This window comes from Belnapia moabensis DSM 16746 (genome assembly GCF_000745835.1).
GTDB lineage: Bacteria > Pseudomonadota > Alphaproteobacteria > Acetobacterales > Acetobacteraceae > Belnapia > Belnapia moabensis.
The window spans coordinates 1-90,873 of the sequence record NZ_JQKB01000022.1 but is presented as its reverse complement, the minus strand read 5'-3'; the positions used below and the strand labels follow the sequence as shown (position 1 = coordinate 90,873).

The 90,873-nt window shown below is 68.9% G+C and carries 82 protein-coding genes, 1 tRNA gene and 1 pseudogene; 47 read left to right on the top strand and 37 right to left on the bottom strand.

The features are described from left to right. Window positions 1-322: transposase (locus EP26_RS15670; RefSeq protein ID WP_043339756.1), on the top strand; the 322-nt coding region annotated here is incomplete at its 5' end. Here EP26_RS15670 and EP26_RS38620 read toward each other — a convergent pair. The 3 genes and pseudogenes from EP26_RS38620 to EP26_RS33225 form a co-directional block, all read right to left on the bottom strand. After that, window positions 312-626 carry a hypothetical protein gene (locus EP26_RS38620; protein WP_408735101.1) on the bottom strand — a complete coding sequence of 105 codons (315 nt, stop codon included), beginning with the start codon at window positions 624-626 and terminating at the stop codon, window positions 312-314. The two genes, EP26_RS15670 and EP26_RS38620, sit on opposite strands and share 11 nt — an antisense overlap. Next, window positions 517-1,173 (bottom strand): TolC family protein, encoded by a 657-nt coding sequence (locus EP26_RS15665; RefSeq protein WP_169747411.1) that lies wholly within the window; start codon window positions 1,171-1,173, stop codon window positions 517-519. The genes EP26_RS38620 and EP26_RS15665 overlap by 110 nt, the downstream gene beginning before the upstream one ends. A 31-nt stretch (window positions 1,174-1,204) precedes the next feature. Continuing rightward, window positions 1,205-1,917, bottom strand: a pseudogene (locus EP26_RS33225) (efflux RND transporter permease subunit); the annotation flags it as partial. 315 nt (window positions 1,918-2,232) lie between these two features. Between EP26_RS33225 and EP26_RS15655 the strand changes: the two are divergent. Both EP26_RS15655 and EP26_RS33220 read left to right on the top strand, forming a co-directional pair. Then, complete coding sequence (locus EP26_RS15655) at window positions 2,233-2,592, top strand: hypothetical protein (protein WP_043339754.1); 360 nt, start codon at window positions 2,233-2,235, stop codon at window positions 2,590-2,592. A 424-nt stretch (window positions 2,593-3,016) separates the two neighbouring features. Beyond that, complete coding sequence (locus EP26_RS33220) at window positions 3,017-3,229, top strand: potassium-transporting ATPase subunit C (protein ID WP_245624420.1); 213 nt, start codon at window positions 3,017-3,019, stop codon at window positions 3,227-3,229. 65 nt (window positions 3,230-3,294) lie between these two features. Here EP26_RS33220 and EP26_RS15650 read toward each other — a convergent pair whose 3' ends face one another. The 4 genes from EP26_RS15650 to EP26_RS15635 form a co-directional block, all read right to left on the bottom strand. After that, the gene (locus EP26_RS15650; RefSeq protein ID WP_043339753.1) at window positions 3,295-4,644 is read right to left on the bottom strand and encodes an esterase-like activity of phytase family protein; all 1,350 of its coding nucleotides are present in this window, start codon (window positions 4,642-4,644) and stop codon (window positions 3,295-3,297) included. 69 nt (window positions 4,645-4,713) lie between these two features. Then, complete coding sequence (locus EP26_RS15645) at window positions 4,714-5,319, bottom strand: class I SAM-dependent methyltransferase (RefSeq protein ID WP_043339751.1); 606 nt, start codon at window positions 5,317-5,319, stop codon at window positions 4,714-4,716. Window positions 5,320-5,345: 26 nt separating this feature from the next. Continuing rightward, window positions 5,346-6,401 carry a glycosyltransferase family 4 protein gene (locus tag EP26_RS15640; protein WP_245624419.1) on the bottom strand — a complete coding sequence of 352 codons (1,056 nt, stop codon included), beginning with the start codon at window positions 6,399-6,401 and terminating at the stop codon, window positions 5,346-5,348. After that, window positions 6,394-7,209: a UDP-2,3-diacylglucosamine diphosphatase gene (locus tag EP26_RS15635; RefSeq protein ID WP_052389243.1), complete on the bottom strand. Its 816-nt coding sequence runs from the start codon at window positions 7,207-7,209 to the stop codon at window positions 6,394-6,396. The genes EP26_RS15640 and EP26_RS15635 overlap by 8 nt, the downstream gene beginning before the upstream one ends. 243 nt (window positions 7,210-7,452) lie before the next feature. Between EP26_RS15635 and EP26_RS15630 the strand changes: the two genes are divergently transcribed. Both EP26_RS15630 and EP26_RS15625 read left to right on the top strand, forming a co-directional pair. After that, window positions 7,453-8,349 (top strand): diacylglycerol/lipid kinase family protein, encoded by an 897-nt coding sequence (locus tag EP26_RS15630; RefSeq protein ID WP_043339783.1) that lies wholly within the window; start codon window positions 7,453-7,455, stop codon window positions 8,347-8,349. Between the two features lie 29 nt (window positions 8,350-8,378). Beyond that, window positions 8,379-9,533, top strand: coding sequence for a zinc-binding dehydrogenase (locus EP26_RS15625; RefSeq protein WP_043339750.1), 1,155 nt, complete (start codon window positions 8,379-8,381; stop codon window positions 9,531-9,533). Here the strand turns inward: EP26_RS15625 and gltX are convergent, their stop codons facing one another. Further along, on the bottom strand, window positions 9,534-10,931 hold the full coding sequence (gene gltX, locus EP26_RS15620) for a glutamate--tRNA ligase (protein WP_043339748.1): 1,398 nt from the start codon (window positions 10,929-10,931) through the stop codon (window positions 9,534-9,536). A gap of 401 nt (window positions 10,932-11,332) precedes the next feature. On the opposite strand from gltX, the gene EP26_RS15615 reads away from it, so the two are divergent. Further along, window positions 11,333-13,381, top strand: a complete 2,049-nt coding sequence (locus tag EP26_RS15615) for a ComEC/Rec2 family competence protein (protein ID WP_043339747.1) — start codon at window positions 11,333-11,335, stop codon at window positions 13,379-13,381. A 9-nt stretch (window positions 13,382-13,390) separates the two neighbouring features. Here the strand turns inward: EP26_RS15615 and lexA are convergent, their stop codons facing one another. The 9 genes from lexA to EP26_RS15570 all read right to left on the bottom strand — a co-directional run bounded on the left by lexA (window position 13,391) and on the right by EP26_RS15570 (window position 22,953). Continuing rightward, window positions 13,391-14,125 (bottom strand): transcriptional repressor LexA, encoded by a 735-nt coding sequence (lexA, locus tag EP26_RS15610; RefSeq protein WP_043339781.1) that lies wholly within the window; start codon window positions 14,123-14,125, stop codon window positions 13,391-13,393. A gap of 99 nt (window positions 14,126-14,224) precedes the next feature. Further along, window positions 14,225-15,430, bottom strand: a complete 1,206-nt coding sequence (locus EP26_RS15605) for a molybdopterin molybdotransferase MoeA (protein WP_043339745.1) — start codon at window positions 15,428-15,430, stop codon at window positions 14,225-14,227. After that, window positions 15,430-15,912 carry a cyclic pyranopterin monophosphate synthase MoaC gene (gene moaC, locus EP26_RS15600; RefSeq protein WP_043339743.1) on the bottom strand — a complete coding sequence of 161 codons (483 nt, stop codon included), beginning with the start codon at window positions 15,910-15,912 and terminating at the stop codon, window positions 15,430-15,432. Before moaC ends, EP26_RS15605 begins: the two co-directional genes overlap by 1 nt. Continuing rightward, on the bottom strand, window positions 15,912-16,745 hold the full coding sequence (gene trpC / locus EP26_RS15595) for an indole-3-glycerol phosphate synthase TrpC (RefSeq protein ID WP_052389237.1): 834 nt from the start codon (window positions 16,743-16,745) through the stop codon (window positions 15,912-15,914). The genes moaC and trpC overlap by 1 nt, the downstream gene beginning before the upstream one ends. After that, window positions 16,742-17,752 (bottom strand): anthranilate phosphoribosyltransferase, encoded by a 1,011-nt coding sequence (gene trpD / locus EP26_RS36255; RefSeq protein ID WP_043339742.1) that lies wholly within the window; start codon window positions 17,750-17,752, stop codon window positions 16,742-16,744. Before trpD ends, trpC begins: the two co-directional genes overlap by 4 nt. Continuing rightward, window positions 17,749-18,336 (bottom strand): anthranilate synthase component II, encoded by a 588-nt coding sequence (locus tag EP26_RS36250; RefSeq protein ID WP_043339741.1) that lies wholly within the window; start codon window positions 18,334-18,336, stop codon window positions 17,749-17,751. Before EP26_RS36250 ends, trpD begins: the two co-directional genes overlap by 4 nt. 342 nt (window positions 18,337-18,678) lie before the next feature. Further along, window positions 18,679-19,545, bottom strand: coding sequence for an amidohydrolase family protein (locus EP26_RS15580; protein WP_043339740.1), 867 nt, complete (start codon window positions 19,543-19,545; stop codon window positions 18,679-18,681). After that, the gene (trpE, locus tag EP26_RS15575; protein ID WP_043339738.1) at window positions 19,542-21,047 is read right to left on the bottom strand and encodes an anthranilate synthase component I; all 1,506 of its coding nucleotides are present in this window, start codon (window positions 21,045-21,047) and stop codon (window positions 19,542-19,544) included. The genes EP26_RS15580 and trpE overlap by 4 nt, the downstream gene beginning before the upstream one ends. Before the next feature lie 16 nt (window positions 21,048-21,063). Next, window positions 21,064-22,953, bottom strand: a complete 1,890-nt coding sequence (locus tag EP26_RS15570; RefSeq protein WP_043339736.1) for a SurA N-terminal domain-containing protein — start codon at window positions 22,951-22,953, stop codon at window positions 21,064-21,066. Window positions 22,954-23,072: 119 nt separating this feature from the next. Here EP26_RS15570 and tpiA point away from each other — a divergent pair, with 119 nt between their 5' ends. From tpiA to EP26_RS15555, 3 genes are read left to right on the top strand one after another with little or no spacing between them, the layout of a single operon-like run. After that, a complete protein-coding gene (gene tpiA, locus EP26_RS15565) occupies window positions 23,073-23,819 on the top strand; it encodes a triose-phosphate isomerase (RefSeq protein WP_211259454.1) in 747 nt (248 codons plus the stop codon). Then, on the top strand, window positions 23,816-24,943 hold the full coding sequence (locus EP26_RS15560; RefSeq protein WP_043339734.1) for an acetoin utilization protein AcuC: 1,128 nt from the start codon (window positions 23,816-23,818) through the stop codon (window positions 24,941-24,943). The genes tpiA and EP26_RS15560 overlap by 4 nt, the downstream gene beginning before the upstream one ends. A gap of 27 nt (window positions 24,944-24,970) precedes the next feature. Further along, window positions 24,971-26,158, top strand: coding sequence for an aminotransferase (locus EP26_RS15555; RefSeq protein ID WP_052389236.1), 1,188 nt, complete (start codon window positions 24,971-24,973; stop codon window positions 26,156-26,158). Window positions 26,159-26,162: 4 nt separating this feature from the next. On the opposite strand, the gene EP26_RS15550 is transcribed toward EP26_RS15555, so the two are convergent. Continuing rightward, on the bottom strand, window positions 26,163-27,104 hold the full coding sequence (locus EP26_RS15550) for an alpha/beta fold hydrolase (RefSeq protein WP_245624418.1): 942 nt from the start codon (window positions 27,102-27,104) through the stop codon (window positions 26,163-26,165). Between EP26_RS15550 and EP26_RS15545 the strand changes: the two genes are divergently transcribed. After that, complete coding sequence (locus EP26_RS15545) at window positions 27,103-27,573, top strand: DUF192 domain-containing protein (RefSeq protein WP_043339778.1); 471 nt, start codon at window positions 27,103-27,105, stop codon at window positions 27,571-27,573. The two genes, EP26_RS15550 and EP26_RS15545, sit on opposite strands and share 2 nt — an antisense overlap. Here the strand turns inward: EP26_RS15545 and EP26_RS32020 are convergent. Together EP26_RS32020 and EP26_RS32015 are read right to left on the bottom strand one after the other, a co-directional pair. Beyond that, entirely contained in the window at window positions 27,570-28,295 is a 726-nt protein-coding gene (locus tag EP26_RS32020; protein WP_052389235.1) for a transglycosylase SLT domain-containing protein, read from the bottom strand. The two genes, EP26_RS15545 and EP26_RS32020, sit on opposite strands and share 4 nt — an antisense overlap. 165 nt (window positions 28,296-28,460) lie before the next feature. Beyond that, entirely contained in the window at window positions 28,461-29,240 is a 780-nt protein-coding gene (locus EP26_RS32015) for a response regulator transcription factor (RefSeq protein ID WP_157033560.1), read from the bottom strand. Window positions 29,241-29,428: 188 nt separating this feature from the next. Here EP26_RS32015 and msrP point away from each other — a divergent pair, with 188 nt between their 5' ends. Then, window positions 29,429-30,361: a protein-methionine-sulfoxide reductase catalytic subunit MsrP gene (gene msrP / locus EP26_RS15530; protein WP_043339732.1), complete on the top strand. Its 933-nt coding sequence runs from the start codon at window positions 29,429-29,431 to the stop codon at window positions 30,359-30,361. Here msrP and EP26_RS15525 read toward each other — a convergent pair. The 7 genes from EP26_RS15525 to recG form a co-directional block, all read right to left on the bottom strand. Then, window positions 30,358-31,350 (bottom strand): Bug family tripartite tricarboxylate transporter substrate binding protein, encoded by a 993-nt coding sequence (locus EP26_RS15525; protein ID WP_043339731.1) that lies wholly within the window; start codon window positions 31,348-31,350, stop codon window positions 30,358-30,360. The genes msrP and EP26_RS15525 overlap by 4 nt on opposite strands. 27 nt (window positions 31,351-31,377) lie before the next feature. After that, window positions 31,378-31,806, bottom strand: a complete 429-nt coding sequence (locus EP26_RS15520; RefSeq protein ID WP_043339729.1) for an NUDIX hydrolase — start codon at window positions 31,804-31,806, stop codon at window positions 31,378-31,380. Further along, window positions 31,803-32,825, bottom strand: coding sequence for a DUF4340 domain-containing protein (locus tag EP26_RS15515; protein ID WP_043339727.1), 1,023 nt, complete (start codon window positions 32,823-32,825; stop codon window positions 31,803-31,805). Before EP26_RS15515 ends, EP26_RS15520 begins: the two co-directional genes overlap by 4 nt. A 10-nt stretch (window positions 32,826-32,835) precedes the next feature. Beyond that, a complete protein-coding gene (locus tag EP26_RS15510) occupies window positions 32,836-34,782 on the bottom strand; it encodes a GldG family protein (RefSeq protein WP_043339726.1) in 1,947 nt (648 codons plus the stop codon). A 4-nt stretch (window positions 34,783-34,786) separates the two neighbouring features. Continuing rightward, on the bottom strand, window positions 34,787-35,518 hold the full coding sequence (locus EP26_RS15505) for an ABC transporter permease subunit (protein ID WP_043339724.1): 732 nt from the start codon (window positions 35,516-35,518) through the stop codon (window positions 34,787-34,789). Continuing rightward, window positions 35,518-36,246 (bottom strand): ABC transporter ATP-binding protein, encoded by a 729-nt coding sequence (locus tag EP26_RS15500; protein WP_052389233.1) that lies wholly within the window; start codon window positions 36,244-36,246, stop codon window positions 35,518-35,520. Before EP26_RS15500 ends, EP26_RS15505 begins: the two co-directional genes overlap by 1 nt. Window positions 36,247-36,320: 74 nt before the next feature. After that, window positions 36,321-38,402, bottom strand: a complete 2,082-nt coding sequence (gene recG, locus EP26_RS15495; protein WP_043339722.1) for an ATP-dependent DNA helicase RecG — start codon at window positions 38,400-38,402, stop codon at window positions 36,321-36,323. 87 nt (window positions 38,403-38,489) lie between these two features. On the opposite strand from recG, the gene EP26_RS15490 reads away from it, so the two are divergent. Together EP26_RS15490 and mfd are read left to right on the top strand one after the other, a co-directional pair. Next, window positions 38,490-38,810 (top strand): FAD assembly factor SdhE, encoded by a 321-nt coding sequence (locus EP26_RS15490; protein WP_043339773.1) that lies wholly within the window; start codon window positions 38,490-38,492, stop codon window positions 38,808-38,810. After that, complete coding sequence (mfd, locus tag EP26_RS15485) at window positions 38,807-42,307, top strand: transcription-repair coupling factor (RefSeq protein ID WP_043339771.1); 3,501 nt, start codon at window positions 38,807-38,809, stop codon at window positions 42,305-42,307. Before EP26_RS15490 ends, mfd begins: the two co-directional genes overlap by 4 nt. On the opposite strand, the gene EP26_RS32010 is transcribed toward mfd, so the two are convergent. Next, on the bottom strand, window positions 42,304-42,954 hold the full coding sequence (locus tag EP26_RS32010; protein WP_052389232.1) for a TetR/AcrR family transcriptional regulator: 651 nt from the start codon (window positions 42,952-42,954) through the stop codon (window positions 42,304-42,306). The two genes, mfd and EP26_RS32010, sit on opposite strands and share 4 nt — an antisense overlap. A gap of 95 nt (window positions 42,955-43,049) precedes the next feature. Between EP26_RS32010 and EP26_RS15475 the strand changes: the two genes are divergently transcribed. From EP26_RS15475 to EP26_RS15465, 3 genes are read left to right on the top strand one after another with little or no spacing between them, the layout of a single operon-like run. Then, a complete protein-coding gene (locus EP26_RS15475; RefSeq protein ID WP_043339721.1) occupies window positions 43,050-43,445 on the top strand; it encodes a VOC family protein in 396 nt (131 codons plus the stop codon). Window positions 43,446-43,483: 38 nt separating this feature from the next. Continuing rightward, window positions 43,484-43,981, top strand: a complete 498-nt coding sequence (locus tag EP26_RS15470; protein WP_245624417.1) for a thiamine pyrophosphate-binding protein — start codon at window positions 43,484-43,486, stop codon at window positions 43,979-43,981. Then, on the top strand, window positions 43,978-44,583 hold the full coding sequence (locus EP26_RS15465) for a thiamine pyrophosphate-dependent enzyme (protein ID WP_169747410.1): 606 nt from the start codon (window positions 43,978-43,980) through the stop codon (window positions 44,581-44,583). Before EP26_RS15470 ends, EP26_RS15465 begins: the two co-directional genes overlap by 4 nt. Here the strand turns inward: EP26_RS15465 and uvrA are convergent. After that, complete coding sequence (gene uvrA / locus EP26_RS15460; protein ID WP_211259453.1) at window positions 44,580-47,462, bottom strand: excinuclease ABC subunit UvrA; 2,883 nt, start codon at window positions 47,460-47,462, stop codon at window positions 44,580-44,582. The genes EP26_RS15465 and uvrA overlap by 4 nt on opposite strands. A gap of 135 nt (window positions 47,463-47,597) precedes the next feature. Here uvrA and ssb point away from each other — a divergent pair, with 135 nt between their 5' ends. Further along, a complete protein-coding gene (ssb, locus tag EP26_RS15455; protein WP_043339716.1) occupies window positions 47,598-48,131 on the top strand; it encodes a single-stranded DNA-binding protein in 534 nt (177 codons plus the stop codon). A gap of 6 nt (window positions 48,132-48,137) precedes the next feature. Here the strand turns inward: ssb and EP26_RS15450 are convergent, their stop codons facing one another. Further along, the gene (locus EP26_RS15450) at window positions 48,138-50,336 is read right to left on the bottom strand and encodes a N,N-dimethylformamidase beta subunit family domain-containing protein (RefSeq protein ID WP_043339714.1); all 2,199 of its coding nucleotides are present in this window, start codon (window positions 50,334-50,336) and stop codon (window positions 48,138-48,140) included. Between the two features lie 262 nt (window positions 50,337-50,598). Between EP26_RS15450 and gyrA the strand changes: the two genes are divergently transcribed. The 6 genes from gyrA (at window position 50,599) to EP26_RS15420 (ending at window position 55,707) form a co-directional block, all read left to right on the top strand. Next, window positions 50,599-53,337: a DNA gyrase subunit A gene (gene gyrA / locus EP26_RS15445; protein WP_157033561.1), complete on the top strand. Its 2,739-nt coding sequence runs from the start codon at window positions 50,599-50,601 to the stop codon at window positions 53,335-53,337. Next, complete coding sequence (gene coaD / locus EP26_RS15440; protein WP_043339711.1) at window positions 53,330-53,842, top strand: pantetheine-phosphate adenylyltransferase; 513 nt, start codon at window positions 53,330-53,332, stop codon at window positions 53,840-53,842. The genes gyrA and coaD overlap by 8 nt, the downstream gene beginning before the upstream one ends. 29 nt (window positions 53,843-53,871) lie before the next feature. Beyond that, complete coding sequence (locus tag EP26_RS15435) at window positions 53,872-54,417, top strand: peptidylprolyl isomerase (RefSeq protein ID WP_043339710.1); 546 nt, start codon at window positions 53,872-53,874, stop codon at window positions 54,415-54,417. A 23-nt stretch (window positions 54,418-54,440) separates the two neighbouring features. Continuing rightward, window positions 54,441-55,034, top strand: a complete 594-nt coding sequence (locus tag EP26_RS15430) for a peptidylprolyl isomerase (protein ID WP_084112578.1) — start codon at window positions 54,441-54,443, stop codon at window positions 55,032-55,034. Between the two features lie 61 nt (window positions 55,035-55,095). After that, window positions 55,096-55,171 (top strand) — tRNA-Lys (locus EP26_RS15425). Window positions 55,172-55,281: 110 nt separating this feature from the next. After that, window positions 55,282-55,707 (top strand): hypothetical protein, encoded by a 426-nt coding sequence (locus tag EP26_RS15420; protein ID WP_043339709.1) that lies wholly within the window; start codon window positions 55,282-55,284, stop codon window positions 55,705-55,707. Window positions 55,708-55,730: 23 nt separating this feature from the next. On the opposite strand, the gene EP26_RS15415 is transcribed toward EP26_RS15420, so the two are convergent. The 3 genes from EP26_RS15415 to EP26_RS15400 all read right to left on the bottom strand — a co-directional run bounded on the left by EP26_RS15415 (window position 55,731) and on the right by EP26_RS15400 (window position 58,147). Continuing rightward, entirely contained in the window at window positions 55,731-56,693 is a 963-nt protein-coding gene (locus tag EP26_RS15415) for a Bug family tripartite tricarboxylate transporter substrate binding protein (protein ID WP_043339708.1), read from the bottom strand. Window positions 56,694-56,763: 70 nt separating this feature from the next. Further along, window positions 56,764-57,111, bottom strand: coding sequence for a glycine zipper domain-containing protein (locus EP26_RS32005; protein WP_052389231.1), 348 nt, complete (start codon window positions 57,109-57,111; stop codon window positions 56,764-56,766). Window positions 57,112-57,313: 202 nt separating this feature from the next. Beyond that, entirely contained in the window at window positions 57,314-58,147 is an 834-nt protein-coding gene (locus tag EP26_RS15400; protein ID WP_043339707.1) for an alpha/beta fold hydrolase, read from the bottom strand. A gap of 375 nt (window positions 58,148-58,522) precedes the next feature. On the opposite strand from EP26_RS15400, the gene EP26_RS15395 reads away from it, so the two are divergent. The 9 genes from EP26_RS15395 (at window position 58,523) to EP26_RS15355 (ending at window position 68,814) form a co-directional block, all read left to right on the top strand. Then, on the top strand, window positions 58,523-59,080 hold the full coding sequence (locus EP26_RS15395; protein WP_211259452.1) for a chromate transporter: 558 nt from the start codon (window positions 58,523-58,525) through the stop codon (window positions 59,078-59,080). Then, entirely contained in the window at window positions 59,073-59,612 is a 540-nt protein-coding gene (locus tag EP26_RS15390) for a chromate transporter (protein ID WP_043339703.1), read from the top strand. Before EP26_RS15395 ends, EP26_RS15390 begins: the two co-directional genes overlap by 8 nt. Before the next feature lie 59 nt (window positions 59,613-59,671). Further along, window positions 59,672-61,771 carry a 3-hydroxyacyl-CoA dehydrogenase NAD-binding domain-containing protein gene (locus EP26_RS15385; RefSeq protein WP_245624416.1) on the top strand — a complete coding sequence of 700 codons (2,100 nt, stop codon included), beginning with the start codon at window positions 59,672-59,674 and terminating at the stop codon, window positions 61,769-61,771. A 25-nt stretch (window positions 61,772-61,796) separates the two neighbouring features. After that, window positions 61,797-62,999, top strand: coding sequence for an acyl-CoA dehydrogenase family protein (locus EP26_RS15380; protein WP_043339702.1), 1,203 nt, complete (start codon window positions 61,797-61,799; stop codon window positions 62,997-62,999). Between the two features lie 6 nt (window positions 63,000-63,005). Beyond that, a complete protein-coding gene (locus EP26_RS15375) occupies window positions 63,006-64,151 on the top strand; it encodes an acyl-CoA dehydrogenase family protein (RefSeq protein ID WP_043339701.1) in 1,146 nt (381 codons plus the stop codon). A gap of 140 nt (window positions 64,152-64,291) precedes the next feature. Continuing rightward, on the top strand, window positions 64,292-65,509 hold the full coding sequence (locus tag EP26_RS15370) for an ABC transporter substrate-binding protein (RefSeq protein ID WP_043339700.1): 1,218 nt from the start codon (window positions 64,292-64,294) through the stop codon (window positions 65,507-65,509). Window positions 65,510-65,520: 11 nt separating this feature from the next. Then, a complete protein-coding gene (locus EP26_RS15365) occupies window positions 65,521-67,368 on the top strand; it encodes an ABC transporter permease (protein WP_043339698.1) in 1,848 nt (615 codons plus the stop codon). Continuing rightward, entirely contained in the window at window positions 67,355-68,113 is a 759-nt protein-coding gene (locus EP26_RS15360) for an ABC transporter ATP-binding protein (protein ID WP_043339696.1), read from the top strand. The genes EP26_RS15365 and EP26_RS15360 overlap by 14 nt, the downstream gene beginning before the upstream one ends. Further along, a complete protein-coding gene (locus tag EP26_RS15355; RefSeq protein WP_043339695.1) occupies window positions 68,113-68,814 on the top strand; it encodes an ABC transporter ATP-binding protein in 702 nt (233 codons plus the stop codon). The genes EP26_RS15360 and EP26_RS15355 overlap by 1 nt, the downstream gene beginning before the upstream one ends. On the opposite strand, the gene EP26_RS15350 is transcribed toward EP26_RS15355, so the two are convergent. The 3 genes from EP26_RS15350 to EP26_RS15340 form a co-directional block, all read right to left on the bottom strand. Next, a complete protein-coding gene (locus EP26_RS15350; RefSeq protein ID WP_245624415.1) occupies window positions 68,789-69,697 on the bottom strand; it encodes a UPF0280 family protein in 909 nt (302 codons plus the stop codon). The genes EP26_RS15355 and EP26_RS15350 overlap by 26 nt on opposite strands. Beyond that, on the bottom strand, window positions 69,661-71,148 hold the full coding sequence (locus tag EP26_RS15345) for a 6-hydroxynicotinate reductase (RefSeq protein ID WP_043339694.1): 1,488 nt from the start codon (window positions 71,146-71,148) through the stop codon (window positions 69,661-69,663). Before EP26_RS15345 ends, EP26_RS15350 begins: the two co-directional genes overlap by 37 nt. Window positions 71,149-71,212: 64 nt before the next feature. After that, the gene (locus EP26_RS15340; protein WP_052389230.1) at window positions 71,213-71,638 is read right to left on the bottom strand and encodes a MarR family winged helix-turn-helix transcriptional regulator; all 426 of its coding nucleotides are present in this window, start codon (window positions 71,636-71,638) and stop codon (window positions 71,213-71,215) included. Window positions 71,639-71,720: 82 nt separating this feature from the next. Between EP26_RS15340 and EP26_RS15335 the strand changes: the two genes are divergently transcribed. The 4 genes from EP26_RS15335 to EP26_RS15320 are packed head-to-tail and all read left to right on the top strand — an operon-like array spanning window position 71,721 to window position 75,613. Further along, a complete protein-coding gene (locus EP26_RS15335; protein ID WP_043339759.1) occupies window positions 71,721-72,920 on the top strand; it encodes an amidohydrolase family protein in 1,200 nt (399 codons plus the stop codon). After that, window positions 72,917-73,915: a lysylphosphatidylglycerol synthase domain-containing protein gene (locus EP26_RS15330; RefSeq protein WP_052389229.1), complete on the top strand. Its 999-nt coding sequence runs from the start codon at window positions 72,917-72,919 to the stop codon at window positions 73,913-73,915. The genes EP26_RS15335 and EP26_RS15330 overlap by 4 nt, the downstream gene beginning before the upstream one ends. Continuing rightward, window positions 73,915-75,024, top strand: a complete 1,110-nt coding sequence (locus EP26_RS15325; protein WP_052389228.1) for a radical SAM protein — start codon at window positions 73,915-73,917, stop codon at window positions 75,022-75,024. Before EP26_RS15330 ends, EP26_RS15325 begins: the two co-directional genes overlap by 1 nt. A 13-nt stretch (window positions 75,025-75,037) precedes the next feature. Further along, entirely contained in the window at window positions 75,038-75,613 is a 576-nt protein-coding gene (locus tag EP26_RS15320; protein WP_456303879.1) for an amino acid synthesis family protein, read from the top strand. On the opposite strand, the gene EP26_RS15315 is transcribed toward EP26_RS15320, so the two are convergent. Further along, window positions 75,610-76,209, bottom strand: coding sequence for a TetR/AcrR family transcriptional regulator (locus EP26_RS15315; protein WP_043339691.1), 600 nt, complete (start codon window positions 76,207-76,209; stop codon window positions 75,610-75,612). The genes EP26_RS15320 and EP26_RS15315 overlap by 4 nt on opposite strands. Before the next feature lie 169 nt (window positions 76,210-76,378). Between EP26_RS15315 and EP26_RS15310 the strand changes: the two genes are divergently transcribed. From EP26_RS15310 to EP26_RS15260, 11 genes are read left to right on the top strand one after another with little or no spacing between them, the layout of a single operon-like run. Further along, window positions 76,379-77,182 (top strand): ABC transporter ATP-binding protein, encoded by an 804-nt coding sequence (locus EP26_RS15310; protein ID WP_043339689.1) that lies wholly within the window; start codon window positions 76,379-76,381, stop codon window positions 77,180-77,182. Continuing rightward, a complete protein-coding gene (locus tag EP26_RS15305) occupies window positions 77,179-79,080 on the top strand; it encodes a long-chain fatty acid--CoA ligase (RefSeq protein WP_043339688.1) in 1,902 nt (633 codons plus the stop codon). Before EP26_RS15310 ends, EP26_RS15305 begins: the two co-directional genes overlap by 4 nt. Before the next feature lie 4 nt (window positions 79,081-79,084). After that, window positions 79,085-79,978, top strand: coding sequence for a branched-chain amino acid ABC transporter permease (locus EP26_RS15300; protein WP_043339686.1), 894 nt, complete (start codon window positions 79,085-79,087; stop codon window positions 79,976-79,978). Then, complete coding sequence (locus tag EP26_RS15295; protein ID WP_456303878.1) at window positions 79,867-81,042, top strand: branched-chain amino acid ABC transporter permease; 1,176 nt, start codon at window positions 79,867-79,869, stop codon at window positions 81,040-81,042. The genes EP26_RS15300 and EP26_RS15295 overlap by 112 nt, the downstream gene beginning before the upstream one ends. Window positions 81,043-81,095: 53 nt before the next feature. Further along, window positions 81,096-82,343, top strand: a complete 1,248-nt coding sequence (locus tag EP26_RS15290) for an ABC transporter substrate-binding protein (protein WP_245624414.1) — start codon at window positions 81,096-81,098, stop codon at window positions 82,341-82,343. A gap of 5 nt (window positions 82,344-82,348) precedes the next feature. Beyond that, window positions 82,349-83,146, top strand: a complete 798-nt coding sequence (locus EP26_RS15285; RefSeq protein WP_052389226.1) for an ABC transporter ATP-binding protein — start codon at window positions 82,349-82,351, stop codon at window positions 83,144-83,146. Continuing rightward, on the top strand, window positions 83,137-84,342 hold the full coding sequence (locus tag EP26_RS15280; RefSeq protein ID WP_043339680.1) for a phenylacetate--CoA ligase family protein: 1,206 nt from the start codon (window positions 83,137-83,139) through the stop codon (window positions 84,340-84,342). The genes EP26_RS15285 and EP26_RS15280 overlap by 10 nt, the downstream gene beginning before the upstream one ends. Beyond that, window positions 84,342-85,961: an acyl-CoA synthetase gene (locus EP26_RS15275; protein ID WP_043339678.1), complete on the top strand. Its 1,620-nt coding sequence runs from the start codon at window positions 84,342-84,344 to the stop codon at window positions 85,959-85,961. The genes EP26_RS15280 and EP26_RS15275 overlap by 1 nt, the downstream gene beginning before the upstream one ends. Continuing rightward, window positions 85,961-87,136 carry an isovaleryl-CoA dehydrogenase gene (locus EP26_RS15270; RefSeq protein ID WP_084112574.1) on the top strand — a complete coding sequence of 392 codons (1,176 nt, stop codon included), beginning with the start codon at window positions 85,961-85,963 and terminating at the stop codon, window positions 87,134-87,136. Before EP26_RS15275 ends, EP26_RS15270 begins: the two co-directional genes overlap by 1 nt. Next, on the top strand, window positions 87,133-88,740 hold the full coding sequence (locus tag EP26_RS15265; RefSeq protein WP_043339676.1) for a carboxyl transferase domain-containing protein: 1,608 nt from the start codon (window positions 87,133-87,135) through the stop codon (window positions 88,738-88,740). Before EP26_RS15270 ends, EP26_RS15265 begins: the two co-directional genes overlap by 4 nt. Continuing rightward, entirely contained in the window at window positions 88,737-90,686 is a 1,950-nt protein-coding gene (locus tag EP26_RS15260) for an acetyl/propionyl/methylcrotonyl-CoA carboxylase subunit alpha (RefSeq protein ID WP_043339675.1), read from the top strand. The genes EP26_RS15265 and EP26_RS15260 overlap by 4 nt, the downstream gene beginning before the upstream one ends. The last annotated feature ends 187 nt before the right edge of the window (window positions 90,687-90,873 follow it).

The following is a 90,873-nucleotide window of genomic DNA, read 5'->3' as shown; positions in this document are numbered from 1 at the left end:
CATCCACCTGGCGGAGATCAGCCTGGGCGTAAGCAAAGGAGCCCATGCTGTCCTCGTCCTCGACGGCGCGGGCTGGCACACCTCACCCAAGCTGCAACTGCCCGCAAACATCAGCCTGCTGCCGCTGCCTCGCTATGCGCCCGACCTGAACCCGGTCGAGAACCTGTGGGAGTTCCTGCGGGCCAACTTTCTCAGTCATCGCGTGTGGGAGAGCTACGACGCTATCGTGGACGCCTGCTGCTCAGCCTGGAACGCGCTGATGCGCAGACCAGAGCAGGTCACCTCCATCACCACCCGTGCCTGGGCTCAGGTCAAGCTCTAGGGCGGCTGGTATAACAAGGTTTTGCAGGCGGGCCAGCCGCATGCCGATCAACGTCTGCTCGGCGGTGAAGAGCTGGCGCTGGTTGTCGAACGGGGTCTGGAAGGCGTCGAGGCCGCCGCGGTAAGCGCATCAGCGACAGGCGGTAAGCATCGGCATAGGCCTTGAACAGTCGGCACTGGGCGGCGATCTCGTCCTCATGGGTGCCGCGGGCGGCCAATGCGTCGGCGGCCTCGTGGAAGGCGGTCTGGATCGCCCGCTCGTATTGCCCGACCTGGATGTCGCGCTGGAGATTGGCGCGGTTGATGCCGCCGTTGATGCCGCCGTTGAAGATCGGGATGTTGATGGCGGGCGCGAAGGTCCAGGCGCTGGAGGCCGTTGCTCGCCGTGCCGTAGCTTGAGGTCAGGCTGATCGAGGGGAAGAAGGCGGCGCGCGCCGGGCCGATATTGTAACTGGCGGCGATGAGGTTGTGCTCGGCGGCGAGCACATCCGGGCGGCGCAGCAGCAGGTCGGAGGAGAGGCCTTCGGGGACGTCTCCCATGAACGGGAGGCTGTCGAGCTTGCTGCCGTCGAAGCTTGCGCGGGTGAGCTGGTAGCCTTCCTCCTGGCTCTTCAAAGTCGCGCGGGTGAGGTCGAGCAATGCCTGATCGGCGGCGATGGCGAGCCAGGCATTGGCGACCTGGGAGACAAGGCTGAGCTGGGTGCTGCGCCGCGTCTCGGCATAGCCGAGATATTGCTCGAAAGCTTGGGTCGAGAGGCTGCGCATGCGGCTGAAGAGGTCGATTTCGTAGGATGTGAAACCGATGCTCGCGTTCCAGCTGGCCGCCGAAGCCGGCGCCGGTCGAAATGGCAAGCGGCAGCAAGCCGAGGATGAAGGCGAGCGTGGTCATCAGGATCGGGCGCTGACGCGAGGCGTAGATGGCGGCGTTCAGCAGGCTGGCGCCGCGACCATGCTCCCCCTTGGCGAGTTCGACGATGAGGATGGCGTTCTTTGCCGCGAGGCCGATGGTCGTCAGCAGGCCGACCTGGAAGTAGATGTCGTTCGCCAGGCCGCGCAGCGCGGTGGCGGCGACGGCGCCGAGGATGCCGAGGGGCACCACGAGGATGACCGCGGCCGGAATCGCCAAGCTTTCGTAGAGGGCGGCGAGGCAGATGAAGACGACCAGCAGCGAGAGGGCATGGAGCACCGGCGCCGGTTGCCGGAAAGGCGTTCCTCGAAGGAGAGGCCCGTCCGTTCGATGGCGACGCCAGGTGGCAGGCGCTGCGCCATCTCCTCGATCGCGGCCATGGCGGCGCCGGTGGTCTGGCCGGGAGCGGGGGTGCCGAGGATCTCGACGGAGGGGCGGCCGTTGTAGCGCTCGAAGCGCGGCAAGTCTTCGCTCCATTCGGCACGGGCGAAGGCGGAGAGGGGCACCATCTGCCCGGCGCCGTTGCGGACGAACCAGGAGGCGACCTGCACGTTCTCGGCCCGGATCATCGTGATGACGTCGCCCGGGGTGAGGCCGAAATTCACCGGCTTGTCGGGGTGGAACCAGATGCGCATGGCGTATTGCGCGCCGAAGAGCCGGTAGTCGCCGACGCCGGGCATGCGGCTCAGCGGATTCCGACCTCGGCCTGGCGGAGGGTGGCGACGGCGTTGTCGAGATCCCGCTGACGGACGGCGCGGGCGCGGACCAGGGGTTGGGAGCGGTTGCCCGTGGCGCGAGCGGAGGCGGCTGCCGCCTCGGCGCAGGCAGCGGCATGGGGGCGTTCCGGCAGAGCGGAAACCCGATAGTTTCCTTGAGGCGGAAATTTTGGCGTTCCCTTGAGTTGGTCAATATTGCCATGTTTCGTGATGCAACAGGGGCGGTGGCGGGCGGAAATCGGTCGGGGGGTGATTCCACCGATGGCGGCTTTGCTCTAAGGACGACGCATGGAACTGACCACCGAGCAGATCGCCGCGGCGCGGGCCCGCGGCTGCACCTTCCTGCCGGCGACCGAGGAACAGGTCGCGCGGCTGACCATGCAGCGGCGCATCTTCACCATCGACGGGCAGCCGCATGTCGCCATCCGGCAGGATGAGGCGGTGAAGGAGACGCATGGTGCGGTGGCGCTGCTGATCGAGGGCGGGACCTCGCGCTCGGAGGAAACCAGCCAGCAGGCGGCAGCGGCCGAGGCTGAGGTGACGCTGGAACTGGCAGGCGAGACGGCGGCGGGCCGTGGCGGCGCACAGGTCGTTCGCCGTGCCAGCCGGCCCCGTGCGCCCTGGCGCGGCGCCAAGCGCGGCCCTTAACTCAAAGGGGTCCAGGGCCTTTCGGCCCTCGGGGATGCCATTGACGATGCCGAGGCATGGTCAATGAGAGCCCCGGCAAGGATAGCATGAGAGAAGCGGCGCCCCTCTCATTCACGCGGGCTTCATGCCGGCCGCCCCTTTCTCACATGAACACTTGCACCCTTCGCCGCGCAATCCCTCGCCCGAGCCGAACCTCTCGTCCCGGCGCGGGGCGGCCCATGCTTTACGACGGTGACTGGCCCTCGGGCTGAGGCCCTTCGCGCCTATGCCGCGGCCTGTGAGCGCGTGTGACCGCCGTGGTCGAGCTGCCTCTCGGCGGCGCCGTCTCGGCCGGGCTGCTGCTCTACCTCCTTGGGCGCTGCGGCCGGAGGAACGCTGATCGGTTGGGCGCAGATCGCGCTCGTGCTCGCCACGGTGCCGGTGATTGCCGGATCGCCCGCCGCAGACGCTGAAGGAGCGCATGACGGCGGGAGGGCCGGGGCCGACGGATGCGGTGACGGCCTCGGCTTCGGGGCTCGATCCGTGCATCAGCCCTAGACATGCGGCCCGGCAGGCGGGGCGTGTGGCCGCGACGCGGGGTGTCGCGCCGGAGCGGGCGAGGATGCTGGTGGCGCGGCACGCCGAGGGGCGGAAGTAGGCCTCTTCGGTGCGCCGCGCGTCAAGGTGCCGAGGCTGAACCTCGACCTGGACGGGCTGCGCTGGTCAGCGGGCGGTGAGCAGCTCGGGCACGCGAAGCAGGATCATCTCGTTGTCGTCGGCGCGGGTCAGGTGGCGGCCCGCGCTGAAGGGCAGGTTGTTGTCGTTGCCGACGATGATGTGCTCGCCATCTACCACCGCGACATTCTCGATGGTGAAGAAGGGGAAGGCGAAGCGATCCTGCGGCTCGGTCCGGGCGCGGTCGCCATGGGTGCGGGCCAAGCCCTCCGGATTGCGGATCGCCATCAGGTCGATATAGCCGAGCTTCTTCACGAAGCCCTGCTCGTCCACCGCGCCGAGATCGAGGACGTAGATGCGCTTCACCCGTGCCGGGTTGGCGAAGCAGCCGGGCGGGTTGGCGCCGGCGGCGCAGGCAAGCGACGGGTCTCCCTCGCCGTCGTCGCGCTCGATGATGAGGGCGCGGCGGTCGTCGATCATGTTGAAATCGCCGATGGCGGTGGTGCCTTCCTCGATGCGATAGCGCAGGACGCGGCCCGTCCAGGCGCCACGCGCGGTGTCGAGCTCGGCAATGCGGAGGAAGCGGCCCTCGGGCTGGCCATTCGTCAGCAGAGGCTTCTCCAGCAGGGCATAGAGGCGGCTGCCGTCGGGGCTCTGGGCCATGCCCTCGAAGCCACCGCTGCGCTGGGACTCGAAGGTGGTGGCGGGCACTTGCAGGGCGGGGTTGTCGGGGCTGCGGATCGGGCGGCCGTCGATGGTGGTGTCGACGACCTGGCGGACGCGGCCCTCCTGGTCGACCTTGATCAGGGAGGGGCCGAACTCGTCGCCGAGCCAGAAGCCGTCGGCGACCGGCTGGATGCTCTCGATGTCGAAGTCGCCGCCGGTGAGGTAGCGGCGCTCGCTGCCCTCATAGGCGATGCGGAAGGGCACGCGGCGGTCGGGGTCGGAGAGGAAAATGGTCTGCTCAAGGCCGATCCGGCCGCTGCGCCAGTCGGGGCGGATGCGGTGGAGCATCAGCATGGCGTCGGGGCTGTTGCGCTTGTTGCCGAAGCCGTTGTCGCTCAGCACCCAATAGGCGCCGGGTTGATTGGCGACGGGCTTGATGCCGGAGAAGCCCTGCACCGGCTGGCCGATGAAGGGCAGGCCGATGCCGGTCGGCCGGCCGGCCGGAGCCGGGCCAGTGGTGCCGGGGATGCTGCCGGGCTGGTCGGTGCGGGTGTTGCCGGGGCCGGTGAATTTGCCGGCGAGGAGGGCATCGCGCGGCGCATCGGCGGGTGGCATGGCCATGGTGAAGGCAGGCAGGATGGCATGGCCGGCCAAGCTCGCCTCGAAGCGGGTCTGGGCGAGGGCCGGAGAGGCCATCAGCAGGGCGGTGGTGGCGAGAAGCAGTCGGCGCATGCGGGCGTCCCCCTATCGGTTCGGGGGCGTCGTAGCCGGCGCGTGTTGCGCCGGCTTGGCGGTTCCGTGTCAGCCCTGTTGCAGCGGGCGGTAGCGCCAGACGCTGGCGGGGGGGAAGTTCTTCGGCGTCCAGGTTTCGCGCTTCGCCGAGAGACCAAGCTTCTTGTACGGCAGCGGCGAGGTGATGCAGTAGGTGTAGAGCAGGAAGCCGAGGCCAGGGGCGACGCGCTCGACGCCCTCGACGAAAAGGCGCTGGCGCTCGATCGGCAGCAGCACGAGCGGAATGCCGCAGATGACGCTGCTGACGCGGCCGGCGAAGCGCTCCGGAAGGTGCTGCGGCAGGGCGAAGGCATCGGCGCAGAGCACGGTGGTGCCCGGCAGGCTTTCGCGCAAGTGGTCCGCCATGTCGGGGACGATCTCGACCAGTACGATGCGTTCAGGCGCGATGCCCGCATCGAGCATGGCGCGGGAGATGACACCGGTGCCGGCGCCGATCTCGAGCACGACGCCATCACCATCCGCGGCGGCGAGGTTGGCGATGCGGCTCGACAAGGTGCGCGAGGATGGGACGATGGACCCCATCTGCAACGGATCCGCCATCCAGCGGCGGAAGAAGAGCGGCAGGTTGGCGGTGGGATGTGCGGTATCGTGCCGTTGGAGGCTGCTGCTCGACATGCTTTGTCCTTTCGTCCGGCGCGGACTCAGCTGCTGAACCGGACCAGTGTTTCACGGAATTGCGCCATCGAAGCCTCCCAGGAGAAGGCTTCGGCATGGGCGCGGGCAGCCTCGCGGCTGCACTCCAGCGCGCGCAGGCAGGCGGCGCGGAGATCCTCGTCCAGCACGCCGACGCGTGGGTCGGTCACGACGTCGAGCGGGCCGGTGACGGGGAAGGCGGCGACCGGCGTGCCGCTGGCGAGGGCTTCCAGCAGGACGAGGCCGAATGTGTCGGTGCGCGAGGGGAAGACGAAGACATCCGCGCCGGCATAGGAGCGGGCGAGGACGCCGTTCTCGCGGTAGCCGAGGAAATGCGCCTTGGGGAAGCGCGCTTCGAGTTCGCCGCGCTGGGGCCCGTCGCCGATGACGACCTTGCTGCCGGGCAGGTCGAGGCTGAGGAAGGCCGCAATGTTCTTCTCGACGGCGACGCGGCCGGCATAGAGGAAGATGGGGCGCGGCAGGCCTTCGAAGGCCTCGCGCGGCTCCGGGCGGAAGCGGGAGAGGTCGACGCCGCGGGTCCAGGGGCGGATCTTGGTGAAGCCGCGGGTGGTGAGGTCGCGGCGGAGGCTTGGGGTCGCGGCCATCACCGCCTGCGCCGGGGCGTGGAACTGACGCAGCACGCGCCAGGACCAAGCGGCGGGGATATGGGCGCGGGCCTCCATGTACTCGGCGAATTTGGTGTGGAAGGCGGTGGTGAAGGGCCAGTCACGGCGGAGGCAGATGCGGCGCATTGCCCAACCGAGCGGGCCTTCCGTGGCGATGTGGACGGCGCAGGGCATGTAGGCATCGACCAGCTTCGCCAGCTTGCGGCGAGGGGCGATGGCGAGGCGGATCTCCTTGTAGCCAGGCGCCGGGATGCTGCGGAACCGGTCCGGGCCGATCACCTCCACCGTGTCGCCATTGGCGCGCAGCATCTCCGCCATGGTGCCGAGCGTGCGCACCACGCCATTGACCTGCGGCGCCCAGGCATCGGTGACGATCAGCAGGCGGAGCGGGGCGGTCTTCGCCGGCGCTTCCGCGAGGGTCAGGTGCTGATCAGGCACGGGCGATGGCCAGGCGCTGGGTAACGGCCTCGCGCTCGCTGCGTAGACGCATCTCGCGCACCCAGTCGATCAGCTCGAAGCGGCCATCGGCATGCTCGACGAGGGCGGTGCAGCTCTCCACCCAGTCGCCGTCGTTCATGTAGGTGATGCCGTGGACGTCACGCATCTCGGCATGGTGGATATGGCCGCAGATGACGCCGTCGAGGCCGCGGCGGCCGGCCTCGTTGGCGAGCGCCAGCTCGAAGCGGTCGATCGCCTTCACCGCCTCCTTCACCTGGCGCTTCAACCATTGCGAGAGCGACCAATAGGGATAGCCGAGCTTGCGGCGGGCGGCGTTGAACCAGCGGTTCAGGGTGAGGGCCATGTCGTAGGCCCAGTCGCCGAGATGGGCGAGGAGCTTGGCATAGCGGATCACGCCGTCGAACTCGTCGCCATGGATGACGAGGAAGCGGCGGCCGTCGGCGGCCTCGTGGACGGCCTCGCGCATCAGGCGGACGCCGGCGACCTCGAGCCCCTGGCCGAGCCAGTTGCGGAACATCTCGTCGTGGTTGCCGGGGATGTAGAGGACCTCGGTGCCGGAGCGGGCGAGCTTCAGCAGGATGCGAAGCACGTCGTCATGGTCGCTGTCCCAGTACCAGGACTTGCGCAGACGCCAGCCATCGACGATGTCGCCGACCAGATAGAGGCGGTCGCAGTCGGTGCGGCGGAGGAAGTCGGCCAGGTAGTCGGCGCGGCAGCCGCGCATGCCGAGATGGGTGTCCGACAGGAAGACGCTGCGGTACCGGGTTCTGGCCTCGACGGCTTGCATGATCCTGCCCTCGCGCTTGCCAGGGAGCCGTGCAGTCGAATCCCCGGACACAATCATCGGCAGGCGGGTAACGCAGTATCAGCAATCCTGTCGTGAACCCTTCATGAAACCGTGCAGTAACGGGCTGCACGAGTTTGCGACATGACGCGCCGATGACGGGCAGCGGACGGTGTCATGGTTGTTGTAAAGCCATTGACCTCGTCATGACCCGCAAGCGTCATGCTTTGCTGCGATAAGCTCGACATGCTGATCATCTTCAATCCGACTGCCGGGCAGCGGCGACGGCAGCGGCTCGACCGTGCGCTCGCGGTGCTGCGCCGGCTCGGGCGGGATTTCACCCTGGTGGAGACCGGGCATCCGGGCCATGCGGCGCAGCTGGCGCGGGAGGCAGCGGCGGAGGGACGCGGCGTCGTCGTCGCTGCGGGCGGGGATGGGACGATCGCCGAGGTGGCGGCGGGGCTGGCCGGCGGCGGGGCGGCGCTCGGCGTGCTGCCGCTCGGGACGGCGAATGTCTTCGCCTGGGAGCTCGGCATCCCGGTGCGGCCGGAGGCTTCGGCGCGGCTGCTGGCGGAGGGGGAGGGGCGCCTCGTGCATCCGGGGGAGGCGCGCTTCGCGGGTGGCGGAGCGCGGCTCTTCGTGCAGATGCTGGGGGCGGGGTTCGATGCGGCGGTTGTCGCCAATCTCGATCTTGGGCTGAAGCAGAGGATCGGGCGCGGGGCCTATGTCTGGCAGGCAGTGCGGGAGCTGGGGCGCTACCGGTTTCCGTCGCTGCGGGTCGTCTTCGAGGATGATGAGACACGGGTGAGCTCGGTCATCGTTAGCAAGGGGCGGCTCTATGCCGGGCGGCACCTGCTGGCACCGGAGGCGGAGATGGCGCGGCCGGGCTTCCAGGTGGCGCTGTTCCGCGGCTCGGGGCCTGTGGCCGCGGCGGCCTATGGGGCGGCACTGCCCCTCAACCTGCTGCCGCGCATGCCGGGCCTCGTGCTGCGGCATGCGACTTGGCTGCGCATTGAGGGCGAGGGCGTCGCCGTGCAGACGGATGGCGACCCGGTGGGGCGGCTGCCGGTGGAGGTGCGGGCGGCGCCGGCGCCGCTGCGCGTCGTGCTGCCGCGGGTGACGGGGGTGGCGTCGGCGGCTTAGGCTCTTCTTTCAAAGGGGAGGAGAGGCCGATGAAGCCCATTCGTGTTGCGACCTTCGACGGGCCGGGGGCGCCCCCCGTCATCCGCGAGGTGCCCTGGCCGAAGGTCGGGCCGAAATCGGCGCTGATCCAGATCGGCGCCTGCGGGGTCTGCGGAACCGATCTGCATATCCTCAAGGGCCATTGGCCGAAGCCGCTGCCCTGGCCCTTCACCCTCGGGCACGAGATGACCGGGATCGTCCGCGAGATCGGGCCGGAGCTGAAGACGGATTGGATGGACCTGCCGATCACCGTCGGGTCCAAGATCATGGTCCCGCCTTTCATGCCCTGCGGCGAGTGCTACTACTGCAAGCACTATCCGGAGAATTCCAACCGCTGCCAGACGCCGGTCTATTACGGCCGCTATCTCGGCTTCGACCGGCCGCCGCATCTCTGGGGCGGTTGGGCGGAGTATGTCTATATCGATCTCGAGGCGCTGCCGGGGACGAAGATCTACAAGCTGCCGGAGAGCATGCCGCTCAGGCTCGGGGCGCTGTCGGAACCGCTGACTTCCTGCATCCGCGGGTTCGCACGTGCCCAGAAGATGGGGTTGTTCCGCTGGGGTGACACGGTTGTCATCCAGGGGAGCGGGCCGATCGGCATCCTCGCCATCGCCGCGGCGCGGGAGATGGGGGCGGGGCGGGTGATCTGCGTCGGCGCGCCGGAGGAGCCGCGGCTGGCGCTGGCGCGGCGCTTCGGGGCGGAGGCTACGGTGGACATCGAGGCTTACCCGACCTCGGAGGCGCGGGTGGCGCGGGTGCGGGAGATCGTCGGCGGCTATGGGGCCGATCTGGTGATGGATTGCACGGGGCATCCCGCCGCGGGGCCGGAGGGCGTCGAAATGCTGCGCGACGGGGCGGCGCTGATCGAGATGGGGCAGTTCACCGATGCGGGGAGCATCGCCACCAACTGGCACCGCTTCGTCGCCAAGGATGTGGTGATCATCGGCTCCTGGGCCTTCACCGAGAACGACCTGGCGCTCGGCATCCGCATGCTCGACCGGGCGCGGGACCGTTACCCATGGTATGAGATGCAGACGATCTATCCCTTCGACGAGGACGGGGTCGGGCGGGCGGTTGCCGATGCCATGGCAATGCGGACGGTGAAGAGCACCATCGTGCCCTTCCCCGAGTTGCTGGAGGCCTGACTACTCGGCCGCAGCGAGGATGCGGTCCATCGCCTCGGTGCGGCCGAGGGCGGCGAGGACCACATCGATCGGCGGGCTCTGGGTGCTGCCGCTGAGGGCGATGCGCAGCGGTGTGGCGACCTGGCCGAGCTTCATCCCCTTCACATCCGAGTAGTCGCGGAGCCAGTTCATGATCTCCGCCTGCTCCCAGGGGGCGTCGGTGAGGAAACGGGCGAGGTCGGTGAGCAGGGCCTTGGCCTCCGGCGTGAGCTGGGTGGCGGCCTTCGGGTCCATCGGGGGCGGGCCTTCCTGGGCGGCGAAGGCGGCGGCGGAGGTCAGCTCCTCGAGCGTCTTGGCGCGCTCCTTCAGTGCCGGCATCAGGGCGCGGACGCGGTCGCCGCCGAGGGTGCCGTAATCGATCCCTCGCGCTGCGAGGCGCCGCAGCACGTCCTCGGTCAGGCGGGCATCGTCTGCGGCGCGGAGATAGACGCCGTTAAGATGGGTCAGCTTGGCGTAGTCCATGCGCGAGGCGGCGCGGCCGACATCCTTCAGGTCGAAGAGCGAGATGGCGCGGTCGCGGGGGACGTATTCCTCATCGCCATGGCCCCAGCCGAGGCGGAGGAGGTAGTTGCAGACGGCCTCGGGGAGGAAGCCCTGGGCCTCGAACTCCATCACGCCGACGGCGCCGTGGCGCTTGGAGAGCTTGGCGCCATCCGCGCCGTGGATCAGCGGGATATGGGCGAAATGGGGGCGGTGCCAGCCCATGGCGTCATAGACCAAGCACTGGCGGAAGGTGTTAGTCAGGTGGTCGTCGCCGCGGATGACATGGGTGATGGCCATGTCGTGGTCGTCCACCACCACGGCGTGCAGGTAGGTCGGCGTGCCATCCGAGCGGAGGATGATCATGTCGTCCAGCTCGGTGTTGCGGACCTCGACGCGGCCCTGGACGAGGTCCTCGACCACGGTGGAGCCCTCGCGCGGGGCCTTCAGGCGGATGGCGGGCCTGCGGTCGGCGGGGGCCGCGGCGGGGTCGAGGCCGATCCAGCGGGAGCCATCATACTTGAACGGGCGCTTGGCGGCCTCTGCCTCGGCGCGCATCGCCGCCAGCTCCTCCGGCGTGTCGTAGGCCAGGTAGGCGGCGCCGCGCGCCAATAGCTCCCGCGCGACCTCGGCATGGCGGGCTTCGCGGCTGCTCTGGAAGACCGGCGGCTCGTCCGGGCTGAGGCCGAGCCAGGCGAGGCTGTCGAGGATCTGCTCGACGGCCTCGCCGGTGCTGCGGGCTTTGTCGGTGTCCTCGATGCGCAGCAGGTACTGGCCTCCATGGTGACGGGCGAAGAGGAAATTGAAGAGCGCAGTGCGCGCCCCGCCGATGTGCAAGAAGCCGGTCGGCGAGGGAGCGAAGCGGGTGCGGACGGTCATGACCTGCCTGGGTGGTGGCGGCGCTCGCCGGCCCGCCAATTTGCTGCGTTGCAACAGAAAGCGGGCTGGCGGCCGGTGGGTTGGTGGGCGATCGGCCCTTCGGCCCGAGAATAGACCGGGCCGCACAGCTTGGGAAATGGAGGCTTCCGCACGCCCGTGGGGCCGAATCGGGCACCGATGCAACCCTTGTGCGGCGCGGCATGAGGCACGAATCGATGTCAACCTGTGCTGACATCTTAAAGTACAACTTTAACGCTCTCTCATTCTTTAGCTTCACGCAATGGTTGTAAATATGGTTCGGGAGCGTAGTATTCCCCGCGAAAATGTCCTCAGCTGCTGCTCGGCCAGCCCCTCAATGGCCCGGCAGGCTCGCATCGACGGCCGCGTGGAAAAACCTCCTCGTGGACGAACGCCCCCGGCTTGCCTTGTGGTTGGCCGTGGCCCTCGGTGCAGGCGTGCTGGTCTATTTCGCTTGGCCGTCGGAACCCTCACCGGCGGCCAGGTGGCTTGCGCCTCCCCTCTCGCTGCTTGCGCTCTGGATTGGGGCGCGACGGCCCTTGGCTGGGTTGCTGCTCGGCCTGATGGCGGCAGCGGTAATGGGCTTCGCCCTGGCAAGCTGGCAGGCGGGACGGATGGCGCCGCTGCAGGAGCCGCCACGGACGGCGACGATCCTCACTGGGGAGGTCGCGGAAGTTGAGCTGCTGCCTGAGGGGCGGCGGGTGACGCTCCGGGCGGCGCACTTCGGCACCGGTCCGGAGGAAGAGCGGCTCGTGCGGGTGCGGCTGAAGGCCGCCGATCCGGCGCGGCCGGAGCCGGGCGACCGGCTCAAGGTCCGGGCGATGGTCCGGCCACCAGGGGCGCCGACGCATCCGGGTGGGTGGGATTTCCAGCGGGCGGCCTATTTTTCCGGCCTCGGCGGCAGTGGCTATGCGCTCGGCATGGCTGAGGTGGCGCCGGGCGAGGCGCGGCCGCTCTTCGCCGGGTTGCGGGCATCGATCGAGCAACGGGTGGCGACGGCGCTGCCAGGGTCGACCGGGGCCATTGCCGCGGCGCTCATCACCGGTGGCCAGAGCGCCATCCCGGCCGGTGACCTCACCGCCATGCGCGATTCAGGGCTGGCGCATCTGCTTTCGGTCTCCGGACTGCACATCGTGGCTGTGATGGGCCTTGCCTTCACCCTAGTGCGCTGCGGCTTCGCCTTCGCCATGCGGTTGCCGGGAAAGACGATCGCCGCGGTGGCGGCACTGGCGGTGGGGGCGGGGTATCTCCTGCTCAGCGGAGCGCAGGTGCCGATGCAGCGGAGCTTCGCCATGGCGGCCTTTACCACCCTGGCGTTGCTGGCCGGGCGGCGGGCCCTCAGCCTGCGGGTCCTTGCGCTGGCGGCGGCGACGGTGATCGTGGTGCAGCCGGCGGCGCTGCTGGGGGCGAGCTTCCAGATGAGCTTCGCTGCGGTGCTGGCGCTGGTCGCCGGATGGGAGTGGCTGCGGCCGCGCCTGCCCAAGGCCAGTAGGCGGGCGGCTTGGCAGAGAAGGGCGGCGCTGGCGCTGTTCGGAGTGGTGGCGACCTCGGTACTGGCGGGGCTGGCCACTATGCCCTTCGCCCTGCACCATTTCGGCCGGGTGCAGCTCTATGGCGTGGTGGCGAATGCGGTGGCGGTGCCGATCACCTCGCTGCTGGTGATGCCGTCGGCGCTGGCGGCGGTGCTGCTGATGCCCTTTGGGCTGGAGGGCTTGGCCCTCGCACCGATGGGCTGGGGAGTGGAGGCGATCCTCGGCGTCGCGCGGCTGGTCGCTGCCTGGCCGGGGGCAGCGCTGGCGGTGCAGCCGATCCCGGCCTGGGGCCTCGCTCTTTGTGCCTTCGGGTTGCTCTGGCTCTGCCTGTGGCGGACGGGATGGCGGCTGGCTGGGATTCCCCTGCTAGCGATGGGGCTATTGAGCGGGGCGGTGGACCGCCCACCGGATCTGCTCGTTTCGGGCGACGGACGGCTGATCGGGTTGCGGGCCGGGGAGGCGTTGTTCCTGCAGCGGCAATCCGGTGCTGCGGCCTTCATTCGGGATGACTGGCAACGGAGGCAGGGCGGCGGCAGCATCGAGGCACTGCCGCGCGAAGGCGAGATGGCGGAGGGCGTGCTGCGCTGCCGCACCGGGGCTTGCGCACTGCGGCCCGATCCAGCGGGGCCGGAGGCGGTGCTGCTGCGAGGTGAGGCACCGCAGGCGGCCTGTGCCAGTGCCGCCGTGGTGGTTTCGTCCGAGCCGGTGCGCGGCGCCTGTCTGGCCCAGGTGGTCGATCGCTTCGCCGTATGGCGGGATGGGCCGCATGCTATCTGGCTCGACCGTGACGGGGCCCAGGTGGTCAGCGACCGGGCCTGGCGCGGCAACCGGCCCTGGGTGCCGCCGGTGCCGAGCCCGCAGGGGTTGGCCTCGACGGCGCCGGTGGCCGCAGTGGAGTAACCCAGGCGCTCAATAGCGGCGGAGCAGGCCGATCAGGCGGCCCTGCACCTTCACCCGGTCTGGGCCGAAGATGCGGGTTTCATAGCGCGGGTTGGCCGGCTCCAGCGCGATGGAATTGCCCTTGCGGCGCAGGCGCTTCAGCGTGACCTCGTTCTCATCCACCAGGGCGACGACGATGGAGCCGTTATCGGCGATGTCGCCGCGCCGGATGATGACCGTATCGCCGTCGAGGATGCCGGCCTCGACCATGGAGTCGCCGGATACCTCGAGGGCGTAATGCTCGCCACTGGTGAGCAGGGCAGCCGGGACCTCGACGCTGCTGCCGCTGTCGCGCAGCGCCTCGATCGGAAGGCCCGCGGCGATGCGGCCGTAGAGGGGAAGCTGGACGGCCGCCGCCTCATTCGCCGCGCGCTGGACGCCAGCGAGGTTGGGGGCGAAGCGGCCATGGATGACATTCGGCGAGAAAGTCGCGGCCGCGGGACCCGCGGCGGCGGCCGGCGCGGGCTCCGCGGCGCGGCGTGGGGCGATGTTCTCCGGCAGGCGGATGACCTCGAGCGCCCGGGCGCGATGGGCGCGGCGCTTGAGGAAGCCGCGCTCCTCGAGGGCGGTGATGAGGCGGTGGATGCCGGATTTCGACTTGAGCTTGAGCGCGTCCTTCATCTCCTCGAAGGAGGGGGAGAAGCCGGTCGCGCGCAAATGCTTGTCGATGAAGATCAGCAGCTCATGCTGCTTGCGGGTAAGCATCGTCCCCTCCGTGGGCTGGCCCTGCGCGTGGATGGCGAACAAACCACGAATCGCAGCGATGTTCTACGGAAGTTCCATCATTCGGTCAACAGGATCGAATCAAAGCCCCAAATCGCCAAGCGGAATCACCTCGACCGGGGCGCCAGCGGGCAGAGCCGCGGCACCGGGGGCGCGGAGGATGAGGGCCTCGGCGCGGGCCAGGGTCTTCATCATGGAGCTATCCTGCACGGGGAAGGGGGTGGCGAGCGGGACGCCATCGGGGCCGGGATGCAGGGTGGCGCGGAGATGGTCGAAGCGGCGATCGTTCTCAGGCAGGTCGGTGCCGGCCAAGGCCCGGATGGTGCGCGGTGCGGCGCCGGGAAGACCTGAGAGGCGGTCGAGCGCGGGGAGCAGGAAGAGCACGCTGCAAACCAGGGCCGAGACCGGGTTGCCAGGCAGGCCGAGAACCGGCGTCGGGCCGAGCCGTCCCCAGATCAAGGGCTTGCCGGGCCGCATGGCGATCTTCCAGAAATCGAGGGTGAAGCCCTCCGGCCCGAGGGCGCTCTGCACCAAGTCGTGGTCGCCGACGCTGGCGCCGCCGCTCGTCACCAGCAGGTCGCAAGCGCGGGCGGCGCGGGCAGCCTCGGCGATGGCCTGAGTGTCGTCCGGCGCGATGGGGAGGATGAGCGGGTCGCCGCCGCCGGAGCGGACGAGGGCGGCAAGGGCATGGGCGTTGCTGCTGACGATGCCGCCGGGCGGGATCGGGTCGCCGGGGAGGGCAATCTCGTCGCCGGTCGCCAGGATGCCGATGCGGGGGGCGCGGTGGACCGTCAGCCAGGGCGTGTTGGCGGCGGCAGCGAGGCCGATATCGCGGGCGGTGAGGCGGCGGCCGGCGGGCAGCAAGGTCTCGCCCTCGGTGAAATCGAGCCCACGGCGGCGAATCCAGCGTCCGGGGCGGACTGCTTCCTTCACCAGAACGGTAGCGGCGGTGGCTTCGGCGTCTTCCTGAAGGAGGATGGCATCGGCGCCGAGTGGGACGAGGCCGCCGGTGAAGATGCGGACGGCTTGGCCGGAGCTGACCTCGCCAGCAAAAGGGTGGCCGGCGGGGGCGGTGCCGATGACGGCGAGGCGGGCGCCCTCGGTGGCCTCGGCGGCGCGGACCGCGTAGCCGTCCATGGCCGAGACATCGGCGGGGGGCTGGGTCAGCCGGGCGAGGACGGTGCGAGCGAGGACGCGGCCCCAGCCGGCGGACAGAGGCACGGTCTCGGCCGGGGTGGCGGCGAGGGCCGCTAGAATGCGGGTTCGCGCGTCCTCGACCGAGATCATCACTCTGCCTCGTAGGTACCTGATTTACCGCCGGACTTTTTGACGAGGCGCACCGCTTCGATGCGCATGCCTCGATCGATCGCCTTGCACATGTCGTAGACCGTCAGGGCGGCGACGGTGACGGCGGTCAGCGCCTCCATCTCGACGCCGGTGCGGCCAGTGAGCGCGACGGTGGCCTCGATCTCCACCGCGTCCGGCCCGACCGGGACGAGGTCGACGGCGACCTTGCTCAGCATCAGCGGGTGGCAGAGCGGGATAAGGTCGGCGGTGCGCTTGGCCGCCATGATGCCGGCGAGCCGGGCGACGGCGAGGACATCGCCCTTGGCCATTTGGCCCTCGACGATGCGGGCGAGGGTCGCCGGGTCCATCACGACGCGACCGCGGGCGATGGCCTCGCGCCGCGTTTCAGCCTTGGCCCCAACATCCACCATGGCGGCGCGGCCTTCCGCGTCGAAATGGGTGAGGGGGCGAGCCTCGGCCATCAAAGGGCCTGGACGAGCTCGGAGGCGGCGGCGGTGACGTCCGACTGGCGCATCAGGCTTTCGCCGACCAGAATGCAGCGGGCGCCGGCATCGGCCATGCGGCGGACATCGGCCGGGTTGCGGATGCCGCTTTCGGCGACCGGGATGCGGTCGGCGGGGATCAGCGGCACCAGCTCCTCGGACGTGGCAAGATCAGTCCGCAAGGTCTTGAGATTGCGGTTGTTGATACCGATCAGCCGGGTCTGCAGGCCGAGGGCACGGTCTAGCTCGGCGCGATCATGAACCTCGGCGAGAACGCCCATGTCGAGGCTGCGGGCGATGTCCTCAAGCTCCTCGGCCTGATGGTCGGAGAGGGCGGCCATGATGAGCAGGATGCAGTCGGCACCCATCGCCCGAGCCTCGAAGACCTGCCAGGGATGGACCATGAAGTCCTTGCGCAGCACGGGCAAGGTGCAGGCGGCGCGGGCGGCCTTCAGGTGGTCGGCATGGCCCTGGAAGTAGGGCGCATCGGTCAGCACCGAGAGGCAGGAGGCGCCGGCGCGGGCATAGTCCTCGGCGAGGGTGGCGGGCTCGAAGGGGTCGCGGATCAGCCCGCCTGAAGGGGAAGCACGCTTGATCTCGGCGATGAGGCCGACCCGGCCATCGGCGACGGCTTGGCAGAGTGCAGTAACGAAATCTCGGGGCCGGTCGGCAGCGCGGGCCTGGCGCTCGATCTCAGAGAGGGGGGTGGCGGCGGACCGGGCGCGGACCTCCTCGTACTTGTCGGCGAGGATGCCGGAAAGGGTGTCCGGCACGGCCTGCGGGTCGGGGAGGATCAGATGAGGGGCGTTCATGCTGCAGTGGCGTCCTTCAGGCGGGCCAGTACGGCAGAAGCGGCCCCGCTGTCGATGGCCGCCGCGGCTCGCGCCGCGCCGGATGCTAGATCGGTATCGCGCCCCGCAACGACCAGGGCCGCGGCGGCATTCAGCAACACGATGTCGCGGTAGGGGCCGGGGGCGCCATCCAGCAACGCGGTGAGGGCGAGGGCGTTCTCGGCCGGCTCGCCGCCGCGGATGGCTTCGGGAGGCGCGCGGCGGAGGCCGGCATCCTCGGGGGCGATGGTGAATTCGCGGATCGTGCCACTTTCGAGGGCGACCACATGGGTTTCGCCGGAGAGGGCGATCTCGTCGAGGCCCTGGCCATGGACCAGCCAGGCGGCCTCGGTGCCGAGGCGGGCGAGGGTCTCCGCCATGGGGCGGAGCCAGGCGGCGTCATAGGCGCCGGTCAGCTGGCGGCGGACGCGGGCCGGATTGGCCATGGGGCCGAGCAGGTTGAAGATGGTGCGGGTGCCGAGCTCAACGCGGGGGCCGGCGGCATGGCGCAGCGCTGCGTGGTGGCGGGGCGCCATCAGGAAGACCATGCCGGTGGATTTCAGCACGACTTCCAGCCGGTCGAGTGGGACGTCGAGGTCGATGCCGAGGGCGGCGAGTGCATCAGCGGCGCCGGAGCGGGAGGAGAGGGCGCGGTTGCCGTGCTTCGCCACCGGCACGCCGCAGCCGGCGACGACCAGCGCCGTCGCCGTCGAGATGTTGAGGCTGCCTGAGGAATCGCCGCCGGTGCCGACGATGTCGATGGTGCCAGGGGGCGCTTCGATCGCCGTCATGCGGGCGCGCATGGCGCGGACGGCGCCAGTCATCTCGGCCACGGTCTCGCCGCGGACACGCATCGCCATGAGCATGCCGGCGATCTGGGCGGGGGTCGCCTCGCCGGCCATGATGATGCCGAAGGCGGCCTCGGCCTCGCTCTCCGCCAGGCGCTCGCCGGCGGCGAGGCGGGCGAGAACCGGCTTCAGCGTGTTCACGCCGGCACCCGCGCCTTGGCGAGCAGCAGGAAATTCCGCAGCAGGTCGTGGCCGTGCTGGGACGCGATGCTCTCCGGGTGGAACTGCACGCCCCAGATCGGCAGGCTGCGATGGGCGAGGCCCATGATGAGGCTGTCCTCGGTCCAGGCGGTGGCTTCGAGTTCGGCGGGCAAGTCGTCGCGGCGGACGACGAGGGAGTGGTAGCGCGTGGCGCGGACCGGGCTCGGCAGGCCGGCGAAGAGGTCGGTGCCGCGGTGATGCACGTCCCAGACCTTGCCATGCACCGGATCGGGAGCGCGAATGACGGTGCCACCGAAGGCTTGGCCGATGGCCTGGTGACCGAGACAGACTCCCATCAGCGGCACGCCGGCCGAGGCGGCGGCGCCGATCAGCGGCAGGCAGACGCCGGCCTCGTTCGGCGTGCAGGGGCCGGGCGAGAGCAGGATGGCCTCCGGCTGCATCGCCAGGGCCTCCTGGCTGGTCAGCGCATCGTTGCGCCGTACCTCGATCTCCACTCCAAGATCGCCGAGGAAGTGATAGAGATTGAAGGTAAAGCTGTCGTAGTTGTCGATCAGCAAAATCATGGTTTCGGACTTTCGGGCCGGGCCGCGGCCGGGTCAAGCGCGGGCGGCGGCGGGGCCGGCGGCGCGGGCGGCCTCAGGGGAGGCAAGGCCGGGCCACTGATGACGTCGAAGTCGAAATCGCTGCGTTGCATGGGGCCTCCTGGGTGGTTCGGGGGCCGGCACCGCTGGCGGGAGGTGCAGAGACGAAAAAGCCGCCAGCGTGTGGCGGCTCCTGCGGGTCTGCGTGGGTGCGCTGATCCTAGGCCGCCGGTGTATACCAGCGGTACCAAAATCGCGTGGCGGGGATCGCGCTCTGCACCATGGCGGTAGTCGTGCCATGGCCGCGCGTGCCGTGCAAGGGGATCAGAAGCCGTAGAGGCGTGCCGGGTTGTCGACGAGGATGGCCTGGCGCTGGGCAGGCTCCGGCGCCCAGTCGCCGAGGGCGTCCATCAGAACGCCGTCATCCGGCACCTCCTCTGGCGAGGTGAGGGAGGGATGGGGCCAATCGGTCCCCCAGACGCAGCGCTCGGGCGCAGCCTCGATCATGGCGCGGGCCATGGCGGCGACATCGGCGTAGGGCGCACCGGCGGTAGAGGAGCGGTAGCCGCAGAGCTTGGCCCAGGCGCCGCCGCGCAGCAGCCGAAGCAGGGCCTGGAAAGCTGGATGATCAAGGCCTTGGTCGCCGGACTTCACGCCGCCCATATGGTCGATGACCAGCGGGCAGGGCAGGCGAGCCAGGACGGGCTCCAGCGCAAGCATTTCAGTGGGATGCGCGTAGAGCTGCATGTGCCATTCGAGCTCGGCGAGGCGGGCGCCGAGAGCTTCGATCTGCGCAAGAGGTGTGCCGTTGCCGCTCACCGCATTGAAGCGGACGCCACAGGCGCCGCGCCCGGCCATGGCGCGGAGGGCAGGGAGGCCGAAGCTCTCGTCGACGACGACCACGGCGCGGGCGCGGTCACGGCCAAGCGCCTCGACCGCATCGAGGGTCACCGCATTGTCGGTGCCGTAGATGCTCGGCTGGACGACGACCGTGCGCGCCAGGCCAACGCTGTCGCACATTGCTCGGTAGGCGGCGATGGAGGCTTCGGGCGGGGTATAGGAACGGCCGGGCGAGAGCGGGTAGCGCTCGTAAGGGCCGAAGATGTGCATGTGGCAGTCGGTCGCGCCGGCCGGCGGTTGCCAGTGCGGGCGGCTGGTGACGGCGCGGGCGCCGGGGCAGGGGCGGGTCATCCGCGGCGGCCCGCGGCGAAGCGCACGGCCTCCTCCGCCGCGCGGAACAGGGCGCGGGCCTTCTGCTGAGTTTCCTCATATTCGGCGACGGGGTCGCTATCCGCCACCACGCCGGCACCGGCCTGGACGTGCATCACCCCATCCTTCACCAGCGCGGTGCGGAGGCCGATGCAGGTGTCCATGCCGCCATCGGCGCCGAAATAGCCGAAGCCGCCGGCATAGATGCCGCGCCGGGAGGGCTCCAGCTCCTCGATGATCTGCATGGCGCGGACCTTGGGGGCGCCGGTCAGCGTGCCGGCCGGGAAGCCGCCGGCGAGCGCGTCGACGGCGGTGAGGCCGGGGCGGAGCCGGCCGCGGACCTCGGAGCCGATATGCATCACCTGGGAATAGCGCTCGATCTGGAACTGGCTCGGCACGCGGACGGTGCCGATGGCCGAGACGCGGCCGACATCGTTGCGGCCGAGGTCGAGCAGCATCAGGTGCTCGGCCCGCTCCTTGGGGTCGGCCAGAAGCTCGGCCTCGAGCGCCTTGTCCTCCTCAGGCGTGGCGCCGCGGCGGCGGGTGCCGGCGAGGGGGCGGATGGTCACCTCGCCGTCGCGGAGGCGCACCAGGATCTCGGGCGAGGCGCCGACGGCGGCGAAGCCGGCGAAGTCGAAGAAGAAGAGGAAGGGCGCCGGGTTGATCCGCCGGAGCGCCCGGTAGAGGGCGAAGGGCGGCAGCGCGAAGGGCACCGAGAAGCGCTGGCTCGGGACGACCTGGAAGCAGTCGCCGGCGCGGATGTAGTCCTTGGCGCGCTCCACTGCGGCGATGAAGCCCTCGCGGGTGAAGTTGCTGGAGGGCTCGGGCAGCCGCGGCAGGCTGACCGGGGCGGCGGGGCGGGGCAGCGGGCGGTCGAGCGCGGCCTCGGCCTCGTCGAGCCGGGCCTGGGCGGCGTCCCAGGCGGCCTGCGGGTCCTGCCCCGGCTGCGGCCAGGCGGTGGTGAAGAGGCTCAGTGCGTCGCGCACATGGTCGAAGACGGCGACGAGGGTGGGGCGGACCAGCACCGCATCGGGCACGCCCAGAACATCCGGTGCGGTCGAGGGCAGGCGCTCCATCAGCCGGACCATGTCATAGCCGAGATAGCCGAAGAGGCCGACGGCGATGGGCGGAAGGCCGGGCGGCAGGGTCATCTGTGCCGCGGCGATGGCGGTGCGGAGGCTCTCCAGCGCGTCGTCGCCGGCAGGCTCGAAGGCGTGCGGGGCGGCGAGCGCATGGCGGTTCACCTCGGCGCGGCCGTCGCGGCAGCGCCAGATGAGGTCCGGCTCCAGCCCGACGGCGGAGTAGCGGCCGCGGGCGGCGCCGCCCTCGATGCTCTCCAGCAGGAAGCTGTTGGGCTTGCCGGAGGCAAGCTTCAGGAAGACCCCGACCGGCGTGTCCAGATCCGCCACCCGCTCGCGCCACAGCACCTGGGCCTGCCCGGCGGCAAGACCAGCGCTGAAGGCGGCGAAATCGGGGGAGGACATGGCAAGTGCTCCGGGTTCAGGGTTGGGCGAGGCTGTCGAGCAGGCGGGCGTTGATGCGGACATCGGCCCGGTTGCGCAGGCCGGCGACGTACTCCGTCTCTAGGTCGCCGGCCATGGCCTGGCTGGTCTCGGTCTTGAGGCGCGCCAGGGCGGCCGGGTCGGCAGCGGGGTCGGGGCGGGTGACCTCCAGGAGCTGGGCGACGGCGAAGCCGTCCCGCGTCCGCGCCATGGTGGGCTCGTTCGCCTTCAATTCGAAGAGCGGCGCGAGGATCTCGGCCGGCACCGGCCCGTCACGCTGGTCGCGGGTGATGGCGCCGAGCTCGCGGACACCGAAGCCGGCCTCGCGGGCGGCCTCGGTAAGGGTCTTGCCGCCCTTCACGGCAGCGAGCAGGCCGGCGGCGCGCTCTTCCATCTCACGGCGCTTGGCATCGGCGATGAAGGCCTCGCGGACCTGGGCCTCGACGCTTTCGAAGGGGCGGAGGGCGGGGGACGTGACCTCCTTCACATCGACGGCGACGAAGCCGGCCTCGGTCTCGGCAAGGCGGGGGGCGGCGCCCTTCTCCGTCGTGAAGACGGTGCGCAGCAGGGGCGCGCGGGCGGCCTCGATCACGGGCAGCTCGACCGGCTTGCCCTCGGGGTCGAGACCATTGGCATCGGTGCGAATGGTGGCGAAGCCGAGGTTGAAGCGCTGGGCGACCTCGGCGAGGGTCGCGCCGCCGGCCAGCGCGTCCTCCACCTGGTTGGCGCGCTCAAAGGCAAGGTCGGCGGCCTTCTCGGCGGTGAGGTCGGTGCGGAGCTGATCGCGGACTTCGGCGAGCGGCCGGGTGGCGCCTAGCTCGATGCCTTCTACCTTGAGGACGTGCCAGCCGAAATCGGTCTTCACCGGGGAGGTGACGGTGCCGGGCGCGGCGGCGAAGGCGGCTTCGGCGAGCTGCGGGAAGGGCAGGCCGGCGCGGTCGATGGCGCCGAGTTCCACTGCCTGGCCGCCGGCGGCTTCGGCCTCGCGGGTGACGGTGGCGAAGTCAGCCCCGCCCGACCAAGCGGCGGCGATGGCCTTGGCCTTCTCCTCGTCCTGGACGAGCACCTGCTCCAGCTTGCGGCGTTCGGGCGTCTCGAACTGGTTGCGGCGGGAGTCATAGGCGGCGGCGAGGTCGGCGTCGGAGACCTCGATCTCGCGGCTGATCCGCTCGGCTGTCAGCACGGCGACGCTCGCCTCGCGGTATTCGGGGCTCGAGAATCGGTCCGGATTGTTCTCGTGGAAGCGGCGGAGCTGAGCGTCCTCCGGCGCCGGGGGCTCGGGCGCGGCCGAGAGGGGAAGGGTGACGAGGCTGGCGCTGCGCTGCTCCTGCTGCCATTGCAGCAGCGGGTTGGCCAGCGCATCCGGCACCACGGCGCCGGAGCGGACGGCGAGCGCCAGCTGCTGCCGGGCGAGGTCGGCGCGGACCAGGGCGAGGAAGCCGGCCTCGGTCAGGTCGTTGCCGCGCAGGAAATTCTCGAAGACCGGGCGCTCGAACTGGCCGCTCATGCCGCGGAAGCCCTGGATCGAGAAGATGAAGTCGCGCACCGCCTGGTCCGGCACGGCGATGCCGAGGGTCGTGGCCTCGGCACGGAGGACGCGGTCGAGGATCAGCTGCTCGATCGCCTGCTGGGCGACGGCGCGGCGGATGCGCGGGTCGTTGTCGAACTGGCCGCCGAGCTGGCGGGAGATGCGCTGCATCTCGCGGCGGATGGCGGCCTGGGCCTCATCGATCTCGATCGGCTCGCCATTCACCCGAGCGACGGCATTGTCCCGACCGAAATTGCGGATCGTGTCTTCAATTCCCCAGACGGCGAAGGAGCCGATCAGCAGGATGAAGAGCAGCTTGGCGACCCAGGTCGAGGCGAGCCGGCGGAGAGCGGTGAGCATGATGGTCCGTCTGTGATCCGGGCGGGGTGCATAGCGGAGGCATCGGCCGTTGCCAAACCTGTTGGTCGCGGATACCCGATTTAGGCCAACAAAGAGAGGATGCCGCCATGACCCCCGGAGTGCGCCCGTTGATCGCCGGCAATTGGAAGATGCACGGGACCCTGCGCGAGGCCGGGGCGCTGGCCGAGGGGGTACGGGCCGGGGCAGTGGGCGCGCGGGCGGAGCTGCTGGTCTGCCCGCCCTTTCCCTATCTGGTACCGGTCAGTGGCGCCTTGGGGGCCGATGTCGCGCTCGGTGGGCAGGATTGTCATGCGGCGGCGAAGGGTGCCCATACCGGCGACGTGGCGGCGGCGATGCTGCGGGATGTCGGGGCAAGCTATGTGATCCTCGGGCATTCCGAGCGCCGGGCGGATCACGGCGAGGCGGATGCCGCGGTGCGGGCCAAGGCGGAGGCGGCGCTGGCGGCGGGGCTCACTCCCATCGTCTGCGTCGGGGAGAGCGAGGCGCAGCGGCTGGCGGGCGAGGCCGAGGCGGTGGTGACGCGGCAGCTCGATGGCAGCCTGCCGGATGGGTTCGCGCAGGCGGGTGGGGTCGTGGCCTATGAGCCGGTCTGGGCCATCGGCACCGGAAGGACGCCGACCGAGGCGGAGATCGCTGCCATCCATGCGGCCATCCGCGCCAATCTGGAGGGGCGGTTCGGCCAGGCGGGCAGCGGGCTCCGTATCCTCTATGGTGGGTCGGTGAAGCCGGGGAATGCGAAGGGCATTCTTGCCCTGCCGCATGTCGACGGGGCGCTGGTCGGCGGGGCGAGCCTGGTGGCCGCGGATTTCCTGGCGATCGCGGCGGGGGTGCCTGACGCCGCGTGACGCCGCTGCTCATCGGCTCGGAGATCTACCGGCACTCCTCCTATGGGCCGAAGCATCCGCTGGCGATCCCCCGCGTCTCGACGGCGCTCGACCTGATCGAGGCGCTGGGCTGGCTGCCGCCGGCCGGGTGGATCGAGGCGCCCAGGGCGACGCCGGCCGAACTCGCACGGTTTCATGCGCCGGACTACATCGCCGCCTTGCAGCGGGCGGAGGCCACGCAGCGGGCGACGCCGGAGGATCAGGCGCGCTTCCATATCGGGGCGCATGGCAATCCGGTCTACCGGGAGGTCTTCTCCCGGCCGGCGACGAGCGCGGGCGGGTGCATGCTGGCCGCTCGGCTCACCGCGGGGGGTGGGGTGGTCTATTGTCCGGGCGGGGGAACGCATCACGGGCGACCGGACCGGGCGAGCGGCTTCTGCTACCTCAATGACCCGGTGCTCGGGCTGCTGACCTGGCTGGATGCCGGGCTCGACAATGTCCTCTATGTCGATATCGACGCGCATCACGGGGATGGGGTGCAGGACGCTTTCCATGACGATCCGCGGGTCTTCACCCTCTCGGTGCATGAAGAGGGGCGCTGGCCGCGAACAGGGGCGGTCGAAGATCGGGCGGGCGGGGCGGCGCGCAACCTGCCGGTACCGTCGGGTTTCAACGATTCCGAGATGCTGTGGGTGCTGCATGGGGCAATCCTGCCGGTCGCGCGGCGGCTGCGGCCGCAGGCGATCATGCTGCAATGCGGGGCGGATGCCCTGGAGGAGGACCCGCTCTCGCGGCTCTCGCTCTCCAACAATGCGCATTGGGGGGTGGTGCGGGCGCTGATGGGGCTGGCGCCGCGCCTCCTGGTGCTCGGCGGTGGCGGGTACAATCCATGGACGGTCGGGCGGTGCTGGGCTGGGGTCTGGGCGGTGCTCAATGGCTACGACATTCCGGAGCGGCTGCCGCCGGCGGCGGAGCAGGTGCTGCGGGCGCTGCGCTTCGGACGGGCGGCGGGGCGGAACCCGCCGGAGCACTGGTTCACCACGCTGCGGGATGCGCCGCGGCCAGGGGTCGTCAGGGCGGCGGTGCAGCGGGTGGTGGCGGCCGTGGTGCGGGACCTCGACACTATCGCGGTTCGGGAGCGTTGAGGGTCCTTCTCCGCGACAGGACCTAACATGCCGAGGCTTAACCCCCGCCTGATCGATACCGGCAGCCCACCCATTCCCGAGATCCAGGCCTGGGGCCGAAGCTATGATGGGCGGCATGGGCCGCTGATGAACCTCTGCCAGGCGGTGCCTGCCTATCCGCCGCCGCCTGAGATGTTGGAGCGACTGGCCGCGGCGGCGGGCAGTGTCGAGGCCGCCGCCTATGGGCCGATCCAAGGCGATCCGGTGCTGCGGGAGGCCTATGCGGCGCATCTGCGGGACCTCTACGGGGGCGGGTGCGGGGCGGAGCATGTCGCCATCACCGCCGGCTGCAACCAGGCCTATTTCGTCACCATGATGGCGCTGGCCGGGCGGGGCGATGCGGTACTCGTGCCGACGCCCTGGTACTTCAACCATGCGATGACGCTCGACATGCTGGGCATCGAGGCGCGGGGCCTGGCTTGCGGCCCCGGCTTCCTGCCGGACCCGGAGGCGGCGGAGGCGCTGATCGACGGGCGGGTCCGGGCCATCGTGCTGGTGACGCCGAACAACCCGACCGGGGCGGTCTATCCGCCAGAACTCATCGCGCGGTTCCATGCGCTGTGCCGGCGGCGCGGAATCTGGCTGGTGCTGGACGAGACCTATCGGGACTTCCTGCCGCCCGGGGCCGGGGCGCCGCATGGGCTGCTCCGAGGCGAGGACTGGCCGGAGAATCTCATCCAGCTCACCAGCTTCTCCAAGTCCTTTGCCATTCCAGGGCATCGGCTGGGTGCGCTGGCGGCGCCGGAGGTGCTGCTGCCGCAGCTCAGCAAGGTGATGGATTGCGTCCAGATCTGCGCCAACCGGCCCGCCCAGGCGGCGCTCGCCTGGGGGATCGAGGCGCTGACCGGCTGGCGCGAGGCGAAGCGGGCGGAGATGGACGAGCGGGCGCGGGCCCTGCGAGCTGGCTTCGAGGGACTGGCCGGATGGCGGCTGGAGGCGCTCGGGGCCTACTTCGCCTATGTGCGGCATCCCTTCGGCGCCGCCTCGGCCTGGGATGTGGCGCGGCACCTGGCGACGGAGCACGGGCTGATGGCGCTGCCGGGCCCGGCCTTCGCCGGGGAGGAGCGGCACCTGCGCATCGCCTTCGCCAATGTCGATGCGGCGGCGATCGCGTCGTTGCTGGGGCGGCTGCGGCAGGTGGCGGAGGAACGCCCGGTCCTCGCCGCGGCGGGTTGATGGGTCAGGCCGCCGGAAGCTCCAGCACCATTCGTGCGAAGGCCTCCGGCGCCTCCTGCGGGAGGTTGTGGCCGATGCCCGGAAGGATGCGGCGCTCATAGGCGCCGCTGAAATGGCGATGATGGGTGGCGGAGGCTTCGGCAGGGCCGACGCCATCGGCGCCGCCATGCGGGGCGATGGTCGGGACGGCGATGCGGGGCTGGCGGGCGAGGGCGGCCTCGATCGGCTCCAGCGCCGGGTCGCCTTCGGCATAGCCGAAGCGGTGGCGATAGGACTGGATAACTACCGGGACGAAGTCCGGGTTGTCGAAAGCGGGCGCGCTGGCGGCGAAGGTAGCGTCGTCGAAGTGCCATTCGGGGGACCAGAGGCGCCAGAGCAGGCGGGCGATGCCGTGCCGGTCGGCCTCCAGCCCGGCGCGGCCGCGCTCGGTGTGGAAATAGTACTGGTACCAGAGTCGGTGTTCCTGCTCGGGAGCGGCCGGCTTCACTGAGGCGGCGATGTCCTGGATGTTGTAGCCGGTGCAGGAGACGAGGCCGGCGACGCGCTCGGGCCAAAGTGCTGCGACGATGCAGGCGGCGCGGCCGCCCCAGTCATAGCCGGCCAGCGTCGCGCGGGGGATGGCGAGCGCATCGAGCAGGTCGAGCAGATCCTGGCCGAGAGCGGCCTGCTGGCCGGAGCGGGGCGTGTCGGCCGAAAGGAAACGGGTCGCGCCATAGCCGCGCAGATAAGGGATGATGCAGCGGAGGCCGGCTGCGGCGAGGCGGGGGGCGACCTCGGCATAGGCCTGCGGGGCGTAGGGGAAGCCGTGGAGCAGGAGCACCGGCGGGCCATCGGGCTGGCCCTGTTCCGCATAGGCGATCTCGAGGCTCGGGGTGCGGATGGTGCGGAGCGCTTCCATGTGGGGAGTATGGCGGGCGCGGCGCGGCGGTGCCAAGCTGAACACCATGCTTCGACGCTCCCTTCTTGGCCTTACCGGCCTGCTTTTCGCCACCCCCGCTCCCGCGCAAAACCAGCCGCAGCCGCGGCTGCCGGAGGAGAAGCTCGTCATCGTCACGCGCGACGGCAAGCGGCATGAGTTCCGGGTGGAGATGGCGCTGACCACAGAGCACCAGATGGTCGGGCTGATGTTCCGCCCGAGCGTCGGGCCGGATGAGGGGATGCTTTTCGACTGGGGGCAGCCGCGCGAATCCAGCATGTGGATGCGCAACACCATCACCTCGCTCGACATGGTCTTCATTACCGCGGATGGGCGCATCCACCGGATCGCCGAGCGGACGGTGCCTTATTCGCTGGCCGCCATCGACAGCCGCGGACCGGTGCGGGCGACGCTGGAGCTGGCGGCGGGGACGGCCGAGCGGCTGGGGCTGCGCGTCGGTGACCGGGTGATGCAGCGGATCTTCAACAACGCCGACTAGAGGCGCGGCGGCAGCATCGGCACTCGCCCGACAAGCGGGATGGGAGCGTTGCGATAGGCCAGGAGGCCACGGCCGCTGCCCGGATTTGTGTTGGCGATGATGGGTGCGCGGTCGGATCCGTTCGAGAGCATGAAGCCGCCGCCGGGCTGGCTCGGGCGGAAGAGGGGCAGCACCACCTGCGGCGCAGGGGCGGGGCGCGCCTGCTCCTGCGACCAGGCGGCGGCGATGCGGGCGCGGTAGGGCTCGGCATATTCGGGCGTCTGGGAGTGATAGGCGGCGGCGGCGGCCATCCAGTCGGCGCGGGTGGATTTCAGCTCGGTGAGGAAGCGGGCGGCGTAGCGGGCATTGGCGAGCGGGTCGAAGGCCTCCTCAAGGCTGGCGAAGGCGTTCGGGTGATGGCGGAGGTTGATCTGCATGCAGCCGATATCGATGGAGCGCACGCCCTGGGCCTGCAGCGACCGGACGGCGGCAATTGCTGCCGCCTTGTCGGGGAAGAAGCTGCCGCGGCCCTCGGCATTGATGGTCCAGGGCCAGGCTTCGACCGTGCCGGTCGCCTGGTCGCGGCGGCCGGATTCGACGCGGGCAATGGCGGCCAGCAGCCGGGGCGGGAGGTTGGCATCGCGTTCCACGGTGGCGATGGCGGCGGCGCAGGGATTGGGTGTTGCCACCGCGGCCAGGGGACGCAGGAGTAGCGCCAGGAGGAACAGGAGACGGTAGGGCATCGCTCGGCATCCCAGGCCCGCGCCATGCGGGCGGCGGGGGATACCAGCGCAAGGGGCGTGCCAGGATTGCCCGGGCAGTTCATGCTGGCCCCTGAGGCAAGGGGTCCAGGGGCCTTTCGGCCCTTGGCGGGGGTGGGTTCGAGAGGAGCGGCGCCCCTCTCGATGTCAGGCTGTCGCCAGCACCTGGCTGCGCCGGGTCCAGCCCCGCGGCACCGGGTCGATGGCCGCCTCCGGCTGGCGGGCGTTGCGGGCGGTCTCGACCGCAGCCTGGCTCGGCTCGAAGGCGACGTAGCCGCGGCCCCAGACGGTGCGGATCATCTCCGCCGCGCCGCAATCGGCGAGCTTGCGGCGAAGCTTGCAGACGAAGACGTCGACGATCTTGCTGTCGGGCGCCATGCCGTCGGCATAGAGGCTGCTCATGAAGCGCTCCTTGGTCAGGAGCACGCCCTTGTGCAGCATCAGCGTCTCGAGGAAGTCGAACTCGCGGGCGGTCAGGTTGACGCGGCGGCCATCGACGACGGCGGCGTGCTGCGCCTGGTCGAGCGTGACATTGCCGCAGACCAGGCGGGCGCTGGCATGGCCGCGGGCGCGGCGGGCGAGGGCCTGGAGGCGGGCGGCGAGCACGCGGAGATGGATCGGGTTGGCGAGCACGTCATCGGCGCCGGCATGGAGCAGCGCCTCCTCCTCGGCCGGCTGCGGGGTGCGGCCGCAGAGCACGGCGACGGGCAGCTTGAGGCCGCGGCGGCGGAGATCGGCGATGGCGGACTGGGCCTCGCGGACGGAGCCGTCGATGCGCAGGATGAGGCCATCATACGGGCCGCTCAGCGCCAGGGCGGAGGGCAGATCGTCGAGGGCGTCGATATCGTCGCAGCGGAGGCCGAGATCGGCAAGGCCCGCGACGAGGGTCGCGGCATTGGCCGAAGGGGAGGCAAGGAGGATATGCATGCTCTGCTCCGCCGCTGGGTCATCTAGGACGCTGTTGGTGATCACAGGATAGTGTGCAGGAGATGGAATACAATCCAATTCGCGTGAGACGTGTGTGGGTAACCCTTGCTGTGTCCCTGGCGAAACACTGATGCGGAGCCAAATCGGAAGGGCTGGGTCGTGGCCCTTCTTCGCGCAGGAGTAGAGAGATGTTCATTCGCAAGCGGCGTGGCTGGGAGATTCCGGAGGGCGCGGCGACGCCGGAGGCCCTGGTTTTCGGCCGACGGGCGGCGCTGAAGGCGGCGGGGCTGGCCTCCATCGCCATGCCGGGCCTCGCGCGGGCGGCTGATTTCCCCCAGTCGACTCGCAATGGCCGGTATGAGCCGGGCCGGGCCATCACTGCCGAGCGAGAGGTGACCACCTACAACAACTTCTACGAGTTCGGCACCGACAAGGGCATCTACCGACCCGCGCAGAAGCTGCCGCTCTCGCCCTGGACCGTGAAGGTGGATGGGTTGGTCGACCGGCCGCGGGAATTCTCGGTCGAGGACCTGATCAAGGCGATGCCGGTGGAAGAGCGGGTCTACCGCCTGCGCTGCGTCGAGGCCTGGTCGATGGTGGTGCCCTGGACGGGCTTTCCGCTCACGGCACTGCTCGCGGCGGTCGGGGTGCAGTCGAGTGCGAAGTATGTCCGCTTCGAGACGGCGGCGTTGCCGGCGGTGATGCCGGGGCTGCGGCAATCCTGGTATCCCTGGCCTTATGTCGAGGGCTGCACCATCGAGGAGGCGGGGAACGACCTCTCCTTCCTCGTCGTCGGCGCCTACGGCAAGCCGCTGCTGGCGCAGAATGGTGGGCCGATCCGGTTCCATCAACCGTGGAAGTATGGGTTCAAGGCGGGCAAGTCGCTGACGCGGATCAGCCTAGTGGCGGAGCGGCCGAAGAGCTTCTGGGAGGCGATTCAGCCGCAAGAGTATGGCTTCTGGGCGAATATCAACCCCGAGGTGCCGCATCCGCGCTGGAGCCAGGCGAGCGAGCGGGTGCTGGGCACCGGCGAGCGGGTGCCGACGCAGCTCTTCAACGGTTATGGGGAGTTCGTCTCCGGGCTCTACTCGGGCCTGCAGCGGGAGAGGCTGTGGGGCTAATCCAGCTTGGCACCTGAAATCTCGACCAGGCGCTTCCAGCGTGGCGTCTCGGCGCGGATGCGTGCGGCAAGCGCCCCCGGCGACTCGCTGGTGAGGACCTGGTAGCCGAGCGGGCGGAGGCGCTCCACGAAGGCAGGGTCGGCAGCGATTCGGCGCACTGCCTCGTTGAGCTGGAGCAGCAACGGGACGGGCGTGGCACCGGCGGCCATCACCGCGTTCCAGCTCTGGATGTCGATCTCGCCGAGGCCGAGGAAGGCGAGATCCTTCATCCCCGGCACATCGGGCAGGAAAGGCAGGCGCTCGGCGCTGCTGACGGCGAGCGGCTTGAAGCGGCCGGCCGCCACATGCGGCATGAGGGCCGGCATTACGTCGAACATCATGTCGATGGTGCCGGCGAGGAGGTCGGAGATGGCCGGGCCGCCGCCGCGGTATGGGACATGGGTGATGCGTGCGCCCGTTGCTTGGGTCACTGCGGCTATGGTGAGGTGGCTGGTGGTGCCGGTGCCGGAGGAGCCCATCGTCACCTGCTCCGGATGGGCTTTCGACCAGGCGATAAGGGCGGCGAAGTCGCTCCAGCCGTGCTTCGCCGCCGTCTCGGCATTCACCACGCAGAGTACCGGGCCGGTGGTGACGTTGGAGACGGGGGCGAGGTCGCGCTGCGGGTCGAAGGCGAGCGACCTGTACAGGAAGGGCGCGGCGCAGAGGGTGGTGGCGCTGGCGAGGCCGATGGTGGAGCCGTCGGGCGGCGATTTCGCCAGGGCATCGGCGCCAATATTGCCGCCGGCGCCGCCGCGGTTCTCGACGACGATGGTCTGGCCGACGGCAGGGCCGAGGCGCTCGGCGATCAGCCGGCCAAGGATGTCGACGGCGCCGCCGGGGGGGAAGGGGACGATCAGCCGGATCGGCCGGCCGCCGGCGATGGGCTGGGCGAGGGCCGGGACGGCGAGGAACGTGGCGCCCGTGGTGAGGATGCTGCGGCGTCCCGGCATGGCTCGGCCTCCTGTTCAGGGGCCAAGCTACAGCCGTTGGCGAGCCTCGGCGATAACCCTGAGCACGTCGGGCGTCAGGTCATAGGCGGCGAGCTCTTCCGGCAGCGCCCAGGCGATGGCGGAGACATCGTCGCCGGGGCGACCCTCGCCGCCGGCGCGGCGGCCGCAGAAATCGATGATCGTGTAGTGGTACCGGGTGGCGCCGCCGGGATCGGTGGTGATGGCATCGACCACGGCGGCCAATTCGAGTGGGCCGGCCTCGATGCCCGTTTCCTCGAAGAGCTCGCGGCGGGCGGCGGCCTCGGCCCGCTCGCCGAGATGCTGGGCGCCGCCGGGGAGGGACCAGCTGCCGACGCGCGGCGGCTTGCCGCGGCGGGCAAGAAGGACGCGGTCGCCGTCGAAGACGACGATGCCGATGCCGACCCAGGGGCGGTCGGGATATTCGCGGGTGGTCATTGGGTAGGCTGCGGGGGCGGCGCGGCGCGGGGCAGCAGGTCCTCGAAGCGAGGGATGAAGGCTTTCTCCTTCCACACTCCCACCTGGTAGATCCAGTTCCGCCAGCGGGCGTTCAGCGGCTCGCTGCCCGGGCCCTCGGCGGCGAGGCCAATCCAGACGGTCTCGCCGTCATGGCGCGGGGCCACGGTGACGGCCAGGCCGTCGATCAGGTCGAAGCGCGTCTCGCCGAGGGCAGTGCCGGGGCTCTCCGCGGTGGGTTTCACATCGAGGAAAGTGAGGAATTCGAAGCTGCGTCCCACCTCGTCGAGAGAGACATCGTCGAGCGGGCGGGGATCTATCGGTTGTTCGAGGCGGAGCTTCGCCTCGGCCTCGTCGCCGCGGGCGAGCACCAGCTCCGGCTCACCGGCGCGGCGGATGGTGACGCGGCGAATGCGGTCCGCGGCGATGTTGGCGATGTCGCGGTCGAGCCAAAGCTGCGCATCGGCATCGGCAGGCAGGCGGCCCTCGGCGAGCCAGGCCTGACTCTCGGCCGGGCGGCGGACATAGGCGCTTTCCGGGACATTGCCCTGGGTGCGGACGCGGCGGCGGCCGATGACCAGCTCCGCGATCGGCTGGCCGCCGGCCGCGAGGACGCGCAGCAGCAGGCCAGTGCTGCCGGGGCGGGCGGGATCCTCGACACCGAGCCGGTCATGCTGGCCGGGATCGGCGGTGCGAGGCTCCACCAGGCGAAGTTCGGTGAGGCCGACAAGGAGCTCGCGCACGCGCTCGGGGCGGACGGGGTAGTTGCCCTTTTCCGGCAGGACCCAGGCCTCGCCCTGGCGGAGCAGAGTGAGCACCGATTCCTGCTTGCGGATCTCGATCCTTGCCGCCTCGGCGAGGCGGGGGGCGAGGCCGGGGAAGGCGAGGCTGGCGGCGGGCGGGGCGACCTCTTCCTGCAAGACCTGGGGTGTGAGAAGCAGGGCGGCGCCCACCGTCACGATGGCGCCGCCGCCGAGCAGCAGCAGGGTCCGGCGTTGCATCCGTCTCTCCTCAGGCCCGGGCCGCGGCGCGGCGGCGCTGCCGCACCACGGCGAGGCCGATGGCGAAGAGCGTCAGCAGCGCCGGGACGAGGGCGATGTTGACCAGGCGCAGCGTCGTCTCCAGCCCCTCGATGTCGCGGCGCAGTTCGAGCTGCACGGCGCGGAGCTGGCGGCGGGTGGCGATGATCTCCTCGCGGGCGCGGTCGATCTCGGCGCGTTGCTCAGGGGTGATGACGGCCTGGTTGGCGTTGCGCTCGGCGCCGGGGGCGGCCGGCGTGCCCTGGCGCAGTTCGCGCAGGCGGCGCTCGGTTTCCTCCAGCTTCTGGGTGAGCTGGCGCTCGGTCTGGCGGTACTGGGCATCGGCGTTGCGGCGGATGTCCTCGACCAGCTCGAAGGGGCGAAGGCTCTCGCCGCGGGAGCGGAGCGAGATCAGCGCGTCGGAGCCGACGAGCGTATCGGTGATGTTGCTGACGAAGGCGCCGTTGCCGCTGATCGGCGTCGCCATCGCCTGGCCGAAGAAGTCCTGGATGCGGACCCAGAAGCGGTCCTCCAGGATGTCGCTGTCGTTCATGACGACGAGGTTGGCCGGGCCCTGGCTGCGGGCGAGATGGGCGGGGAAGCCCTCCGGCCGCTGCTGGCCGTCGGCGAGTGGCGGCGGGCCATCGGGGAAGGCGGAGGTCAGTTCACCGCGGAGCCGCGCGGCGATGACGTGGCGGCTGCCATCGGCGCGGAAATCGGCGAGCAGGCGTGCCGGGCTCGGGTCCTGGCTGACGCGGGCGGCGTCCACCACCATGCTCTGCGCGGAGGAGGTCAGCAGGGGGGTGAACTCCACCGTGCTGCCCTCGCGCCTGCGGAGCTCGCCGGCGGAGGCGACGGTGACCTGGTCGAGCTGGGCGAGCGAGACCTCGGAGCGGTTCAGGCTGTCGCCCTGGAGGTTGTACCAGGCGAGGTAGTCCACGGCCTGGACGCGGTCGCCGGGGCCGGCGCGGACGCGCCAGGCGCCGCGCAGGTCGAGCACCACCTTGTCGGAGGGGGCATCGACGCCCCAGGCACTCAGCAGCCGGTCGAGCGAGGAGGCGGTGTTGGTCGGCGGCTGGCCGGTCGGGCCGGGGCGGGCGGCCTGGCTCTCGGAATGCGGGTCGACCAGCAGGAAGAGCTTGCCGCCGCGCATGACGAACTGGTCGACGGCATACTGCGCGGCATCGGAAAGGCCCTGCGGATGGGCGAGGATGAGGACCTGCACATCCGGCTCGATCACCTGCGCGTCGAGCGGGACGTCCTTCACGGTGAAGTACTGGCGGAGCTGCGTCATCACCGCTGCCGGCTGGGCGAGCTGGGGCTGGCGCAGCATCAGCGCGCGCGGGTCGCCGTTCAGGGGCAGGGTGGACATCACGCCGATGGTCGGGCGGCGGGGGTTGGAGAGCTCGTAGACGAGGCGCGTCAGGTCGGCTTCGAGGAAGCGCTCGCGGTCCGGCTGGAAGAAGGCGAGGACGCGCTCGTCATCGACGAGGTTGGTGCCGGCGAGGCCGAAATAGACCTGCTCGCCGGACTGGTCGACGGGGACGCCCTGCAGGCCGTAGGCCATGGCGCGGTCCTCGATTTCGGAGAAGGGCTCGGGGTCGAAGACCTCGAGCTTCACCTTGCCCTTCGAGAGCGAGACATACTCGGCCAGCATCTCGCGCACCCGGTCGGCATAGGCGCCGTACATCGGGATCTCGGCGCCGAGGCGGCGCGAATAGAAGAGGCGCAGAGTGATCGGGTCCTGCAGCCCACCGAGGATCTGCTTCGTCCCACCGGAGAGGGTGTAGAGGCCCTGGCTCGTCAGGTCGATGCGGGCGCGGGGCAGCAGGCGGTCGGCGAGCATGTTGACGCCGATGGCGAGGACGGCGGCGGCCAGCAAAGCGATGGCGGAGGTGCCGATGCGACGGCTGCCGCGGCGCGGGGTGGTCTCGCTCATGGGACTAGTCCGCCTTCCGATGGTCGAGCACGACGGCATTCATGAAGAGGAAGAAGCCGATGAAGCTGGCGAAGTAGATGATGTCCCGCGCCGCGATGATACCGCGGGTGAAGCCGCCGAAGCGATCGGCGACCGAGAGGCCGCGTGCGATCTCGGCCAGCACCGGCAGGCGGCTGTTGAGGAATTCGGTGACGACCGGGCTGCCGGCCGCAGCGAAGAGGAAGCAGAGGGCGACGGCGAGGACGAAGGCGATCACCTGGTTCCGCGTCAGCGCCGAGACCGCGGCGCCGAGTGCCAGATAGGCGCCGGCGACCAGCAGGCAGCCGACATAGCCGGAGAGGATCACGCCGTTATCGGGCGAGCCGAGGAGATTGACCGTGATCCAGAGCGGAAAGGTCAGGGCGAGGGCGATGCCGCAGAAGGCCCAGGCGGCGAGGAATTTGCCGAGGACCGCCGCCCATTGCGGCAGGGGCAGGGTCAGCAGCAGCTCGATGGTGCCTTGGCGGCGCTCTTCCGCCCAAAGACGCATGGTCAGCGCCGGGACGAGGAACAGGAAGAGCCAGGGCACGAAGGAGAAGAAGGGGATGAGGTCGGCTTGGCCGCGGCCGAAGAAATTGCCGAGGGTGAAGGTCAGCGCGCCGGCGAGGACCAGGAAGATGACGATGAAGACGCTGGCGACGGGCGTGGCGAAATAGCCGGCCAGCTCACGGCGGGCGACGGTGAGGGCGGCGCGCATCAGGCGGCCTCCTGCCCGAGGGTGAGGCGGCGGAAGACGTCGTCGAGGCTGCTGCCTTGCTCCTCCAGCACCGAGGGTGGCGCGTCCACCACCAGCTTGCCGCGGGCGATGATGATGGCGCGGGTGCAGACGGCGCCGACCTCCTCCAGGATATGGGTGCTGATGACGATGGCCTTCTCGGGCGCCATGCGGCGGATCAGCTCGCGCACCTCGTGCTTCTGGTTGGGGTCGAGGCCGTCGGTCGGCTCGTCGAGCACCAGGACGGGCGGGTCGTGCAGCAGGGCCTGGGCCAGGCCGACGCGGCGCTTGTAGCCCTTGGAGAGCGTCTCGATGGGTTGGAGGCGGACACCTTCGAGCTGGGTGAGGGCCATGGCATGGGCGGTGCGGTCGGCGAGTTCGCTCCCGCGGAAGCCGCGGATGCGGCCGGTGAAAGCGAGGAAGCCGGCGACGGTCATCTCCGGGTAGGTAGGGGCGCCCTCGGGCAGGAAGCCGAGGTTGCGCTTGGCCGCGACGGGCTGGTCCACCACATCGGCGCCGCAGATGCGGGCGGTGCCTGCAGAGGGCGGCATGAAGCCGGCCAGCATTCGCATGGTGGTCGATTTGCCGGCGCCGTTCGGGCCGAGGAAGCCGAGCACCTCGCCGCGTTCCACGCTGAAGGAGATGTCGTCCACCGCGGTGAAGCCGGCGAAGCGTTTCGTCAGGCGCTCGATCTCGATCAGCGCGGCCAAGGCGGAACCCCCCAACGATACAGTCCGGCCGGGGGACTTACCGGGAAGCGCCGGGTTTGCAAGACCCCTGGGGCCTATCCGGCCCGCAAGGTCTCCATTGCGGCCTCCTTGCCGAAGAGGCGAAGCAGCAGGCGGATGGCCTGGCCACGGGGGGTGGTAAGCGCCGGGTCCTTCTCCAGGAGAAGCGCGGCGTCGCGGTTGGCCATGGTGACGAGGCCGTCTTGTGCCTCCGCCTCCGGCAGGCCGAGGCGGAAGACGGGGGCGCCGGACTGGCGGGTGCCGAGTGCCTCCCCGGCGCCGCGCAGGCGGAAATCGGCATCGGCGATGGCGAAGCCGTCCTCGGTGTCGCGCAGCGTCAACAGGCGTTCGCGGGAGGCGAGGCCGAGCGCCTCGTCGTAGAGGAGCATGCAGTAGCTGGCCTCGGCGCCGCGTCCGACCCGGCCGCGGAGCTGATGGAGCTGGGCGAGGCCGAAATGGTCGGCGTGCTCGACCACCATCACCGTCGCCTCCGGCACGTCGACGCCGACTTCGATGACCGTGGTGGCGACCAGCAGCTTCGTCCGGCCGGCGGCGAAGTCGCGGATGGCCTGCTCGCGGATATCCGGGTCGAGGCGGCCATGGGCAAGGCCGACCTGGCCGGGGAAGCGCTCCGACAGTTCGGCGAAGCGGGTCTCGGCGGCGGCCATGTCCACCAGCTCCGATTCGGCGACATGGGGCACGACCCAGTAGACCCGGGCGCCGCGCTCGATGGCCCGGCCGATGCCGGCGACCACATCGGGTAGGCTGCGGAGGCCGTGCAGGGTGGTGGTGATGGGCTGGCGGCCTGCCGGCTTCCCGGCGAGGCGGGAGACGGCCATCTCGCCCCATTGCGTCAGCAACAGGGTGCGCGGGATGGGGGTAGCTGTCATCACCAGCATATCCGCCTCGCCGCCCTTCTCGGCCAGCAGGAGGCGCTGGGCGACGCCGAAGCGGTGCTGCTCGTCCACCACGGCAAGGCCGAGGTCGCGGAAGGCGACGCCTTCCTGGAACAGGGCATGAGTGCCGATGGCGATCTTGACGGAGCCGCTGGCAAGGCCGGAGAGGACGCGCTTGCGCTGGGCGCCCTTCACGCTGCCGGCCAGCAGCTCCACCCGCACGCCGGCCGGGGTGCAGAGGCGGCCGAGGGTGCGGGCGTGTTGGCGGGCGAGGAGCTCGGTCGGGGCCATCAGCGCGGCCTGGGTGCCGGCCTCGACGGCGCGGAGCATGGCGAGGGCGGCCACCAACGTCTTGCCGGCGCCGACATCGCCCTGGAGCAGGCGGAGCATGCGGTGGGGGGCGGCGAGGTCGGCATCGATCTCGCGCAGCGCATGGGCCTGGGAGGGGGTAAGGGGGTGGCCGAAGGCTGCGAGCGCCTGGGCGCGGAGGTGGCCATCGCCTTCGAGCGCCCGGCCGGGGCGCTGGCGAACGCGCCGGCGGACCAAGGCTAAGGCGACCTGGCCGGCCAGCGCCTCGTCATAGGCGAGGCGTGTGCGGTGGATGGGCGGCGGCGGGGCCTCGGGCGCCTGGAGGGTCCTGAAGGCCAGGGCGAAGCCGGGCCAGCCCTCGCGGCGGAGCAGGGCGGGGTCATGCCACTCCGGCAGCGGCGGAATGCGGTCGAGCGCCGGGGCCATGGCCTTGGCGATCTGCCCGGTGCGGAGGCCCTGGACCAGCGGCCAGACCGGCTCCAGCTCCGGCAAGCCCTCGGGGCCGGTGGCAGTCAACGGGTTGATCATCGAATAGGCGCCGGCCTCGGTCTTCACCTTGCCGGCGAACAGGCGCTCCGTGCCCGCCGGCAGGAGCTGGCGCAGCCATTCGAGCCTGCCGTTGATGAAGCGGATCAGCAGGGGCTTGCCCGCGGCCTCGGCGCGGATCTCGACATAGCCGCGGCCGGTGCGGGAGCGGGCGGCGCGATGGCTGACCACCAGGGCGGGGAGGATGACTTCCGCATCGGCCGGTGCCTCGGCCGGGCTCCCGATGCGGGTGCGGGTGGCATAGCGCTCCGGCAGGTGGAACAGGAGATCGAGCACGCGCGTGCCGCCGACCGCCTCAGCCATGCGTTTGGCAATCATCGGCCCCACCCCGGGCAGGCTGCCCAGGGGCGCGAAGAGGGGGGTAAGCTCGGTTTGCTCCGGATTCATCGCACCGAACCGCCGATGCGGCTTCTGCGTCGGGCTGACAGGATTCCCATGGCCCCTTATATGCCAGCCCCCAGGCCAGACAGCGACATGCCCAGCGATCACTCTCCTTCCGAACCGCTTCAGCTTGACCCGCGCCGCCGGCGCCTGCTCTTCCGCGCCCGCCATCGCGGCACGAAGGAGGCCGACCTGATGATCGGCGCCTTCGTCGAACGGCTGGTCGCCAGCTTCAGCGAGGCGGAGCTGGATGAGCTGGAGGCGGTGCTGGAATATCCGGATGTCGACCTGTCCGACTGGCTGACCGGGCGCCGCCCCATCCCGCCCGAATGCCGGACGGCGATGCTCGATCGCATGGCCGTCGAATGCGCGGCCCCCGGCGCCGGCTTGCCCGAGGGCCTGCGCCGGCCATGAGCGAGGCCGAGACGGCAACCCGCGGCCTCACCGTTCACGGCGCGCCGGAAGGCTTCGATGCGCTGCTGCTGGCGCGGCGCCGGGCCGAGTCCGAGGCGCCGATCCTGCACGTATGCCGGGACGATGCCCGCACGGCGCGGCTGGCCGAGGCGCTGGCCTTCTTCGCGCCCGGGGTCGAGGTCCTGCGCTTCCCGGCCTGGGACTGCCTGCCCTATGACCGGGTCTCGCCCAATCCCGAGATCGTCGCCGAGCGCGTCTCGACCCTGACCCGGTTGCTGGAGACCGGGGACCGGCCGCGGATCGTCGTCACCACCGTCAATGCCCTGGTGCAGAAGGTGCCGCCGCGGGAGGCCTTTGCCGGATCGACGCTGCAGCTCCGAAAGGGCGGGCGGGTGAAGCCGGAGGCGCTGACCGCCTTCCTAGAGGCCAATGGCTATGGCCGCACCGGCACCGTGATGGAGCCGGGCGAGTATGCGGTGCGGGGCGGGATCATCGACCTCTTCCCGGCAGGCGAAGCGGACCCGATCCGCCTCGATCTGTTCGGCGACGAGATCGAGAGCCTCAGGCGCTTCGATACCGGCACGCAGCGGAGCGGCGAGGCGCTCCAAGAGCTCTGGCTGCGGCCGGTGGGCGAGGTCTTCCTCGATGCCGATTCGATCAGCCGGTTCCGGGCTGCGTGGCGCGACCTTTTCGGCAACGCGGCGGCCGAGGACCCGCTCTATGTCTCGGTCAGCGCCGGGCGGAAGCATCCGGGCATGGAGCATTGGGCCGGGCTCTTCCACGAGCGGATGGAGACGCTGCTCGACTACCTGCCCGAGGCCTCGGTAAGCCTCGACCACCAGGCGGAAGACGTGGTGTCGGCGCGCCTCGAGATGATCGCCGACCATTACGAGGCGCGGCGGGCACCGATCCGGGCGAATGAGGGCGAGGTGCCCTACCGTCCGGCGCCGCCGGGGACGCTCTACCTGAACCAGCGTGGCTGGGACTCGATGCTGGCGGGGGGGCCGCTGCTGCGCTTCTCGCCCTTCGCCCAGGCCGATGGCGCGGAGGGGATCGAGGCCGGCGGGCGGCCGGGACGGCTCTTCACCGAGGCGCGGGCGGCGGGGCAGAATGTCTTCGCCGCCTATGCCGAGCATGCCGAGGTGATGGTCCAGCAAGGCAGGCGGCCGGTCGTCGTCGCCTGGACGCGCGGCTCGCGCGAGCGGCTCGGCAACCTGCTACGGGAAAGCCGGGTGGCGGCGGAGCCGGTGGAGAGCCTGGCGGAGCTCGGGCAGCTGCCGAAGGGCGTCGTCGGCCTGGCGGTCATCGGGCTGGAGCGGGGCTTCCTCGCGCCTGCCACGGCGACGGGGCTCGGTTTCGGCCTCTCGGTCGTCGGCGAGCAGGACCTGCTCGGCGAGCGCATCGCCCGGCCGCCGCGGCGGCGGAAGCGGGCCGACCAGTTCATCGCCGATGCGACGGGGATCGAGCAGGGCGACTTGGTCGTGCATCAGGACCATGGCATCGGGCGGTATGACGGGCTTTCGACCATCGAGGTGAATGGCGCGCCGCATGATTGCCTGCGGCTGCTCTATGACGGCGGCGACAAGCTTTTCGTGCCCGTCGAGAATATCGAGGTGCTGTCGCGCTTCGGGACGGAGACGGCGGGGGTCGCGCTCGACAAGCTAGGCGGGTCCTCCTGGCAGTCGCGGAAGGCCAAGGCCAAGCAGCGCATCCAGGACATGGCCGGGCAGCTCATCCGCATTGCCGCCGAGCGGCAGCTGCGCGAGGGCATGCTGGCGACACCGCCCGAGGGCGCCTGGGACGAGTTCTGCGCCCGCTTTCCCTTCGCCGAGACGGAGGACCAGCAGCGCGCCATTGCCGATGTGCTGGAAGACCTGGCGAGCGGCCGTCCGATGGATCGGTTGATCTGCGGCGATGTCGGCTTTGGCAAGACGGAGGTGGCGCTGCGGGCGGCCTTCGTCGTCGCCATGTCCGGCGTGCAGGTGGCCGTCGTCGTGCCGACCACGCTGCTGGCGCGGCAGCACTACCGCAGCTTCTCCGCCCGGTTCGCCGGGCTGCCGGTGAACGTCGCCCAGCTTTCCCGCATGGTGACGGCGAAGGAAGCGGCTAAGGTGAAGGAGGGGCTGAAGGACGGCTCCATCAACATCGTCATCGGCACGCACGCCCTGCTGGCCAAAGGCGTGGAGTTTGCCGAGCTTGGACTCGTCATCGTCGATGAGGAGCAGCATTTCGGCGTCGCGCACAAGGAGCGGCTGAAGAACCTCAAGACCGACGTGCATGTGCTGACGCTGTCGGCGACGCCCATCCCGCGCACCTTGCAGCTGGCGCTGACCGGCGTCAGGGAGATGAGCCTGATCGCCACGCCGCCGGTGGACCGGCTGGCAGTGCGCACCTTCATCATGCCCTGGGACGGGGTGGTGCTGCGCGAGGCGATCCAGCGCGAGCGGTTCCGCGGCGGGCAGATTTTCTGCGTGGTCCCAAGGCTCGAGGACATGGCGAAGGTTTCCGAGCGGATGCGCGAGATCGTGCCCGAGGCGCGCATCGTCGAGGCGCATGGGCAGATGGCGCCGACCCATCTCGAGAAGGTCATGACGGAGTTCGGCGACGGCAAGCACGACATCCTGCTCTCAACCAATATCGTCGAGAGCGGGCTCGACATGCCGGCGGTCAACACGCTGATCATCCACCGGGCGGACATGTTCGGCCTCGGCCAGCTCTACCAGCTGCGCGGGCGGGTCGGGCGCGGCAAGCAGCGGGGCTATGCCTATCTGACCTGGCCGCCCTCGCACCGGCTCTCGGCCGCGGCGCAGAAGCGGCTGGAGGTGATGCAGACGCTCGACAACCTGGGCGCCGGCTTCACCCTGGCCTCGCACGACCTCGACCTGCGTGGTGCCGGCAACCTGCTGGGCGACGAGCAGAGCGGGCATATCCGCGAGGTCGGCATCGAGCTCTACCAGCAGATGCTGGAGGATGCGGTCGCCGACCTGAAGGCCGGGCAGGGGCGGAAGAAGAAGTCCGAGGGCGACTATGCCCGGGAGTTCACGCCGAACATCAATCTCGGCCTGCCGGTGCTGATTCCGGAGGAGTATGTGCGGGACCTGCCGGTGCGGCTCGGCCTCTACCGGCGCATCGGCTCGCTGGCGGGCGAGGCGGAGGTGGAGGCGATGGCGGCCGAGCTCGCCGACCGCTTCGGGCCGCTGCCGGCCGAGGTCGAGAATCTGTTGCAGGTGGTCGCCATCAAATCGCTCTGCCGCGCGGCGGGCGTCGAGAAGCTGGATGCCGGGCCGAAGGGCGTGGTGCTCGGCTTCCATCGCAACCAGTTCCGGAACCCGGGCGGGCTGATCGCCTGGGTGACGGCGCAGAAGGGGCTGGTGAAGCTGCGGCCGGACCACAAGCTGGCGCTGCTGCGCGAGATGGAGCTGCCGCAGCGCATCCGCGTGGCAAAGGAGCTGCTGGGGGCGCTGGTGAAGGTGGTGGCGCAGGCCAAAGCCGCTTAGGGAGGGGCAGCGAGGCCGGCGCAGAGGAAGGGCGTGATCTCCGCCACCGCGCGCTCGAAATTGCCGCTGTCGCATGCGCCACCGGACATGGTCTCCAGCCGGCCAGTGCGGAGCAGGGTGTAGCGATAGGCGCCCATCATGAAATAGAGGCGCCAGCACAGCGTTTCATGCGGCAGCTGCGGCAGGACACGCTGGAATTCGGCTACATAGGCGAGGGTGGTCTCGTCATAGACGGCGCTGAGGACCTCCTTTGCGATGTCGTCCGGCTCGGTGTGCAGCCGGGCATGCATGCGCATGGTGGCGCGACCCTCAGGCGTCTCGCCGTTCAGCATGAATGGGGTGACGAAGCTGCGGACCAGCGCCTCCAGCGGGATCGGCACTTCGCCGAACTCGGTGCGGGCCTCGGCGAGGGCGCGGCGACGGGCTTCCGTCACTTGTTCGGCGCCGCGGCGGTAGGCGGCTTTGAACAGCTCCCGCTTCGCGCCGAAATGGTAGTGGAGCTGGGCGAGGTTCACCCCGGCGGCCTGGGCAATGGCGCGGGTCGAGGCGGCGGCATAGCCATGCTCGGCGAAGAGCGCCTGGGCCATGTCGAGGATGCGCTCCCGGGCGCTGGGGACGGCCTCGGCCAGCCTGGGCGTTTCGGTCAAGGCGGTCCCTCTGTCCTGCGGCGCGTCTTGACAGGACCGGCGCCGGCTATCGAGATATGGTCGAATGACCGACTGCCTGGCAAGGGAGGGGCGTCATGCCGCTGCACGGGCTGAACCATTATACTATCCGGCCCGCCGACCTGGAGCGGACCAAGGATTTCTACGTGGATGTCCTCGGCCTCGAGATCGGCTACCGGCCGCCGCTCGGCTTCGAGGGCTACTGGCTCTATTGCGGCGGGGAGCCGACCGTCCACCTGATCGGGCCACGGGAGCGGGATGCGCACATCCCTCGGAATGTCGGGCCGACCGGCTTGCTGGACCATATCGCCTTCTCCTGCACGGGCCTTGCCGAGATGAAGGCGCGGCTCGCCGAGAGGGGAATCGAGCATGAGGAGCGAGTGATCCCACGCGATCGGCAGACCCAGCTCTTCCTCTTCGACCCGGATGGCGTAGCGGTGGAACTCAACTACCCGCCGAGCGAGACGGTCTGACCGGCATGGAGCGGGGTTGGCACCAAATCGCCCTTGACGTGCTGAAAGCGAACGAGGTTCGCCTCATCCCCTATGTGCCGGACAATGTGCTGAAGCCGCTGATCGCGGCGATCCATGCCGATCCCTTTTTCCACGCCTTCACCGTGGCACGTGAGGAGGAGGCGGTCGGCGTCGTCGCCGGCGCCTGGATGGCGGGCACCAAGGGAATGGTGCTGATGCAGACCAGCGGCTTCGCAACGCTCGCCAATGTGCTGGCGAGCCTGCCCTGCGCCTTCCAGATCCCGGTGTTGTTGATGATCAGCGAGCGGGGGACGATGGGCGAGTTCAATCTCGGCCAGGCAGCGGTGTGGCGGACGATGCGGCCGACGCTAGAGGCATTGGCGATGGAGCACCACGTCATCACCCGGCTCGACGAATGCGAGTTCATCATGGACCGCACCATCCGCCAGGCGCATCTGACGCAGATGCCGGCGGCGCTGATCCTCTCGCCGCTGCTGACCGGCGGCAAGGCGGTGACGCGACAGGTGGTGGCGTGATCGCGGCGCATAATGCGAAGCGGATGTACCGCTTCGACCTCATGCAGAGGCTGGTGGCGCGGCTGGAGCATGAGGAGGCCGTCATCGGCGGCATCGGCAACACCAATTTCGACCTCTGGTCGGCCGGGCACCGGGCGCAGAATTTCTACATGCTGGGAAGCATGGGACTCGCGGTGCCGATCGCCCTCGGCGTGGCGCTGGCGCAGCCGAAGCGCAAGGTCTTCGCGGTGGAGGGCGACGGCTCACTGCTGATGCAACTCGGCTGCCTCGCCACCGTCGCCACGCTGGCGCCGAAGAACTTGGCGATCCTGGTGCTGGACAACGGCATGTACCAGATCACCGGTGGGCAGGAGACGCCGGCGGCGCGGGCGGATTTCGCCGCCATTGCCCGGGGCTGCGGCCTCACCGGCGCGGCCTGGGCAGCGGATGAAGCCGATTTCGAGCGGCTGGTCGGCCAATGCATCGCAACCGACGGACCGCATTTCATCGCGGTAAAGCTCGACGACCAGCCGCCGGTGACGCAGACGGAACGCGATCCCCCGCAGATCCGTGACCGGTTTATGCGGGGGATGGGGGCGAAGCGGAGCAAGCTGCCGGGCTAGGCCCGCTTCCGCTTCCTGACCGGCACCGCCTGGGCCAGCAGCGGCGTGAGGAATCGGCCAGTATGGCTCTCTTCCGTGGCTGCGACATCCTCCGGCGTACCGGCGGCGACGATGCGGCCGCCGCCATCGCCGCCCTCGGGGCCGAGATCGAGCAGCCAGTCGGCAGTCTTGATGACCTCGAGGTTGTGCTCGATCACCACCACGGTATTGCCGGCATCGACCAGCTGGTGCAGCAGCTCCAGCAGCTTCCGCACATCCTCGAAATGGAGGCCGGTGGTGGGCTCGTCGAGGATGTAGAGGGTTCGGCCCGTGGCGCGGCGGGAGAGCTCCTTCGACAGCTTGATGCGCTGCGCCTCGCCGCCCGAGAGCGTCGTCGCCTGCTGACCAAGGTGGATGTAGCCGAGGCCGACCTCACGCAGCACCTTCAGCTTCTCGTGGATGGCAGGGACGGCGGAGAAGAACTCGCAGCCCTCATCCACCGTCATCTCCAGCACGTCGGCTATGGACTTGCCGCGGAACTTCACCTCCAGCGTCTCGCGGTTGTAGCGCTTGCCCTTGCAGGCGTCGCAGGTGACGTAGACGTCGGGCAGGAAGTGCATCTCGATCTTGACGAGGCCGTCGCCCTGGCAGGCTTCGCAGCGGCCGCCCTTGACGTTGAAGCTGAAGCGGCCGGGCTTGTAGCCGCGGGCGCGGCTCTCCGGCAGCTCGGAGAACCAGTCGCGGATCGGAGCGAAGAGGCCGGTATAGGTCGCCGGGTTGGAGCGCGGCGTGCGGCCGATCGGCGACTGGTCGATGTCGATGATCTTGTCGAGCTGGTCGAGCCCTTCGATCTTCTCATGCGGGCCGGGGACGGTGCCAGCGCCCATCAGGCGTCGAGCGGCGGCTTTGTAGAGCGTCTCGATGACGAGGGTCGACTTGCCGCCGCCGGAGACGCCGGTGATGCAGGTGAAGGTGCCGAGCGGGAATTCCGCCGTCACGTTCTTCAGGTTGTTGCCGCTGGCGCCGAAGACCTTCACCACGCGCTTGCGGTCGATCTTGCGGCGTGCCGCCGGCACCTCGATCCGGCGGCGGCCGGCGAGGTAGTCGCCGGTGAGGCTGGCGGGGTTGGCGGCGACCTCGGCGGGCGTGCCCTGGGCGATAACGCGACCGCCGCCGGCGCCGGCGGCCGGGCCGATGTCGACCAGGTGGTCGGCGGCGCGGATGGCGTCCTCGTCATGCTCAACGACGAGGACGGTGTTGCCGATATCGCGGAGGCGGCGAAGCGTGGTCAGCAGGCGCTCGTTGTCGCGCTGGTGGAGGCCGATGCTCGGTTCGTCCAGCACGTAAAGCACGCCTGTGAGGCCGCTGCCGATCTGGGAGGCCAAGCGGATGCGCTGGCTCTCGCCGCCGGAAAGCGTCGCCGAGGAACGGCCGAGGGAGAGATAGTCGAGGCCGACATCGACAAGGAATTTCAGCCGCTCCGCGATCTCCTTCAGGATGCGGCGGGCGATCTCCTGACGCTGCGGCGTCAGCGTGTCGAAGACGGTGCCGAACCAGCGCTCGCAGTCACGGATGGACAGCCGCGCCGCCTCGCCGATATGGCGGCCTGCGACCTTTACCGAGAGCGCCTCGGGCTTGAGCCGGTAGCCGTCACAGGCGGGGCAGGGCTTGGCCGCCTGGTAGCGCGAGAGGTCCTCGCGGACCCAAGGGTTGTCCGTCTCGCGGTAGCGGCGCTCCAGGTTGGGCAGCACGCCCTCGAAAGGCTTTTTCACGTCATAGCTGCGGAGGCCGTCCTTGTAGCGGAGCGTTACCACCTCATCGCCGCTGCCATGCAGGATGGCGTTGCGCACCTTGGCCGGCAGGTCGCCCCAGGGCGACGCGGTCGAGACCTTGTAGTGACGTGCGAGACTTTCGAGCGTCTGGTCGTAATAGGGCGACTGCGCGCCGGACCAGGGGGCGACGGCACCCTCGGCGAGCGTGCGCAGGTCGTCGGGTACCACCAGCATCGGGTCGAAGAAGGTCTGGGTGCCCAAGCCGTCGCAGGTCGGGCAAGCGCCCTGCGGGCTGTTGAAGGAGAAGAGCCGGGGCTCGATCTCCTCAATGGTGAAACCCGACTCAGGGCAGGCGAATTTGGCGCTGAAGACGGTGCGGTCGCCGGTATCGGCGTTCTCGGCATAGGCGATGCCATCAGCGAGGGCCAGAGCGGTCTCGAAACTATCGGCGAGGCGTGGCGCGATGCCCTCGCGGACAACGATGCGGTCCACCACCACCTCGATGTCGTGCTTCAGCTTCTTGCTGAGCGCCGGCACCTCGCCGATCTGGTAGAGGGTGCCGTTCACCTTCACCCGCTCGAAGCCGCGGCGCTGGAACTCGGCGAGCTCCTTCTTGTACTCACCCTTCTTGCCGCGGACGGCAGGGGCCAGCAGCAGCAGGCGGGTACCTTCCGGCATCGCCATGACGCGGTCGACCATCTGCGAGACGGTCTGCGCCTCGATCGGCAGGCCGGTCGCCGGGCTGTAAGGTACGCCGACGCGGGCCCAGAGCAGGCGCATGTAGTCGTGGATCTCGGTGACGGTGCCGACGGTCGAGCGTGGGTTGTGGCTTGTCGTCTTCTGCTCGATCGAAATGGCCGGGCTCAGCCCTTCGATGCTGTCGACATCCGGCTTCTGCATCAGCTGGAGGAACTGCCGGGCATAGGCCGAGAGCGACTCGACGTAGCGGCGCTGGCCCTCGGCATAGATCGTATCGAAGGCGAGCGAGGATTTGCCGGAACCGGACAGGCCGGTGATGACCGTCAGCGTGCCGCGCGGAATGTCGAGGTCAAGGTTCTTCAGGTTATGGGTGCGGGCACCGCGGATGCGGAGGAAGCCGGCGCCGGTGATGGAGGAGGGGGTGGCCATGCGGGGTCGTGCTCCACGGGGCGCGGCGCCCACGTTCGCCTTGTGTTCTGATAGTGATGACATTATATGGGGCTGGCGGGAAGGGCCTTCGGCAGGCATGGTCCTCCCCTTTCAGGTTCCAGGGGTTCGGACGGCATGGCCGGCAGCGTCAACAAGGTGATCCTGGTGGGCAATCTGGGGCGTGACCCCGAGGTCCGCAACATGCAGTCGGGCGACCGGGTGGTGAGTTTTTCGATTGCCACGAGCGAGTCCTGGGCGGACCGCGCCTCGGGCGAGCGGAAGGAGCGGACCCAGTGGCACCGGATTGCCATCTTCAACCAGAAGCTCGGCGAGATTGCCGAGAAGTATCTGAAGAAGGGCAGCAAGGTCTATCTGGAAGGCCAGCTGGAGAGCCGGAAATACACCGACAAGGACGGCAATGAGCGGGAGGTGACCGAAGTGGTCCTCAGCCGCTTCCGGGGCGAGCTGACCCTGCTCGACGGCCGCGGCGGCGCCGGCGGCGAGATGGGCGAGAGCGGCGGTGGCGGCTATGGCGGCGGCGGCCGGTCTTCGGGCGGCGGCTATGAGCGCTCGAGCGGGGGTGGCTCCTCCCGCGGCGGTGGGGGCGGTGGTGGCTGGGACAAGCCGAAGGGCGGGGCAAGCGACCTCGACGACGATATCCCGTTCTGAGCCTGGTTACTCGAAGCCCGGGAAGGGCGCCGGGTCCATGAAGCGGCGGATGGCGTTCAGCACTAGCCTGGCCGCCGGCGCCGTGTAACCGTCCACCGGCAGGGCGCCGATATAGTTCATCGAGCCGAAGGAGAGCACTGCGCCGCCCTTCGACGCCTCGAAGAAGGTGATGTCGGAGCGCATCACCTCGTCATGCTGCCGCGGCCAGAGCGTGTGGTCGTAGCGCTCCTCATTCACCGGGGCGTAGCTCGGCTCGGTGACGATGGCCGTCGCCACGATCAGCGCATGGTGCGGGGTGCCGAGGCGGGTATCCGCCCGGTCCAGCTCATGGCCCGCTGCACCGCCGCCCATGAAGCCGCGTTCGCCGAATTCCTGGCCGGGCGCCGCCTCCATCCCCTCGCGCAGAAAGGCGACCCGCGGGTCAAGGATGCCGGGGGCGAAGCGGTAGGGGTGGCCATTATAATCGCCCTGGGTGCTGAAGCCGATGCCAACGACGCTCTGCGGCGGCCGGCCAAGGCGGCGCCAGAGCCCTCCGTAGCTGCCGTCGAAGGCATGGTAGGATTCGCCCGGCTCGGCGGCCCAGAGGCGGATGCCACCCTCGGCGCGGCGGACCTCGAGCGCCCAAGGGCCCTCTCCGTGCGGCACAACCTTCCAGTAGAAGCCGTTGCCGCCAAGATAGACGAAGCGGCCGCCGCCCCCGATGTAGTCGGCTATGCCGTGCAGCGTGCGGTCTGAATGGTATTCCGGGTGCTGGCCGGTCAGCACCACGCTGTAAGGGGCAAGCGCCGCGGCGCCCTCCGCATGCAAATCGTGGTCGGTGACGACCTCGTAGTCGATCCCGTGCCGGTCCAGCATGTCGGTTACGTAGCTGTCGGCGGTGATCCAGTAGGTGCCAGACCCCTCGGGCGAGGGATCTATCATCTGGATATGGTTTACCCGCTTGTCGATCATCGGCCGGCGCATGGAGGCATAGGCGATGCCGCTGCCATCTGTGTGCCAGTTATAGGTCGAGAAGCCGTATTCGGGGTGCCCGTCCGGCGATTGCTGCAGCGCGCCCCAGGCGACGGCGCGATCATGGAGCTGCGCCTGACGGCCTGGCCGGGCGAAATTCCCGTAAATCGTGTAGGTGAAAGTGGGCGCCAGGAAGGCGACCTTGGCCCGCTGGCCGGGCCTCACGGCGCGGACATAGAAGGCGATGTTGTCCCGCCAGCCGGCGCCTTCGAGATGCAAGGCATAGACGCCGCTCGGCCAGCCCTCCGGGATGGTCAGGCTGAGTGAAGGCTGCCAGCCGGCATCACCGATATCATCGTCATGGAAGTGGATGGCGGCCCATTGCTCCGGCGCCTCGGTCCAGCGCTGATGGGTGGCGGTCCACCGGCTGCCGGTCACGGCGCGGGTGGGAAGGTTGACGCAGCGACCATGCCAATGGCCGGGCCCGATATCGGCCACCCGGTCGCCGGTCATGCCGATCGAGAAATCCCATTCGGCTCGCAGCGTGCCGGCGGGCAGGGAAGCGCCCGCTTCCTGGGTGGCCAGTAGGGTGGTGGCATCGAGCCCGGCCGCGAGGCGCGGCCGCTCGATCTTGCCGTTGAAATGCCGCTCCATCGCAGGGTCGCAGGCGATGGTCGCGCTGCCCATCCCGGCTGGCCGGGCGGGGAAGGGGGCCGTGGCCTCCGCCGCCTCGGCGCGGTCGATCCGCGGCTTGCGTGGCTGCTGGCGCAGGGTGAGGGTGCCGCTCGCCGAATCCAGCGCCACGGCGATGTCATGCCAGGCGCGCGGGGTGAGCGGCACGCCCGTGGCGACGCGTTGGCCGTCAACTTCGCAGAAGGCACCCTCCGGACCGACTCCGAGGACCAGGCTGACGCCGCCGCCCCGCCAGGCAAAGACCACGCCTGGCCGCTCCGGCAGGGTCGGCCAGACAGTGGCGACAAGGCCGATCAAGCCGTCGGCCGGGCCGAGATCGAGGGCCGGGATCGCAACATGGCTGCCGAGGCGGATGGGCTGCTCCAGCCCCTGGTGCTGGCCCTGAATGGCGCATTCCATCGGCACCTCGCGGTAGCCGGGGCCGGCTGGGTTCGGGTCGCCGCAATGGACCCGCGCTACGCGGGCCGAATAGGGGGCGCCGCCCTGCACGCTGACCATGAAACGGATGACCTCTCCGGGCTTCACGCTCCAACGGTCGGCATAGCCGGTGATGGGGAGCAAGGACGGCCTCCGGCGCAATGAGACCGCAAGTGTTCCGTCAGCTATGAGAGGTGTCAAATCGGGCCGGGGATTTGGCGAATAGCCCGCTAATGCCTATATATAGGGCCGACATAACCCGCGGGCCGAGGCCCGCCGGGCGTCCGGTCATTGCCGTTCCGGCAGGGCCGGCCGAGCCCCAAGGAAACCGAGACGCGTGAGCGAAACCCAGAACGGCGCCGACGGAGGGCCGGGCGACACCGCCCCGGTCGCGCTCGAGGAGGAGATGCGCCGCTCCTACCTCGATTACGCCATGAGCGTGATCGTCTCCCGTGCATTGCCCGATGCGCGGGACGGGCTGAAGCCGGTGCATCGCCGCATCCTCTATGCGATGCAGGAGAGCGGCTACACGGCCGACAAGCCGCATCGCAAGTCGTCGCGCGTGGTCGGCGACGTCATGGGTAAGTACCACCCGCATGGCGACTCGGCGATCTACGACGCCATGGTGCGCATGGCGCAGTCCTTCTCCATGCGCGTGCCGCTCATCGACGGCCAGGGCAATTTCGGTTCGGTCGATGGCGATCCACCGGCGGCGATGCGCTATACCGAGGTGCGGCTGGCGAAATCCGCCTCGGCGCTGCTGGAGGGGATCGACGAGGACACCGTCGACTACCAGCCGAATTACGACGAGAGCGAGAGCGAGCCGCGGGTGTTGCCCGCCGCCTTCCCGAACCTGCTGGTCAACGGCGCGCAGGGCATCGCGGTCGGCATGGCGACCAACATCCCGACGCATAATCCGGGCGAGGTGATCGACGCCACGCTGGCGCTGATCGCCGATCCCGAGACGACGCTTCAGCAGCTGATGGAGATCATGCCCGGGCCGGATTTTCCGACCGGCGGGCTTATCCTCGGCCGCAGCGGCATCCGCAACGCCTTCGAGACCGGGCGCGGCTCCATCCCGCTGCGGGCGAAGTGCGAGATCGAGGAGATGCGTGGCGGACGGCAGGCCATCATCGCCACCGAGATCCCGTACCAGGTCAACAAGGCGAACCTGATCGAGAAGATTGCCGAACTCGTTCGCTCCAAGGCGATCGAAGGCATCTCGGACCTGCGCGACGAGAGCGACCGTGACGGCATGCGCGTCGTCATCGAGCTGAAGCGCGACGCCACGGCAGAGGTGGTGCTGAACCAGCTCTACCGCATGACGCAGCTGCAGACCTCCTTCGCCGTCAATTTCCTGGCGCTGGACAATGGCCGGCCGCGGCAGATGGGGCTGATCGAGGCGCTCCGCGCCTTTATCGCCTTCCGCGAGGAGGTCATCCTCAGGCGCTCGCGGTTCCGGCTGGCCAAGGCGCGGGAGCGGGGGCATCTGCTGATCGGCCTCGCCATCGCGGTTGCCAATATCGACGAGGTCATCCGCCTGATCCGCGCCAGCCGCGACGGGACGGAGGCGCGCCTTGCCCTGATGGCGCGGGACTGGCCGGCCGGCGATGTCGGCGCGCTGCTGGCGCTGATCGAGGATGCCGGCAACTTGGTGACACCGGAGGGCACGGTCCGCCTGACCGAGGCGCAGGCGCGCGGCATCCTGGCGCTCACGCTGAACCGGCTGACCGGGCTCGAGCGCGAGAAGATCGCCGCCGAGCTGGAGGAGGTTGGCGGCCGCATCCGCGAGCTGCTCGACATCCTCGGCAGCCATGTGCGGCGGATGGAGGTGATGTCGGAGGAGCTGCGGGCGGTGCGCGACCAGATCGCCTCGCCGCGCATGACCCAGATCGTCGACCATGTCGCCGACCTCGACGACGAGAGCCTGATCGAGCCGGGCAACATGGTCGTCACCCTGACGCGCGACGGCTATGTGAAGCGCACGCCGCTCGATGTCTTCCGTGCGCAGAATCGCGGCGGTCGCGGGCGCAGCGCGGCCGGCACACGGCAGGACGATGTGGTTGTGCGCAGCTTCATCGCGCATACCCATCAATGGGTGATGTTCTTCACCAGCCGCGGCATCGCCTTCCGCGAGAAGATCTGGCAGCTCCCCGAGGGCGGCGCGCAGGGCAAGGGGCGCAGCCTCCGCCAGGTGCTGCAGCTGCAGGAGAGCGAACAGGTGACCGCCGTGCTACCGTTGCCGCAGGATGAGAGCCTATGGGACGGGCTGCACCTTGTCTTCGCCACCGCCTCGGGCAGTGTCCGGCGCAACCGGCTGTCGGATTTCCGCAACGTGCGCGCGGCCGGCCTCATCGCCATGAAGCTCGACGACGGCGACAACCTGATCGGCGTGCAGACCTGCCGAGAGGGCGACGACGTGCTGCTCGCCACACGGAAGGGCCGCGCTATCCGCTTCCAGGCGACTGACGACGTGCTTCGCGTCTTCGCCAGCCGGGACAGCAGCGGCGTGCGTGGCATCCGCCTCGCCAAGGGCGACGAGGTGATCGCGCTCTCCGTGCTGCGGCATGTGGAGGCGAGCCCCGCCGAGCGCGAGGCGGCTATCCGCAATGCCGCGCAGCGCCGCCGTGCCATCGGTAACGTCGCCGAGGAGGTGGAGGCGGCGCCTGCCGCCGCCAGCGACGAGGGCGAGGAGGAGAGTGTCGCCGAGATCACCCTTTCGGCCGAGCGTGCGCGGGAGTTGGAGGAAGCGGAGGAGATCATCCTCACCATCACCGATGGCGGCTTCGGCAAGCGCAGCCTCGCTTACGACTACCGCATCACCGGTCGGGGTGGGCAGGGGCTGGAGAACATGGTCTTCAGCCGCCGCACGGGGCGCGAGGTGGTCGCCACCTTCCCGGTGCGGCCGGGCGACGACGTGATGCTGGTCACCGATACCGGGCGGCTGATCCGCTTGCCGGCCGACCAGGTGCGGTTGACGCGGCGCCGTGGCCTCGGCGTGATGATGCTGCGGCTGAACGAAGGGGAGCGGGTGACGAGCTGCTTCCCGGTCGTGGACGACCAGGGTGAGGCGGGGCCGGACTCCGGCGCCGCACAGACGGGCGCCCTGGCGGCGACCGAGCCCGAGGTGCCGTCCGATGGGTGAGCGCGTCGGGCTCTATGCCGGCACCTTCGATCCGGTGACCAACGGGCATCTCGATGTCATCGGCCGGGCGGCGCGGTTGCTCGACCGGCTGGTGATCGGCGTGGCCATCAATACCGGCAAGGGCCCGCTCTTCACGCTCGAGCAGCGAGTGGAGCTGGTGCGGGCCGAGGCCATGCCCATTGCCGAGCGCAGTGGCGCGCGGATCGAGGTGCTGCCCTTCGAGGGGCTCGTGGTCGAGGTCGCGCGGAAGGTCGGTGCGGGAATGATCCTCCGCGGCCTTCGCTCGGTCACGGATTTCGACTACGAGTACCAGATGGCGGGTATGAACCGTCGCCTGGATGACGGGATTGAGACGGTATTCCTTCTGGCCAGCGAGACGAACCAATTCATCGCCTCGCGTTTGGTCAAGGAGATCGCGCGGCTCGGGGGCGACATCAGCAGCTTCGTGCCGCCGCGGGTGCTGGAACGGACCCTGGTCCGGATCCAGGAATTTCAGGCCGGCTGAGCCCGACTGGCTTCATTGGGGAGAAAAGAATGCGCCGACGCGACCTGGCCGGGTTTGCTGCCCTCGCCACGACCAGCAGCCTCGCAGCCCCCGCCCTGGCGCAAGCCGAGGAGCGGCTGCAGCTTGAGCTGAAGGACGGCAATGTCACCATCCAGTTCCTGCCTGATGTAGCGTCGAAGCATGTCGAGCGGGTCAAGCTGCTGGTCCGCCGCGGCTTCTACGACGGCACGCCCTTCCATCGGGTGATCGAGGGTTTCATGGCTCAGGGCGGCGACCCGACCGGCACCGGCACGGGCGGGGCGCGGGACCTGCCCGACCTGCCGGCCGAGTTCACCAACAAGTACCGCTTCCTGCGCGGCACCTGCGGCATGGCGCGCAGCAGCAGCCCGAACAGCGCGAACAGCCAGTTCTTCATCATGTTCGCCCCGGCGCCGAGCCTCGACAACCAGTACACGATCTGGGGCAAGGTGGTCGCCGGGATGGATGCGGTCGACAAGATCAAGCGGGGCAGCGGCGGCAACGGGATCGTGCAGAACCCGGACAAGCTGATCCGCGCTCGCATCGTCACCGCCTGACACAGTTTTCGAGGAGTAGAGCCATGAGCGACGAAGCCGGCAGCCCCGCCCAGATCCCCGGCGAACCCCCGATCGGCGAGGCCGCCGCGGCCCCCGCCGCCGCCACGCCCGATCCGGCGCTGGAGAACACGCTGATCCTCGAGCTGAAGGACGGCAAGGTGACGATCGAGCTGCGGCCCGACCTGGCGCCGCAGCATGTGGAGCGGATCAAGACGCTGGTGCGCGCCGGCTTCTATGACGGCACGCCCTTCCATCGCGTCATCGAGGGCTTCATGGCTCAGGGCGGCGACCCGACCGGCACCGGCACGGGTGGCGCGCGGGATGCTGGCCATGCGGACCTGCCGGCCGAATTCTCGCCGCCGGCCAAGGCGCGCTTCGTGCGCGGCACCTGCGGCATGGCGCGGACCAGCAACCCGGACAGCGCGAACAGCCAGTTCTTCATCATGTTCGGGCCGGCGCCGAGCCTCGACGGTCAGTACACGATTTGGGGCCGCGTCGTCTCTGGCATGGAGGCGGTGGACAAGATCAAGCGTGGCTCCGGCGGCAACGGCATGGTCCAGGGGCCGGACAAGCTGATCAAGGCGAGCATCGCCGCAGATGCCCCCGCTGCCGCTTGAGACTTGACAGGCGGGCGTCCTCGGGGTTTTGGGGGCGCCCGTCTCATTGATGGGCGCCTGTGAGCCGGTAGCTCAGCTGGTAGAGCACGGGACTTTTAATCTCGTGGCCGTGGGTTCGAATCCCACCCGGCTCACCATTGACGTGGCCTGTGAAACCCGGGCCGTTCACACAACTTTAAGACTGGATCGAAGCGGGAGCCGAAGCGCATCCTGCTTGGCCAATAATTTGCAAGTCCGGAACATCACAATGAGCGACCACCCAGTCATCGGCGTCTCGGACGAGGTGGTGGCAGATGCGGATGGAGTCCGCATCGTACTGGAAACGGCGGCAGGACCGCTCGGCCTCACAATCCCCTTGCTCTTGGCAGAGCGCCTGTTGCTCAATCTGCGCTCCGGTGCGGATGACGCGCACCGCCAGCGGATCGAGCGGGGCGATGCCCTGCGCACCGCCATCGTTCCGGCTGATCGGCCGCCGCTCGACACCACTGGCTGCATGGCGAGCGTCGCCGAGGATGGCCGCATCCTCCTGCAGTTCCGCCATGCGGCGGCGGCGATGACGCAGATATTCGTGCCACCCATGGGGGCGGCGATGCTGGCTCGGGCGCTCGGCGATCTCGGTGGAGTGGTGCAGCCGCGAGCGGTGGCGGGTGAGTCGGGGAAGCGGCCCGGCTAGGGCAAACTCCGATCGGACGAGATTCAGTCGAGCCTGATATGCGCGGCCTCGGCGACGCGCCGCCAACGGGCCGACTCCTCGGCGATGGTGGCGGCGAAGGCCTCGGGGCTGGTCCAATGTGCAGTGGCGCCCTGTTCGCGGAGGCTGTCCCGCACCGCAGGCACCTCGCTCGCCTCCTTCAGCGCGGCGGAGAGCCGCTCCACGACGGTGACAGGCAGGCCGGCGGGGCCGAGCAGGCTGTACCAATTGTCGGCCAGCACTTCCGGCAAGCCGGCCTCGGCTGTGGTCGGAAGATTGGGGAGGGCAGGGCTGCGGCGGGTGCTGGCCAGCATCAGGGCGCGCAGGGCGCCGCTCCGCAGATGCGGCAGCACAACGGGCAAATCGGCGAATAGCAGCTGGATCTGGCCGCCGAGCAAATCCGTCACTGCCGGCGCCGCACCGCGATAAGGGACGACGGTAAGCTCCATTCCACTTTTCAGCCGCAACATCTCGGCAGCGAGATGGGAAATGCCGGCTGCACCTGCGGTGCCGATGGCGAGATGCGTGCCGGGCCGCCTCGCCAATGCCCGCAATCCGGCGAGGTCGGTCACGCCAAGGCTCGGAGCGACCACAAGCGCCTCCGGCACCAGGGTGACGATGCTGACCGGGGTCAGGTCCTGCGGGACATTGTAGGGCACCGTATTGGTGACGTGCGGGATGATGACCAGTGCGCCGCTGCTGGTCAGCACCAGGCTATGCCCGTCTGGCGGCGCCTTGGCCGCTGCGTCGACGCCGAGGACGCCGCCCGCGCCGGGTCTGTTCTCGATCACCACCGGCTGGCCGAGCGTGGCGGTGAGCGGCTGGGCGTAAAGCCGGGCAATGATGTCGTTCGGGCCGCCGGGCGGGAAGGGGACGATCAGGCGGATCGGCCGGCTGGGCCATGCCGGCTGCGCCTGGGCTAGGACGGGCAGTGCGGCGGCAGCTGCCAGCAATTGGCGCCTGTGCATGGACGATCCTCCCGCGTCTCGTTTTGCCGAGGATCATGCCGATGGGCAGCGCCAGGGGGAAGCGTGCCGGCTACCAGCCTCGCGGTGCCTGCTCCTCATAGGGCCGGCCATAGGGGTCGGCATAGGGCTGCGGCTGGTATTGCGGCGGAGCGTAATAGCCCTGCGCGGCTGCCTCGCCCCGTCGATCCGCGGAGTTTCCGATGAGCCCGCCGACCAGCGCACCCGCCGCGGCCCCGCCTACGATCGCCCCGCCGCCTTGGCCGAGCACCGCGCCGAGAAGGCCACCCGCCGCCGCGCCGGTCACCGCGCCAGCCGCCGTGCTGGAGGCTGGCGCGCCGTAATAGGGGGCCGGTTCAACTTGCACGCAGGCCCCGAGTGGAAGTGCCGCCAGGGCCGCCAGCCAAAGCCTCGGTCTCATTCTCATCAATCTCCGATCCGCCCTCGCAACGCGCGTCAGCCGGGAAGGCTGCATCAACCATCGCGGACGGGGCGAGACTGGGGCGCCGTCATGGCAATGAGAGGGCGACCGGTTGGGGCAATAGGCGGATCAGCCGCAGCAGCGCCCCGCCTGCGCCCAATGCTGCGGCTTCCGGCATGGGAGGCCGCAGCATGCGCTAGGCTCAGCCCGTGATGAAGGCGAGCAGGTCGGCGTTAATCACATCGGCGTGCGTGGTGGCCATGCCATGCGGGAGGCCGGGATAGGTCTTCAGCGTGGCATGCGGCAGCAATTTGGCAGAGAGCGGGGCCGAATCCGCGATGGGCACGATCTGATCGTCCTCGCCGTGCATCACCAGCGTCGGCACCTGGATGCGCCGCAGGTCCTCCGTGAAGTCCGTCTCGGAGAAGGCCTTGATGCAGTCGTAATGGGCCTTGGCGCCGCCCATCATGCCCTGGCGCCACCAATTGTTGACCACGCCCGGGATGGTTTCCACGCCCGGCCGGTTGAAGCCGTAGAAGGGGCCGGACGGCACGTCGCGAAAGAACTGTGCGCGGTTGGCGGCGAGGGCCCTTCGAAAGCCGTCGAAGACCTCGATCGGCAGGCCGCCGGGATTGGCCGCCGTCTTCAGCATGATCGGCGGCACGGCGCCGATCAGCACGGCCTTCGCCACGCGGCCGTTGCCGCCGTGGCGGGCGACATAGCGGGCAACCTCGCCTCCGCCAGTGGAATGGCCGACATGGATGGCGCCCTTCAAATCGAGATGCGCGGCGAGCGCCGCAACATCCGCGGCGTAGGTGTCCATCTCGTGGCCCTTGTCCGTCTGGCTGGACCGGCCATGGCCGCGGCGGTCATGGGCGATGACGCGGAAGCCCTTGGACAGGAAGAACAGCATCTGGGCGTCCCAGTCGTCGCTGCTGAGCGGCCAGCCGTGGTGGAAGACGATGGGCTGGCCTGATCCCCAGTCCTTGTAGAAAATCCGGGTGCCGTCCTGGGTGGTGATGGTGTCCTGGCTCATCGTCGCATTTCTTTCAATGTAGGGAGATTGCCGGCTGTTCTGTGCCAGGGGTGAAGCCGGCAGGACAAGGGCCAGGCCGGCTACGGCCCGGGTCGCATCGCGTCTGGCCGCGCTGTTCCGTGTGCTGGCCTGCTCCGTTCATCCCCGTTCTCCTGCGGCGCCGTTCTGCGGCTCGGCACTTCGTGCGACCTTCGCTTGCTTCGATCTTGGATGATTCGGCCCCTTCATCAGAGGCGAGGGCAGGCGGATGGCCCAGGCGCGGCCGTTGGCTTGTGCCCGGCGCGCTGGCGACCCAGCGGGCGCCGGGAAAGGCAGCGGCCTCGACAGCGGCGGCGAAGGGCGGAACACTGCCTGGCGCAACCATCGGGGGATGTGGTGCCTGAACCGGATCCGCCGCAGGCCAGTCTGCCCGACATCCTGCGCGTCTTCACCGCCATGGGCCTGGCGAGCTTCGGTGGCGGTCTCGCCGGCTGGATGCACCGCGAGATCGTCGAACGGCGGCGTTGGATGAGTGAAGAGGGCTTCCTTGCCGGCGTCGCCCTGGGCCAGGTCCTGCCGGGACCGAACAGCGTGAACCTCGCTCTCTATATCGGCCAGCAATTGCGTGGCGTGCCGGGGGCGGCGATGGCCTTTATCGGCATCCTCGGGCCGCCATTCGTCGTCATCCTTGGCCTCGCGTTGCTCTATAGCTGGGGAACCGGGGTTGCTGGCTTCGCCGTGGTGCTTGGGGGCGTGGCGGCGGCGGGGTTGGCGAATTCGCTGGCGACGGGGCTCCGGACTGCGCGGCGGATTCGGGACCTTTCGTCCTGGGTAGTGGTGGCGGTGACCTTCATCACCATAGGCTTGCTGCGCTGGCCGATGATCCCGGTGGTGGCAGTGCTGATTCCGGCCAGCATCGCCCTCGCCTGGGCAGGGGGACGCGCGCGTGGCTGAGCGGCTGGTTGCGCTGCTGCTGGTCTTCGCGCCGCTCTCGCTGGTCTCGCTCGGCGGTGGGCCATCCATCTTCGCGGAGATGCAGCGCCAGGCCGTCGATGTGCATGGCTGGATGTCGGCCGGGCAGTTCACCGACCTCTTCGCCATCTCGCGGGCGGCGCCGGGGCCGGGCTCGCTGATCTGCGCCCTGGTGGGCTGGCAGGCGGCTGGATTCCTCGGCGCGCTGGCGGGGGCGCTCGGCCTCTATGTGCCGTCCTCCTGCCTGCTGCTGGCGGTCGGGCACTGGTGGCGGAGGCGGGGGGACAGCCCGGCGCGCCGGATGATCGAGCGTGGGCTGGCGCCGGTCGCGGTCGGGCTCATCTTCGCTGGAGTCTATGCGCTGCTTCAGGCAGATGGCGCTGGCTGGCTGGAGATGGTGACGCTCGCGCTCTGCACCATCGCGCTGTTGCGGGGAGCCAGCCCTTATGCCGTGATGGCGGTGGTGGCATTGCTCTATACCGGGTTGCAGCAAGCCGGCGCCATCGGCAGTTAGCCTGCTATCGGTCCCCGTTGACAGGGGGAGGGGCCGGGCAACAGGATGCGCGGCCAGTCATGACCAAGAACGAGGAACGCCCCATGGCCGAAGCGCCCCGATTCGTCGAGCACGCCCGGGACGGGGATGTGCATGTCCTGCGCATCGCCAATGCGCCGGTGAACACATTGCGGACGGAGGTGCGTGCCGGCCTGCTGGAGGGGTTGAAGGCTTCGGCCGGGGCCAAGGCGGTTGTCATCATCGGCTCCGGGCGGAATTTCAGCGCTGGCGCGGAGATGACCGAGTTCGGCAAGCCGCGGGTTCCCCCCTCGCTGCCCGATGTTTTCGATGCGATCGAGGCCTCGCCGGTGCCGGTGGTGGCGGCGATCCACGGCAATGCGTTGGGCGGCGGGCTGGAGCTGGCGCTGGCCTGCCATGCCCGCGTCGCCGCAGCCGGGGCACAGGTCGGGCTGCCGGAGGTCAAGCGCGGCTTCGTCCCCGGTGCCGGCGGCACGCAAAGGCTGCCGCGGCTGATCGGGCTCGAGGCGCTGAAGATCATCGTCGGCGGCGAGCCGGTCACGGCCGAGCAGGCGGTGAAGCTCGGCTTCGTCGATGCCGTGGTCGATGGGCCGCTGGAGAAGGCGGCGGTGGAGTGGGCGCGGGCCAACGCCGGGCGCAGCTTCACCCTGGCCCGCAACCGCACCGACAAGATCGCCAGCTATGACGCCGCGGCCTTCGATGCGGCGGTGAAGCCGCTGACGGCGCGGACCCGCGGGCAGGAGAGCCCGCTCGGCTGCGTCGAGGCGGTGCGCGCCGCCTTCACCATGCCCTTCGAGGAGGGGCTGAAGGTGGAGCGCGACCAGTTCCAGCGCCTCGTCGCCGGAGAGCAGAGCCAGGCGTTGCGCCACATCTTCTTCGGCGAGCGCGAGGCGCAGCGCGTGCCGGACCTGCCAGCGGATGCCAAGGGGCTGACGGTCAACAAGCTGGTGGTCATCGGCGGCGGGACCATGGGCGGCGGCATCGCCATGTCGGCGGTAAATTTCGGCCTGCCGGTGACGATCGTCGAGACCTCCGCGGAGGCGTTGGAGAAGGGGCTGAAGCGCTGCGAGGCGAATTGGGAGCGCACCGTCAAGAGCGGTCGGCTATCCCCGGCGGAGTATGAGAAGCGGCGCGCGCTGCTCAGCGGCACGACGGATTTCGAGAAGGCGGTGGGCGAGGCGGATCTCGTCATCGAGGCCGTCTTCGAGAATATGGAGGTGAAGAAGGAGGTCTTCGCGCGGCTCGACAAGGCGGCACGGCCGGGCGTGGTGCTCGCCTCGAACACCTCGACGCTCGATATCGACGGGATTGCCTCCGCGACGACGCGGCCGGAACTGGTCATCGGGATGCACTTCTTCAGCCCGGCCAATGTCATGCGGCTGCTGGAGAATGTGCGGGGCTCGGCGACCAATGCGACGGCGATCGCCACGGCGACCGAGGTCGGCAAGCGGATCGGCAAGCTGCCGGTGCTGGTCGGCAATTGCGATGGCTTCGTCGGCAATCGGATGACGGGGAAGCGCGGTCCGCAGGTGGAGAAGCTGTTGCTGGAAGGCTGCCTGCCGCAGGATATCGACCGCGTCATGGAGGGCTACGGCATGGCCATGGGGCCGCTGGCGACGGGTGACCTCGCCGGGCTCGATATCGGCGCGGCGGTGCGCAAGGCACGCGGCACGGTGGCGCCGATCGCGGATGCGGTGGTGGCCGCGGGCCGGCTTGGGCAGAAGACGTCCAAGGGCTATTACGACTACGACGAGAACCGCAAGCGCATCCCCTCGAAGGAGGTCGAACAGATCATCCTCGACACCGCCGAGAAGATGCAGGTGCGGCGGCGGAAGATTGAGGACCAGGAAATCCTCGAGCGACTGCTGCTGCCGATGGTGAACGAGGGTGCGCGCATCCTGGAGGAGGGCGTTGCCTCGCGGCCCATCGATATCGACGTGATCTTCGTTAACGGCTTCGGCTGGCCGGCCTTCCGTGGCGGGCCGATGTTCTGGGCGGACCGGATGGGGCTGAAGGCGGTGCGCGACAAGCTGGCGCACTATGCCGAGGCGACCGGCGACCGCAACCTGCAGCCCTGTGCCCTGATCGAGAAACTGGCCGCCGAGGGCGGCAGCTTCGCCACCCTCAAGCGTGCCGCCTGAACCGAGAACAAAAAGGAGAGACCCGATGGACCTCCGCTTCACCGATGAGGAAATCGCCTTCCGCCAGGAAGTCCGCGATTTCATCGCCAAGGAGCTGCCGGCCGAGACGCGCGAACGCATGGTCGCAGGCCGCTCGCCCACCAAGCAGCAGGTGGTGGACTGGCAGCGCAAGCTGAACGCCCGCGGCTGGGCCGCGCCGGAATGGCCAAAGGAGCATGGCGGCCCGGGCTGGACGCTCGCGCAGCGCTATATCTTCCGCGAGGAGCTGCAGCAGGCGCCGGCACCCTCGCCGCTCGGCTTCAACATCAACATGTGCGGGCCGGTCATCATCGAATTCGGCACCGAGGAGCAGAAGAAAAAGTACCTGCCCCGCATGCTGAACCTCGATGATTGGTGGTGCCAGGGCTTCTCCGAGCCGGGCGCCGGCTCCGATCTCGCCGGGCTCAAGACGCGGGCGGTGCGCGAGGGCGACCATTACATCGTCAACGGGCAGAAGACCTGGACGACGCTTGCCCAGCATGCGGACTGGATCTTCCTCCTGGTTCGCACCGACCCGAACGCGAAGAAGCAGGAGGGCATCTCCTTCCTGCTTTGCGACATGAAGACGCCCGGCATCACGGTCCGCCCGATCATCACCATAGAGGGCGGGCATGAGGTGAACGAGGTCTTCTTCGACGACGTGAAGATCCCGGCGGAGAACCTCGTCGGCGAGGAGAACCGCGGCTGGGACTGCGCGAAATTCCTGCTCGGTAATGAGCGCTTCGGCCAAGCCCGCGTCGGTGCCTCGCGCGAGCGCATCCGCCGGCTGAAGGTCATCGCCCAGGAGAGCATGGACGGCGGCCGGCCGCTGATGGAGGACCCCGATTTCCGCCGCAAGGTGACGGAGATAGAGGTCGAGCTGAAGGCGCTCGAGATGACCGTCATGCGCGTCATCGCCACTGAGTCCAAGCGGAAGGACAAGAAGCCCGATCCGGCCACTTCGGTCCTCAAGATCAAGGGCACCGAGATCCAGCAGATGTGCTCCGAGCTGCTGATGAAGGCGGCCGGTCCCTATGCCTGGGCGGATGGCGACCCGGACGAGGAGGAGGGCAGCAACGAGGTTGATGTCGCGCCCGATTGGGCCTTCGGCCTGGCCGGCGTCTACTTCAATTGGCGCAAGCAGAGCATCTACGGCGGATCGAACGAGATCCAGCGCAACATCATGGCCAAAGCCTTCCTGGGGCTCTGAGGGAACATGGACTTCGACCTGACGGAAGAGCAGCGCCTGCTGCAGGACAGCGTGGCCCGGCTGCTCGGCGACAAATACGGCTTCGAGCAGCGCAAGGCCTATATGAAGTCGGCCGATGGCTGGAGCCGCGAGGTCTGGTCACAGTATGCCGAGCTCGGGCTGCTCGGCCTGCCTTTCGGCGAGGATGAGGGCGGCTTCGGCGGCGGACCCGTCGAGACGCTGATCGTCGCCGAGCAGATCGGGCGCTACATCACGCTCGAGCCTTGGATGAGCACCGTCGTCATCGGCGGCGGCTTTCTCCGCCACGGCGCCTCGCAGGAATTGCGCAACGAGCTGGTGCCGCAGGTCGCCTCGGGCGAGATGCTCCTGGCCTTCGCCCAGGTGGAGCGGCAGTCGCGCTACGACCTGTTCGACGTGGCAACGACAGCGAAGAAGGATGGCGATGGCTGGGTCATCAATGGCCGCAAGGGCTATGTGGTGCATGGCGACAGCGCCGACCGGCTGATCGTTACCGCCCGCACCGCCGGCGGCCAGCGCGACCACAAGGGCATCGGCGTCTTCCTCGTCGATGCCAAGGGACCAGGCGTGGAGCGGCGCGGCTACCGCACCGTCGATGGGCAGCGGGCGGCTGAGGTCGAGTTCTCCGGCGCACGGGCGGTCGCGGTCCTCGGCAATCCGGAGGACGGGCTGCCGCTGGTCGATCAGGTGGTCGATGAGTGCATAGCCGCGCTCGCCGGCGAGGCGGTCGGCGCCATGCAGGCGGCGCATGACATGACCATCGACTACATGAAGACGCGCCAGCAGTTCGGCAGACCCATCGGCAGCTTCCAGGCGCTGCAGCATCGCGCCGCGGACATGCTTGTCGCGCTGGAGCAGTCGCGCTCCATGTCCTACTTCGCCGCCATGTCGGCCGCCGAGCGCAACCCGGCGGAGCGTCGCAAGGCGATGGCTGCGGTGAAGGTGCAGATCGGCCGCTCGGCGCGCTTCGTCGGCCAGCAGAGCATCCAGCTGCATGGCGGCATCGCCATGACCATCGAATACGCCGCCGGCCATTACTTCAAGCGGCTGACGGTGAACGACGCGATGTTCGGCGATGCCGACCATTACGTCCGCTATCTGTCGGAGACCGGCGGCCTCGTCGCGGCTGCCTAACGGGTCCGGGGCGCCGGAAGGCGCCCCATTCGCCTCCGCGAGATGCGTTCAAGCGCGACGGGGCCGCGAAAATCGTTTGCACGATAACGGATATTGCGGTTCCATATCGCCTTCGCAGTCGCAGCGAGACCGGGGGCTTCATGATGGAACGGGCGATCGGACGCCGCCATATTCTGGCGGGTGCCGGCATGGCGGCATTGGCGGCGCCGGGCATCGCCCGAGCTCAGGGCGAGCCGATCCGCATTGGCGAGATCAACAGCTACAGCGCCCAGCCCGCCTTCCTGCAGCCCTACCGCAATGCCTGGACGCTGGCGCAGGAGCAGGTGAACGCCGCCGGCGGGATCAATGGCCGCAGGATCGAGACGGTCTTCCGCGACGATGCCGGCCGGCCCGAGGATGCCGTCCGCCTCGCCGGGGAGTTGGTGAATGCCGAGAAGGTCACCCTGCTGGCCGGCGGCTTCCTCTCCAATGTCGGATTGGCGCTCGGCGACTTCGCCAACCAGAACAAGAAGCTTTTCGTCGCCAGCGAGCCGCTGACCGATGCGCTCGTCTGGAGCAAGGGCAACCGGTATACCTTCAGGCTGCGTGCCAGCACCTATATGCAATCGGCCATGCTGGTGGAGGAGGCGGCGAAGCTTCCCGTGAAGCGCTGGGCAACGGTCGCGCCCAACTATGAGTATGGCCAGTCCGCCGTGCGCTGGTTCAAGGAGCTGCTGGGCCGCGCCAGGCCGGATGTGCAGTTCGTCGCCGAGCAATTCCCGGCGCTCGGCCGCATCGATGCCGGCGCGACGGTGCAGGCCCTGGCTGCGGCCAATCCGGAGGCGATCTTCAACGTCACCTTCGGCGCCGACCTCACCAATTTCGTGCGTCAGGGCTCGACCCGCGGGCTGTTCGAACGGCGCCGTGTCGTCTCCCTGCTGACCGGCGAGCCGGAATATCTCGACCCGCTCGGCGACGAGGCGCCCGAGGGCTGGATCGTCACCGGTTATCCCTGGGAGCAGATCGACACGCCAGCTCATACGCCTTTCCGCGAGGCCTATCGCCGCCGCTGGAACGACTATCCGCGTCTCGGCAGCGTCGTCGGCTATGACACGGTGATGGCGATCGCGGCGCTGCTGAAGAAGTCGCCGTCGCTCGAGACCGAGGGGCTGGTCGATGGCATGGCCGGCCTGCAATTCCAGTCTGTGCTTGGCCCAGTGCAGTTCCGCGCCATTGACCACCAATCCACCATGGGCGCCTTCGTCGGCCGTACCGTGCTGAAGAACGGCAAGGGTGCTATGGCCGATTGGCGCTATGCCGATGGCAAGGACTACCTGCCCGCGGATGACGTCGTCCGGACGTTGCGGCCCCAGGCCTGACGCAGGCCGCCTTGGAGAACCTGGTCCTCCAGGCCCTGAGCGGCCTGGCGAGCGCTTCCTCGCTCTTCCTCGTGGCCTCGGGCCTCACGGTCATCTTCGGCGTCAGCCGGGTGGTGAATTTCGCCCATGGCTCCTTCTACATGTTGGGTGCGTACCTCGCTTACACCCTCGTCACCCATCTGCCGCGCGGCCATCTCGGCTTCTGGGGTGGAGTGATTGGGGCGGCGGTGCTGGTCGGATTGATCGGGCTGGCGGTCGAGATGCTGCTCCTGCGTCGGATCTACCGGGCGCCGGAGCTGTTCCAGTTGCTTGCCACCTTTGGCGTCGTGCTCATCGTGCAGGAGCTGACGCAGATGATCTGGGGCGCGCAGGACCTGCTCGGCCCACGCGCACCGGGACTGCGCGGCAGCGCCGAGATCCTCGGGCTGCGCTTTCCACTCTATGAGCTGTTCCTGATCGGCGTCGGGCCGGTGGTGCTCGGGCTGCTGGTGCTGCTCTTCCGCCGCACGCGCTGGGGCACGCTGGTGCGGGCGGCGACGCAGGACCGCGAGATGGTCGGCGCGCTCGGCGTGAACCAGCGCATGCTGTTCACGTCCGTGTTCTTCCTCGGCAGCCTGCTGGCAGGCCTCGGCGGGGCGCTGCAGCTGCCGCGGGAGAGCGTCAACCTGCATATGGACCTTTCCATTATCACCGAGGCTTTCGTGGTGGTGGTGGTGGGTGGGCTTGGCAGCCTGACAGGCGCGGCGCTGGCGGCGCTGCTGATCGGGGAGCTGCATGCCTTCGGCATCCTGATCGTGCCGAAGATCACGCTGGTGCTCGTCTTCCTCGTCATGGCGCTGGTGCTGGTGGTGCGGCCGCATGGGCTGCTCGGCAAGCCGGAGGCGGCGGCGCGAGGCGGGCAAGGGAGTGCGGAACCGGTGATCGGCCCGGCGCCCGCTGCGCTGCGCTGGCTGGCGCTCGCCGCGCTCGGCCTGGCGGTCGTGGTGCCGCCCTTCCTCGGCGATTACGCCATCTCCGTGCTGACGGAGCTGGCCACCGCCGTGCTCTTCGCCGCCAGCCTGCATCTCATCATGGGGCCGGGCGGGATGGCGAGCTTCGGCCATGCGGCCTATTTCGGCCTTGGCGCCTATGGGGCGGCGCTGGCGGCGCAATGGCTCGGTGCGCCGATGCTGGCCGGGTTGGCCCTGGCGCCGCTGGCGGCGGGCGTCTTCGGCCTGGTGTTCGGCTATTTCTGCGTCCGTCTCTCCGGCGTCTATGCGGCGATGCTGACGCTGGCCTTCGCGCAGATCGCCTGGTCGGTCGCCTTCCAGTGGGTGGAGGTGACGGGGGGCGACAACGGCATCCTCGGCGTCTGGCCGGATGCCTGGGCGGCGCCGAAGCTTGTCTTCTATTACCTAGCGCTGGCGCTCTGCCTTGGGGCGACGCTGCTGCTGCGGCGCGTCGTGCATGCGCCCTTCGGTTATGCGCTGCGGGCGCAGCGGGACAGCGCCTTGCGCGCCGAGGCGATCGGCATCGACGCCTTCCGCATCCGCTGGCTCGGCTTCGCCCTGGCGGCGGCGGCGGCTGGTATCGCGGGTGGGTTGTTCGCCTATGGCAAGGGCAGCGTCTTCCCGACCTATATGGGCATTCCGCGCAGCGTCGATGCGTTGCTGATGGTGCTGCTCGGCGGGGTGCAGACGCTGTCCGGCCCGATCATCGGGGCGCTCGCCTTCACCGGGCTGCAGGAGCAACTGGTCAGGCTCACCGATCTCTGGCGGCTCATCCTCGGCGCGGTCATCGTGCTGCTGGTGCTGTTCTTCCCGCAGGGGCTGGCCGGGGCTACCCGGGCGCGCTGGGAGGCTCGCCATGGCGACGCTTGAGGTTACGGGGCTTGAGAAGAGCTTCGGCGGCGTGCGTGCGGTGCAGGGCGTCTCCTTTTCCGTGGCCCCGGGCGAGATGCTGGCGCTGATCGGGCCGAACGGCGCTGGCAAGTCCACCTGCTTCAACATGCTGAACGGGCAGCTCAGGCCTGATGCCGGCGCGGTGCGGCTGCTGGGTCAGGACATCACCGGGCTGGCACCGCGGCAGGTCTGGCGGCTGGGCGTCGGGCGGACCTTCCAAATCACCGCGACCTTCGGCTCCATGACGGTGCTGGAGAATGTCCAGATGGCGCTGCTCTCGCACCATCGCCGCCTCGGTGGACTCTGGCGGCCGGTGGCGCGGATGGATGCGGCGCCGGCGCGGGCGCTGCTGGAGCGGCTCGGGATGGCCGACCAGGCGGCGCGGCCCTGCGGCATCCTCGCCTATGGCGACCTCAAGCGGGTGGAGCTCGCCATCGCGCTGGCCAACGAGCCGAAGCTGCTGCTGATGGATGAGCCGACCGCGGGGATGGCGCCGCAGGAGCGAGTCTCCCTGATGGCGCTGACGGCGCAGATCGCGCGGGAAAGCGGCATCGCCGTGCTCTTCACCGAGCATGACATGGATGTGGTCTTCAGCCATGCCGATCGTATCCTGGTGCTCGACCGCGGCCGGCTGATCGCCAAGGGCGCGCCGGCGGTGGTGAGGGCCGACCCAAGAGTGCGGGAAGTCTATCTCGGCTCCGGTGCGGTGACGGGAGCGCATTGATGCTCAGCGTGGCGGGCCTTTCGGCCTATTACGGGCGGGCGCATATCCTCGACGATGTTGCGCTCGATGTCGGCGCCGGCGAGGTGGTCGTGCTGCTAGGCCGCAACGGCGCGGGCAAGAGCACGACGATGAAGGCGATCATGGGCCTCGTCCCGCCCGCCGCCGGCCGCGTGCGCTTCGCCGGCGCCGAGATCGCCGGGCGCGAGCCCTTCGAGATCGCCCGCCTTGGCCTTGGCTATGTGCCGGAGGAGCGGCGAATCTTCACCGAGCTTTCGGTGCTGGAGAATCTGGAGGTCGGACGTCGACCGCCGACCGCGGGGCTGCGGCCCTGGACGCCGGAGCGGCTCTTCGCCCTCTTCCCCAGCCTCGGTGCCATGCAGGACCGGCCCGGCGGGCGGATGAGCGGCGGCGAGCAGCAGATGCTCACCATCGCCCGCACGTTGATGGGCAATCCGCGGCTGATCCTGCTCGACGAGCCGAGCGAGGGTCTGGCGCCCGTGGTTATCGAGCGCATGGCGGAGGCGATCCGGGCGCTGAAGTCGGAGGGGCTCTCCATCCTCCTTTCCGAGCAGAACCTGCATTTCGCGCAACTCGTCAGCGACCGGGCGACCATCATCGAGAAAGGTCGCATCCGCTGGAGCGGCAGCATGCCGCAGTTGCTCGCGGCGGATGACGTCAGGGAGCAATATCTTTCGGTATGAGCCCTGTCGCGCCGACGATGCGCACGGCATCGCCGAGCACCAGCGAGGCGCCCTCGATCAGCCCGGCCGAGAGCAAGGCCTCCGCCCGCGCCTCGCCGGCATCGAGCGCGGCCTCCGCCACCTCGGCGGGCAACGGCCCGACACCAACCGTCACCAGCCGCTCGCCGAGATCGTTGTCTGGATCGAGCGAGGCAGCCGGCGCACGGCGGATGGCCGGGTGGTCCGCATTCACCGCATTGGCGATGACGGTCGCCGCGGCATCGGCGGTCGCAGCGCTGCATGCCAGCACCGTCACCGCATCGGCAATGCCAAGGGAGAAGCTGCGGCCAGGCCAGCCGCTGGTGGCGATGCCACGGACCCGGTCCTCGGCGCGAAGGCGGATCAGCGCTTCCGGCACGACGCGAGCCAGATGCGCGACGACGCCGATTCGCAGGCTGGCGCCCGGCGCGAGGAAGAGGGCGATGTCGCCACCATTATTCACATAGGCTGCGGTCAGGCCGGGCGCTTCGGCGAGGGCCGCCAGCACCTCCTCCGCCACGGCCCCGGCGACGGCGGCCATCGGGGTGATGAAACCGGCACGGAAGGGCCAGACCGCCTCCGCCATGCGACGGGCGACGGGGCCGTGCGGGACCGGGCGGTCGGGGCCGATAGGTGTGCGCAGCAAAGGCAGCTCCGCCACCAACCCGGCGAGCAATCCCTCGAAGGCGGCGATGGCACGGGTGGTAGCGTCGGCGACGGCCGAGCGCGGGCCCTCGAGCCCGATCACCAGGTCGATCGGGCCTTCCTGCAGATGCAGGCGACCATCGGGGAGGGCGGCGACCTGCGCATGCATCGGCCGGGCTGTGATCAGTTCGCGGCCGGCCAGGGATTGCCGTCGACCCATGGCTCACGCCGCGCTCCCTCGCCGTAATCGGCCAGTAAACGCTCCAGGGGCACGGCGTGGTCCACATGCCCGCCGAGCCGGGCATAGAGGTCGGCCCGGAGGGTGAACTCGATCGGCGCGACGAGGGCCGGTGTCGGCACATAGCCGAAGGCCCCGTCCGGCACCCGCAGCACATCCGCCATGACGGTGATGCCGCCGCCCGGCCAGAGCGTGCAGGGTGCCCCGCCGATCGTGACGCGGACGAGGGAGCGCTGAACCTCCCGCGTCAGCAGCACCGGGTTCTCGGTGACGCCCGCCCGCAGCGAACCGCCGGCGCCGGCCATGAACAGTATTGAGGTCATCGCAGGCTCGCAATTCTCGCCGATACGCTCGACGGTCTTCAGCACAGCGGGCGGTGCCGGCACCGGGACGGGGCGCAGCGCCTCGTCTAGTTCGACATAGAGGTGGTCTTCGCCCGTCGTGCTGGTCATCAGCAGGCGGAGGCCGGGCCAGGCGGTCTTCGGGTCGATGCTCTCTATGACGGCGAGCGGGTCCTTGATATCCGTCCCGCCCCAGCCATTCCCCGGATGCGCGACCTGGAAGTAGCGGCCGGGCGTCGAGCGCCGGCCGCGGACGCGGATGCCGGTGGGTGGCACGTCGAGGCATTTCCCGGCCTGATGCTCGGAGAGCACGCCGGTGATGTGGTCGTCGACCACGATCACCTCATCCACATGCCCGTGCCATTGCTGGGCGAAGATGCCGATGGCAGCACTTCCGCAGCCCACCCGCATACGCCGCTCCGGCACGCCATCGACGATGGGCGCCTGACCGGCCTGGAGCACCAGCGTCGCCCCGCCATCGATCGAGACCTCGATCGCGCCCTTGCTGCAGAGCGTCAGCATGCTGGCGCAGGTGACGTTGCCCTCGCGCTTGGAGCCGCCGGTCAGGTGCCGCACGCCTCCGAGGCTGAGCATCTGGCTGCCGTATTCGGCGGTGGTGACATGGCCGATCTGCTCGCCATCGACGCGGACGGCCGCCGTCTCCGGGCCGAGGTGGCGGTCGGTGTCGATCTTCACCTTGAGGCCACAATAGCTGAAGATGCCCTCGGTCACGACGGTGACGGTATCGACGCCGGCATGGCGGGAGCCGACGATGAAGGGCGCCGGCTTGTAGTCCGGGTATGTGGTGCCGGCACCGATGGCGGAGACGAAGATCTCCTCCCGCGGCGCGAGCCCGCCGGCCCAATCCTCCGACCCTTCGAGGAAGGGCACCGTCTCGCCGCCTGCCTCGACCGTCCGCTGCATCAGCACCAGCGGGTCGGTGCGGATGAGGGTGCCGTCCTGGTTGGCGTAGCGGCTGCAGGCGCCGCTGCGGCCGGGCCGGATGCGGCACAGCACGGGGCAGGCATCGCAGCGGACGATGCCCTCATTGCCCTCACGGGCGCCGAACAGGGCGGTGCGGTCGGTGCTCATCGGGCCTGCCGATTGTTGTGTCACTAACGAGTTTGCCAGCCCGGCTGCCCGGCCACAACGAGAATCATCCCATCCGGCGGAGGATGACGCCGACGCGCGCCTGTTCATCCCGCGGCAGCGGCGCGAGGGTGGCGGCGGTCACCGCCCTGGCCTTCTCGACCCAGCCCGGCAGGGCGGTTTGAGCCGCCGGCGTCAGCGCCACCAGCAGCATCCGGGCATCGGAACGATCGCGCTCCCGCACCACCAGGCCACGTGCCATCAGCCGGGCGACAACGCCCTTCACCGTCGGCGGGTCCATCGCCAGCAGCCGGCCGAGCAGGTTCTGCGAGAGCGGACCACGCCGCCACAGCATATGGAGGGCGGCAAATTGCATGGAGGTCGGCCCATCCTCGCCCATGATGCTCTGGAACAGGGCGAGGTGGCGCTGATAGGCCCGGCGTAGCAGGTGGCCGATCTGCTCCTCCAGCACGTAGTCCTCACTCTCCTCCATCCCCGCCTCCACGTCGCATTTCGTTTCTAGGCTTACGAATGGACCGGAGCTAGAGTGCCGGAAGGGCATGGGGGATCAGGCCATGGCGGTGGAACAGGCGTCGGGTCCAGCGAAGGGCCGCATCCTGGTGCGGAATATCGGGCTCCTGCTGTCGGGCGACCTCGCCAAGCCGGTGCTCGAGGCCGATGCCATCCTGATCGAGGACGGGAAGATCGCGGCCGTGGGCCGGGCCCGGGAACTGGCCGAGCGTGGCGCGGCGGACTCCGTCATCGACGCGCATGGCTGCGCGGTCGCGCCCGGCCTGGTCGACAGCCATGTCCACCCGGTGATCGGCGATTGGACCCCGCGGCAGAACCAGATGGGCTGGGTCGAGAGCAACCTCCACGGCGGCGTCACCACCATGATCTCGGCCGGCGAGGTCCATCTGCCCGGGCGGCCGAAAGACATCGTCGGGCTGAAGTCGCTGGCCATCACCGCCCAGCGCGCCTTCTTCAACGCCCGCCCGGCCGGGGTGAAGGTGCTGGCCGGCGCACCGGTGCTGGAGAAGGGGATGGTGGAGAGCGATTTTGCCGAACTCGCCGCTGCCGGCGTTACCTTGCTGGGCGAGGTCGGCCTCGGCTCGGTGAAGGCGGGCTACGAGGCGCGGGAGATGGTCGCCTGGGCCCGCAAGCACGGCATCCAGAGCACCATCCATACCGGCGGCCCATCCATCCCAGGCAGCGGGCTGATCGACAAGGATACGGTGCTGGAGGCGGATGCCGACATCATCGGCCACATCAATGGCGGCCATACCAGCCTACCGGAGGCGCATGTCTGCGAGCTCTGCGAGCGGAGCAGCCGCGCCATCGAGCTCGTCCATAACGGCAATGAGCGGGTGGCGATCGCCGCGGTGCAGGCGGCGCGTGACCTCGGCCAGCTGCATCGAGTGATCCTCGGCACGGACAGCCCGGCGGGCTCGGGAGTGCAGCCGCTCGGCATCCTGCGGATGATATCGCTGTTGTCCTCCTTGGGCGGCATCAAGGCAGATCAGGCCTTCGCCATGGCGACAGGCAATACCGCGCGGATCCGCAATCTCGATGCCGGGCTGATCGAGGCCGGCCGGGCCGCCGACCTCGTCTTTCTCGACCGGGCGCAGCACACGGCGGGGCGGGACCTCCTGCACAGCGTGGAGCTCGGCGACATCCCCGGCATTGGCGGCGTCATGATCGACGGAGCGATGCGCTGCGGGCGCAGCCGCAACACTCCGCCGGCCGAACGGGTCCCGGAGACGCTCGGGCATTGATTTCCGGCTGGCGCCAGGGTCTCCGCAACGGGGTGGTCTTCGGTGTACTGGCGCTGGGGGCGGTGATCGCCCTCAATGCCGGCGAATTGTCGGGGCTCGGGGCGGTGCTGGCCGATCTGCCGGCGGCGGTCGGCATCTCGGCTGCCGTGCATATCCCGCAGATCCTGCTGACGGCCGCCGCCTGGCGGGCGCTGCTGCCGCCCGCGGCGCGGCCGCCCTTCCTGGTCATGGCGCAGCTCCGCTGGTACCGCGAATCGGCCAACGCGCTGGTGCCGGCCGGGGCGCTGGTCGGCCAGGCGGCCGCGGCGCGGCTTCTCTCGCGGCATGGGGTCTCCAGCCAGATGGCGGGGGCGACAGCGACCGTTGACCTGACGCTCGAGGCGGTGTCGCAGCTCTTCTTCACCCTGGCCGGCGTCGCGCTGCTGCTGGGCGTCGGGGATGGGCCAGGGCTGCTCGGCTTCGCCGCGGCGGGCTTCGGGATCGCGCTGGCTGGGGCAGGGGCCATGGTGCTGTTCCAACGCCGGCTGCCGCTGACGCTGCTGGAGCGCGGCCTCGGGCGACTCGCCCGGCGCTGGCCGGCCATCGATCCCAGCTGGGTGCGGGGGTTGCAGGCGGCGATTCTCGAACTGCATACGGATTGGCCGCGGCTGGCGGCCGCGACCCTATGGCACACCCTGTCCTGGCTGCTCGGGGCGGTCGAGATCGCCGGCGCGCTCTGGCTGCTCGGTCACCCTATCACACTCGCGGATGCGCTGGTGATCGAGAGCCTCGCCCAGGCCCTGCGAAATGTCGGCTTTATGCTGCCGGGGGCGCTGGCGGTGCAGGAGGGGGCGATCATCGGTGCCGCCGCGCTGGTCGGCGTGCCGGCCGCGACGGCCCTCGCCGTGGCCCTGGTAAGGCGAACGCGGGAGGTCTGCCTGTCACTCCCCGGCCTTATCGCTTGGCAGCGGGCGGAAACCGGGTCTATGCGTCCCGTTGAACCGAGGGATGGGTGATGGCGAGCAAGACATCGGGGGTATTCGACCTGCTGCGGCTGGTGCCGCGCGGGGGGCCGGCGATCTGCAACGTCTCCGTCACCAATATGTGCAACGCCACCTGTGACTTCTGCAACTTCGCCCACAACAAGGGCTTCGTGAAGCATCGGAGTTGGCTGGATGCGGAGCGCTTCCCGGCCGCGCTGACCCGGCTGCGCGAGCAGGCGAATGTGCGCTTCGTCACCTTCATGGGCGGCGAGCCGCTGCTGCACCCGAAGATCCTGGACATGGCCCGCGAGGCGACGGCGCAGGGCACGCAGCCTACCCTCGTCACCAATGGCTGGCTGCTGCCGCCCAAGGTGGATGATTTGGCGGCGGCCGGCATCACCACGCTCTTCATCTCCATCGACAGCGAGCATGCGCATCTGCATGAGGAGAATCGTGGGCTGAGGGGCGTCTGCACCCGTATCAAAGAAGCCAATACCCGCCTTGCCGCCAAGGGCGTGACGCCAATCGCCAGCGTCGCCATGACCCGGCTGGTCAAGGACTACGCCGCGCTCGGGCGCTTTCTGAAGGAACTCGGCTTCGCCGCCGTCACCTTCTCCTATCCGCGGAAAGCGGCGCTCGGCTCCTCCTCCCTGGTCTATTCCGAGGATAGCGAGCTGGTCGACATGTCGCAGGCGGAGCTGCTGGCGGCCTTCGACGGGGTGGAGCAGGCTCGTGGCGTGATCCCGGTGCACAATCCGCGCGCCGCCATCGCCGATATGCGCCGCCGCCTCACCGGCCAGGGCGAGCGCTTCATCTGCCATGCCGGCTACAAGTATTTTTACCTGGACTGGAATTACGATCTCTGGCGCTGCGAGGACTGGAAGGAGCCGCTCTCCTCGGTCTGGGACTTCACCCCGGACAAGGTGATGCGCGATGGTTGCCAAGCCTGCACCACCGATTGCTACCGCGACGCCAGCATCATGCTGCACTTCTCGGTCTCCATCGGAGATTCTTTCGCGCGGTTGAAGGAAGGGCGTCCGCTGGCGGCCGTCGCGGCGCTGGCGGACCGGCGCAATCTCGGCTCGCTCGGCGCCGTCATCGGGCATGGCGCGCGGCTGGCCAATCTGGCGGGAAGGGCCTGAGACAATGGGGGCGGTGATCCGGAAGCTCGTGGTTCTGCTGGACGAGACGCGGCGGGAGATGGGGCGCGACCTGCCTCGGCCGATCCGCCGCGCCGTCGCCTGCGCCGTCATCGAGAACCCCTTCGCCGGCCGTTACATGGATGATCTCTCCGAACTGGTCGCCCAGGGCGAGACGCTCGGGGCGCTGCTGGCGGAGCACGCCATCGCCGCACTCGGCATCCCGGGCGAGCAGGTGGAGAGCTTCGGCAAGGCCGCCGTGGTGGGGGAGGCAGGCGAACTCGAACATGCCGCCGCCTTGCTGCACCCGAAGATGGGGGCGCCGGTCCGAGCCGCGCTCGGCAAGGGGCCGGCGCTGATCCCTTCGGCCAAGAAGGCAGGTGGGCCGGGCACCGCGATCGACGTGCCGCTCGGCCACAAGGACGCCGCCTTCGTCCGCAGCCATTTCGACGCCATCGAGGCGCGGGTGCCGGATGCGCCACGGGCGCGGGAAATCCTGCTCTGCCTGGCGCTGACCGGTGGAGGGCGGCCAATGCCGCGCATCGGCGGGCTGACCACGACGGAGATCGTCGGCCAGGACGGGCTGCGCTAAACTCGGCGGAGGATGCCCTCCAGCGCCAGTCGCGTATGAAGTGCAACGATCTCGGCGGGGCCCAGCCGCCCATCCGGCCGGTACCCGGTGCAGACTCCAGTCAGCATGGCCAGCATCGCATAGGCGCTGATCCGCGCATCGCCGAGGCTCAGCAGGCCCGTAGCCGCACCCTCCTCCAACAGGTCAATCAGCCGCGCCTCGTAGTCATGGCGCATGCCGATGATTCGTGCCGCATTGGCCGGATCAAGCGCGCGCAATTCGAAATTGGCGATGTAGACCTCGCGCTTACGCTCCAGATGGTAGAGGACGTGGTGGCCGATGAAGGCCTCGAGCCGGGCCAGCGGCTCCGTACCGGCAGCGGACAGCACCGCATCCGTCTGTTCCAGCAGCGCCGTCATGTGCTCCAGCATCAGGTCGAAGAGCAGGCTCTGCTTGGTTGACATGTGGTTGTAGAGCGAGGCAGGGCTGATCCCGACCGCGGCTGCCAGTTCGCGCAGGTTCATCGCGGCGAAGCCCCGCTCATGGATCAGGCGCAGTGCCGCCTGACGGATAGCGGCTGCCGTGCGTTCGCCATTCGACCCTGTGATGCGTGCCATCTCGTGGACGCCACTCCCTCCCCAGGCGCAAACTGGGCCGCGAAACCTCTTGCGGTCAATCGATAAACGAACATATGTTCGTTTAGCAGCGGGGGATACAACCCCGCCGGGGAGGGACCGATCGTGGCCGCAACTGCGCCTCATCGCCTGCATCATGGCTGAGCCCGGCATGGCGATTCTCGCCGCGGAGGGTGTGACGCTGCGCTTCGGCGGCGTGCGCGCGCTCACCGAGGTCTCCTTCGAGGTGAAAGCCGGCGAGGTCTTCTCGATCATCGGCCCGAACGGTGCCGGCAAGACCTCCATGGTCAACTGCGTCTCCGGCCGCTACCGCCCGACCTCAGGGCGCATCCGCTTCGACGGCGCCGACATCACCCGCCTGCCGACGCGCAAGCGCGCCGCCATCGGCATCGGCCGCACTTTCCAGAACCTGGCGTTGTTCGGCCATATGAGCGTGCTCGACAACATCATGGTCGGCCGCCACCACCTCATGCGGCACGGTTTCCTCACCGGCATGCCTTACTGGCTGGGCGGAGCGCAGCGCGAGGAGATCGCGCACCGATGCGAGGTCGAGGAGATCATCGACTTCCTCGAGATTCAGCATGTGCGGAAGGCGCCGGCCGGCACGCTCTCCTATGGCTTGCGCAAGCGGGTGGAACTGGCCCGCGCTATTGCGCTGCGTCCGAAGCTGATCCTCCTCGACGAGCCGATGGCCGGGATGAACCTCGAGGAGAAGGAGGACATGGCCCGCTACATCCTAGACCTCAACGAGGAATGGGGCATGACCGTGTTGATGATCGAGCACGACATGGGCGTGGTGATGGACATCTCGCACCGCGTCATGGTCCTCGATTTCGGCAGGAAGATCGCCGAGGGATCGCCGCAGGAGGTGCTCGCCGATCCGCATGTCAGGCGCGCCTATCTCGGCGAGGCGGATGAGGTCGTCAGCGAGCCGGAGGAGGCGCTCGCCCCATGAGCGAGGCCGATACCCTGCCGAAGCTGCTCTCCCGTAACGCCGCCGTGGCGGGCCGGGAGGTGGCGATGCGCGAGAAGCATTTCGGCATCTGGCGCAGCTTCACCTGGGCGGAGGTCGAGGCGCGGACGCGGAGCTTCGCCCTCGGCCTGCGCGCACTCGGACTTGGCGCCGGCGATGTGATCGGGCTGATCGGCGACAATCGGCCGGACTGGGTAATGGGCGAAGTCGCCACCCATGCCATCGGCGCCCGCTCGCTCGGTATCTACCGCGATGCACTGGATGACGAGGTCGCCTACCTGCTCGAGCATAGTCGCGCCGCAGCGGTGATCGCCGAAGATGAGGAGCAGGTCGACAAGCTGCTCAACCTCGAAGGCCGGGCGCCTGCGCTGCGCCACATCCTCTACATGGACCCGCGCGGGATGCGGAAGCATGCCGATCCGCGCCTCATGCCGATCGAGGAGCTAGTGCGGCGCGGCGAGGCGGCGCATGCGGCAGATGGCGGCGCCTATGCCGCGCTTGTCGCGGCGACGCGTGGCGAGGAGGTGGCAATCCTCTGCACCACCTCCGGCACCACCGCGCGGCCGAAGCTCGCCATGCTGCAGTCCGGCGCGCTGATCCGCCACTGCGCCTCCTATATCGGCGCCGACCCCAAGGGGCCTGAGGACGAGTACGTTTCCGTGCTGCCGCTGCCGTGGATCATGGAGCAGATCTACGTCCTCGGCTTCGGCCTGCTGGCCCGGATGAAGGTGAACTTCGTCGAGGAGCCCGAGACGATGATGGCCGATTTCCGCGAGATCGGCCCGACTTTCGTCCTCTTCGCGCCGCGCCTCTGGGAGCAGATTGCCGCCGATGTGCGTGCGCGGGTGATGGATGCCTCACCGCTGAAGCGCCGCATGTTCGAACTCGGTATGGAACGCGGCCTGGCTGCGCTGGACCGGGGCCAGCGCTCGACGCTTGCCGACCAGTTGCTCTTTCGGGCGCTACGCGACCGGCTCGGCTTCAGCAACCTACGCTCGGCGGCGACAGGCGGCGCCGCGCTCGGGCCGGACACCTTCCGTTTCTTCCTTGCCATGGGCGTGCCACTGCGCCAGCTCTACGGCCAAACGGAGCTGCTTGGCGCCTACACCATCCACCGGGCGGCGGATGTGAATTTTGACACGGTCGGCGTGCCTTTCGATGAGAGCGTCGAGATACGCATCGACCAGCCAGACCATAACGGCGTCGGCGAGATCGTCACCCGTCACCCCAATATGTTCTGCGGCTATCTCGGTCAGGGCGAGCCGGGCGATGTGCGGGACGGTTGGATGCATACCGGCGATGCCGGATATTTCGACAAGGCGGGCCATCTGGTTGTCATCGATCGCATCAAGGACATCGCGACCACCAGCCGCGGTGACCGCTTCAGCCCTCAGTACATCGAGAACAAGCTGAAATTCAGTCCCTATGTCGCCGAGGCCGTGGTGCTTGGCGATGGACGGCCGCATCTGGCGGCAATGATCTGCATCCGCTTCCCCATCGTCTCCAAATGGGCCGAGCGCAACCGCATCGCCTTCACCACCTACACGGACCTTTCCGCCCGGGAGCAGGTGCTGGAGCTGCTTCGAGGCGAGGTCGCCCGGGTGAACGTCACCCTGCCGGAGCCACAGCGCATCCGCGACTTCGTGCTCCTCTACAAGGAGCTGGATGCGGATGACGACGAATTGACGCGCACCCGCAAGGTCCGCCGCGGCGTCATCAACGAGAAGTATGCCGACATCATCGCCGCTCTTTATGGCGGCGCGCAGGCCATTCCGGTGGACACCACCATCGCCTTCCAGGATGGCACGCGGCAGCGCATCCGCACCACCTTGCGCGTGGTCTCGATGGATGCGCCGGCGCTGGCGCAGGCGGCGGAGTAGAGCGATGGACTGGACGCTGCTGCTGCAACTGACGCTCAACGGCCTCATCGTCGGTGCGCTATACGGCGTCGTTGCGATGAGCTTCGTGCTCATCTACAAGGCGAGCCAGGTGGTGAATTTCGCTCAGGGCGAATTCCTGCTGGTCGGCGCCTGGGTCTGCTGGTGGCTGCTGACGGAATGGCAGATGCCCTTCTGGGCCGGCTTCCTTGTCACCCTCGCCTTTATGACGTTGTTCGGGGTGATCCTGCAGGTGGTGGTGCTGCGGCCATTGATCGGCGAGCCGGTCATCAGCGTCATCATGGCGACGATCGGCCTCGGCATCTTCTTCCAGGCGCTGATGAAGTGGATCTTCGGCGTTTTCGCCAAGCCCTTTCCGCCGATCTTCAGCACGGAGCGGGTGAACCTGCTCGGGCTCGAGGTACAGACGGCCTACCTGATGTCGCTCGGCATTTCCGTGCTCATCATGGCGGGTTTCGCTTGGTTCTTCACTGCCTCGAAGCATGGACTGGCGATGCGGGCGACGGCCTTCGACCAGCAGGTGGCGCAGTCCCTCGGCATCTCCGTGCCGAAGGTCTTCGCCATGTCCTGGGCGATTTCGGCCGTTGTATCGGCCGTCGCCGGTGTGGTGGTGGGGGTGGTGAACGGCGTGTCCTCGGCGCTTTCGGTCTATGGCATCAAGGTCTTCCCTGCGGTGATCCTCGGTGGTCTCGACAGCGTCATCGGCGCGGTGCTTGGCGGGCTGATCGTCGGCGTGCTGGAGAACTGGGCGCAGTATCTCGACGCCGGTTGGCTGAACTGGGGCAACATGGTCACCATCGCGCCCTTCTACGCCCTCATCGTCATCCTGCTGATCAAGCCCTATGGGCTATTCGGCACCAAGAATATCGAGCGCGTCTGATGGATCTCGCTCCCGCCGGGGAATACCGCAGCAGCTATCGGGAAGACATGACGATCTTCCCGACGCGGAACAGCCGTCGCGCCGTGCTGCTCGGCTTGATCCTCGCTTGCGGGCTGCCGTTCCTGCTTGGCCGATACGAGCTTGGCTTGCTGATCAACATCGGCACGCTCGGCATAGCGGCGCTCGGCCTCAACATCCTGGTCGGCTTCACCGGCCAGATCAGCATCGGCCATGCGGCCTTTTTCGGCTTCGGCGCCTTCGCCTCCGCCTGGCTGCATGAGCGCTGGCACATCCCGGTCGCCCTCTGCATCCCCATCGCTGGGGCGATGACGGCGGTTGTCGGCCTTGTCTTCGGCGCGCCGGCAGGGAGGTTGAAAGGGCTCTACCTCGCCATAGCGACCTTGGCCGCACAGTTCATCCTCGAGGACTTCTTCGCGCGTGCCCAATGGTTCACCGGCGGCGTCGCGGGACGCATCACCGAGCCTTTCGCGCTCGGCAGCTGGGTAGCGGATCGTGAAGAAAGCTATTTCTACGTCGTCCTGGCCTATGTGGTGGTGATGTATCTCGGTGCCGCCAACCTGATCCGAACACGGGATGGCAGAGCGCTGGTCGCCGTGCGTGACCACTACCTGAGCGCCGAGGTTATGGGCATCAATCTCGCCTATTACCGTACGCTTTCCTTCGGCATCGCTTCCTTCTATGCCGGCATCGGCGGCGCGCTCTATGCGCATTATCTACTCTTCGTCAGCGTCGAGGCCTTCAACATCCTCTTTTCCATCCAATTCCTGGGCATGGTCATCATCGGCGGCCTGGGCAGTGTGATGGGAAGTTTGATGGGTGCGGCCTTCATGGTGCTACTGCCGGAGGTGGTGCAAGCGGGGGCGGATTTGCTGTCGGGTAGCGCGATCGACCGTGCGCTGAAGCTCGGCGCCTCGATCTCGTTCCTACGTGAAATGGCGGTCGGTGCCGCGATCATCCTCTTCCTGATCTTCGAGCCGGACGGCCTCGCGCGTCGCTGGCGGCTGATCAAATCCTACTGGAAGCTCTACCCGTATTCGCATTGATGGGGAGGATAAGAATGACAACGAGAACAACGATCCTTAGCTTGGCCGCTGCCATGGCGCTCACCCTGCCGGCGGCGGCTCAGCCGATCCCGGTCGGGCATCTGATGGATCTTTCCGGTGCCACCAGCGATGTCGGTACGCCCTTCGCGCAGGGCGTCAACGATACCTGGGCCTGGATCAACCGCACGCGCAACGGAGTTGCCGGACGCCAAGTGAACGCGCTTGCCTTCGACTATGGCTATCAGGCACCGCGAGCCGTTAGCCAATACCAGGCTTGGAGCCGCGATCGTGTCGTCGCCATCAATGGTTGGGGCACGGCGGATACGGAGGCATTGGTCCGGTTCGTCACGCGCGACCGCGTTCCTTACGTCTCCGGTTCCTATTCGGCGGCACTCACCGATGCCGGCGGCAGGTCCGGCCGGCAGGGTGTCGAGCCGGCGCCCTACAACTTCTTCTACGGCCCATCCTATTCCGACTCCTTGCGCGCGATGCTGATCTGGGCTGCGGAAGATTGGAAGGGAAGGGGCGGGCAAGGGAAGCCGAAATACGTCCATATGGGTGGCAACCATCCCTATCCGAACTCGCCCAAGGCAGCTGGCGAGGCATTGGCTGCGGAGCTCGGCTTTGATGTGCTGCCGGCGATCGTCTTCGCGCTTACGCCGGGTGACTATACCGCGCAGTGCCTGACGCTGAAGCAGCAGGGCGCCAACTACGCGTATCTGGGCAATACCGCCGGCTCCAATATCTCGGTCCTGCGCGCATGCCAGGCGGCCGGGGTGAATGTGCAGTTTCTCGGCAATGTCTGGGGCATGGACGAGAATGCCATGAAGGCGGCCGGCACGGCGGCGAATGGTGTCGTGTTCCCGGTGCGCACGGCTGCAGTCTGGGGGCAGCCTGCCCCGGGCATGACGAATGCGCAGGCGATCAGCCGTATCTCGGATCAAGGCGGCACGGCCTATCGCCCGGTGCATTACCTCGCTGGCATCTGCAGCGCGATGCTGCTTGCCGAGGCGATGGACACTGCCGCAGCGAATGGTGGCCAAGTGACGGGCGAGCGCATCCGCGACAGTTTCTACGCCCGACAGAATTGGGTGCCAAACGGCTTCGATGGCGTTTGTGCGCCGTCCAATTTTACGCCGGCCGATCATCGCGGGCAGCTCACAGTCGCGCTGTACCGGGCCCGCGTCACGGGCGACACCAGCCAAGGCAGTGTCGGTGACCTCATACAGAGCGGTGTGATGCGGCTGGAGTCGGTGAAGACGGTGACGCTGGACCGTCGCGCTGACTGGCTTGGCTGGTAGCAACCATGGAGGCCGCGCCACTTCTCGAGGTGAACAACATCGAGGTCGTTTACAACGACGTCATCCTCGTGCTGCGCGGCCTCTCGTTGAAGGTGCCGCAGGGCCAGATCGTAGCTCTGCTCGGAGCCAACGGCGCCGGCAAGTCGACGACGCTTAAGGCGATATCCGGCCTGCTCAAGACCGAGGAGGGCGAAGTCACCCGCGGCGAGATTCGCTTCGCCTGCGAGCGGATCGACGGCATCGACCCGCACATGATCGTGCGGCGTGGCATCTTCCAGGTGATGGAAGGACGCCGCATCGTCGCCGACATGACCTGCCTCGAAAACCTGCGTCTCGGTGCCTTCACCCGCACCGACAATGAGGTGAAGTCGGACATCGATCGCGTCTATGGCTATTTTCCGCGGCTACGTGAGCGCACTGGCCTGGCCGGATACCTCTCGGGCGGCGAGCAGCAGATGCTCGCCATCGGCCGCGCGCTGATGGCACGGCCAAAGCTGATCCTGATGGACGAGCCGTCGATGGGCCTCTCGCCGTTGCTCGTGAAGGAGGTCTTCGCCATCATTCGCCGGCTGAACGAGGAACTCGGCATCACTATCCTGCTGGTCGAGCAGAATGCGAGAATGGCACTCTCTATCGCCAGCTATGCCTATGTGATGGAACAAGGCAAGGTTGTGCTCGACGGTACAGCCGAGGCGCTGGCGGACAATGAGGATGTGAAGGAATTCTACCTCGGCGGCCATGGCGCCGAGCGAAAGAGCTTCAAGAACCTCAAGAGCTACAAGCGGAGGAAGCGGTGGCTCTAGCAGACTATTTCGACACGCTTGAAATCCGTAGCGCGGATGCTCGTCAGGCGGCGCAATCGCGAGCGTTGGCAGAGCAGGTTGCTCATGCGCGTGCTCATGCGCCACACTACGCTGGATTGCCGGATGGGCCGCTCGCTACGCTGCCGGTGACGCGTAAGTCCGACCTTCTCACACAACAAGCAATGAATCCGCCTTTTGGAGGAGTGGTAGCGGCATCCTTCGGACAACTCGCACGGATCTTCGCCTCGCCCGGGCCAATCTACGAACCGGAGGTCGCGGTGCCGGACTACTGGCGTTACGCACGCGCCTTGCATGCGACCGGCTTGCGCAGTGGTGAGCTGTTGCACAACTGCTTCGCCTATCATTTCACGCCAGCGGGCAGCATGCTGGAAGGTGGCGCACGGGCGCTCGGTTGCCCGGTCTTTCCCGCAGGCACCGGTAACACCGAGTTGCAGGCGCAAGCGGCGGCACAGCTTCGCCCGCGCTGCTACAGCGGAACACCCGAGTATCTTAAAGCCATCCTCGAAAGAGGTGGTGAGCTCGGCCTCGATCTCTCTTCGTTGAAGCTTGGCCATGTCACCGGTGGCGCCTATTTGCCGACCCTGCGCGACTGGTATGCGGAGCGCGGCCTGACGGTTCTGCAGAGCTACGGTACCGCCGACCTCGGCCTCATCGCCTATGAGAGCCCGGCGCGCGAGGGGCTGATTCTCGATGAGGGCATCATCCTCGAAATCGTGCGCCCCGGCACGGGCGATCCCGTCCCGGACGGCGAAGTGGGTGAGGTGGTCGTCACCACGCTCAATCCGCACCACCCGCTGATCCGCTTTGCAACTGGCGACCTTTCCGCAATCCTGCCTGGGCAATCGCCTTGCGGCCGTACCAATCGGCGTATCCGCGGCTGGATGGGCCGCGCCGATCAGGCAGCCAAGATACGCGGCATGTTCGTGCGGCCCGAGCAGGTGGCGGCAGTACTTCGGGCGGTACCGGGGGTGGCCAGGGCGCGGCTGATCGTCTCGTTGCATGCTGACCGTGACACCATGCTGCTCCGCGCCGAGGCGCCGGCCGAAGCTGCGGACGCCTTGGCCAAGGCTTTGCAAGCCGTGACCAAGTTGCGTGGCTTGGTTGAGTGTGTCCAGCCCGGGATATTGCCGAACGATGGCAAGGTGATCGACGATACGCGTCCGGTGCCAACCTGATGTTGCTGCAGGGCGACAGCTACGAGGCTATCCGAAGCGCCTTTCGCTGGCATGTGCCGGAGCATTTCAACATCGGCACAGCTTGCTGCGACCGTTGGGCGGATGGCAGCGGGCGCCTGGCGCTTCTGCACATCCGGCCTGAGGGCGGCAGGGACCGCATCAGCTTCGACACGTTGAAGGCCGAGAGCAACCGCCTCGCCAATACGCTCGTCGCGCATGGCATTCGGTCTGGGGACCGCGTTGCAGTGTTGCTGCCGCAGGTGCCGGAAGCAGCGATCGCGCATCTTGCCATCTACAAGCTCGGCGGAATTGCCGTGCCGCTGTTTCAGCTTTTCCAGGAGCAGGCGTTGGAGTACCGGCTGCGCGATTGCGAAGCTGTGGCGATGATCACGGATACGGTCGGGCTGGCGAAATTGCCGGGCCTCGCCCTTCCGGCGTTGCGCCTGATCCTGAGCACGGATGGAGTAGGGGAGGGAGCCCTCGATCTGCGGCTGGAGATGGCACGGGCGAGCGATTCCTTCACGCCCCATGAGACGGTGGCGGACGATCCGGCGGTCATCATCTACACCTCGGGCACCACCGGTGCCCCGAAAGGTGCACTGCATGCGCATCGCGTACTGCTCGGTCATCTGCCCGGGGTGGAGATGCCGCAAGATCTCTTCCCGCAACCGGGTGACCTGTTCTGGACGCCAGCGGATTGGGCCTGGATCGGCGGCCTGTTCGACGTGCTGTTGCCGAGTCTCTACCACGGCGTGCCGGTGCTCGCGCATCGCATGGCGAAGTTCGACCCGGAATTCGCCTTCCATCTAATGGCGGAGAATGATGTCCGGAATGTCTTCCTCCCGCCCACTGCTTTGAAGATGTTGCGCCTAGTGCCCAACCCATCGCGGTTTGGCGCACGTCCGCGCAGCATCGGCAGTGGCGGTGAGACGCTCGGTGGCGAGTTGCTGGATTGGGCCCGCGGCACCTTCGGGTGCACGATCAACGAGTTCTATGGCCAAACCGAGTGCAACCTCGTCATCTCGTCCTGTGCCGCGTTGATGCCAGCGCGGCCAGGCTGGATGGGGCGGGCGGTGCCAGGACATGAGGTTGCCGTGCTGGATGTCGCAGGGCACGTGTTGCCGCCCGGCCAGCAGGGCACCATCGCCATCCGCCGCCCCGATCCAGTGATGTTCCTTGGCTACTGGAACAAGCCCGAGGCGACTGCGGCCAAGTTCATGGGCGATTGGTTGCTGACCGGCGATCAAGGTGAGCAGGACGAGGAGGGCTGGTTTCGCTTCCTCGGCCGCGATGACGATGTCATCACCTCCGCTGGTTACCGCATCGGCCCAGGCGAGATCGAGGACTGTCTCACTGCGCATCCCGCCGTCGCCATGGCTGCCGTTATTGGCCTACCCGATCCACTGCGTACCGAGGCCGTTACCGCGGTCGTCGTCCCGGCGCCAGGCATCACGGCGGATGGCGCGCTGGCCCGTGCCTTGCAGGACCATGTCAAGACGCGACTCGCCGCGCATGTTTACCCACGTGTGCTGCACTTCACCGATGCGCTGCCGCTCACCGCAACCGGCAAGGTGATGCGTGGCGAGCTGCGGCGCCGCTATACCAGGGGAGAGGGCTGATGCCCGGCAATGTCACCATCCCGAGTCTCGACCATGGACTCGGTGAGGAGATCAATGCGTTGCAGGACAGCGTGCGCGGCTTCGCCGAAAGCCGCATCGCGCCGCTCGCGGCCGAGATCGACCGCACCGATGATTTCCCACGCCATCTTTGGCCGGAGATGGGCGCGCTCGGCTTGCATGGCATCACCGTAGACGACGAGCATGGCGGCGCCAATATGGGCTATCTTGCCCATTGCGTGGCGATGGAGGAAGTGAGCCGGGCCAGTGCGTCGGTCGGGTTGTCTTACGGCGCGCACTCCAATCTCTGTGTCAATCAGATCGCCCGCAACGGGAATGCGGAGCAGAAGCGTCGCTACCTGCCGAAGCTCATCAGCGGCGAACATCTTGGCGCGCTGGCGATGAGCGAGCCAGGCGCCGGCTCGGATGTGGTCTCGATGCGCTTGCGCGCCGACAAGCGCGGCGACCGCTACATCCTCAATGGTACCAAGCTCTGGATCACCAATGCGCATTATGCCGAGACGTTGGTGGTCTACGCCAAGACCGATCCGGAAGCCGGACCGCGCGGCATTACAGCCTTCCTGCTTGAAAAAGGATTCAAGGGTTTCCGTCCGGCCCAGAAGCTCGACAAGCTCGGCATGCGCGGCTCGCCGACATCGGAGCTGGTCTTCGAAGACTGCGAGGTGCCTGAGGAAAATGTCCTCGGTCGAGTGAACGAGGGCGTAAGGGTGCTCATGTCCGGGCTCGATTACGAGCGTGCCGTGCTTGCAGCGGGGCCACTCGGCATCATGCAGGCAGCCCTCGACATCGTGGTGCCCTATATCCACGAACGCAAGCAGTTCGGGCAGCCGATTGGCGAGTTCCAGCTCATCCAGGGCAAGGTCGCCGACATGTACACGGCGCTGAATGCCTGCCGTGCCTATGTCTATGCGGTGGCACGGTCCTGCGATCGTGGCCAGACTACGCGCAAGGACGCAGCCGGCGCCATCCTCTTCGCCGCTGAAGCTGCGACGCGCATCGCCCTCGATGCCATCCAGATCCTCGGCGGCATGGGCTATATCAACGAGACGCCGACCGGGCGGCTACTGCGGGACGCCAAGCTCTACGAGATCGGCGCCGGCACCAGCGAGATCCGCCGCATGCTGATCGGCCGTGAACTCTTCCGCGAGACGGCATGAGCGTCCTCACCTCCGCCATCGATACCCGCGGCACGGAGTTCCGCGCCAATGCCGAGGCGATGCAGGCGCTGCTCGCGGAACTCGCCGGCCACACCGCACAGGCCGCTCTCGGCGGGCCGGAGGCGGCGCGGCAGCGCCACATGTCTCGTGGCAAGCTGCTGCCACGCGAGCGCGTCGAGCGACTGCTCGATCCGGGCGCGCCCTTCCTTGAACTCTCGCCGCTGGCGGCACATGGTATGTATGGTGGCGAGGTTCCGGCCGGCGGCATCCTCACCGGCATCGGCCGCGTCGCCGGGCAGGAATGCGTCATCGTCGCCAATGATGCGACGGTGAAGGGCGGCAGCTACTACCCGATCACGGTGAAGAAGCATCTCCGCGCGCAGGAGATCGCGCTACAGAATCGCCTGCCTTGTCTTTACCTCGTTGACAGCGGCGGCGCCAACCTGCCGAACCAAGATGAGATCTTCCCTGACCGCGAGCATTTCGGCCGCATCTTCTACAACCAGGCCAATATGTCGGCGCAGGGCATTCCGCAGGTGGCGGTGGTGATGGGCAGCTGCACCGCCGGCGGCGCCTATGTTCCGGCGATGTGCGACGAGGCGATCATCGTCAAGGAGCAGGGCACCATCTTCCTCGGTGGCCCGCCGCTGGTGAAGGCGGCGACGGGCGAGATCGTCAGTGCCGAGGATCTCGGCGGCGCCGACGTCCATACCCGCCTCTCCGGCGTCGCCGACCATTTCGCGCTGGACGACATGCATGCGCTCGGCCTCGCGCGGCGGATCGTCGGGCGGCTGAACCGCTGGAAATCCAGCAGTCTCGGCCTTTCCGCGCCCGTGCCACCGCGTTACGACCCGGCAGAGCTGCACGGCATCGTCCCGCAGGACGTGCGCCAGCCTTATGACGTGCGGGAGGTAATCGCCCGCATCGTTGACGGTTCGGAGCTCGACGAGTTCAAGGCGCGTTATGGCGCGACGCTGGTTTGCGGCTTCGCTCGCATCTGGGGCCATCCGGTCGGCATCCTCGCCAATAACGGCATCCTCTTCTCGGAATCGGCGCAGAAGGGCGCGCATTTCGTCGAGTTGTGCAGCCAGCGCGGTATTCCGCTGCTCTTTCTTCAGAACATCGCCGGATTCATGGTCGGACGGAAATACGAAACGGGTGGCATTGCCAAGGACGGCGCCAAGCTCGTCACCGCCGTCGCCACCACCTCCGTGCCGAAATTCACCGTGCTGATAGGCGGCAGCTTCGGCGCCGGCAATTACGGAATGTGCGGCCGGGCCTATTCGCCGCGCCTGCTCTTCACCTGGCCGAACAGCCGCATCAGCGTCATGGGCGGCGAACAGGCGGCGAGCGTTCTTGCCACCCTTCGTCGCGACAATATCGAGGCGAAAGGCGGTAGCTGGCCCGTCGAGGAAGAAGCTGCCTTCAAGGCGCCGATCCGCGCCCAGTACGAAGCGCAGGGCTCGCCCTACTACGCCACCGCGCGGCTCTGGGACGACGGCATCATCGACCCGGCCCTGACGCGCGACGTCCTCGGCCTCGGCCTGTCCGCCGCCTGCAATGCGCCGATCGGGGAGACGCGCTTCGGCGTGTTCCGCATGTGATCAAGACCCTTCTCATCGCCAATCGCGGCGAGATCGCTTGCCGCATCGTCCGCACCGCGCGCCGTATGGGCATTCGCAGCATCGCCGTCTTCTCCGAGGCCGATGCCAAGGCGCAGCACGTCCTGATGGCCGATGCCGCATGGCCCATCGGCGGCCCCCGCGCCGCGGAAAGCTACCTTCGCATCGACCGCATCCTCGCCGCAGCGAAGGAGAGCGGTGCGGAGGCGATCCATCCCGGCTATGGCTTCCTTTCCGAGAATGCCGATTTCGCCGAAGCCTGCGCTGCCGCCGGCATCGCCTTTGTCGGCCCGCCACCCGCCGCCATCCGCGCCATGGGCAGCAAGGCGGAGTCGAAGCGGCTGATGGAGGCGGCCGGCGTCCCCATCGTCCCTGGCTATCACGGGGAGGCGCAAGAGGAAGCACGTCTGGCCGCCGAGGCCGCGCGCATCGGCTTCCCCGTGCTGATCAAGGCGAGCGCAGGCGGCGGTGGCAAGGGCATGCGCCCGGTCCTTCGCGCCGAAGACTTCGCGGCGGAGCTTGCCGGCGCCCGGCGCGAGGCCAAGGCCGCCTTCGGCGATGACCGCGTGCTGCTCGAGCGCTACCTGCAGAAGCCGCGCCACGTCGAGGTGCAGGTCTTCGCCGACAGCCAGGGAAATACCATCCACCTTCACACCCGCGACTGCTCCGTGCAGCGCCGCCACCAGAAGGTGCTGGAGGAGGCGCCGGCGCCCGACCTGCCGGAGGCTCTGCGCACCCGCCTGCACGAGGCCGCCATCGCCGCGGCGCGGGCGGTTGGCTATGTCTCTGCCGGCACGGTGGAGTTCATCGTCGAAGGCGACGACGCCTTTTTCATGGAGATGAACACCCGCCTCCAGGTCGAGCATCCGGTGACGGAGATGGTCACCGGCCTCGACCTGGTCGAATGGCAGCTCCGCAGTGCCGCCGGGGAGCCGCTGCCGTCGCGCGAGCCGCCAGCGCCCCGCGGCCACAGCGTCGAGGTGCGGCTCTATGCGGAGGATCCGGCACAGGATTTCCGCCCCTCCACAGGTCCGCTCCGCCGATTCCGCCTGCCGGAGCCAGCCTCCGACCTGCGGATCGAGAGCGGCGTCGTCGAAGGCGATGCCATCACTCCCCACTACGACCCGATGATCGCCAAGCTTGTCGCCTGGGGGCCAGATCGGCGTGCGGCGCTCGCCCGCCTATCCGCCGCCCTCGCGGAATGCCGCATCGCCGGCATCGTCAGCAATCTCGGCTTTCTCTCCCGCCTCGCCTCGCATCCCGCCATGCTGGCGGCCGAGCTCGATACCGGTTTTGCGGGGCGCCACGCCACCGCCCTGCAGCCGCCGCCCGGCCCGGCGCCACGCCTGGCCCTCGCCGCTGCCGCGCTCGATTCCCTGCTGCCGCCTGCCGGCATGCCGCAGGACCCCTGGGACCGGCGGGATGGCTGGCGCCTACACGGCGCCGGGTCCCGCCTTCTGCTGCTGGATGATCAGGCATCCGTCCATCGCCTCCGCCTTACACTGGCGGGGGCAGGATGGAAGGGTGACCTTTCGCTCGCCGGCCGGCGCCTGCCGGATGGTGCCTTGCAGGTTGTGCTCGACGGCACGGCCCATCGCGTCTCCACCCTGCGCGACGGCGATGCAGTGCAGGTGATGCTGCCCGGAGGCGATTGGACGCTCCGCCAGCTCGACCCCTACGCTCCACCGGGCGGTGAGGCTGCCGGCGCCGGCCGGCTCTCCGCTCCGATCCCCGGCCGCGTCGTGCAGGTGCTCGTGCAGTCCGGCGAGGCCGTCACCCGCGGCCAGGTTCTCGCCGTGCTGGAGGCGATGAAGACCGAACTCCGCATCACCGCCCCGGCCGATGGCATCGTCGCCCATATCGGCTGCGCCCCCGGCGACAGCGTGGAGGAGGGGGCGGAACTCGTCACCCTGGCCGCCGCCGATTGACCTTAGCCGGGGATGGGTTTCTCCTAGTGCACTGACCCAGACGGAGGATTCACAGCGGGCCGCTGCGGTGGAATTCTCCGGCTATGGCCCAGACCGTCAGTGTCATCGTTGGATCGGCCGACCGCACCCGCCTGAGTGCGATCATCGGCGACCGGAACCGCCCGCTCAAGCATACGCAGCGGGCCAC

Excerpts from the sequence above, each read along its gene's own strand:
- EP26_RS15605 (WP_043339745.1), bottom strand. The coding sequence starts at position 15,430 with ATGATCTCGGTCGAGGACGCGCGAACCCGCATTCTAGCGGCCCTCGCC.
- EP26_RS15385 (WP_245624416.1), top strand. The coding sequence starts at position 59,672 with ATGACCAAGAACGAGGAACGCCCCATGGCCGAAGCGCCCCGATTCGTC.
- mfd (WP_043339771.1), top strand. The coding sequence starts at position 38,807 with ATGAGCGAGGCCGAGACGGCAACCCGCGGCCTCACCGTTCACGGCGCG.
- EP26_RS15290 (WP_245624414.1), top strand. The coding sequence starts at position 81,096 with ATGGCGCTCACCCTGCCGGCGGCGGCTCAGCCGATCCCGGTCGGGCAT.
- EP26_RS32015 (WP_157033560.1), bottom strand. The coding sequence starts at position 29,240 with ATGCATATCCTCCTTGCCTCCCCTTCGGCCAATGCCGCGACCCTCGTC.
- EP26_RS15655 (WP_043339754.1), top strand. The coding sequence starts at position 2,233 with ATGGAACTGACCACCGAGCAGATCGCCGCGGCGCGGGCCCGCGGCTGC.
- EP26_RS32005 (WP_052389231.1), bottom strand. The coding sequence starts at position 57,111 with ATGAGACCGAGGCTTTGGCTGGCGGCCCTGGCGGCACTTCCACTCGGG.
- EP26_RS15515 (WP_043339727.1), bottom strand. The coding sequence starts at position 32,825 with ATGCAACGCCGGACCCTGCTGCTGCTCGGCGGCGGCGCCATCGTGACG.
- EP26_RS15550 (WP_245624418.1), bottom strand. The coding sequence starts at position 27,104 with ATGGTGTTCAGCTTGGCACCGCCGCGCCGCGCCCGCCATACTCCCCAC.
- msrP (WP_043339732.1), top strand. The coding sequence starts at position 29,429 with ATGTTCATTCGCAAGCGGCGTGGCTGGGAGATTCCGGAGGGCGCGGCG.
- EP26_RS15345 (WP_043339694.1), bottom strand. The coding sequence starts at position 71,148 with ATGAGCACCGACCGCACCGCCCTGTTCGGCGCCCGTGAGGGCAATGAG.
- EP26_RS15265 (WP_043339676.1), top strand. The coding sequence starts at position 87,133 with ATGAGCGTCCTCACCTCCGCCATCGATACCCGCGGCACGGAGTTCCGC.
- EP26_RS15415 (WP_043339708.1), bottom strand. The coding sequence starts at position 56,693 with ATGCACAGGCGCCAATTGCTGGCAGCTGCCGCCGCACTGCCCGTCCTA.
- EP26_RS15325 (WP_052389228.1), top strand. The coding sequence starts at position 73,915 with ATGGCGAGCAAGACATCGGGGGTATTCGACCTGCTGCGGCTGGTGCCG.
- EP26_RS15525 (WP_043339731.1), bottom strand. The coding sequence starts at position 31,350 with ATGCCGGGACGCCGCAGCATCCTCACCACGGGCGCCACGTTCCTCGCC.
- EP26_RS15335 (WP_043339759.1), top strand. The coding sequence starts at position 71,721 with ATGGCGGTGGAACAGGCGTCGGGTCCAGCGAAGGGCCGCATCCTGGTG.
- EP26_RS15580 (WP_043339740.1), bottom strand. The coding sequence starts at position 19,545 with ATGACCCGCCCCTGCCCCGGCGCCCGCGCCGTCACCAGCCGCCCGCAC.
- EP26_RS15305 (WP_043339688.1), top strand. The coding sequence starts at position 77,179 with ATGAGCGAGGCCGATACCCTGCCGAAGCTGCTCTCCCGTAACGCCGCC.
- trpE (WP_043339738.1), bottom strand. The coding sequence starts at position 21,047 with ATGTCCTCCCCCGATTTCGCCGCCTTCAGCGCTGGTCTTGCCGCCGGG.
- EP26_RS15505 (WP_043339724.1), bottom strand. The coding sequence starts at position 35,518 with ATGCGCGCCGCCCTCACCGTCGCCCGCCGTGAGCTGGCCGGCTATTTC.
- EP26_RS15545 (WP_043339778.1), top strand. The coding sequence starts at position 27,103 with ATGCTTCGACGCTCCCTTCTTGGCCTTACCGGCCTGCTTTTCGCCACC.
- moaC (WP_043339743.1), bottom strand. The coding sequence starts at position 15,912 with ATGGCCGAGGCTCGCCCCCTCACCCATTTCGACGCGGAAGGCCGCGCC.
- EP26_RS15400 (WP_043339707.1), bottom strand. The coding sequence starts at position 58,147 with ATGAGCCAGGACACCATCACCACCCAGGACGGCACCCGGATTTTCTAC.
- EP26_RS15430 (WP_084112578.1), top strand. The coding sequence starts at position 54,441 with ATGAGCGACGAAGCCGGCAGCCCCGCCCAGATCCCCGGCGAACCCCCG.
- EP26_RS15285 (WP_052389226.1), top strand. The coding sequence starts at position 82,349 with ATGGAGGCCGCGCCACTTCTCGAGGTGAACAACATCGAGGTCGTTTAC.
- EP26_RS15645 (WP_043339751.1), bottom strand. The coding sequence starts at position 5,319 with ATGTCGAGCAGCAGCCTCCAACGGCACGATACCGCACATCCCACCGCC.
- EP26_RS15475 (WP_043339721.1), top strand. The coding sequence starts at position 43,050 with ATGCCGCTGCACGGGCTGAACCATTATACTATCCGGCCCGCCGACCTG.
- EP26_RS15510 (WP_043339726.1), bottom strand. The coding sequence starts at position 34,782 with ATGAGCGAGACCACCCCGCGCCGCGGCAGCCGTCGCATCGGCACCTCC.
- trpC (WP_052389237.1), bottom strand. The coding sequence starts at position 16,745 with ATGAACGCCCCTCATCTGATCCTCCCCGACCCGCAGGCCGTGCCGGAC.
- EP26_RS32020 (WP_052389235.1), bottom strand. The coding sequence starts at position 28,295 with ATGCCCTACCGTCTCCTGTTCCTCCTGGCGCTACTCCTGCGTCCCCTG.
- EP26_RS15310 (WP_043339689.1), top strand. The coding sequence starts at position 76,379 with ATGGCGATTCTCGCCGCGGAGGGTGTGACGCTGCGCTTCGGCGGCGTG.
- EP26_RS15315 (WP_043339691.1), bottom strand. The coding sequence starts at position 76,209 with ATGGCACGCATCACAGGGTCGAATGGCGAACGCACGGCAGCCGCTATC.
- EP26_RS15555 (WP_052389236.1), top strand. The coding sequence starts at position 24,971 with ATGCCGAGGCTTAACCCCCGCCTGATCGATACCGGCAGCCCACCCATT.
- EP26_RS15370 (WP_043339700.1), top strand. The coding sequence starts at position 64,292 with ATGATGGAACGGGCGATCGGACGCCGCCATATTCTGGCGGGTGCCGGC.
- EP26_RS15625 (WP_043339750.1), top strand. The coding sequence starts at position 8,379 with ATGAAGCCCATTCGTGTTGCGACCTTCGACGGGCCGGGGGCGCCCCCC.
- EP26_RS15355 (WP_043339695.1), top strand. The coding sequence starts at position 68,113 with ATGCTCAGCGTGGCGGGCCTTTCGGCCTATTACGGGCGGGCGCATATC.
- EP26_RS15570 (WP_043339736.1), bottom strand. The coding sequence starts at position 22,953 with ATGCTCACCGCTCTCCGCCGGCTCGCCTCGACCTGGGTCGCCAAGCTG.
- coaD (WP_043339711.1), top strand. The coding sequence starts at position 53,330 with ATGGGTGAGCGCGTCGGGCTCTATGCCGGCACCTTCGATCCGGTGACC.
- EP26_RS15650 (WP_043339753.1), bottom strand. The coding sequence starts at position 4,644 with ATGCGCCGACTGCTTCTCGCCACCACCGCCCTGCTGATGGCCTCTCCG.
- EP26_RS15275 (WP_043339678.1), top strand. The coding sequence starts at position 84,342 with ATGTTGCTGCAGGGCGACAGCTACGAGGCTATCCGAAGCGCCTTTCGC.
- gyrA (WP_157033561.1), top strand. The coding sequence starts at position 50,599 with ATGCGCCGCTCCTACCTCGATTACGCCATGAGCGTGATCGTCTCCCGT.
- gltX (WP_043339748.1), bottom strand. The coding sequence starts at position 10,931 with ATGACCGTCCGCACCCGCTTCGCTCCCTCGCCGACCGGCTTCTTGCAC.
- EP26_RS15435 (WP_043339710.1), top strand. The coding sequence starts at position 53,872 with ATGCGCCGACGCGACCTGGCCGGGTTTGCTGCCCTCGCCACGACCAGC.
- lexA (WP_043339781.1), bottom strand. The coding sequence starts at position 14,125 with ATGCTTACCCGCAAGCAGCATGAGCTGCTGATCTTCATCGACAAGCAT.
- EP26_RS15270 (WP_084112574.1), top strand. The coding sequence starts at position 85,961 with ATGCCCGGCAATGTCACCATCCCGAGTCTCGACCATGGACTCGGTGAG.
- EP26_RS15490 (WP_043339773.1), top strand. The coding sequence starts at position 38,490 with ATGCCCAGCGATCACTCTCCTTCCGAACCGCTTCAGCTTGACCCGCGC.
- EP26_RS15630 (WP_043339783.1), top strand. The coding sequence starts at position 7,453 with ATGCTGATCATCTTCAATCCGACTGCCGGGCAGCGGCGACGGCAGCGG.
- EP26_RS15635 (WP_052389243.1), bottom strand. The coding sequence starts at position 7,209 with ATGCAAGCCGTCGAGGCCAGAACCCGGTACCGCAGCGTCTTCCTGTCG.
- EP26_RS15375 (WP_043339701.1), top strand. The coding sequence starts at position 63,006 with ATGGACTTCGACCTGACGGAAGAGCAGCGCCTGCTGCAGGACAGCGTG.
- EP26_RS15360 (WP_043339696.1), top strand. The coding sequence starts at position 67,355 with ATGGCGACGCTTGAGGTTACGGGGCTTGAGAAGAGCTTCGGCGGCGTG.
- uvrA (WP_211259453.1), bottom strand. The coding sequence starts at position 47,462 with ATGGCCACCCCCTCCTCCATCACCGGCGCCGGCTTCCTCCGCATCCGC.
- EP26_RS15300 (WP_043339686.1), top strand. The coding sequence starts at position 79,085 with ATGGACTGGACGCTGCTGCTGCAACTGACGCTCAACGGCCTCATCGTC.
- ssb (WP_043339716.1), top strand. The coding sequence starts at position 47,598 with ATGGCCGGCAGCGTCAACAAGGTGATCCTGGTGGGCAATCTGGGGCGT.
- EP26_RS15420 (WP_043339709.1), top strand. The coding sequence starts at position 55,282 with ATGAGCGACCACCCAGTCATCGGCGTCTCGGACGAGGTGGTGGCAGAT.
- EP26_RS36250 (WP_043339741.1), bottom strand. The coding sequence starts at position 18,336 with ATGATTTTGCTGATCGACAACTACGACAGCTTTACCTTCAATCTCTAT.
- EP26_RS15380 (WP_043339702.1), top strand. The coding sequence starts at position 61,797 with ATGGACCTCCGCTTCACCGATGAGGAAATCGCCTTCCGCCAGGAAGTC.
- EP26_RS15350 (WP_245624415.1), bottom strand. The coding sequence starts at position 69,697 with ATGGGTCGACGGCAATCCCTGGCCGGCCGCGAACTGATCACAGCCCGG.
- EP26_RS15340 (WP_052389230.1), bottom strand. The coding sequence starts at position 71,638 with ATGGAGGAGAGTGAGGACTACGTGCTGGAGGAGCAGATCGGCCACCTG.
- EP26_RS15520 (WP_043339729.1), bottom strand. The coding sequence starts at position 31,806 with ATGACCACCCGCGAATATCCCGACCGCCCCTGGGTCGGCATCGGCATC.
- recG (WP_043339722.1), bottom strand. The coding sequence starts at position 38,402 with ATGAATCCGGAGCAAACCGAGCTTACCCCCCTCTTCGCGCCCCTGGGC.